Below are 115,343 nucleotides of genomic sequence, written 5' to 3'. Positions count from 1 at the left end.
CCCCAGAAGCGCTCGAGCTGGCGCGGGTCGGCAAAGGCCCGATCGGGAAATGAGTTCGCGCCGACGTCACCGAACCCATGATACGGCCTTCGCACAATCTGCGCGATGAGTAGGTAAGGTAGCTAGCCGCATGGCGCGTGTTTCCTCGTTCGGGTAGATCTTGCGCGCCCTTCTCGAAGGAGAACGCATGCGCAGCCTCTTGGTCTCGATTCTCATCTCGGCTTCGTTGCTGTTCGCGTCCGACGCGGAGGCGCGCGACTGGTTCGTGCGCGCGAACTCGTTCGGCGGCGACGGCTCGCGCGAGAAGCCGTTCGGCGATCCGTGGATGGCGCTCGAGCGCGTGGAGGCCGGCGACAAGGTCCACGTCACGGCGGGCAGGTATTACGGCAAGCTCGAGAAGGGGAACTGGGAGATCGCGTTCCCGAACGTCGAGCTGCTTGGCGGCTACGACGCGAATTTCAAGGAACGCAATCCGTGGAGCAACCTCAGCGAGCTCACGTGGCGCCGCGGATCGGAGAACCGGCCCGACGTCTCGCTCGCGCGCATCAGCACGAGCACGAAGCGCGACACCGCCGGCGCAACGATTGACGGGTTCTTCATCGACATGAAGGACTACTACGAGTACGGCCCCGAGGGGAGCTTCGATCCCCGTGCGCTCTCGCGCAACGGCGCGGTCGATCTCGCGAAGGGCGGCGTGCTGCGCAACTGCCTCATCGTGAACTCGATCAGCGCGGTGCGCGCGGCGCCGGGCTCGACGGTCGAGAACAACGTCATCGTCAACACGATCTACGCCGCGATCACGTCGAAGGGCGGCGGCGACCACGACAAGCCGACGGAGATTCGCAACAACACGATCGCGTTCGTGTGGGCGACGAAGGCGATCTCCGAAGGCGGCACCGAGGGCGCGGGAATCGACGTCACGAACAAGGCGACCGTCGAGAACAACCTCGTGGTGTTCTCCGACAACCACGGCGTGCAGGCGACGGTGCCGAAGAAGGTCACGTTCAACGTCAACACGTTCTGGCGAAACCTCTACTCGAACGTCACGTTCTACTACGAGGGGAAGAAGACCTCGCTCGACGACTCCGACATCGAGGAGGCGGAGGACGCCGGATTCATCGCGGCGTCGGGCAACGTCGCGGCCGACCCGAAGCTCTCGTTCGACCTCATGTGGTTCGAGCGCTGGCTCAACCGTCCCGGGCTCGGGAAGAAGTTCGACGCGAAGGCGTGGGACGAGACGCGGGCGTCGGCGGGCGTCTCCGCTGGCGACAAGGTCGAGGTCTTCGCGCACGTGTATCCGGCGCCGGCGGTGCCGATCCTCATCGAGCCGAAGAACCCGGCGCTCAAGGCGGGCGCGCGCACGAAGAAGCTCCCGGTGACCTTCTCGGCGGTGGCGGCGGCGACGCCGGCGAAGAAGTACGCCAGGACCGACCTCGCGAGCTTCGCGGCGAATCCGCTCGCACTCGACGGCAAGGCGATCGAGCTCGTCGCTGGCGTCGACGGCGTCGGAAACGTCAGCGGATTTCCGGAGTGGCCGGCCGATGCCTACAAGGCGATCTACCTGAAGGACGCGAAGGGAGACAACCGCACGACCGCCGCGTTCAAGAAGGGCACGAGCGTCGAGCGAATCATCGACGCGATTCCGTACTACGGCTCGGGCCCGCCGCGCGATCTCTTCGTGATCCGCGGCACGGCGCGCGGCCGAGCGCAGTATCCGAAGACGGCGCTGGTCGTGGAGTCGATCGAGCCGTACGAGCAGGAGGCCACGGCGGCGGCTCGCCCGAAGGGCCGCGACTGGTTCGTGCTCGCGGGCGCGAGCGGCGGCGACGGCTCGCGCGAGAAGCCGTTCCGCGATCCGTTCCAGGCGATCGAGAAGGCGGAGAAGGGAGACCGCATCCTCGTCGCGGAAGGCGAATACGGCGGCAAGCTGAAGAGCGGGAAGTGGATCATCGACGGCAAGCAGTATGTCTCGCTCCTCGGCGGCTGGGACCGCGAGTTCAAGACGCGCGATCCGTGGAGCACGCCGAGCCTCCTGCAGTGGCCTCCGGACTCGAAGACGAATCCGCAGGGATACCTCCTCGAAGCGAACGGCGATCACACGGGCCTGATCATCGACGGCTTCGTGTTCGACCGGAAGACGCTCAACCGCTACGACAAGGACGGCTTCCTCGAGGTGAACACCTCTCCCGACGTCGAGCACGTCTGGGTGGCGTCGCCGGAGAGCGCGATCCGCAACTGCACGTTCGTCAACGGCGCGGGCGCCGCGGCGCGCATCAGTAACGCGGTCGCGTTCGAGAACAACATCGTCGTGAACGTCTTCAACGAGGCGGTGAAGGTCACGGGCGGCTTCGGCACGCGCAACGCCCAGATCCGCAACAACACGATCCTCTTCGTCTGGAACAAGCGGCGTCCGCACGACGGCTCGAGCTCGACCGGCAGCGGCATCGTCCTCGGTGGCCAGGTGCCCGCCGTCGTCGACGGAAACGTCATCCAGTACGTCGACAACTTCGCGGTGAAAGCCGACGCGAAGCTGGACGAGGTGACGCTCACGAACAACACGTTCTTCCGCAACTGGGCGGCGTTCCGCTCGACGCAGGGCATGCCTCCTCCGACGGTCGACGAGCGCTCGATGTATCTCCTCGGCGAGCTCGGCCTGCGCAAGGTCGAAGGGAACGTCGTTGTCGATGCGAACTTCGACATCGACGCGGCGTTCTACGCGGCGTGGCACGCGCGCTCGTCGCCGCTCACGAGCCGCTTCTCGGCCGACGAGTGGCTCGAGATCGCGCGCCCCGCGGCCGGCGAGGTGAAGGCCGGCGAGGGAATGATGATGGACTGGAAGAAGGCCGTGAAGCTCGTGCCGCGCAACGAGAAGGTGAAGGGCGGCGCGCGTCCGAAGAAGCTCGAGAGCGGGAGCTGACCATGAAGAAGGCATTTGCCGTCGCAGCGCTCGTCGCGTTCTCCACTCCCGCGCTCGCCGGGCCGGAAGAGGACAACATTCGCTACATCGAGGACTATCTCAACCGGATCAAGGACAAGCTCGACGGCATCGTCGGCGACTCGAGCTCGAGCGACATCGACTCCGCGCTCGAGCATCTCGGCTACGTGAAGGACTACACCGAGAAGCTGAAGTCGCTGGCCCCACAGAACGACCCCGGGAAGTCGATGGTCTATTACTACCCGGACTCCATCTCGAAGTTTCGCGAGTCCGCGAAGTACCTGAAGCAGATGAAAGACGCGCAGGTGAAGGCCGACGAGTCGCGCCTCTCCGAGCGCTGCATCGAAGCCGACCGCAACTTGAAGTATTTCCTGCAGGGCTTCGTCGAGAAGAAGGACCCGAACGGTCTCTACAAGATCCCCGACGAGGCCGAGAAGATCGGCCGCACCTACGGCGACGAGCTCCGCAAGATGCAGGAGGTCCACAACGAGATGGACCGCTGGCGGGGCTACGCCCGCAACTTCTCCGACTCGCACGGCAAGTGGTCCGACGTGAAGGGCGAGCTCCACGACGGTGTGAACGATATCTGGGATCGCTGGACCCTCCGCATGGAGGAGACGAAGTACAAGTGTCTGGAGCTCGCGAAGGGGAAGGACTACGAGCCGGTGAAGGAGGCGATGTCGAAGCTGGGCGGATTCGGCCAGGCGCGCATCGCCATCCGCAAGAAGATCGAGGAGAAGCTGCAGGCCGCGGCCTACAAGCTGAAGGACCTCGACTCGCGCAGCGGCGACGGCGCCTCGGAGATCCAGGACGCGCAGCGCAGCATGGACGAGGCGCTCGGCTTCCTCTCCGACCTGAAGGACATCCAGGGAGAGGACCGCGACTCGCGCGAGATCGCCGATCGCTGGCCGTCGCAGGCGCGCTCGGCGAAGGAGTCGATCGACTCCTACAAGAAGCTGAAGGCCGGGCAGGACTTCCTCGACGCGCACGAGAAGGAGTGCTCGAAGGAGCTCGAGGACCTGAAGCGCTTCCTCGCCGAGAAGACCGGCGCGGACGACAAGAAGAACCCGCAGAAGGCGGTCGCCGACATCCACGCGAAATCCGCCGAGCTGCAGAAGAAGTGGCAGGCGAAGAAGGACGACGCGGACAAGTTCGGACGCGACATGGCGAGCTGGAAGGAGAAGGCGGCGAGTTTCTCCTTCCGCGACGGCGAATGGTCACGCCTCTACGACGCGCTGCAGGGGTCGGCGGGGAAGTCGCTGACGCACTACAACGTGAAGCGCGCGAAGCTCTACGACAGCGAGCCGTGCTCACAGCTCCAGCTCGGATACAACGCGCGGGAGATCGACCAGGCGCTGAAATCGCTCGGCGAGCATCGCGGCTCGATCGGTCGCCGGTACAACGATCTGAAGGCGAACTTCAAGAAGTTCAAGCAGGACGCATCGCTCTTCCGCACGACGATGGAAGATCGCTCGAAGCAGATCCGGGACGCGATCTGCAACGACGAGGAATGGGAAAGCAAAGTCATCCAGATCACCGACGGACGCGTCAGGGAGTACCAGTCGCAGTGGGACGCGCTTCACTCGCAGCGAGACAGGCTCCTGAATGAAGTCGACTCACTGATGAACGACAGCAGGAACCAGACGCTTCCTGCCTTCAAGCGACAGCTCGTCGAGTACTTGAATCCGCTGCAGCCCGCGAAGGACCGAGAGCTTCGCGGGATGAACGACCCGGTCATCAAGGCATACGTCGACAACGGCAATCGCGAGCACGCCAACCGGCAATCGAGTTGCACGATCAAGAGACAGCGACTGAAGGATCGGACGGAACCCGACTGCATCAGGGGCTGCACGATCATCGAGATCAAGCCGAACAACGCCCGGGAAGTCGCGGCCGGTGGCACGCAGGTCGAGGGCTATCGAAGAGGTCTCGTCAACATGTTCAACAACGATCCGAAGACGATTCTGGACCCGAGTAGCAAGTGGCATCCGATCGCGCCCTGTGTCCGGACGCTCGGCGATGGCTCGAAACGTCTCGAGCTCGAGGTGTACATCGAGGTCTACAACTTCTGCCCGGGTGACAGGACGATGTTCTGGAGCGTGAAGGACCCGCTCTCGAGCTGGGAGCCGCCGGACGCGCTCGAGTGATACGCCTCAGGCGTGGCGGGGGCCTCGCGCAGAAGGCTCTGCGCGCACGAGCGCCTCTCGCCACGCCGACAGCTTCTCTTCCACCTCGGCACGGTCCTCGGCATCGGGTCGGAGCTGCAGATAGGTCGAGAGATCCGCGATGGCCTCCGCTCGCCGCCCCAGGTCGGAGAGGACGACGGAGCGGTTCTGGTAGAGCTCGGGTGTATCGGATGCCAGCGAGACGGCGCGGTCCAGATCGACCACGGAGGACTGCAAGCGGCCCGCCTCGTAGTGCAAGACGGCCCTGTTGGCCAGGACGAGCGCGTCGTCGGGAGTCAGCTGGAGCACGGCATTGTAATCCGCGCAGGCTCGCTCCGCTTGACCCAGCAGCTCATGGGCTTGGGCTCGTCCCACCAGCGCCAGCACGTTCTCGGGCTCGAGCTCGAGTGCGGAAGAATACGCCCGGATGGCGTCCTCCGCCCGCTCCATGGCGCGGTAACATTGGCCGAGGTTCACCCCAATCTCCGCATAGGGCGGACTCAGCGCGAGGGCCTTTTGGAAGTCCGCTTCCGCTTCCAGAAGGCGGCCGGCCTTGAAGGCCGCGACCCCGCGCAAGCCGTAATATTCCGATTGGCTCGGGTCGATGGCGATCGCCGCCGAGTAGTGTGCGAGCGCCTCGTCATGAGCGCCCATGACGAGGAACAACTCCGCGAGGCGGAGCATGAGCGCCGCACGCTGCAGAGGCCGTCCGTGTGGCCCGAGGTGCTCGTCAAAGAGGGCCAACGAGGCCTGGCAGAGCCGCAGCGCCTCGTCTGGCTTTCCCTCCAGCAGCCGCACCAGTGCGAGCGCATTGTTGGTCAGGATGGTCAGTGTCCGGGCCTCGTCCGTGGAGGGCTCGAGCCGCGACACCGCCTCGGCGGCCCTTTGCACGTACTGCTCCGCCAGTCGTACGTCGCGCCTGGGCAGGTAGCGCAGGTGGGAGACCGCCAGGGTGTTGAAGGCCCGGGCGCGCAGCGCGGAATCGTCGCTCTTCGCGATGATTTCTTCCTCCAAGAGGCGCGCCGCCCACTCCCCCCTCCCGGTTGCGGAGAGACAGGTACAGAGTTTGCCCAGAATGTCCCAGCGCGCCTTCGGGTCGCCGCCGCACAGGGCCTCCAGCGCGCGAACGAGCGGCTCGCCATACCGGAGCCCATCCTCGAAATAGCCCTGGCGCACGCAGAGTCGCAGCCCCTCGGCCCGCCACCGCAGCGCGTTCTCAGGCTCTGCGCTCTGCTCCCAGAGATGGATGAGGCGCGGAAGGCTCGCCTTCACGGCCTCCGGTTCGCGCTGGACCCTGTGCTCCAGCTCGCGTGCAGCGTGGGCATGGGCTCGCTGGACCTCGGGAGACATCGGGGCCCGGTCCTGGGGCGCAAGGCGAAGGCGCACCCCTGAGACCGGACCCGCACGGGACAGCTCCGTGTAGGTCGCGTCGCCCTCTCCGGGGTCGACAGCGACCAGGAGTGTCAGGTCGAGCTGCGCACGCTGGCGACGCACCAGCTCGCGAAAGAATCGACGCGACAGGTCTCCCGCGCGCCCGAAATGCTCGCAGACGAGGAGCCACGGACCTTGTGCGGTGTCGGCGGCATGGAAATCGGCCAGCAACTCGATGGCCCCGTGCAGGAGCCGGTCCGCCCGCCCCCGCGCATGGAGCTGAAACCTCTCCTCGTCCGAGGCGAGCTCGACGAGTGACCGGTGGCGAGGTCGAATCGTCTCCCGGAGCTGGGGCAGAATCGCCGCGAGCTCGGTGTCGTGCGAGACGAGGAGGGAAGGTGCCACGGCCTGGATGCGAGGGAGCAGCGCGTCGAGCAACTCGGCGACTCCTGCCCAGACCCCACCCTGCGAAAAGTCGCAGTCGAGCACCTGGCTGAAAAGGGCCTGACCGCCTCGGGCCCTCTCGAGCCACCCGGCAAGTGCCTTGCGGCGCTCCGACCCGGGCTCCGCTTCCAGGACGAGCACTCGCTCCCCTGATGACAGGGGATAGGACGGCAAGTCGTTCTGCCAGTTGATGAGCACGGAGTGTCTCCACGCGGCCCGGGGCAGAACCAGGCGCTCACTCGCATGGACCGAGGAGCGCTGGCGATTCAACCCCTGCCGAGAATGCGCCCCGGTGGGAACGCGAAGCGCGCGGCTATCTCAAGTCCTCATGAGGTTTGTCCCACCGGGGAAGCTCAGCTCCCGCGGGAATGCGGGTCAGGGCATGACCCACAAGAGGGTGCTGGTCTTCACAGTCTCGGTATCGCGAATCGTGAGCTTCTTCATGGATTGGACTCCTGCCTTTCATGAGGTGGAGCAAATCTCCCCCTCAAATGGAATGAGCCGACCAGGTGGAGAATGATGCAGAGAATCCGCGAGCTGTTGGTCAGACCCGGCATCGCGCGGGACGTAGGGGCGGAACGGAGCGGAGCCGGGCCGTGAAGACCGGCGCCCTGGCCGTGCACGCATGACGGTTTCCAGTTCGGTGGCCGTGGCGAAGCGCTCAGCGGGGTTACGCCGCAGCAACGCACAGGCCGTACTCCATTGGCATGGGCACGCACTTGAGCACCACGCAAGGGCCTCACCCTCAACATGGCTTCCATCCCGCATATACGCTGGGGCGATATCTGTCGCTCGCCGAGCGACCGGAGCCCCCGGCGCCACGAGGGGCCGGGAGCTCCGCGGAGACTCAGAAACCGAGCCAACTAGAGACAGGGGTCCCGCCCGGCGCTGGACGTGCCGTCACTGACCGGAGCGTTGCAACCGGTGACTTGAACGGTGCAGGTCGCCGAGCCCTGCTCACCCAGATTGTCGGTCACCGTCAGGGTACCGGTGTGATTGCCGACGCCGAGGCGCCGGGTATGCGGGCCCGGGCCGCTCGCCGTCGCGCCAGCGCTGAACCGCCACGCGTAGCTCATGAGGGTGCGCCCCGGCCTGGCAAAGCTACCGTTGTTGTTGAAACTCGCGAACACGAGATCCGCCCCCGAGGTGGTGGGGCTGACGGTGCAGCGGGCGACCGGGCGCATATCCTGGGTGGCCCGCGCCATGTGGATCGTGGTGTTGCGGCCATCGCTGCCCGTGGGCACGACGATGCGCTTCCCCGCCAGATCGCCGTGGAACTCATTCCCGTTGGATCCCCAGGTGTCCTCGTCGTCACTGTAGATCCAGCCGGTCTGTACGGCCTTGCTGAAGTCCGAGGCCGCGAGCACGCCATACTGGAAGCCCAGCGCAGGGAACTCGGTCATGGTGTTGGTGCCGGACTTGAAAAGGCAGAAGTGCAGGATGCTCAGAGCGTCATTGAGGTCCGTGTCGTTCGCCCCCAGGTCAGCCTCGTCCCCCGACGAGGACTCATCCCAGTTGGCGTTGTCTCTGACCTGATTGTGGAACCAGCGCGAGAAGCTGACCGAGTCGTTGGGGCACGTGTTGCCCAACCGCAGCACGGCGTAGTGGTTGGTCACCACATCGGTGGCAGCCAGGGGCTTGAACTGCAGACCGTCCACCCGGCAGAAGCGGAAGGTGGTGTTGCGGTCGCTGATGGTGGCACCAATCCACCCCGCCCGGTTGTTTTCGTTGTCATGATCCTCGTTGTCCATATGGAGGGAGAGGAGCGGGGACCCCGGAGGACAGGTGTCGGTGTCTGGGATGACGCCCACCCAGTAGGTCCTCGTCGTCGGGCCCGTCGACGGCGCTTTCCCGCGGATATGACTCGTGATGGTGACGGGGCCGCTGCTGTTGGTGTACCGGAACCCGATGTCCTCGGCCCACGCATCCGGCACGCTGGGGACCACGCCCTTGACCGTGAAGATCGCCTGCTGGTTCGCATTGATCCATGCGGAGCTCGGAGTAATCGACGTCACCGACGTCAGGCGATTGGCCGGCTTCAGGGCGAACGCATCCACCTGTGCGCCGAGCCCGAACATGACGACCGTATATTGCACCGAGTATTCGGTGCCTGGCACGGGCGAGCCGAGGAATGTGTCCCCCGGTCCGACGCTGATGGAGGGTTCTTGCGCCTGGGCGCTCATTGCCACGAGCAGCCCGAATAGCGCGAGGAGGCGAGAGGACCGACGCATGGGCTCAAGCTGGAGCTGCGATGGAAACATCAGTGTCTGCACGATGGTGCCTCCGGAAGGTGGGGGAGCGTCAGTGCCGGCCGCAAGAAGCACGCACTGGAAGTCAACACACCATCTCACTTCGAGTGCGAGGTCAAACATCTCCGGCACTTCGACGTGTCCACCCCCGGCCCCGGCCCCCGCGCCGGAATGACGCGGGGGCAGGGGAGTGGGTCAGTCGCGAGCGAGCGGGTTGGGCAGCGTCCCGTTCGGATACAGCGCGTGGCGGAGGGCCCGGTCGGTGTAGCGGGTAACGACAATCCGGTCCCGGTTGAGCGCGTAGCGCGGAATCTCGGGGGTGAGCAGGTCGTACTCGGCGAAGCGCTGGCTCAGCTCGGGGTAGCGCTGGTGGAAGGCGAGGATGGTCCGCCGGACCTGCTTCCAGAAGGCCTGCTCGGGCATGCCAAGCTGCTCGGAGACCAGCGGCGCCAGGTAGCGGAAGTGCCCGACGAAGACCTGGTCCACCACGTGCTGCTTGATGACCGACGGGTGCTTGCGCGGCAGCACGTGGTCATGTCCGTCCGGCTCCGGGCCCCGCTCGGGCACGTCGGTGAACGACACGCACACGTCGTCGACGAAGTCCTTCAGGTACAGCCGGCGCGGGACATCGTTCGCATCAAAGCCCAGCAGGGTGTTCTGCCCGTGCGGGTTGAAGGTGATGCCGTAGCGATACAGCACGTGCATGATGGGCACGAGCAGCGTGTCGAACAGGTGCTGCAGCCACTCCTGCGCGCCCAGGCCCGACGCGCGGACCAGCTCGGCGACGAACGCCGCGCCCTTGCCATCCACATGCAGCAGCGAGGCGAAGGTGCGCACCCGCTCACCGGAGTCCTGGCGCGCGGCGACCGGCTCGCGCCAGATGCAGCCCAGGGTCTCCAGGTGCTGGTACGGCACGTCCGCCACCTTCGAGAGGTACGGGTGCCGCACCGTCACCGAAGCGACCTCGCCGAGGAACACCGTGCGGCACTCCTTCGCCAGGAAGGGGTCGCTGTCCAGGAGGCACTGGAGCCACTGCGTGACGACGGGCGCACCGAGGGTGCAGTGGGGTGGAATCCCGCGCCAGACCAGCGTGTTGAGAATCTTCAGCGGCAGCTTCACGTCGAAGCGGCCGGGGCTCGTCACGTTGGCCATCGTCCGGATGGACTGGCCCGGCAGGTACAGGTCGGTGCTCTCCCCCAGCGGTACGATTCGCCGCTGGGCCACGTCCGCGGCGTGCAGCACCTGCACCGCATGGTCCCACTGCCAGGGGTGCACGGGCATCCACACGAAGGCGTCCGGAGCGAGCCCGGCGGAGGTGAGCACGCGGGTGAACCGGCTCCGCGTCGCCTCGTCCAGCTCGCGGGCGAGAATCTCACGCTCGGACAGCTCCGACGTGCCGCGGAACTCCGCCAGCCCGCGGTGCACGGCCACCCACAGCAGCCGCACCGGCTGGCGGGCCTCCGGGGCATAGCGGCGCACGTCGGACGCGGAGAAGTTGACCCGGCCCTTGTTCGCCACCAGCCAGTTGTGCCCCGTCATGTGGCAGTCCAGCTCCGTGTGGCCCAGGGCGCGCAGCTCCGCGACGGTATTGCCTCCATGCGCGATGCGCGCGGCATCCACCGCCAGCGTGGACGACAGCTCGAGGAAGTACGTGGCCAGCGTCGACGGGTCCGTGCCCAGCGTGGAGGCGGCGTCGGTCAGGAACTGCAGCGCGTCCCAGGCCGGCTCGGCGATGCTGTTGCCGAGCATGCTGGTGGCGCTGCGGGTGATGGACCCGGGCTCCACCCGCATCCAGCCGAAGGCGCCCGGCCGCGCGGAGAACACATAGGAGGTGCCGCTGCCGAGGTCGACCCGGTAGCGGCCGTCGCCGTTCGGGATGGCCTTGAGCATCTCCTCGAAGCACCACTCCCCGAGCGCCTTGGCCAGCAGTCGCCGGTTGGCTTCCCGCCACGATGCGGGGTCCACTTCCGGCAGGGCCGGCACCGGGTGGTCGCTTCCCTCGGAGGAGGCGCTGTTGAGGTCCACGGGGGTGGGGAGGATGCTGACGGGGGTGCTCAGGTCCAGGGCTTCAGTTCTGGCTTTCACGGTGACTCCTTCAAGGAAAGGGGATGCTCACGGACGGCCGGGCGCGGGGCCTGGACCGCCGGATTTGGCAGGACGCGGAGGGCGAGCACGGCTCCCAGCAGGCACACCGCCGAGGCCGTGAGGCAGACCGCCAGGTAGGCGTGGGCGAAGGCCGCCTGGGCAAGCGGCATCAGCGTGGGCTCGACGAGGCCGAACTGGCCGGTCTCCAGGGCCGCGCGCATGCTCCGGACCGCTTCGCCTTGCAGCGGACCGGCCTCCAGGGCGGCGCCGAGCCGCGAGGAGAACACGGCGCCCAGGACGGCCACTCCCGTGGCGGTGCCCAGGGGGTAGCAGGCGTTGGTCAGCCCCGAGGCCATCCCCGCGCGGGCGGCGGGGACGACGCCGACCGCCACGCCCATCAGCGGCGGGAAGATGGTGGCGCCTCCGGTGCCCAGCAGCACCAGCCCCGCGAAACTCAGGGCCCACTGTCCCTGGACCGCGGCCCCGCCGAGGGTCAGCAGCCCCAGGCCCTGGAGGGCGAAGCCGCTGGCCACGAGCCCGGCGGCGGAGAAGCGGGTCTGCAGCCGGGCCATGCACATGCCGGCGATCAGCAGGCTTCCCGTCAGCGGCAGCAGCCGCAGGCCCACCTGGAGCGGCGAGCCCCCGGACGCCCCTTGCAGCCACAAGGTGGTGAAGACGAGCACGCCCAGGCTCGACATGCGGGCGAGGAACCCGAGCACCGCTGCTCCGGAGAGCGCGGGGATGCGCAACAGCTCCAGGTCCAGCATGCTGCCGGGCCGCCGCTGGCTCATGACGAGCGCCCAGAGGAGCACGACACCGGCGCATGCGGGGACGAGCACGTGGGGGGACCACCAGCCGGTATCCGGTCCCACCATGAGGGGGTAGTGCAGCGTCAGCAGCACGCCGACGCCGAGGAGCGCGCCCAGCGGGTCCAACCGGCGGCTCGTGTCCGGTGGCGTGAGGGCGGGCATCCGGGTCAGCGCGCCGAGGACGACCAGGACGCCGATGGGCACGTTGATGAGGAAGATCCACCGCCAGCCGACCCATTCGACGAGCACCCCTCCCACCACCGGCCCGAGTGCGCCGGCGGCGGAGGCGATGGCCGCATAGGTGGCGATGGCGCTCCGGCGCTCGGCGCCCTCGTAGACGGCGGCGATGAGGGCAAGCGCGGGAGCGAACACCATGGAGCCGCCGAGCCCCTGCGCCACCCGGGCCGCGACCAGCGCTTCGGCGCTGGGTGCCAGGCCGCACAGCGCCGAGGCCAGGGTGAAGAGGGCGATGCCCGCGACGAAGACGCTCCGGCGGCCAATCCGGTCCGACAGCGCGCCCGCCGTGAGCAGCAGGGCGCCGAACGCGAGCGAGTACGCGGAGACCGTCCATTGCACCTGGTGCAGCCCGGCTCCCAGGTCCTTCGCGATGGCGGCCAGCGCGACATTCACCACCGTCACGTCCAGCGTCATCACCACCCCGCCCGCGCTCACCAGCGCGAACGTCCAGCGGGCCGCGCGTCGGGCGTCGGCGCTCGGCGGTGGAGGTACCGGTGCATCGCTCGCGCCTGGCGCGCGAGTGTTGTCCTGTGGCTGCGCGCTCACGTGGCCTCCGGCGCGCGAGCGATGAGGGCCCGCGTCGCGCCCTCGGGCACCAGCGGCGTGGAGGTCCGCGGCGTCTCCTGGGTGCGGGGACGCGCGGCGGCGGCCGGGAGCCCGAAGCGGGAGAACGCGGTGCGCTGGGGCAGCGTGTACACCTGGCGCCCGGTGATGGCGTTGAGGATGGTGGCGTTGCGGTAGGCGGACACGCCCAGGTCGGGCGCGGCGACGCCATGGCTGTGCAGGTCGGCGTGGGAGACGAAGAGGCGTCCACTCACCTGCGGCGCCAGCTCCACCGAGTGGTCGAACCGGACCTGGTAGCGGCCCTGCGCGTCCCGGCGCAGCAGGCCCTCCATGGGCTTCAGGAAGACCGGCGGTCGGTGCCGGTAACCCGTGGCCGCGACCACGAGATCCGTCGTGTGCTCGAAGCTCTCTCCAGTGTCGAGGTGCCGGCAGCGCAGCACCACCTGGCCCGCGCCGCTCACGGAGGCGTCCTCCACGGCGACGCCGCAGCGCAGCTCCACGTCGGCCAGCCCGGGCTCCAGCTCCCGCCGGTACAGCAGGTCGTGGACCTGCTCCAGGGTCTCCGTCGAGATGCCCTTGTAGTGCCGCCACTGCTCGGCGACGAGCCGATCCTTGGTCGGCTGGGGCAGCGCGTGGAAGTACCGGACGTACGCCGGCGTGGTCATCTCGAGGGTCAGCTTGGTGTAGTCCAGCGGCGCGAACGAAGTCGTCCGCGTGAGCCAGCTCACCGCGCCACCGCCCGCCAGGTTGCGCTGGAGCAGGTGCAGGGCGACCTCGGCGCCCGACTGACCGGAGCCGACCACCGTCACGCGCTTCGCGGCCTCCACGTCGGCCTGCCGGTGCAGGTAGTCCCCGGTGTGGATTCGCTTTCCGGGGGGCAGCGAGGCCAGGGCCGCGGGCAGCGACGGCTCGGTGCCGATGCCGAGCACGATGTCTCGGGCGGTCATGAACAGCCGGCGGCCGTCGCCGCGCAGCACCCGCAGCGTGAAGCGCTGCCGTCCCTCGTCCCAGCCAACCTCCTCGACCTGGTGCGAGAAGCGCACCGAGGGGAGCTTCGAGGCGGCCCAGCGCAGGTAGTCCTCGTACTCGCGGCGCGTCGGATGGAAGCGCTCGCGGATGTAGAACGGGTAGAGCCGGTCCTTGTCGTGCAGGTAGGCCAGGAACGACAGCGGGTGCGTGGGGGAGACGAGGGTGACGAGGTCGGCGAGGAAGCTGAGCTGGAGCAGGGCCTCGTCGAACATCAGGCCCGTGTGCCAGCGCAGCTCCGGCCGGGACTCGAGCACGACCAGGTCCAGCCCCTCCACCGTGGACGCGAGCGCCGCCAGGCCGAGGTTGAACGGCCCGCAGCCGACCGCCACCACGTCATGTTCGGTGTGCAGGGGGGGCGCATCAGGGGAAACAGCATTCACGGCAGGTCCTCCTCGGAGCGTGGGTAGACGAGCAGCGTCGCGCTCTTGTCAGAAAGGGTGATGGGGCCGACGGTGCGGAAGCCGGCGGCGGTGAAGGCGCGCAGCGACGGGGCGTTGCGCGCATCGGGCTCGGCGACCACGCGGGTGCAGCGCGGGTCCGCCGCGAGCAGCCCCTCGGCCACCTCACGCAGCAGCGCTCGGCCCAGGCCTCGGCCGGTGCGGCCGAGCTCGCCGATGGCCACGTGGACGCCCAGGTCATAAGGCCGCTCCGGGTAGTGCCCGGCCAGCCGGTCGCGCACCACCCGGTACACCTCGAGGTACGCCACCGGGGCGCCCTCGAAGTCGAGCATGACCGGCAGCGAGTGGTCTCCGGCGGCCTGCCGCTCCAGCTCGGCCCGCCAGCGCTCCATGGGCCAGGCCTGCTTCCAGAACTCGGCCACGTGCGGGGCCTGCATCCAGCGATGCACCTGTTCCAGGTCCTCGGTGACGCTCGCGGGCCGGGCAGACCAGGGCGCGCGGACCCGTGGCACCGGGGGCGCGGGCACGCCGCTGCCCGCGACGTCCTGACGGGGCAGGGCGGTCATCGCGCCACCTCACGCAGGGGGTTGGGCGCGTCGAGGTACACGGACTGCGCGTCCAGCGGCGCGAGCACCTCGTCGATGCCGTGCAGCCGGGTGAGCAGGTTGCTCTTGCAGGGCAGGGTGTCGGCCTCCAGCCACCTGCGGGCCAGCCGGTCTCCCTGGGGACCCGCGGCGGCCAGCGCCGGAAGCGCCGCGCGCAGCCGCCCGGCCATGATGGCGAGCAGCCGGCGCTCATCTCCCAGTCCGTCCACGCCGAGGCACCCCACCACCGCGAGCGCCTGGTTTCGCAGCAGGTAGTAGGAGAGCCGCTCGTCGACGATGGCGTCGTCGACCACGGCCAGCGTCGAGGTGTCCGCGCCAAGCAGCCGGAGCAGCCGGGGCAGGTGGGATGCCGCCAGGTAGTAGCCCTGGTTGTCCCGGAAGGCCGCGCCGGTGACGCGGCCCCGGGCGTCGAGCCGGACCAGCGTGTTCTGCTGGTGCGCCTCGAGACCGATGCCGGTGGCCGCGTACAGGTGCAGCATCGGCACCAGCACGCGGTCCGTGTAGTCGGCCACCCACTGCTCGGCGGCACCCGCGCCGAGCCCGGCCACCAGCGCGCCCAGCTGGCTGCGTCCCAGCCCCGGGCGCGGCGCCACCAGTCCGGCCAGGCAGTGCAGGTCGGCGATGCCGGAGGGCACCTCCCGCACCGCCACGTCCAGGCCCGTCACTTCCGGGCCCCCGGCCCGGGCGGGCTCGTCCACCGCCATCCACGCGGGGTCTCTCACGATGGAGAAGCCGGGGTGGGCGGCGTAGGTCTCCCGCGCGTAGCCCGCGTCCAGCAGCCGATTGATTTCCAGCCCGCGCTTCAGCTCGGTGCGCGTGGACTCGCGGCGGGAGTTGGTCAGCCGCAGCCCCAGCGACAGCTTCAGCATCACCGACACGTCAGGCCGGTAGACGGTGCGCACGCTCGAGGTCGCCCACCAGCGCGGCCCGCACGCACCCAGCGGCGTCAGCAGGCCCGCCTCGATCAGCGCGGCGATTCTCGGCCGCGTCAGGACGTCTCGGGCCTGCCACGGGTGCGCCGGTATCAGCACGCGGTCCCCCTCCCGGGGCCGCCCCGCCAGGTCCGCCAGCAGCGCCACCGTGTCCCGACCGGAGAGCGAGGGGGCGCCCTGGACGGCGTCGTGTGACACCACGGACGGGTCCGCCGAGAACCAGTGCAGCTGGAACGCGCCCCGGAGCTCCGGGGAGAACTCCACGGTGTCGGCGGAGGAGAGCCCATCCCGGCTCTTGGGCGCCGGGTGGTGCAGGTGTCCGAGCACCAGCGCCTGCTCCGCCGCGAGGAAGCTGTCCACCGGCGGCGGTGGCAGCGGGTGCTCGCGGCGGTGGGCCACGAAGTCCGCCACCCGGCGCACGGACTCCGCCGTGCGCTCGACCAGGTCGGCCAGTGCGCCCGAGGGGACGCCGCCGGGGCGGGCGCCTCCGCGCATCGCGGCCTCGTGGGCCACCAGCGCCACGGCGAGGACGGCGTCGGCGGAGGTGGCGGTACTTCCTCCCGGGCCCTCCAGGAGCACCGGGCCGAAGCGGTGCCAGCCGCTCGGCGAGCAATGGGCCACCTCGGTGCGCAGCGCCAGTCCGGTGCTCGGCAGCGCGACGCGCAGCGGCCCCGGGTGGACCGGCGTCCGGGTCTCCACGAGCCAGCAGCGCAGCAGCGCCTCCAGGTGGGCATGCTCCGCCGTGCGGCGCGCGTCCGCGTCGTGCAGCGGGTCCGCGGCGGGGGTTTCGTACCGGGGAAGAAGGGCGGCGCTCATGCGGCCCCCTTCTGGAAGCGGGGCGTGCAGGCGTGACCCGCCTCGAGCACGGCCTCCACGAGGGCGTCGAGGTCCTCGGGGGTGGTAGTGGGGTTGAGCAGGGTGAACTTGAGGCACACCCGCTCCGGCGAGTCGGGCCCGTCCAGGCGGACCGCGGTGCGGCCAATCAGCGCGACCCCGGTCTCCATCAGCCGGCGGCGCAGCGCGCCGTTGATTTCATCCTCGCGCACCGGGTCCTCGTCGCAGCGGTAGCGGAACACGACCGTTGTCAGCTCGGCGGGTGACACCAGCTCCAGCTCGGGCTGGGCCGCGATGCGCTGCTCGGCGTGCCGCGCCAGGTCGTGGCAGGTGTCGACCATGTCGCCCAGCCCCCGGCGTCCGTAGGCCAGCAGCGTGGCGGCGACCTTCACCGCGTCGGGCCGCCGGGTCGTCTGAAGGCTGCGGCCGAGCAGGCCGTCATAGCCCGCGGCCGAGTCGTCGCCCGGGTTGAGGTAGGCGACCTCGCGCTCCAGCGAGGCGAAGGTGCTCGACTTGGACACCAGCAGCGCGCTGGTTGCCGCCGGCTGCCAGCCCAGCTTGTGCAGGTCCACCGTGATTGAATCCGCCAACGACAGCCCGGCCAGCCGGCCCGCGAGCCGCTCGGAGAACAGCGCCCCGAAGCCATACGCCGCATCGACGTGCAGCCAGATGCCGTGCTCGGCGGCAATCGCCGCGATTTGCGGCAGCGGGTCGATGGTGCCGAAGTCCGTCGTCCCCGCGGTGGCGACGATGGCCAGCGGCGTGTGCTCCGGCCCCAGCTCTTGCAGCATCTCAGCCAGCGCCTCGGGCCGCATCCGGCGGCGCGAGTCGGTGGGCACGCCCCGCACGGCGCCTTCACCCAGTCCGAGCGCCGCGCAGGCCCGGTGCACCGAGAAGTGCGCCAGCTCCGAGCACAACACGATTGGCGCCTGGAGCGCGGCCACTCCCTGCCGGCGGACGTCGATACCGCGCCGCAGCGCGGCCGCGTCCCGCGCCAGCAGCAGGCCCAGCAGGTTGGACATCGAGCCACCCGGAGTGAGCACCCCATCCGCCCACCGCCCGAGCCCGGCCAGCTCCACGAGCCCGCCGATGAGCCAGCGCTCCACGGCGATGGCCGAGGGCCCCGAGTCATACGTGTCCAGCGAGGCATTGCTGGCGCTGGCCAGCGCATCCGCGGCGACCGCGACCGCCAGCGGCGGTGGCTGGAGGTGCGCCACCGCATGCGGGTGCGACAGGTGGAGTCCGTGCTCCACCAACACCCGGCCAACGCGGGCCAGCGCGGCCTCCACGCCCATGCCTTCCTCGGGGATTCCGTCCACGCCCAGCGCCGCCGTGGCCGAGGCCAGGACCTCCGCCGGGGTGCCGGCCCGCAGCGGGCCGCTGGGCCACCGGGCGGTGGCCAGCGCGTTGCCCACCGCACCCGTCAGCGCGGCGGACACCGCCGCCAGTCCCTCTCGAGAGCCCGCCAGCACCGATGACGGGCGGCGGGGCCAACCCGGTGCCGCGTCCGCGCCCCGCTTCCGCTCTTCAGTCTTTGCCTGCATGGTAATTTTCTCCAATTTTGATTTCAATGATGATAATCAAAGTCAACTTCGGGACACACGTCGGCCTTGCGGGTGCGCGAGGAAGCCGCGACCGCTCCTGCCACTGAGGGGATGGGACAGGGGAACCGCGAGCGTCAGGCCCGCGGTGCCCCCTGGGTGTTGCTAGCGGACCCGCGCCACGTCGAGCACGAAGCCGGGGAAGGACACGCCGGCCTTCGGCGTGCCGGAGCTGAGCTCCGTCAGGGTGGACACGGAGTAGTCCAGCGAGCTCTGGCTGATGAAGAAGCTCTCGCCCGTGCTCGCGGCGAAGCCGCTATAGGCGCCGGGCTCTGCCTGCACTCGCGCGGGGCTGGTGAGGCTCTCGAGGGGCAGGCTCCACCAGCTCCAGCCCTTGCTGTACCACTCGCTGTAGGTCGTGCCCGGCGCGGACGGGGTGATGGTGGTGTCGGCGACCTGGACCCAGGCCTTGCCGTCCTCGGTCACCGCGATGACGGTGCCGACCTTGTTGGCTCCGAGCGCCGGGGCGACGGTGCCGAGGTAGTTGGCGTCGAAGGTCCGCTGGCCCGGGGTGATGCGCAGGATGCAGTCCTGCTGGCCGCCGTTCTGGCTGCTGTAGGCCGTATGGCCCAGGCCGTTGATGACGCCGCTGAAGAAGTAAAGCGTGTCGCCCAGCTTCGCCGTCTTGAAGATGTCGCGGCAGCGCTCGTCGGAGACCTGCGTCAGCTCGTCTGTCGTCGTGTCCAGGCGCACCAGCACGGTGCCGGGCAGGACGCGGTCATACGTGGTGGTGGTCCAGCCCACCGTGAAGAAGGCCTCGCCCGTGCGGCTGGCCCACTGGCTCAAGCTGGTGACGTAGCCCTGCTTGACGAGCTCCCGGGGGAGGGGGAGGGTCTTCACGATGACCATCTCGGTCGGGTTCCAGACGATGATCTGCGCCTGGGCGTCGTCCTTGTAGTAGGCCTTCGTCGGGCTGATGAAGAGCACGGCCTGGGCGCCCATCGCCCGCACGCCCTGAGCAGCCAGTGAGATGCTGCTGCCGGCCACCAGCCGCCCATCCTTCAGCTCGTAGCGGGTGATGGTGGGCGCCTCTCCTCCGCCAATGGCGAAGAAGCCGATGCCCTGCGCCGCGTAGAGCCGCGGCCGGCCCGGCAGCTCGAGCGAGTTCGTGTAGTCGAGCCGGGTGGCCTGGTCGAGCGAGTCGACCAGGGTGAAGTAGTTCATCCGGGTGTCGCCCGTCTGGACCGCCGAGTGGATGAGGTACTGCGGTTCGGTGCCGGGTTCGGTCGGAGTGGGAACTTCGTCCTCGCCGCATGCCGCGACGAGGAACGCGGCGCATGCCAGTGCCCCCCCGGAGATGCTGCCCATGCCGAAACGCCTCGCGTTCTTCTTCATCCAAGCCTCATATGAGATGATAATGAGTTTCATATTCAAGATTAGAGAACCCCGGATGTCAAGGACAGTCACGCAATCTCGACGCAACGCGGCTGAGCCGGGTTCTGGGGTTACACCGTCCCCTGAAGACGCCACACTCAGCGTCGCGGTGACGTACGGTAGAATCTTCCGCCAACCCCATACGGAGCTGCCCATGTCCTCGGAACCTGTAGCCGCGTCGACCCGCAACTCCCGGATCATCCGGGCGCAACCCGAAGCCCTCTACCAGGCCTTCCTCGACCCGAACGCCATCGCAGCCTGGCTCCCGCCCGCGGAGATGACAGGCGTCATCCATGAGTTCGATGCCAGGGTAGGGGGCGGGTATGTGATGTCTCTCTATTATCCGCCGGATGAGCAGACCTTCCGCGGGAAGACCGGGGAGCATGAGGACCGGGTCCGCGTGCGCTTCCTGGAGCTGGCCCCGCCCCGGAGGATTGTCGAGGCGGTTACCTTTGACAGTCCGGATTCAAGCTTCCATGGCGAGATGCGGCTGACGGTGACCTTCGAGGACGCCCCCGGCGGTACGGAGGTCACTCTGCACTTCGAGCAACTGCCCCCCGGTATCAAGCCCGAGGACAACGAGGAGGGCGCGCGACTGTCGCTGGAGCAGCTCGCCAGCATGTTCGAGTGAGCGCGCCGCGGTCGAGGCCTCGAACTCGCGGGGCATGAGGCGTCAGTGAATTCCTGTGCCCTCACGCCGGATGGCCGCTTCGCGATCTCCGCGTCTGAAGACCGCACCCTGAAGCTCTGGGACCTGCAGTCCCAAAGTTGCCTGCAAACCATTTTTGGATGCAGCAGCTTCAACACCATCGCCATGGCTCAGGACATCATCTGCGCGGGCGACATGCTTGGAAACGTCTGGGTGCTGGAGGCAGGACCGCCATTGCTTGCCGAGGATGCCGTGGTTGTTGCGACAAAGCCCGCGGCGGAGCCGCTCGTTGAACCCGTGAGGCGGGGCCAGCCGTCCTGACGTGCCCCTCGCGTGCCGTCCCTCCGCACGCAAGGGGCCTGCTGCCAGGCCTCACCTGGCGGCCCGTGTCACTGCCGGTTGCTGATGCGCTGCTGGAAGAGCCAGTCCCAGAGCGCTGGCGTCGCGTAGGCCGTCCGCCACAGCGCGGCGTCGTGGCCCACGCCGGGATAGACGGTGGGATTCAGCATCGCGCTCGTGGTGCCGCCGCACTGCGTCTCCAGCTTCGTCTTCAGTCCCGTCGACTTGTCCGGCTGGCCCTGGGAGTCGCTGCCGCCGTGGAAGGGCCAGATGGGGAGCGTGCGCAGGTTGCAGATGTTGGCGACGTTCGCGGGGGTGGCGGTGACGGCGATGGGGACGAAGGCGGCGGCCTTCGGCATGTTCGCCGGGAGCCCGTCGACTTCGTAGAGCGAGTTGGCGCCTCCGCTGAAGCCGGTGAAGTAGACGCGGTCCGTGTCCACCAGGTAGTCCCTCTTCAAGTCCTCCAGCAGTGCCATGAGGGTGGGGTTGTTGAACGACGCCTGCCCGCTTTCGTTGACACGGAAGAAGTTGGGCGACACCGCGATGGCGCCGAAGCCCGCGCGGAAGGTGGCGGAGTTCAGGTTCCAGGCGAGCCCTTCCGCATTGCTGGCCGGGGCTGAGTGGTCATCGTTCAGCGTCCTGCCGCCGTAGCCGTGCAGGGAGATGACGAGCGGCCATCGCGCGACGCGGTCCGCGTTGTAGCCGGCGGGCAGGAACAGCGCGTAGGCGTAGCGCGCGCTTTGCACGGCAATCTGTTCACCGGCCGGGCACGTGAGGGCGCCGGTGGGCTCGGCGGCGGGCTGCCCCTGCACCTTCAGCTCGCGCACCATGCAGCTCCGGCCACCATCGAGGCAGAGCACGCGGACCTTGGTGGCAACCACGGGCGAGGAGAAGGTCAGGGTCTTCAGGGTGGTCGTCGTGGGGTTGTTCCGCACGGAGGCGCCGGGAATGGTCTTCCAGCAGCCGCCATCCCACGCCTGGATATCGAAGTTCGCCATGGCGGCGGCGGAGTCGGTGGAGAAGGACAGGTGCACCTCCGCGCTGTGGAGCTGGTAGGCCCCCTGGAGGTCCACGTCGAGGTACGTGCCCGGACGAAACGCGTGGTTGGACTCCCAGCGAGTGGAGAGGTTGTCGTCGGTGGCTCGCGCGGCGAGCAGGGTGCCGCTGGCATTCATGGCGGTGGTCGGCTTGAGGCGCGTCACGTTGCTCAGCGTGTTGGCGTTGGAGACCGTCACCGTCACGTCGTCGGAGTGGGTGGCGCCGTCGTCGTCGGTGACTGTGAGGCGGAAGACGAGCGTCCCGACGGCGAGGCCGCTGACGGAGAGCGATGGCGTGTTTGCCCCACTCAGAGAGGCGGCAGGGCCGCTCACCTGGGTCCAGGCATAGGAGGTGATGTTTCCGTCCGAGTCGGTGCCCGAGCCTGTCAGCGCGAGGCCCGAGGAGGGCAGCACCAAGCTCTGGTCCACCCCCGCATTGGCCGTGGGCGCCTGATTCGCGCCAGGGGCAACGGGCGCGCCGAAGACCCAGAACTCCTTCACCCGGCAGTTCTCCTCGATGGGCTCATTGCACAGGAGCCGCACCTTCTGGCCACGCACCACCTGGCTGAAGGTGGTGGAGACGGCGACGCTGGTGTTGCCCGTCCTCGCGGCTCCTGGGATGGAGAGCCAGCCCGTACCGTCGTGGTAGAGCAGGTCGTAGCTCCCGACGGGGCGGATGTCCTGGTAGCCCGTGTACAGCTCCACCCGGTGCAGGTCGAACGTGCCCTGCAGGTCGATGTCCAGATGGCGGGGGCCGCTGAGGTAGGGGCCGGGACACCACCGCGAGTCGTCCGCGGTGATGTTCCCATCCACTGCCTTCTCCGGCGGGAAGTATGGGTCCTGCTGGGTGTGGGACGCCGTCGCGGGCTTGAGCAAGGTGACGTTGATGAGCCCGTCGTTCATCGCGGAGGCCTTCGAGGACTCCTCCGAGGGCGCGCCGGAGGCACCTCCACAGCTCGCGAGCACCAGGGCACCGGCCCAACTCCCCACTGCGATGACTTTCCTTATCAAGATGAGTTCTCCAGGACAGGTTAAGAAATCAAGTTTAAGCAGATTCCGCATCCTCGGTGCATGGGAAATCAAGATGTTTTAGTTTCTGAGATACCATAGCGAAACTGGTGCCTCGATGCGGGCGAGCGCGTCCGCCGGGCTCGCGCGCTACCGCAATGAGCCCACAGTCTGAGGAGGACAGTCCACACCGCGAGCCCTGTCGCTCCGGGCGCGAAAGGCCCGTTCCCGCTGTGGCGGAGCGCGCCCTGCTGTTGGTCCAGAGATTGCTCTGCTTCACCGCGCAACTTTCGTTGAATCACCGGGGCCGCCCCGAGGAGATTGCTCGCGCCGAGCTGTTCCTCGCGGCTCTCGCTGTTGCGTACGTCATGGGAACGGAGCCTGAGGTCGATGGAGGCCTGCGCCAGCCATTGCATCGGGCGACGACAATCCCTCTCGCTTCTATGAGGAGTGTTCGACATGAATCCTGGTTTGAAGTGCGACGTGACTGTGTGGAGGGTGGCGCTGGTGTGTCTCGCCTGGGTGGGCTGTGGCGGCGGAACGCTCGACAACGGCACCGAGCCCGAGCCGGACAGCGCTACACTCGTCGAAGAGGGCTGGGAGAAGGTCGCGGACCAGTATCAGTATTTCACGCTGGCTCAGCCGTCGACCGTCAGGTTCGGTGTCGGCGACAGCTGGGTCACCCGAGAGTTGCCTGCGGGCCGCGTGTATTGCTTCTTCAGTTCGGATCCGGCGCCCGGCCAGTTCAAGACGTGCCAGCGCCGCACGCAGCCAGCCCCAACGAACGAGCCGGCGCTCAGCCCTGCGTGTGCCTCGTTCTATGCCGCGGACTTCGCTCTGACCAGCACCCGCCAGGCCAACCCCATCCCCGCGCTGGCGAAGCCCGCCAAGGGAGTGGCGGTCTCGGAGCCCACCTACAAGACGTGTGTCGTACGCGCCACCGACCACGCCGCCGACGGCCTGGCGGACTTTGCCCGAAACGACTATTCGCGCCGTCAGGCCTTCAACTCGAACAGCACGAAACAGCTGGTGTACGCCATTGATGGGCATTGGCATGTGTATGACGCCAACACCCGCGCGCACCTGAAGCAGCTGTCGGGCCCGGGCGGGGACGCGGAGCCGCAATGGCACCCGACGAATCCCGACCTGCTGTACTACCTGCCCACCAATGGCGTCGGAATGACGCTCCACGAGCTGAACGTGTCGACTGGAGCCTCTCGCGTCGTGGGTGACTTTGGCGCACGGCTGAAGGCCAGGTGGCCGACCGCGGCGGCGGCCTGGACGAAGTCGGAGGGCTCACCCTCGGCGAACGGACGCTACTGGTGCTTCATGGTCGACACGGCAAGCTGGAGCAGCGTTGGCGTGTTCACCTGGGACCGCGACACCAACACCATCCTGGGCATGTATGACACCCAGGGTGAGCGTCCGGACCATGTGAGCATGTCCCCCAGCGGCAATTCCTGTGTGGTGTCCGGCGACGGTCCGCGGGGCACGGTGGCATTCTCCCGGGACTTCAGCACCCAGACGCAGTTGCTCGCGAAGTCCGAGCACTCGGACCTCGCGCTGGACGCCAACGGCGACGACATCTACGTGGCCGTCGACTACCAGTCCAACGCGGGTGACGTGTTCATGGTGAACCTGCGCACGGGCGTGCGCACGGCGTTGTTCTCGACGTACGTGAGCGGCACCGCGACGGCGCTGCACGTCTCGGGCAAGGCGTTCGCCAAGCCGGGCTGGGTGGTGGTCAGCACCTATGCCGACTACGGCGGCGCCCAGCAGTGGCTGCATCGCAAGGTGATGGCCGTGCAGCTCAAGGCCAACCCCACCATCTACACGCTGGCGCACCACCGCACCGCGTCGAATGGCTATTGGACGGAGCCGGTCGCCAGCGTCAACCGCGACTTCACGCGGGTGGCCTTCAACTCCAACTGGGGCAGTGGCAGCGACACGGACATCGATACGTACGTGGTCGAGATTCCGGCGGCCGCGCTGAAGTGATGCCGCGGCACGTTGCCCGGGCATGAGGGCCCCCAGGGCCCTCAGGTCCCCGCCGTCAGCCGGGACGGAAGCGTTGCCACTTCTCCAGGAAACTTCTGGCGCGCCGCGCCGAGAATGAATTCATCCGGCTGCGGTGCGTCGTGGAGTGACGCACCTCGTCTGGGTGTATTTTTATTTGAACGACAGCATTTCCAACGGTGTGTCGTATTGAACCCGGCTCGGGGCTTCTAAGACCCGGGGGCCGGTGTCCGATAACAAGACATCACTGTGTGGTTCCGCAACGCTCGGGTTTCCACGAGGAATCCGTAGCGCTGGCGCCGACTTAGGCCCGCGGATGTCACATCCATTTACAAGTGCTGGACCTTGACCTGGAGTACGGACACTCCAGGCAAAGCGTCTCTTTCGGCTTTTTTCACTCTGTGGGATTTATTGGCCCACCAATTGCTCAAGGGTCGGGACGCGTTGTGCCGCGGCTGGTGTAGGCCAGGCGGACGGCGCGTCCCCCCGCAGTCAGGTGTACGAGGAAATCCCCAATGTTCAAGTTCCAGAAGATGTTCAAGGGAGCGGCTGTCCTCGCGGTGAGCTGTGGCGTGCTGTCCGGCTGCGGCGGCGCCGAGCAGATGAGTGAGAACGAGGAGATCGTCGCCAACCTGGTCGAGGCCGGCTTCCCGGCGGACGACATCATGGTCGTCGACGGCGCCGTGTACACGGGCCGCGACGCCCACGTGACGCTCGAGGCGTCCCGCGAGATGCTCCAGTCCGAGGCGGGCCCGGAGCAGTACCGCACGACGAACACCGTCGGCACGGCCGTGACGCGCATCTGCATCAACCCCACGTCCACGTTCAACAGCTACACCCGGCTCAGCCAGGGCCTGGATGCGGCCATCGCCAACTACAATCAGCGTGGGCTCCGCATCACCTTCCAGCGCGGCGGCTCGGGCTGCACCGCGACCATCACCGCGCAGACCATGTCCGGCACTGGCGGCTCCGCTGGCTTCCCGTCGGGCGGCCGTCCGTACGGCACCATCAACATCGGCACCGGCCTGAACACCTACAGCGTTGACGTGAACGAGCACGTCATCACCCACGAGCTCGGCCACGCGGTCGGCTTCCGTCACTCCGACTACTACAACCGCGCCATCAGCTGCGGCAGCGGCGGCAGCGAGGGCACCGCGGGCGTGGGTGCCGTCCTCATCCCCGGGACGCCGAGCACGGCCACGGTGGGCGGCTCCATCATGAACTCCTGCTTCCGGTCGACGGAGACGGGCGAGTGGACCAGCTCTGACATCACCGCGCTGAACTACCTCTACTAAGAGATGGCGCGACGGCCCCCCGGTTCGAGCATGAAGCTGTGGGGGCCAATCCTCGCGGGCACCGTATTCCTGGGCGTTGTGGCCTGTGGAGAAGATGCGGTGCCCGCGGATCCTCCGGTCTGCGAGGATCCGAAGAAGCCGGAGGTGAGCAGCCTCTGGCAGTGCGGTCCGACTCTCGACTTCACGCCCATCAACAGCTACCGGGGCGAGTTCGCTGACGTCCAGGACTGGGAAGACGCTGTCGTCCTGATCGACGGGCGCTGCACCGGAACGCTGATTGCCGCGAGCGCGGGACCTGTGGTGATGACCGCGGGGCACTGTGTCGGACTCGGGGACCGGTCGCTGCTGGTCTTCAACTTCGAGGACGAGCCCGACGGCGACCCGCTGGTGACCGAGGGCACCGTCATCGAGCAATCGCTCGCTCCCGACTATGCGCTCATCGCGCTCGACGTGCTTCCCGCCGTCACGCCGCTCCTGCTGTCGACCCAGGCCACCGAGCGGTTGGCGATCATCCAGCATCCCCGGGGCAGGCCCAAGGTCATCGCCGAAGGCAGGTTCCTGGACTCATGTAATCAGCTTGTCTACTACGCGGACCTGGACACCCTGGTAGGGAGCTCCGGCGCTGGCGTGCTCAACCGTCACGGATACCTGATGGGCATCCACACCGACGGTGATTGCGACGAAAGCGGCCGTGGAGCCAACAGGGGCTGGACTGCGGAAGTGATTGTCGAAGCCTCTCCGTACCTGCAGAGCGCCGACATCGCCGACCGCTGAGGAAGGGCCGGAGGCGGACGGATTCGAGCCCGCCGCCTCCAGCACATTTCCTACTCGTACCGCAGCGACTCGATGGGCGCGAGGCTCGCCGCACGCCGGGCGGGCCAGATGCCGAAGAACACGCCCACCGTCGCGGAGAAGGCGATGGCCACGATGATGGCCTCGGGTGCCACCACCACCGTCCACCCCGCCACCTTCTGCAGCAGCGCGGCTCCGCCCACTCCCAGCAGCAGCCCCAGCGTTCCGCCCGCGAGGCACAGCACCAGGGACTCCACGAGGAACTGGAGCATGATGTCCATGCCCGTGGCGCCCAGGGCCTTGCGCAGGCCAATCTCGCGCGTCCGCTCCGTCACCGACACCAGCATGATGTTCATGATGCCAATGCCTCCCACCAGCAGGGAGATGGCGGCGATGCCCGCCAGCAGCAGGGAGAAGGTCTGCGTCGTCTCCTGCATGGTGGTGAGCAGCGAGGCCTGATCGCGGATGTTGAAGTCGGCCTGCTCCTCCGGCCGCAGCCGGTGCTCGCGCCGGAGCGTCAGGTCAATCTCCGCCATCGCCGCGTCCATGGACTTGTCATCCAGCGCCTGCACCGCGATGGAGCGGATGCGGTCACTGCCCATCACCCGGAACTGGGCGGTGGCCAGGGGGATGTAGAGGCTCTCGTCCGGGTTGGAGAAGCCCTGCGCTCCCTTCTCCGCCAACACGCCGATGACGTCGAAGGGGATGCCGCGGATGCGGATGCTCTCGCCCACCAGCGACGAGGAGTCCTTCAGGCCGAGCTGCGCGCCCGCCAGGGCCCCCAGCACCACCACCCGGCGACGGCCCCGGTCCTCGGCGTCCGTGAAGAGGCGGCCCTGCGCCACGCGGCCCTGGTTGATGTCGAAGTACGCCGGCCACGTGCCCACCACGGACAGGTTGGCGTTGGCGGCCCCGTACTCCACCTGGAAGCGCGACTCGATTTCCGGCGCCACGGCCCCGATGCTCTTCGGATTCGCCCGCAGCGCCTCGGCGTCGTCGATGGACATCGACGCCTGGCCACGGCCCAGGCCGCCCTGGAAGGACTGTCCGGGGCGCACCGTGAGCACGTTGGTGCCAAGCGTCTGCAGCCGCTGCGCCACGGAGCGCTGCGCGCCTTCGCCCAGCGCCACCATGGTGATGACCGCCGCGATTCCGATGACGATGCCCAGCATCGTCAGCAGGGAGCGCAGCTTGTTGGCGAGGACCGCGTCGAATGCAACCCGGATGATTTCTCCCATGACCTGGTCTCCTTCCTGCCGCGCCTACCGCGCCCCTCGGCCACCACCACCGCCAGCGCCGGGAATCATGCCTCCGGACATCTGGCGCATCCGCTCCGTGCTGCGCTGCTGCTGCGCCTTGAGCTGCGCGACGGAGATGAGCAGCACCTGCTCCCCGGGCTCCAGCCCGCTCACCACCTCGGAGCTCTCCCAGTCACTCATCCCGAGCACCACGCGCCGCGGCTCCGTCCCCTTGGCGCCCTGCACGAAGACGATGCCCTGCCGCGTGTCGCCCGTGGGCTGACGGCCCTCGCGCGCGCCCCGGCCGCCCCGGCCTCCGCCACTCTGGCCCGTGCCCGCAGCGGCCACGTTCGCTCCCGCGACGGTGCCGCTGACGCCCGCCACGCTGCCACCCGCGCCCTGGCCGGGGCCGACCGCGTTCGTCGTCGTGCCACCGGAGGAGCCCGAGCCACCCGCGCTCGGGTTGCCGCCAGCGTTCGGTCCCCGGGCGCTCGCGGTCGCATCCGCGCCGTCCGCACCGCCAGCTCCCGCGCCGCCCTGGCCCGCGCCGCCGCCCGCCGGCCGCATCACCGCGCGCACGGCTTCCTCGGACAGGCCCACCGCGGCCGCCGCGGAGCGGGCGTCGCGCATGCTCGCCACCGCCGCGTTCGGCACGGTGACCGCATCGCGCCGACGGGAGATTTCAATGGACACCTCCGCGTTCATCCCCGGCCGCAGCAGCCCCTCCGGGTTGTCCAGCCGCACGAGCACCGGGAAGAGGGTGACGTTCTGCTCGACCAGGGCCTGCGGCTCCACCTTCACCACGTCGCCCAGGAAGGTGCGGCCCGGGTAGGCCTCCATCGTCACGCGCGCCTTCTGGCCGGGCTTGATCTGCCCCACGTCCGTCTCGTCCACCTTGGCGCGCACCTGCATCACCGACAGGTCCGCCATCTTGAACAGCGTCGTCCCGCCCGACACGTTGGTCGTGGCCGAGGCGATGATGAGGCCCGGCTGAATCTGCCGCTCCAGCAGCGTGCCGGCGATGGGCGCGCGGATGGTGACGTCCCGGCTGCGCTCGCGGGCGAGCTGCAGGTTCGTCTCCGCCCGCACCTTCGTCGCCCGCGCCGTGGCGGAGGCATCCACCGCGGACTCGAACTCCTGCTGGGTGACGTAGCCGGACTTGCGCAGCTCCTCCAGGCGCAGCCGCTGGGCCTCCGTGGTGTTCAGGCGCACCCGCGCGGACTCCAGGTCCGCCTGGGCCTGCGCCAGCGCGTTCTGCACGTCACGCGGGTCGATCTCCGCCAGCAGCGCGTCCTTCTCCACCTTGTCCCCGGTGTCGAAGTGGACGCGCAGCACCTCGCCGGAGGCCTTGGACTTCACCTCCACGACGCGCAGCGGCTCCACCAGGCCGGAGGACTCAGCCACCACTTCCATGTCCCGGCGCTCCACCGTTGCGACGGAGGTGGACTGTGCCTGTGCCTCCGGCGCCTCGCTGCGTGTGACGACGTAGCCTCCCGCACCGAGCAGGAGCGCCGCGGCGCCCGTAATGACCCACTTCTTCGTCTTGCTCACGACGTCCTCCAAGGTCCAATTCGCCGCGCGAGGCGGCGCTGCTCAGTCCCGCTTCCGCTCGTCCCGCTCGATGACGCCGTCCTTCAGGAACAGCACCCGCTGCGCATGCGCCGCGATGTCCGACTCATGCGTGACGAGCATCAACGTCTGGCCCTGGGCATGCAGCTCGCCGAACAGGGCCATGATTTCTTCTCCGGTGCGGCTGTCGAGCGCGCCCGTGGGCTCGTCCGCCAGCAGCAGCGCCGGCTGCGTTACCAGCGCGCGGGCAATGGCCACGCGCTGGCGCTGACCGCCGGACAGCTCGTTCGGCCGGTGGTCCTTGCGCTCGCCCAGGCCCACCTTCTCCAGCATCGCCGCCGCGCGCTCGCGCCGTTCCTTCTTGGCGATGCGCGCGTAGATGAGTGGCAGCGCCACGTTGTCCAGCGCCGACGCGCGGGGCAGCAGGTTGAAGCTCTGGAAGACGAAGCCCAGCTCCCGGTTGCGGATGCGGGCCAGCGCGTCCTCGGACATGCCCGCCACCGGCTGCCCGTTGAGCCAGTACTGCCCGCCGCTCGGCACGTCCAGGCAGCCGATGAGGTTCATGAAGGTGGACTTGCCGGAGCCGGACGGGCCCATGACGGCCACGTACTCGTTGCGGCGGATGGTGAGGTCCACGCCGCGCAGCGCGCGCACCACCTCCGCCCCCATCTTGTAGTCCTTGCGCAGCCCCTCGACGCGGATGACCACGTCCGAGATGTCCCGCCCGGGAGCCTGCGCCGGCTGGGGCTGCGTCGTGCTCGTGGAGGGATTCACAGCGGCCTCCCGGCCAGCGCTTCCAGCTCGGCGCGGGCAATCTGGTAGTCGAACCGGGCGGCCACGAGGTCGGTCTCCGCCTGGACCAGGCTCTCCTGCGACGTGAGCAGCTCCAGGATGGTGGTGGCCCCCAGGCGGTAGCGCTCCTGCTGGACCTTCAGGTCCTCCTTCGCCACCTCCACGGACTCCTTCGCGAAGTTGATGCGCTCCGACGAGAGCCGGATCTGGCTCAGCGACTGCCCGACACCCGAGCGCACCGCGCGCCGCGTGTCCGCCAGCTGCGTCTGGGACACCGACGCCTGCGTCCTCGCGCGCACCACGCGCTCCTCGCGGAGGAAGCCGTCGAAGATGGGGTAGGAGAGTCCCAGCCGCACGGACCAGCTCGTCCGGCCGCCCGCGAAGCCCAGGTCCTGGTTGAACCAGTCATAGCCCGCGGACAGTCGCACCGTGGGCAGGTACTCCGACTTCGCCGAGCCCACGCCAGCCTCCGAGGCGCGCAGGTTCGCCGCCGCCGCGAGCACCGAGGGCGCCCGCGCCTCAATCTCGTTCACCAGGGCCTCCTCCGTCAGCGGCACCGGCTTCGGCTCCAGGTTGTCGAGCGGCTTCGCCTCCACCGGGCCGTCCTCGCCGATGAGCCGCCCCAGCCCCAGCGACGCCGACCTGCACTGCGTCTCCGCGGTGAGCAGGGCCTCGCGCGCCGTGGTCAAATCCAGCTTCGAGCGCAGCACGTCCGAGCGCGTCGCCGAGCCCACCGCCAGCCGGCGCTCCGCCGCCTCCGCGTTCTGCTTCGCCCGCTCGATGCGGGACTTCGCCACCTCTTCCAGTCCCTCCGCGCGCAGCACCTCGTAGAAGGAGCGCTGCACGTCGAGCACCGCGCTGGACTGCTGCGCGGTGAGCTGGGCCTCCGCGGAGTTCGACTGCGCTTGCGCCTGGCGACGGTTGGCGCCGCGCTGGCCACCCGTGAAGACGTCCCAGCCGGCCGACAGGCCCGCGCTGTACGTGTCATTGGAGCCCGACACCACCGCGCCCGTCTCCGGGTCCAGCCGGTTGCTGCTCGCCAGCGAGCTGCTCGCGTTCGCCGACAGGCTGGGCAGGTAGGCGCCGAAGGCGCTGCGCTCCGCCGCCTCGGAGGTCGTCACCGTGCCGGCGGCCTGGGCCACCTGGGGGCTCGTCTTCAGGGCCCGCGCGATGGCCTCCTCCAAGGTGACGCTCACCACCGGGCGCCGGGCCTCGGGCTGGGCCGGGGCCGCTGGCTGGGCCTGGGCCGCCTGTGGGGGCTGCTGGGCCGGGGGTTGCGCCGGCTCCTGCGCCAGACCCACGCCGGGCACCGTCACGAGCCCGAGGAAGCCCAGGGCCAGGGCCGTCACCCGATGGGGTCGCTTCTTGAACCACGCTGTCTGGGGCGTCTTCATCACAAGAGTTCACTGCACATCGCTTGCCAGCATCCAACCGCTTGAAAACAGGGGGAAAAGGGCTGACACCGCTGCGGGACTCGCACCCCGACTGCGGATTCCGCATGCCCCCGCCGGCGGGCCCCGCATGACTTCGGCCACAAGGGTACCTGGAGTCCCCGGCAACACGGTGGCGCGAGGGGAAGACCGCGCGGGCCTCGTGATTGCAGTGGAACCGCCGGTGGGGTGGCCGCGCTGTCCTGGCGCGCCCGCCCGTCCCCCCAGCCAGCGGCCTCCGGGTCGCGCTCCTTCCCCTGGAGAGATGCCGATGACGTTGGAGACAGCCGAGCGAGGTGGCGCCCACGAGACGTGGTGCCCGGCTGGAAGAGAGTGCGGATTCCGCACTCCGCATGCAGAGTTGGCAGTGTGGAAGGCAATCCCATGGAGCTGGAGTCACCGCGCGGGAGGTCGGCGATGAGCGCCACGCCGTGGTGGCGTCCGCGCGGTCCCCGGATGCCGTGGGTGGCGGCGGTGCTGATGTGCGTGGTGCTGCTGTCCGCCTCGTTGTTCATCCGCCGCTCGGCCCTGGCGTCCTCGTCCCTGGTGACGCGCGGCATGGCCAACGTGCTGATGCTCGCCGGGTTCGAGGCCTTCCGGGACATGCCCGGCCCCCCGAGTCAGCAGGCACTCGATGCCTTCCTGGCCGCCCACCGGGAGGGAGGGCTCCGCTTCGTGGCGGTCGCCGAGGACTCGCGGGTGCTGGCCTCGGCGGGAGAGGGCTCCGTCGGAGACCTCCTCCTCCAGGACGGGCCGCCGCTGCTGACGGAGGGCAGTCGCTCCCGGCTCATCCATCGGCTGCGCCGGCCGCGTCCTGTGACAGCGGCCGGGGAGCCCGCGCCACCCGCGCCGCCCCCCGAGACGCAGGAGCCGCGCCGCGTGCTGCGCATGGTCTATGAGTTCGAGCCGCTCACCGCGCAGGAGCTGGAGTCGCGCTCGCAGCGGCTGCTGGCCGTGGCGCTGATTTCGTGCGGGGGCATCCTCGCGCTCGCCTTCGCCTTCTCGCGCTCGCTGGCCCAGCGAGAGCTGATGGCGGAGGAGCTGGAGCGCGGGCGCAGACTGGCGGCCCTGGGCACCATGTCCGCGGTGCTGGCGCACGAGCTGCGCAACCCGCTGGCCTCGCTCAAGGGACACGCGCAGCTGCTCGCCGAGCGGGTGGAGCGGGACGAGGTGCTGCGCCCCAAGGCGGACCGAGTGGTGGGCGAGGCCGTCCGGCTGGAGCAGCTCTTGAACGACCTGCTGGGCTTCGTGCGCAGCGGCGAATTGCGGCGCGCGGACGCGGACCCCAACGACGTGCTCCGCGCGGCGGTGGAGGCCACCGGCGAGGCGAGCGTGGAGGCCCGCTACCTGCCCTCGCGCACGCAGTGGCCGCTCGACGCGGGCCGCTTGCAGCAGGCGCTGGAGAACGTGCTGCGCAACGCCGTGCAGGCGAGCCCCGAGGGCCAGCGGGTGGAGGCGCGCGTGGAGCAGGAGGGCCAGGCGCTGGTCTTCACCGTGAAGGACCACGGGCCGGGAATCCCGGCGGGCGAGGAGGAGCGCATCTTCGAGCCCTTCGTCACGGGGCGCGTGCGCGGTGTCGGCCTGGGCCTGGCCATCACCCGCCGCATCGTCGAGCTGCACGGCGGCACGGTGAGCGCCCGCAGTCACGCAAGCGGGGGCGCGGAGTTCCGCCTCACCGTTCCATCCAGGGGGAGCTGAGCCATGGCGCGAATCCTGGTGGCGGATGACGAAGAGGGCGTGCGCTCGTTCCTCGCCGAGGCGCTGGAGTACGAGGGCCACACGGTGGCGACGGCCGCCGACGGGGAAGAGGCGGCGCGGCTGCTGGCGAAGCAGGGCGTGGACCTGCTGCTGACCGACTTGAAGATGCCGCGCATGGACGGGCTGTCGCTCCTGCGCAAGGTGCGCGAGGAGCAGCCGGACGTGGAGGTCATCGTCCTCACCGCTGTCGGCTCCGTGGAGAGCGCGGTGGCGGCGATGAAGGCGGGCGCCTTCGAGTACCTCACGAAGCCGGTCAGCAGCCCGGCCGAGCTGCGGCTGACGGTGGCGCGGGCGCTGGAGCGGCGCTCGCTGCTCAACTGGAAGGCGGAGGCCCGGCACACCGCGGGCGAGGTGGTGCTGAGCTGGGGCGCGCCGGCCATGGGCCCGGTGGTGGAGGCCCTGCGCAAGGTGGCCCCCACGCAGGCCACGGTGCTGCTGATGGGCGAGAGCGGCACCGGCAAGGAGGTGGCCGCGCGTGCCCTGCACCAGCAGAGCGAGCGCGCGGAAGGGCCCTTCGTGGCCGTCAACTGCGCGGCCCTCACGGAGACGCTGCTGGAGAGCGAGCTGTTCGGCCACGAGAAGGGGGCCTTCACCGGCGCGGTGGCGCAGCGGCGCGGGCGCATCGAGCTGGCCCAGGGCGGCACCTTCTTCCTCGACGAGGTGGGCGAGCTGAAGGCGGAGCTGCAGGCCAAGCTGCTGCGCGTGCTCCAGGAGCGCCGCTTCGAGCGCGTGGGTGGCACGCGGACGCTGGATGCCGACGTGCGCTGGGTGGCGGCCACCAACCGCGACCTCAAGGCGATGATGGCGCGCGGCGAGTTCCGCGAGGACCTCTACCACCGGCTGGCGGTGTTCCCCATCCGCCTGCCGTCCCTGCGCGAGCGGCGCGAGGACCTCAAGCCCCTGGCGGAGCTGCTGCTGCGGCGCATCGGCGAGGAGCTGGGGCGCCCGGGGCTGCGGCTGTCGCCCGAGGCCTCCGAGCGGCTCGCGGCCTTCCCGTGGCCGGGCAACGTGCGCGAGCTGCGAAACGCGCTGGAGCGGGCGGCCATCCTCGCGGACGGCCCGGTGGTGGAGCCGCGCCACCTGTGGCTGGAGGAGCCCGGCGAGGCACCTGGAGCGGCCCCGGTAAGGGCACCCGTGGATGGAGTGAGGGTGCCGGACACGACGCTCGAGGAGCTGGAGCGGATGGCCATTGAACAGGCCATCGCCAACGAGGGGGGCAACCGCAAGCGCGCCGCCCAGCGACTGGGCATCGGCCTGCGGACGCTCTACGACAAGCTGCGGCGCTACGGCATGCAGTGAGGACTACGGAGGGCCGTAGCCCTGCACGCGCGAGTTCAGCTCCACCGCGGTGGCGTAGATCTGCGCCCAGGCCTTGTACTTGAAGCGGTCGCCGAAGCCCTTCTGGTCATTGGCGTAGTTGAAGAGGTCCTCGCGGAAGAGGGCGTCGGCGGCCTTGCGCGCCTCGGGGGCGAGCGGGGTGCCCTTCTTCGCGTAGTAGCGGAGCAGGTCGTAGCCGTAGTCGTGCGTCTTGGCCGCGGGGTCGAACTCCTTGTCCGGGCCAATCTTGCCGGGGGCCGACGCGGCGCCGAACGGGTCCTGCATCCGCTGGCCGTGCTTCGTCTGGATGACGTTGGGCTTGTAGCCCATGACCTTCTCGAAGTCGGCCGGCGGCGGGCGGGCGCCGGTGAGGTACTCCCGCATCAGCTTGCCGTGGTCACCCGCCGGAGCGGCTCCCACCTTCGCCGTGCGCTGGAGCGCGGTGGCAGGGCTGGAGAACGTATCCTTCTGGTGGGGACGGACCTGGGCGGCCGTGTTGGGCTGCTCGGCGGCGGGGGACTCCGAGGTGGAGCTCAGAGGGCGACGAGGGGAGACCTGGGGCGGGCGGACGATCATGGGAACCTTGGGGGGAAAGTTTCCTCTCAGGTATTTGTCGGAGATTGTAGGCGTGAAGTTGCGTGGCTGTGACTGACGCACCGCGTGGTGCGAGGAGAGCCCAGTGGGAACAGACGTTTATCGCGATGGGATGGCGCGGTTGGCCGCGGGAGACGTGGGAGAGGGGCGCCGGCTTCTGGAGGAAGCGCTCCTGATTTCCCCTGGCGACGTGGAGGTGATGCACGGGCTGGCCCGCGCGTTGGACCTCGCGGGGGAGCGAGGCCGGGCGGTGGAGCTGCTGGAGCATGCCAATGCCCGCGCCCCGGCCGAGCCGGAGCCGGCGTGCGACCTGGCGATGCTCCTGCTGGAGCGGGGCGAGGACGCGCGGGCCGCGCAGGTGCTGGAGCCCGTGCTGGCGGCCCGGCCGGACCACCCGCGTTCGAATCTGCACCTGGCCATGGCCCTGGCGAAGACGGACCCGGAGCGCGCGCGCGGCCATGCGGCGAAGGCGCTCCGGGGCGGCGACGCCGAGGTCCAGGAACAGGCGGCCGCGCTGGACCGCGCGCTGGCCTCCGTCGCGCCGCGCTGAGCGGGGCAGGGCGCCTGCTCCAAACACGACGGGCGGCCTCCCGTGGGGGAAGCCGCCCGCCTTGCTTCATCGACTCCGAGGCCCGACTACGGCCGCGTGTAGTTGATGGTCAGGTTGTACGTCGCCGTGTTCGCGCCGCCGCCGCGCACCATGACGTGCGCGGCCGTCTGGCCCGCGGGAACCGTCAGGGTGCACGTCTCCGAGGCGCCGGACGTGTTCGGCCGGCAGTCGTAGGCGTTGGTGGTGGGCTGCGAGCCGAAGCGGACGTACAGGTTCGGGTTGCGCGTGCCCGTCATCACCACGCTGAAGGTGGTGCCCGGCACGACGTTGTACGGGCCGAAGCGGTCGTTCTCATTCCGCGTCACCGTGCCCGTGGCCGTCTCCGTCGTCGGAGTGCCACCACCGCCACCGCCGCCGTACGTGCCCTTGAGCGACAGGCCCGAGTACGCGCTGTAGGCGTTCACCATGACGTACCAGGTGCCGGCCGCCGGGTTGTTGAAGGTGCACGCCTCCGTGCTGGTCCCCGTGTACGGACGGCAGTCGTAGGTGCTGGCGCTGGGCGCGCTGCCGAAGCGCACGTACAGGTCCGCGTCACCCGAGCTGCCGGTGGTCTCGAACTTCAGGCTGGTCTGCCCCGCGGGCACCTCGAGCGTGTAGTACTTCTTGTTGCCCGAGCTGCCGGACAGGCCCGTCACCGCCACGCCGTTGGACAGCGGCGTCGTCACCGGAGGCGGAGGAGGCACGCCCACGGCGAGCCACGCGTCCGTCACCGCCTGCACCGTGGCCGCGTCGTAGCCCAGCGCCTGCGCGGCCTGGATGGTGTAAGTCTTGGCCTGCTCGAAGGTGGTGCTCGCCGTGAAGAGGTCCGTGTTGGCCTTGTAGAAGATGCGGCCGGCCTTCTCCGGGCCGATGGCCGTCACGTTGATGCTCGTCTTCCCGCGCGGGTGGGTGCCGCCCTTGGAGAGCAGCGAGAACACCAGGTTGCTGATGCCCGAGCTGTAGTGCACGTCCACGCCCGACGAGTAGTCGCCGTAGAAGTCCAGCGAGACGTCGTCGTTGGCCGGGTCGTCCATGTAGCGGAGGGCGTCGCCAGCGATTCCCGGCGTCCAGATGTCCTCGCCCACCTTGAAGACGTCCGCGTCCGTGGCCCAGCCGCGCGTCCAGCTCTCGCACACGCCGGCGAAGATGTCGGACATGGACTCGTTGAGGCCGCCGGACTCACCCGAGTAGATGAGGTCCGACTCGGTGTCCGTCACCGCGTGGGTCAGCTCGTGGACCGTGACGTCCAGGTCCTTGCCCAGCTCGATGGAGTCCACGCCGTTGCCGTCGCCGTACACCATCTGCGTGCCGTCCCAGTAGGCGTTCACGTAGTTGGTGCTGTAGTGCACGGTGCTGATGAGCGCCGCGCCGGCGTTGTCGTACGAGTCGCGGCCGAAGAGCGTGTTGTAGCAGTTGTACGTCACGCCCAGCTGGTCGTAGTTCATGTCGATGTGGGCATCACCCGTGGCGGCCTGGCCCTCGCTGCGGCGCAGGGTGCCCGGCGTGGACGTGCCGTTGTTCGCGCTGTGCACGCGGCGGTTGAGGGCCGAGTGGAGCTGCGGGTGGAGGGCCACGACGCCGCCGCGCTGAGCATCCACGTAGACGAGGTCGTCGGCGGCCATCGTCTCCCGCTCACCGAGGACGCGCACCTGCCAGGCCAGCCGCGGCTCGTCGGAGCCGTCGGGGTACACGAAGACCAGGGTGGCGGGGCCGCTGGCGGTGGCCTTGGCCGCGCCGGAGCCCAGCTCGGCCGCCTTCAGCGCTGCCTCGGGGGCCACCTTCGCCTCGGTGGAGACCGCCTTGAGGCCGCGGGCGGTGCCGTTGGCCGCGTAGATGAAGCCCTGCTTGTCCGCGTGGATGACGAGCTCCGAGCCCACCACGGGGATGCCCCGCAGGAGCTGGCGGAAGCGCAGGTGCTTGTGGCCCTCGGCGTCCACGGAGGCGCGCCGGAAGACCAGCTCGTCGTTGCGCAGGCGGAAGGCCGCGGCGATGTCACCCAGCGACGCGCGCGCCGCCTCGCCCCGGTCCTCGCGGGCCAGCTGCGAGGACACGGTGGACAGTCGGCCCAGGTCGCCACGGATGAAGTAGGGCACCTCGCCATCGCGGCCCAGCACCTCGGCCCCGGGGAAGCGGGTCAGCGCGGCCTGGATGTCGGCGTCCTTCGCCTCACCCGAGACCTGCGCCTGCTCCGACTCCGGCTGTACCGAGCCGCAGGCAACAAGACCGGCGCCAACCCACGCCGCGCAGAACGTCCTCAGGAATCGATTGCTCAAAAGGCACGACCTTTCCGAAGAAGAAAGGCTTTCATGACACATGAGGAATTCCGTTTTCAAGCGGAAGCTATGAGTTCATTGTATTTTTAGCTGTTCGTTGAATTTCTTGTTTTTCATGTTTCAGCACTTCGAGACCCAGGAGGAGGGGAGGGGCCTCCCCTCCTCGTGGCGTCACCAGGGCATGGCCTCAATGGCCTCCACCATCTTCGCGACGTCGTAGGCGTAGAAGCCCGCCGAGTTGAGGTTGTTGATCTCCCCGACGTACAGGCCGTCGTCGTGCATGAAGACGTCGAGCGCGTAGGCCCGGTCCGGAGACCAGCGGTCGGCCATGGCCTGGGTGAAGGCGTACACCTCCGGCTCCACCTCGGCCGAGGCCACGACGCGGTCTCCGAGCTTGTAGCGCGTGCCGGTGATGACACGGCCGTCCACGACGACCATGCGGTACTCGCGCTGGAGGTGCTTCGGCGCGCTGACCGCCACCCAGGTGTCGGCACTGACGGAGGTGTCCCCACCGAGCCCCAGGACGCTGTCACGCCAGGCGACGAAGTCCTCCCAGGTGGTGACCATTCCCGAGAAGGACTTGTCGTCCAGGCAGGGGCGGATGAAGAAGGGCCCGTCCACCGGCGCGACGTCGGCGAAGCGGCTGACGCGGGCCCCCGCGTTCAGCAGGTGCTCGCCCAGGTGCTCGCGCCAGGCGCGGAAGTCGAAGTTGTCGTTGATGAAGGCGCCCGGCACCCAGCCTCGTCGCTTCGCATACCGGGTCAGCGTGAGGGAGCCCATCACGATGACGGGACCGGACACGTCGACCGCCGGCTCCACGCCCCCGTCGAACGGAATGACCTTCACCAGGGTGTGTGGGATGCCACCGCGCTCCAGCACCTGCATCAGGGTGTGGAAGCCGCGCTCGTTGAACAGATTGTCCTGGACGACCCAGTGCATGTGCCGCGCCTCGGTGGGAGATGTGAGCCCCGGACGCACGTGCGCGCGGGTGGCTGACGTTGGCCAGACGTGCGCAACCCGGGCGACACTGCCAGTACGTATGGATGCCATGAAGCTTCATTCGACTGAACCCCGTTCCTGGCGCAGGTGGCTCCGTGCCACCCGCCTCCTCTGTCTGGGTGCGCTCGTGGCCGCATGCGGGGATGCGGAGGTGCAAGGCCCCTGCGAGCCCGGCTGTCCCGTTCCGCCGCCGGGGCTCGACCAGACCTTCGACCAGGGCTCGCTGTCGCACCGGGTGGTGTCCCGTGGCGCCGGATGGGCCGGGCTCAAGGCCAGGCTGTCCGGAAGCCGGACCTTTGTCCTGGAGACCACCCGACACACGGACCTCCGGTCCACGCGACGGCTCGCCGTGTACTCGCCCGCGTCCAGCGAGGTCTGGGCGGTGACGGAGGCGCCCGGGGAGCACTTCAGCGACTTCGCGGTCCACCCCTCGGGCGAGGTGACGCTGGGGGTGGTGCGCACCGACGCGGAGCGCGGGGGGTATGACCTGGTCCGGTTCTCGTATCAGGGCGAGGTCCTGGCGCGGCATCCGCTTCCGGAGCCCACGAAGTTGCCGGTGGGAGACCTGGGCACGGACCTGCCTCCCCGGCCGTTCCGCATGACGTCCCGGCCGGCGCATGCGCTCACCGACGGCTGGCTCCGTACGGAAGCCCGTGGAGAGAGCCTCGTCGTGGCCTTCCTCACCTTCGTGGACGAGCCCCCACCGACGCCCGAGCTGCCGCCGTCGGACCTGGTGTCCGGAGCGATGGCGCTGGCCTGGCTGGGGACAGGCTACGTCGAGCAGTGGACGCGCCTCGTGGATGGCAGGCACCGGGTGGACCCTTCGGCCTGGGCCTACGACGAGTTCCGCTGGCGGGAGGCGCCGTTCCGGCCGCTGCTCGCGGTGGACGGCGACGGCTCGGTGGTGGTGGGCCGCACGTGGAACACGCAACGGTGCCTCGCGTCGAGCGAGACCTTCCAGACGCCGACGCGGCTGGAGTGCCTCCTGGGCGAGGACGTCACGTCGCCCATGGACACCGAGTACCAGCCCTTTGCCTTCACCGCCTTCTCGCCCACCGGTGAGCGCGAGGGGACGCACTCGTTCGTGCCCGCCGCCGTGGCCGAGTTCGTCGTGTTCGACCTGGCGACGCGGGGAGGGGCGGTTGCGCTCGCCGGCACCGCCGTGCGCCGCAACGCCAGCGACGGCATCGACTACTACCCGCCGTTCCCCGGGGCCGATGCGAACATGGCGCCGTATGACGGCTACGTGGCGGTGCTCGAGCGGCGCTCCGGAGCGCTGCGCTTCGAGAGTTACGTGGGAGGCGAGCGCGCGGACCACTTCTCGTCCGTGCGCTGGACGGACCAGGGTCTGCTTGCCGCGGGAGCGACGGGATGGGATCGCTGGAGCGGGGGCATGAGCATCAGCCGTGGCGCTGGCCCGCTGCTGGCCCTCGTCTCCTTCGACGGCGGGCGCGTGAGGACGCGGAGCCTGCCGCTCGACGGAGGGGACCGCCACTTCCACCTGCTGGGTGTCGACGCGGAGGCGGGTAGGGTGGTGGCGGTGGGACTGGCGGAGGCCCCCATGACGCACGCGGGCGATGGGGGCCAGCGGGCGAACATGACCTTCGGGGGCCTCACCCTGGACCTGCGCTGAAGGTCAGCAGTCAGCAGGGCAGAAGGTGCTGGACTCCCAGGCGTTGCACACCGTGTCGCCGCACGAGGCGTTGACGAACGTCTCGAAGACGGCCTGGCGGTGGGGGATGAAGACGTTGGTGAGCGCCGGGGAGATGCGGTGGCGCGCGCCGTCGGGGCCTGGCTCCGTCGACTCGGACACGTGCGTGAAGCGCTGCGAGGAGGGCCAGATGAGGCCACCGCCCAGGTTGGCGCCGTTGCTGAGCTGGTGGCAGCCGGCGCACGACTGGACCTGCGCGCGGGCCACGATCTGGTCAGGCGTGAGCGTGCTGCCAATGGCCATCAGCTTCGCCTGGATGTTGGTGCGGAAGGCGCTGGGCGCCACGCCGAACTGGGTGACGTAGCGGTTCTCCGTCGCGTGCTGCGCGTCACTCTGGCCGCTGTTGTGGACGTCCGAGGTGAACATCGTGAAGAGGTTGAGGTCGTTGACGGCCAGCCTCGACACCTGGCCGGGGAAGGACGTGTTCTGGAAGGTGGGGGCCTCGGAGTGCACGGAGGCCGGGTTGAAGAGCGTGCCGCCCGGGTTGGTCTTCACCGTCACGGGGAGGAAGCGCAGCGTGCAGGGGACGAGGGCGCGGCACTCCTTGCGCACCTCGAACTCGCGCAGCAGCCAGCTGGTCTGCATGAACTGGTTGGAGCGGACCTGCCCGGTGGAGCCCGTGGTCCGGTTGCCGTAGTTGTCGATGTGCACCACCGGCATGAAGCCCGGGAGCCCGATGAAGTAGAACGTCCGCAGCTTCGAGGCGCGCGAAATCGGGTCGGGGTCCGTCGAGAGGCCGGCCCAGAAGTCCGCGACGGGACGGCAGCCCTCCAGCCCCTTCGAGGGCGTGGGGTTGGGCAGCACGGCCTCGAAGATGACGAGGTTGCGGTCGCTCGCGTTGGTGATGCCCGAGCGCCTCGCATAGGCGATGCGGTACTCGCCGCAGTCAGCGCCCCGGGTGGACGCCAGGTCGAAGCGGTTGAACAGGCCGATGGGGATGTACGCGTTGGGATTGGTGGTGGGATTGATGAAGGGGTCCACCAGCGCCTGGTCTCCCTCCTTGCGAGGGCAGGTGTAGGGGAAGCCGTTCATGTTGGCGATGCCCAGGGTGTCGCAGTGCGCGCCGCTTCCCAGCCCCGGGGAGGGCCGCGCCGTGTCCCACCACCGCTGGAAGAGGTCCAGCTCCGTCGTGGCGACTCCGCTGCTGGCGACGAGCTGACTCATGAAGAGTGAGAAGGAGAAGCCGCTGAGGACGGCCTGGTCCGTCACCACCAGTGAGCGGCGCGGGTCCACGGTGATGAGCTGGGCCGTGGGGCCGGCGGGCACCATCTCGGGCAGGACGCCAATGCCACGGCGCTCGGGGTGGAGGTCCTCGGCCGTCTCCGTCAGGTCGGCGAGAGAGGGGGCCGTCTCGGGCTCCAGCCCGTCCGTGCCGCAGCCGCTCGCCAGGGTCAGGGCCGTGGCGCCCAGCAGGGCCATCCATTTCCGCTCGTGCAGGGTGTTCACGTGGTGTCTCCAGTGCGGCCCCGGGTTCGGGGGGAGTCGCTGGGAGACGAACGGAGGGCGCGCGAAATCTTCCCCACGGAGGGTTTGAGTAGGGGAATGCCAGGGGGCCGGGCGCTGGGAAGGGCCCGAAGCGCCTGACGATTCTCGCGCTGGAGTGAGGCGCCCTCAGTCGATGAAGCACCCGGTCAGCCGCGGGTCCGTGCGCAGGAGGTCTTCAACCTCCGGCGCGCAGTCCCTCGACGAGAGCACCGTGTAGAAGTCGTCCTTCAACGACGGGGCGAGGCGGACGGCTTCCAGCCACTCGCGGCGGGAGAACGGGTCCGCGGTGATGCCCCGCCAGAAGCCGGTGGCGTCCAGCACGGAGGCCACGCGCTCCGTGCCCTGGCCTTGCAGGCGGCTGACGACATACGTGGCCACCCCGACCTGCAAGCCGTGGAGGCGGGGGCGCGCGGACACCGAGTCCAGCGCGTGGGACAACAGGTGCTCGCTGCCGCTCGCCGGGCGTGACGAGCCGCTCACCTCCATCGCAATCCCATTCAGCATCAGCGACGTCGCCAGGAGGCGGATGCCCTCCACGTCCTTCACCGGCCTCGCCATGAACTGGAACACGGTGGCGTCCGAGAGCAGCGCCGCGAAGTCATTCACCGGCGTCCCTCGCGCATGGAACGCCCGCTTCCAGTCGGCGATGGCCGTCACCTTCGCGACGAGGTCGCCAATGCCAGACCACCAGAGCGGGTCCGGCGCGTGGAGGCAGACCTCCGTGTCGACGACCACGCCCGACGGCATCACCGCCCGCAGCGAGCGGCGATGCCCCGCTTGAGTGAGGCTCGACTGGGGGCTGCAGAAGCCGTCATTCGACAGGGATGTGGGGACGGCGAGGTAGGGGAGGCCCGCGAGGAAGGCCACGTACTTGGCCACGTCCAGCGCCCGCCCGCCGCCGAACCCGACAATGGCCTGACAGCCCGAGGGCAGGGCGGTGAACAGCGCGGACGCGCGCTCGAAGCTCGCCTCGTCCACTTCCACCCGCCCCACGAGGGTGATGCCCTCGCGCGCGAGGCTGGACTCCAGGCGCTGGCCCAGCACGGGCTGCAAGCCAGCGCTCACCAGCAAGCCGACGCGGCGGTGCCCGGCCCGTGCCAGGTAGACGCCGAGGCGGTCGAGCGCACCCGGCTTGATGCGCACGAGCTCGGGGAGGAAGAGGGGACGCGTGCTTGGAGCCATAGGGGTGCCACGAGAATGGCACGGCAACCGGTCGACAAGAAAAAGCACCGGCCTCCCTCGCGGGAGCACCGGTGCCAGAACTCTCGATCTGGAGACGACGGGCTCAGACCTCGTAGCCGGTCTGCTCGAAGACGATGACCTTCTTGGACACGGGGAAGAGGATGACGAAGAGGCGGAACCAGCCGGAGGCGCCAGGGGCCACCAGGTAGGAGTGGTAGCGCGTCGCCACCTGCACGTTCTCCGTGCCATTCCCATAGGCCGCGAGGATCTGCGGGTGCAGGGGCGCGAACTCCGAGTACAGATAGGCCTGGGCCTGGGAGTAGCTGAGCGCGATGGCGTCATCCGCGCCGTACGCGCTGTACTCCTGCAGCGCCATCACCGCACTGTCCGCCTGGGTGAGCGTCGGCTGGCTCGTGTACGGCCAGGCGAAGTCGAAGCGGCGCAGCGAGCCCTCGGTCCAGTCACGCACGTCGTTGCCGGCCTCGAGCGTCGCCTCGAGCTGCGCGGTGAGGGACTGCTCGGACAGGGCCAGCGAGACGCCAGACGTGTCCGAGGTGGACGGGGGCGTGGGGCACGCGCCGCTCAGGCACGCGGAGTGCAACCGGAACTGCTTGCCCGAGCCGCTGCCCGAGCTCACCACGACGAGGTACTCACCGGCCGTCAGGGACACCGAGTCAATCCTGCTCAGGTCGCCATAGCCGTAGTTGTCGTCCTGGGCGCGCGGGGATGCGCCATAGCTGCCGCTCGTGTTCCGGGGCCCGTACACCAGCAGGCCGGTGTCCAGGTTCATGGAGCTGCCCCCGTGGGTGACCTCGAAGCGGGCGACGAGTGAGCCCGGCACCGTCACCTTGAACGAGTAGTACTGGGGGTTCTGGGTGAAGTACGTCTGCACGGAGCTGCCCAGGCTCACCGGGCCCAGATACGTGGTGTTCTCATAGATGTTTCCGCTCGTCGGCGTGGGCGGCACATACAGCACGGCCTGCGTGCTCTGCTCCACCGCCTGCGCTGGCTTGTCGCCGCCAGCCACGTTTCCACAGGCGGCCAGCACGGCCACCGGTAGCACGGTCCACATCTTCATCAGCGCGTGACGCATCGTTGCCTCGCTCTCGGAGTGGGAGTGAGCGCCCGTGTGTCACGACCAATTCTTGAATTCAAGCAATATGCGGAAAAGCCCGCATGGTTCTTGACCGACCCGTGGCGGGTCGATAGTGCTCATGAGACCTGAATCACCATTCAATTCAGGCCACGTCGCACAACCATACCTCAGGGGAACGCATGCACTCGTTTGGACGTCTTGGAGGTCTGCTCGTCGGGCTCGGACTGTTCGTTGGCTGTGGAGGTCAGGAGCCGCAGGTCCCCGCGCCCGAGGGCGCGGAGTCGCTGGAGACGGCGGAGTCCACGGTGTACGAGGCTCCGGACAGCCTCTCCGGGCTGCTGGGGAGCTACACGCGCTACTGGCCGCCGGCGGCCGCGGAGGAGATCACCTCCATGACGCTGACGGGCGTGGAGTACGTGGACCACGTGGAGGGGAGCTACGTCCGCACGGTGAGCCGCGCGTGTCCCATCTACGGGTGCAACACGGAGACCGGTACCTTCTGGGCGCTGCCCAACAACCCGGCGGTGGGCGCGGTCATCGTCTTCAAGGACCTGGCGGGCGCGGAGCGGGACTTCTACGCCATCAGCCAGATCCAGCGCAGCGCCTTCACCGGGAAGATCACCGGCATCGTCCTGATAAAGGGCGGCAGCGTGTCGCCGGTGCCGTTCACCATGACGCGCGTGGGCTTCTAGTTCCTTCACCCTGGCCGCGGCGTCCCTGAGCGAGGGACGCCGCGGCCAGGGCCGTGGTCGGCGCGGCTGACTGTCCGTCAGGGCGTGACGGAGACGAGCGTGCCCGCCAGGGAGTTGTTGTCCTCGAGGAGCTCAGAGACGGCGCCGTACGTGTCCGCCGAGGTGCCCACGTACCAGGAGCCGGTGGTGGGCGCGTTGGCGTTCACCGAGCGGGAGCGGGTGACGCACTGGCCCGCGTTGAGCGACACCCCCGTCACCGTGCCCAGGTAGGAGTCCTCGGGCGGCAGCGGCGCCACCGGCGGGCGGATGACGTTGTCCGAGGAGAAGAAGAGGTCCACGTCCGTGACGGCCGCGGCCTGCCCCCGGTTGCACACCGTGAAGCTGACGGTGAACGCCGCCCCCAGTCGCACGCTGGAGGCCGAGGTCACCGAGGTGATGACCAGGTCCGGCTTGTTGCCCACGCCGATGCGGTTGACCGCCAGGGTGTTGTTGTCCTCGATGAGCTCCGCGCGGCTGCCGGTGGGGTCCACCACCGCGCCCAGGAACCAGGCTCCGTCCGGAACCGACGGCGCCGTCACGGTCAGCGCCCTGCTCGCGCACAGGCCCACGTTGAGCGAGATGCCCGTCACCGTGCCCAGGTAGAAGTCCTCGGGCGGCTGGGGGGCCACCGGCAGGCGGAGGGTGTTGTCCGAGGACAGGTACAGGTCCACGTTCACGATGCCGCTCTGCTGCCCCCGGTTGCACACGGTGACGTTGGTGCTGAACGTGCTGCCCTGCCTGCCGCTGTACGGCCCGGTGACGGCCGTGACGACGAAGTCCGGCAGGTTGCCCACTCCAATGCGGTTGCCCGTGAGGAGGTTGTTGTCCTCGATGAGCTCCAGGGAGTTGTTGCGGGGGTCCGCCACCGCCCCCAGGTGGTATGCACCGTCCATCACCCCGGGCGACATGGCGCTCACGCTCCTGCTGACGCACTGGCCGGCGTTGAGCGTCACTCCCGGCACCGTACCCAGGAAGAAGTCCTCGGGCGGCAACGGAGCCGCTGGCGGCCGGATGACGCTGTCCGCGGACAGGTACAGGTCCACGTCCACGGTGCCGCTCTGCTGGCCACGGTTGCAGAAGACGACGCTCGCGCTGAAGGAGGTGTTGGGCCTGACGCTGTAGGGGCCGGTGACGGAGGTGATGACGAAGTCGGGCTGGTTGCCCACGCCAATGCGATAGCCGGGCGAGGAGTTGTTGTCCTCGAGGAGCTCCTGGCGGTTGTTGAGCGGGTCCGCCACGGCGCCCAGGTGGTAGGCGCCCTGGAAGGCCGGGGGAGGCAGCCAGGCATTGCCCTGGACGGGCACGGTGGCGCAGTGGCCCGGGTAGAGCGGGCCCGAGGGGGCGCCGCCCACGAAGGAGTCCTCCATGGGGCCTGGCGCGGTGTTGGTGCGGATGGTGGCGTCGGCGGACAGGTAGAGCTCCACCAGGGTGTCACCCGGGCGGGTGCCGTGGTTGCAGACCGTCACCTGCGCGGTGAGGGGCTGGCCGTCCGGGACGCTGGTGGGGCCGGTGACGGAGGTGATGACGAAGTCAGGCGCGTCGCCCACGCCGATGCGATAGCCGGACGAGGAGTTGTTGTCCTCGAGGAGCTCCTGGCGGTTGTTGGACGGGTCCACCACGGCGCCGAGGTGGTAGGCGCCCTCGGTGACCGGGGGAGGCAGCCAGGCATTGCCCTGGACGGGCACGGTGGCGCACTGGCCCGGGTAGAGCGGGCCTGAGGGAGCGCCGCCCACGAAGGAGTCCTCCATGGGCCCCGGCCCGGTGTTGGGCTGGATGAAGCCATCCTCGGACAGGTAGAGCTCCACGTGGGAGTCACCCGAGGTGGTGCCGTGGTTGCAGACCGTCACCTGCGCGGTGAGAGGCTGACCTTCCTCGGCGCTGGTGGGGCCGGTGACGGAGGTGATGACGAAGTCGGGCCGGTTGCCCACGCCGATGCGGTAGCCGGACGAGGAGTTGTTGTCCTCGATGAGTTCGTCCCGCACGTGCTGCGGGTCCACCACGGCGCCGAGGTGGTAGGGGCCCTCGGTGCCTGGGGGAGGCAGCCAGGCATTGCCCTGGACGGGCATGGTGGCGCACTGGCCTGGGTAGAGCGGGTCCGAGTGGGCGCTGCCCACGAACATGTCCTCCTGCGGCCCCGGCCCGCCGGAGGGCTGGATGAATTCATCGGCGGACAGGTAGAGCTCCACCATGGCGTCACCGGAGAGGGTGCCCTGGTTGCAGACCGTCACCCGCGCCGCGAGGCTCTGGCCGGACTGCACGCTGGTGGGGCCCTCCACGGCGGTGATGAGGAAGTCCGGCCCGTAGCCCACGCCCATCGGCCCGCTGAGCCGCGAGTTGTTGCTCTCGTCGGACTCGAACTCGAAGTCGTAGGGGTCGGCGAGCGCCCCCAGGTACCACGCGCCATCCGACGGCGCGGGGCTCACCGGGACGGTGCGCGTGTCGCACACTCCGGGAGGCAGGTAGCCCAGGTACTCGCTCCCGCCCCAGAAGTCCGTGGCGATGGACAGGTTGCTGTCATCCGACAGCACCAGCGCCACCTCCGTTCCGCCTCCCGTGTCGCCCCGGTTGCACACCGTCACCGTCGCGTTGAAGAAGCTGCCCGGCGTCGTGCTGGTGGGGCCGCTCAGCGCCGTCACCACGAAGTCGGGTCCTCCCAACCCCTGCTTCGCTTCCTTCAGTGAGTCCGCGGAGGGGTCTCCCGAGTTACACCCCACCGCCACGGAGGCCAGCGCGAGCGCGCCGGCTACCGTTCGTCCGATGTTTCGTCTCATGCGTGTCTGCTCCCTGGGCTGGCTCTACTGCGGCCATACAAGTCTGCTGGATTGCCCGCAAAAGCGGTATGAGCAGATTATTCTCCGGGATGACCCGCACCCACCCAGAACGACTGGACGGTCCTGGTCTACGACGGTGCCGGCACCATCGGTGACGCCTGAACGTGCGCTCGGTGAGAGCCGGGCGCACGTCCACGTCATCAGGGCCCTGGACGTCCTAGTTCACGTCCCCGAACACGATGCCGTAACCCACGGAGTTGGGCGCCCCGCCATCCACCACGCCGGTACCCGGCGTCATGCATGTGAAGGTGCTGGTGACGTCGTCGTAGGCATACGTATAGGCCGTGGGGCAGGCCTGCTTGAGGAAGGCGAGCCAGGGCTGGACGCTCTGGGCCCACACCGCGTTGTTGTTGACGCACTGCCCGGCGTCCGCCTGGGCCGGGTTGTTGCCAGCCTCCAGCGTGGTGGGCCAGAAGCTCCCCGCCTTGTTGCCCGGGAAGGTCGCGCAGCCACAGCAGGCCTGGGTGTTTCCGGCGGTCGCGTTGTAGCAGGAGCTGGAGAACTGCCCGGCGCACCCGAAGAGGTTGGTCAGCGTGTCCGTCACCGTGCCCGCGGTCATCATCTGCGAGCAGTTGAGGGGGCCATAGCTGTAGCCGGGCAGCATCGAGCACAGGTCCTCGTAGGACCACCAGCCGATGGACTTGCCACACGCCTGGACGAGCGGAGTCATGTCGCCGATGCCCGGCAGGAACGTCGTGCCGCACGTCGGAGTCCCCGCGTCAGCCGAGCAGTCACTGTCCGCCTGGCAGGCGCTGCAATAGCCGGTGGCGGGGTTGTTGGGGTTGCTGCACACCGCGTTGCCCGCGCAGTAGGGCTGGGTGGTGCTGCACTTCGTCAGCGTCGGCTGGCACAGGTTGTTGACGCAGCTCGTGCCCGACGCGCAGTCGCTGCTGCTCGTGCATACCGGCAGCGTGACGGCGCGCAGCAGCACGGAGTAGTCGGCGGGGAGCCCGGTGCTCGTGTCCGGCGTGAACTTCCAGGAGCAGGCCTCCAGCATGCCCGCGTCCGCGTTGCCCTGGGCGCTCGTGCCGCCGGCATTTCCACAGGAGTAGGGCGAGGGCGGGGAGGCAGGCGCGAAGCCGCCGTCGCCGAGCGGCCCCATCTGGATGCTGACGTTCGCCCCGTTGATGATGGTGACGTCATAGAAGTCGAGGGCGTTGGGCTGAAGGGTGAACTCGGCGGAGGAGAACGGGTTGGTGCCGCCCTTGCCGAGAGGGCAGGGCTGGCCGGGGGCGTTGCCGCAGTCCGCGCTCTGGCACTTCGTGCCGTCGGCCTGGCAGCCCAGGCGCCCGAAGATGCCGCCGCTCCACCCCACGACGGACCGGCACAGGCACGTGCCGCCCTCCGGGCAGGCCGTCGGCGGGTTGGAGATGGCGCCACCGCTGGCCTGGAGACACCGGTTGCTCTGGCACTGCGAATCCTGGGTACAGGCGGAGTACTCGGGCTGGAGGCTGGAGTAGGCGGTGGGCAGGGTTGAAGGCATGCACAGCGTGGCCGTCTCGCCGGTCGTCAGCTCGAGCGCGTCCAGGGGGACGCCGCCGTCCGTGGCCGGGTACTGGCACAGCCCCAGGGCCACGTCGCAGCTCTGGCCCGACGGGCAGGTGGGGTTCGCCGAGCTGCACCCCTGGTTCTCGCCGGGGATGACCTGCTGGAAGTAGCAGGTGCCTCCGTTGGCGAGGCTACACTCCTGCACCGTGCTGGAGCAGGTCGTCCCGGAGGGACACGCGCTCTGTCCTCCGCTGGCGCACATGCACAGGCCCGTCGCGGTGTCACAGCTTCCGGCGCTACACCCCGTGCAGGGGGCCACCTGCTTCGCGCCCGTGCACAGCGGCGTGGGGAGGTCGACGGTGACAGTCGTCGCGGTGCCGTTGCACTGCGTGCCGGGCGCCACCATGCACTGCCCCGTGCGGGTGTCGCACATGTTGCCCGAGTTGCAGTCCGCGCTGCTCGTACAGCCCGGATTGTTGCACTGCTGGTTGGGACCACAGTCGCTGTCGTCCGTGCAGTTGAAGGGCGGCGGCGCCGCCCCCGCCGTCTGGCCGATCCACACCGTCTGGGTCGCCTGGTTCGTCAGGGTGAAGGTGCGGAACCCCTGCGGGCAGCTCACCGGGGGGGACAGCGAGGCGGACGTGGCCGCGAGCTCGGGGCGAGCGCTGGTGCCCAGACTCTTGCAGCCATTTCCCATCGCGAGCACCACCACCACCGCGGACAGGCCCAGCGACAGTATTGGGGCAATCAACCGACGTGACGTCATGAGCGAGCCTCCGATTCGAGAGACGGAGGAGCACCCCACGTTGTGATTGTCACGCACGGCCAGGAGCAAGAGGGCCCGGAGCGAAGCCCCCACCGGGACACACTGAGGGCACATGCGGCCCAGGCAGCGCGAGCCGAACTCACGGCCCGCTCACAGCAGGATGTCGGTGCCGAGCGAAATCGTCGGCCCCGTCTGCCCCGCCGTGTAGAAGCCGAAGCTGGACCCGGTGGGGCTGCGGTCGACGTAGATGAAGTGCAGGTTCAACCGCCAGCTCCGCGCGGCCATGGGGAACACGCTGACGCCGCCAGACAGCTCCCAGGGACGGCGGCCGAAGTCGTCGAAGACGAAGGAGCCCGTGGAGTACACGCCCACGTACTTCGGGACGACCATGTACATCCCCTGGACGAAGAAGCCGTGGTCGAAGATGGAGTCCTGCGGCACCGGGCCGGTGGCCAGGAAGTCCGAGAGCCTGCGGAAGAAATACTCCCCCTGGAACGTGAAGCCCCGGAACTTCGCCCCCACGTCGAGCGCCAGCACCTGGTAGTCGAGCTTGCGCACCGTCACCCCGTCCGCGAGCGCGTCCTGCTCGAAGGCCAGCAGCCCGTCGGAGAGACGAATCTGGGTTTCATTGGGCGCCAGGCCGAGCTCGCTCGCCCGGTCTTCCCGCGCGTGCGCCACCGAGAAGCCGAAGCGGGTGGCCACCCGCTGATGCTCCTCGAAGTCCGCCAGGCCGCCCCGCAGGCCGAACTCGCCCGTGGTGGGCAGCCACGCGACGGACGCGCTGTAGGCCATGTCGCGCGCGTCATTGGCCGCGGTGATGCCGAGCTGGCTCAGGTTCGTGTTCACCGAGAGCGTGTAGGTCAGCCGGTGGAGGGGCTCGCCCTTCAACCAGACACCGGAGGAGAAACCGCCCCGGAAGAACTCCTCCGACATCTGCCGGTCGCTCGAGGCCCAGAACGGATGCGAGCCCTGCATCGAGCGGGCGGTGAGCGTGGGCCCGATGCCGGCGCCCAGCGTGAGGGCCTTGTTGAACCGGAACTGCAGGTTGCCGAAGGCCAGCGTCTGCTGCGTGGTGGGCAGCGACCAGACGGTGAGCGTGTACGTCAGTCGCGGGGTGAGCGCGAAGCCCGAGAACCAGATCATCGAGCGGTGCCAGTTGATGTCGTGGCGCGTCTTGGCGGTGCGCTCGCGCCCGAGATGGTCGATGAACGTCTGCTCCGCCGGGAGCTGATTCACATAGCGCACCAGGCCGTAGAGGCTCACATTCAGGCTGCCCCAGTCCGTCTCGAGCACCTGGAAGCCCCGGGCGGGCCGGAACTCACCGGCAATGGCATTCTCGGCGGGCTCCAGGTCCTGCTCGTCCGGCTTGGCCTGGGCGGGGGCATCCACCGGGGCTTCATCCTGGGCTCCGGCCCGGAGTGGAACGAGCGCTACTGCAATGACAACCAGCGCCAGCAGCGGGCCATGGAGGTATCGACGGAGGTCTGGGGGCATGGAGCTCTAGGGAGGCGCGGGGCGGTTGCGTTGGGAGCGCTCCCACGCGCGGACCTTCACGTGGGCCGCGTCGAACAGGCGCGCGAAGTTGCCCTTGAGCAGCTTCTCGCGGACCTCTGGAGACAGCAGCTCCAGCATCGGAACGTACTGCTCGTAGACGCGCAGGTAGTCGGCCTGGTTGGAGGGGGCGACCTCGTCGGTGCCGAAGAGGAAGCGGTCGGGATACCGGCTGAGGGTGTCCGCCACCCGCCGCGTGGTCTCCGGCGTGGCCATGGCGTACTTCGCGACCTCGGTCCAGGAGATGTCCATGTACACGTGGCTGTATTGCGGGTCCGCGAGCAGCTCCTCCGCCATGGCCATGTGATGGAGCACCGGACGCACCACCCGGCCCACGCCGATATGCGCCCAGATGATGGTGGTCCTGGGATGGCGCCGGAACAGGGCCTTGAGCTGCTCCAGGTGGACCGGGACCTTTTCCCGCTCGGCGAAGGGAACGTCGATGTCGTTGTGCAGAATCACCACGAGGCCCGCCTCGCCGGCGAAGTCCAGGATGCGGTCCAGCGCCGGGTCCGTCAGGCTGGCGACCTCGCCCGCGATTTTCGCCGACACGAATTCCTTGTGGATGGTGAACTCGCCAATGCCGCTGAACACCCCGGGGTAGAGCGTGAGCACCCGCTTGATGTGGTCCGCCGCGTACATGTCGGTGGGGTTGAAGCCGGTAATCATCGGCTCGAAGCGCGCGCGCTGCTCCCGGGGCAGGGACAGATAGGCCTGCGCGATGAACGCATCCGTGAAGGAGTAGTAGTAGAGCGGCGCGTCCGTCTGCAGGTAGTAGGTGGGCGCGAAGTCCCCCGAGACGCGATGGGACCACTGCTGCTGCAAGGGAATGCCGAACAGCGTGGCCCGGCCCACCTTGTTTCCCATCACCCGCAGCAGGTCGCGGATGTCGATGCCCTCCTGGATGTAATTGGTCAGGTGGACGTGCGAATCGTGGAAGAGGAAGGTCCTCGGCGGGGGAGTCTGTCCAAAGGCCGCCGCCGCCACGAGCAGGCCGAGCGCGAGCCCTGCGCCCCATGGGTTCTGCGAAGCAGGCAGTCGCGGCAAGGGCAGGCCTCCGGGCAGGCCTCCGCAACCTAGGGAGGCTCCTCCCCCCCCGAGAATCCGTCGCGGGGGTGGGGGTAATGTCCTGTGGGCGAACAGGAGCACGGCCCCTCTCTCACGTCGCGATCGGCCAGGCGGGCGCAGGAGGCTCCCTCCTCCCCGGGTACGCTGTCCTCCCGAGGACGTCGCCCCAGGTTCTTCGCTGAGAGCTGTCGGCAACCGGAGGGAACACCCATGCTCCCAGGCAATCGCTCGAGCTGGAGGGCGCTCGTCGCCGCTCTGGCCACCATCGTCGCGGCGACTGGCGCTTCGGCGCAGACGCCGCCGCCATCATCCGCGCAAGCCGCCCCGCGTCCTCCCACCCCCCCCGCGGCCGGACTCCCCTCCGACGCGGAGTTCCAGGCGGCGATGCAGAAGGCCTATGCGGCGAACAAGGGCGTCACCGAAGGCAAGAACGCCGACTACATCCCGGCGCTCGCCAAGGTCGACCCGTCGTTGTTCGGCATTGCCATCCTCACCGCGGACGGCAGGGTCTTCTCTGTCGGAGCTGACAGCCATGCCTTCTCCATCCAATCCATCTCCAAGCCCTTCGTGGCCGCGCGGCTGATGTCCGAGATGGGCATCGAGAACATGGAGAAGAAGATTGGAGCGAATGCCACCGGCCTCCCCTTCAACTCGATTGAGGCCATCGAGCGGAACAAGACGTCGGAGGATCCGCCCACCGGCAATCCCCTGGTGAACGCGGGCGCCATTGCCACGGTGGGAAACCTGAAGGCCGCCAACAGCACCGAGCGCTGGAACAGCGTGCAGGGGACGCTCAGCGCGTTCGCCGGCCGCAACCTCCCGGTGGATGACGAAATCTACAAGTCCGAGGCGGCCACCAACACCCGCAACCGCTCCATCGCGGACCTGCTCAAGGCGTATGAGGTGATTCCGGGCAACCCGGCGGAAGCGCTCGATGTCTACACGCGGCAGTGCTCGGTGGCGGTGAACGTGAAGGACCTGGCCGCCATGGGCGCCACCCTCGCGGCGGGAGGCCTCAACCCCCTCACCGGCAAGCAGGTGGTGAGCGCCGACGTCGCCGCGCGCACGCTCGCGCTGATGATGACCGCCGGCCTCTACGAGGACTCCGGGACGTGGGCCTTCGACGTGGGCGTGCCCGCCAAGAGCGGCGTGGGCGGCGGCATCGTCGCGGTGGTGCCCGGGAAGTACGCCGTGGCCGCGTTCTCCCCACCGCTGGACAAGGCCGGCAACAGCGTGCGCGCGCAGCGGGCCATCGAGTCCATCGTGAAGGACCTCGGCGGCAACGTCTTCCGCGTCGCCCAGCGGCCCACGCGCAAGCCCGCCCCGCGGTAGGCGGGTGGCCCCGCGCTCACTGCTCCTTCTTGATCTTGAAGACGTGGTTGAACGAGTACTTCATCGAGAACTGGATGCGGTAGTCATCATAGACATACCCGCCTCCTGAATTGCGCCGCTGCCCCCACTGGAACTCCGGGCCGAACAGGAAGCCCTCCGTGGGGTGCACCAGCACGTTGGCCAGGGCGTAGTGCCCGATGTTGAAGGCCTGCTCGCCCTGGCCGTTCGAGTTGCTCACATTCACGAACGAGTGCCCGAGCGTGCTGGTCAGCCACGGGGTCCAGCTCAAATCGAGGAAGGCGACCGTGCCCAGCACGTCCAGCCCCACGCCCTCGACGGGCCGCGCCGGGTCCTCCGGGTTCAGCTGGATGGCGATGTCCGATGCGGCGTCATTCAGGTAGTTCTGGATGGCATTGCCGTAGACGAACTGCAGCTTGAGCACCGCCGCCTTCCACGGGAGCTTCACGCTCGAGCTCACGTTGACGCCCCAGCCCACCGCGTCTCCGGCCAGGTCGAGCGCGTCGGTGCCCAGGTCATCCCATTTGAGGTAGCGCAGAATCCCCGCCACCTGGAGGTGGCCGAGCGCTCCGGTGTACCGGTAGTGGGCCACGAGGTCGGGCGCGGGAAAGCGTGAGGTGACGTCCTCCAATTCGTTCCGGTCGGCGAACCGGTCCAGGTCCGCCGCTCCGCCCGGGCTTTCGATGGAGACGTGCACCTGAGAGGGCGTGCCCTGGAGCGGACGCCAGCGAATCTGCGCGTTCCGGTAGAGCACCATCCCGCTGGGTCCCCAGTACTCGATGGAGTTCGGGAACACGTCGGGGTCCATGAACCCGCTCCACGTCTGCCCGGCGCCGAACTGCCCGAGCTCGCCGAAGGCGTGCCGTAGCCGGAAGGCCGTCCGCCCCGCATCGTCGCCGACGCCGAACAACTCCGCTTCGAGGTGGACCTTCAGCTCGCCCGGGGGCGTGAGCATGAAGCTCTTGACGCCGAGCCGGCTCTGCCGGACGCCGAAGAACACCCGTCCTTCGCCGCCGAACTCGCCGTCGAACGCGGGCAGCTTCGTGGGGCGCACCACGTCGAACCAGTCCGGGTCGATGGTTCCGAAGTTGTAGCCGGTGTCGACCATCGCGAAGCCGTAGATCTCCACCCGGGGCCCCGAGGGCTTCTCCTCGTCCTGCGCATCCGCGGGGAGTGCGCCGAGACACGCCAGCACACCGGCCCCCATCGCTGCCGACCGCATGATTCGCATCCGGCCTCCTGGAAGGGACCGGAGGGTGGGTGAAGGCACCGGCCCCGTCCATGCGACTCGCGTGCGTCGCGGCATCGGCCACCACACAGTGGGCGGTGGGACGGGAGCGGCAGTGCCCGGGAGTGCACACCTCCTTCGTCAGCTGCTGGTAGACGGTCCGGCTCCAGGCGCCGCAGGTCGTCAGAGGGCCTGGACGTCCCACGCGACGTCGAGGCGCTCGTGCCTCCGGACGGTGACGCTCTTCAGGAAGCCCGGCTTCTGCCCCGGTACGAGCCGGAGCCCCGGCAGACTCCGGAGCAGGGCCTCCAATGCCAGACGTGCCTCGAGCCGAGCCAGCGGCGCGCCGATGCAGAAATGGAGGCCCTGCCCGAAGGCGAGGTGCTTCTTGACGTCAGGCCGCCGGATGTCGAAGCGCTCCGGCTGGTGGAAGCGGGCCTCGTCGCGGTTGGCCGACGCGTAGACGATTCGGATGTGGGCTCCCTTGGGGATGGAGACTCCCCCGAGCTCCACCGTCTCCAGCGCCGTACGGAACATGGCATGCACGGGGGAGATCATCCGCACCGCCTCCTCGACCGCACCCGCGATGAGGGCCGGGTCGTCCCGGAGTGCCTGCAGATGCTCCGGATTCTCGAGCAGGAGCTCCACCGCGCCCACGATGAGGCCCGCGGTCGTTTCGTGTCCCGCGAAGTGCACCTGCATCAGCAGGCTTACCAGCTCCGCCATGCTCATGGGCGGCGTCATCCCCTGTGCCCCGGTGACGATGTCGCTCATCAGGTCCTCCCGGGGAGACGTCTTCCGCTCCTCGAGCGCCGCGGCGAGATAGCGCTGGAACTCGACCACGCCTCGCGCGCACGCGACCTGGTGCTCCACGGGTCCATGGGCCGCGAGGACCGTGGTCAGCTCGTCGGACCAGCGCCGGAACCTGTGAATGTCCGAGCGGGGGATTCCGAGAATCTCCGCGATGATGCTGGACGACAGCGGATGCGCGAACCGGAGGAACAGGTCCCCCTGCCCCTCATGCCGGAAGGAGTGGATGAGCTCGTCCACGAGGGTGCGGATGAAGGGCTCCTTCTCCGCGAGGCGCCGCCCGGTGAAGGCCTTGCTGACGAGGCTCCGGAAGCGCGTATGCGCTGGAGGGTCATTGTCGACGAGGCTGGGCGCCAGGGGATAGCCGTCCATCAGCGCGGAGACCACCTCCGGCGGAGTCGTCGCGGCGCCCACCGTGATGGACTCGGCGGACGAGAAGCGTGCGGTATCGGCGACCACTGCGCTGATGTCCGCATGGCGAGTCACCACCCACGACCCCAGCGCCGGGCTGAAGAACACCGGCTCCTCCCGCCGTGCACGCGCCAGGAACGGGTGGGGATTCTCGAGGTGCGGAGAGTGGAGCGGGTGGTACTCGGCACCAAGTGCTGAAGGGGCATGGGTCTTGGACATACGTGCGCTGACCTCAACGGTTCGTGGGGTGGGCAGCAGCTTCACAGTGGACGCTGGGATTCGTGCGTCAGCGCTTGCGCGCCTCGATGAGGCTCACGCCGCTCGGGGCGGGAGTGATGCGCTCCAGCGCCCAGCCGGTGCTGGCGAGCAGCTCCTCGTACTCGCGGGCCGTGCGCTCGCGTCCATCCGCGAGCACGAACATGTTGAGGTCGAGGAGGGCCGTGCGCGAAGGCTCCCCGCCGTCCGGCATCACCATCTCCACCACGAGCAGCCGGGCTCCCGGCAGTGCGGCGCCATGAATCTGCCGGAGGATGGCGGTTGACGAGGCGTCGTCCCAGTCATGAAGGATGTGCTTGAGGAGGTAGGCCTCCGCGGCTGGGATGACTGGCTCGAAGAAGCTCCCCGCCACCAGGTCCATCCTCTGGCCCAGCCCCTCCGCCTCCACACGGGCCCGGGCTCCGTCGATGACGTGCGGGAGATCGAAGAGGATGCCTCGGCAGGAGGGGTGGGCCTGGAGCACGGCGGCGAGCAACACGCCCTGGCTCCCCCCCACATCGACCACGCGGGCATAGGCTGAGAAGTCGTGGAGGCGTGCCACGTCCGCGGCGGCGAAGCTGGAGAAGCTGCCCATCGCACGGTCGAAGTGCGAGGACTCCTCAGGGTTCTTTACGTAGTGCTCCCAGAGGTTGACCCCCAGCGCCTTGTGGGCCGTGGCGCGGCCCGTCTGCACGGCCGTGAAGAGGTCTCCCCAGGGCCGCCAATGGCCGGGGGCGGTCAGCATGATGGCCATGTCATGCATCGACCCGGGCACCTCCGAACGGAGGCAGGCCCCCAGAGGGGTGAGTGTGAACGTACGGGGAGGCACCTCCGTGAAGAGGCCCGCGACCACCCCCCCGCGCATCAGACGGTACAGCCCATCCGGGTGGGCGCCCACTTGTGGCGCCAGCGCGTCGCTCGCGAGAGGACCGCTTGCGAGCAAGTCCGCGAGACGAAGTCGCGCGACCACACCGATGATCTGGGAGATCCAGTAGCTGGAGATGTGCCCCAGGAGCTGCTGCGGGAGATTCGGCGGAAGTGTCGGGTCCATGGAGGACGGCAGCATAGCGAATAGCGTGATGCCCGCCGAAAAAGCAGGGCACGCGAGATGGGCAGACGGGTGCTGCAATGGACCCGCCTACGAGCGTGACCCAGAGCCCCTTCGGACCCCGTCATCACGTGACGTCCCCGCCCACCAACCGACGGATGCCCTGGAGCTTGTCGGGATTGCGCGTGACGTAGATGGCGACGATGCGGTCCTCCTCGAAAGCGAACGCGGTGGTCTGCAACACACCATCCGGTTCCACGGTCACGATGGCCGGCAGTCCGTCGATGGGCCCCTCGTAGACGAGCCGCGAGGCGTTCAGCCCGAAGCGCTCCCGCAGCCCATTGAAGAAGCGCAGGACCTTGTCCGCGCCGTAGATGGGGTTGGGGGCTGCCTTCACCTTGCCGCCGCCGTCGGTGTACGTGACGACGTCCTGGGCGAGCAGCGCCTGGAGCGCATGCATGTCGCCGCTCCGGGACGCGGTGAAGAATGCCGAGGCCAGCTCGCGGCCCTTGCCTTCCGACACCGGGAAGCGGGGCCGGGCCTCGCGCACGTGGCTCCGTGCCCGGCTGGCGAGCTGACGGCAGGCCGCGGGGTCGCGGTCGATGGCCCGCGCCACCTCGTCGAAGTCCATGCCGAACACGTCATGCAGCAGGAACGCGGCCCGCTCCAACGGGGACAGGCGCTCCAGGGCCATCATCAGGGTCAGCGTCAAGTCGTCACCCTCCACGGCTTCGACGATGGGCTCTGGGAGCCAGGTCCCCACGTACTGCTCGCGCTGGACGCGGGCGGACTTCAGGACGTCGAGGCACAGGCGCGACACCGTGCGGACGAGCACGGCCTCGGCATCCCGCACGACGGAGCGGTCCGTCTGGTGCCAGCGCAGATACGCCTCCTGCACCACGTCCTCCGCCTCCGCGACACTGCCCAGCATCCGGTATGCGATGCGGAGCAGGCGCGGACGGAGCGGGTCGAAGGCGTCCTCGGGAGTCACCTCAGGCGGCTTCACTGCGCGGGGACACCGGATGGATGGACTGGAAGCCGATGGAGATCCGGTTCCAGATGTTGATCATCCCGATGAGCAGGGTCAGTTTCACGCTCTCCTCCTCGCTGAAGTGCGCCCGCATCGCAGCATAGTCCGCATCCGGCGCGTGAGTCTGGGAGACGAGCGTCAGGGCCTCGGTCCAGCCCAGGGCCGCCCGCTCGCGGTCGGTGAAGAGGGGCGACTCCCGCCAGGCGGACAGCAGGTAGATGCGCTCCTCGGTTTCTCCGTGCTTGCGGGCGTCGAGGGCGTGCATGTGGATGCAGAAGGCGCAGCCGTTGAGCTGCGAGGCGCGGATCTTCACCAGCTCCGTCAGGCTCGCCTCGAGCCCGCTGCCCTGGACCTTTCCTGCGAAGTCGAGCATTTCCTGCATCACGGCCGGCGCGGCGGCAAAGGGATTCATCCTGGCCTTCATGGGTGTGGCTCCGTTTTTCGGGGCAGGAACATCCTGTCCGCCCCCAGGACGACTCACCCACGCAGCCTGTGACATGGGCATTTCGGAAGGGATTCTCCCTCTTCGAACGCCACGTGGCCTCTGGGTCAGACGTCCAGCCGCCAGAGCTGGTTCTCCGCCCCTTCGCTCCTCATGGGATAGGTGATGAGCCGCCCCGTGCCGTCCGCCTTGGCGCCCTCGATGTCGAGTACGAAGCCATTCAGCTGGCTCTGGATGTAGTAGGTGCCGCGGACTCGGCCGGGCACGAGCTGCCACACCTGATTGGGCTGGCCGTGGGCCTCCCACATGACGACGGCGGTTCTCGGGGCCTTGTTGGCTCCCTCCACGTCGAGTACGAGCCCGTTGAGCCGGCTGCGGATGAGGTAGCCGCCCCGCGTGGGCACCAGCTCCCACTTCTGGTTGTCATTGTCCTCGCGGTTGGACTTGGCCGGGTAGGCGACGAGCCCCGCGCCGGGCGAGCGGTTGTTGCCCGCGATATCGATGACGAGCCCCGCCAGCCTGCTGCGGATGAAGGTGCTGCGCTGGGCGCGCGACTCCCCCCGGCCAGGGTTCCAATCCCGTCCGCCGGGGTCTCGGTTCCAATGCGAAGGCGGCGGAGGGGGCGGCGCGGGGCGCGCCTCGCCCTGGCACCAGCCCGCGGGGCTGCACGTGCGTGCGCCATCGCACTGCGAGCTGTCGTGGCAGCGGTTGGGTCCGGGGCGGTTGCGCGACTCGTCCCATCGGTACTCCGGTCCCGGCCCCGCCGCCGCCGTCAACGGCAGGAGCAGAAGCGCGAGCACCGCCCATCCCTTGCCCTTCGCGGACGACCGGTTTTCACGCGCACGACCATCCTCGGAGCCACTCCGAATCGCCAGCATGGGACTTTCCTTGTTGAGGGTTCCAGGAGAGGGGCGGTGCTCGCCGCCCCCTCTCCTCATGCCCTTCATGACGGGGGCACAGGGATTTCATTCACCTCCCTGTCCATGCGCGCTCGGGTACGACATCTCCGTCAAGGTGCTGATACCCGTACAGGGGGCGGGGCCAGAAACGCGGTCCGAGCCCCGTCGCCCCCTCGCGTCGAGCATAGGAAGGCCGGTCACCACCGCCGGGTCGTTGAGGACAGCCAGCTCAGGGCTCTGGGAAGCCGTCGCGCACCCACGCGTTGGCGACGTCTCTGTTAAACTTGAAGTTCGCGGGCACGCGATGCTTCGCGACGGTAGCGCCCGCGTCGTCGATGGCCGAGAGCAGCGCGTGGGGCTCATACTCATCGGCCACGAGCTCGAGCCGAACCTCGTACCAGCGGCCCTCCCAGGCGATGGAGAGCTTCTTGGTCATGGCCTGGTCGCGCTGTGAGGCGGAGCGGTCGAGGACCTCCGACGCCGTTTTCACGAAGGTCGCGAACGCCGGCCCGTCGAAGGGCTTGGGGTTCTTCTTGTCGCGGCCCATCACCCACGGACTGATGAGGACGGGCTCGGCGAGCCCCTGCTTGCGGATTTCCACGGCCCAGCCGTCGTCCTCCTCGTTCTTGATGACCCTGGCCGTCCAGCCGTTCTTCCGCCAGAACGTGGGCTCCATCACTTCGGGCTCGGCAGGCGTTCGCTCGTCGCTCATGGCGTTCCTCATACCCTCTGATGGCCATTTTTTTGTCAGAGAAGTAGCTGTCCCCTGCGCCACAGAAGTCCCCCCCGCGCTCGACATCCTCGCGGCCGAGCGCTCCTCGCAACGCTGCTCGCTGGATTGGAGGCGGCGGGAATCGAACCCGCACGGGCGGGCTTGGTCCCTACTCGGGCCACGTGGTGACGTCCAAGTGCGCCGACGCCATGCCCCTGCACCGGCTCGCCCAGCAGATTGCGAGGAGCGGGTGCCCATGGGCTGTGCCGCGATGGGACGCGTGGCGCGCTGGCACTGGAGCGCCTGTCGCGAATGGAGGATGGCCACCTGGCGTACCGGATGAAGCACCCGCTGCGCCCTGATGCGGCGCGGCAAGCCCGGCCGCGCCGACGCGAACCGAAGCAACTCTCGTTCTCGGCCGTCGAGAATTGGGAAACACCATGCGAACCCATCCCCACCGCCCCCGCCTCCACGTCGGCTCCACCGGCAACCGCGTCCAGAAGGTCGAAGAGCGCCTGGAGTCGCTCGGCTACCTCAAGAAGGGTACCGCCGACGACCGCTTCGACGCCCGCACCGCCAATGCGGTGGTCGACTACAAGCAAGACCACGGCTGGAAGGGGAAGCCGCAGGGGGTTGTCGGTGAGCGGATGGCTCACTCGCTGAGGCACACCGACGCCGACAGCACCGGAGGCGCCACCACCGCCCAGGCCAGCGCGACTGGCGGCAGCGACGGCAAGAACAAGACCCCGTCGACGCTCAAGGGCGCGACCTACAACGTCGAGCGCGACCGCAGCCCCGCGGAGGTGAAAGACAAGCTGGGCACCTTCGCCAGGCGCAACAAGCTCGACTTCATCCAGCTCCAGGAGATCAACGGCTATCACAAGGCCCTGGAGAGCATCCCCGGCTACCACCTGGTGACCTTCCCCAAGGCCAAGGACCACGGCGAGTCGGGCATCCTCGTCAAGGACAGCCTGCTCGCCAAGCAGGCCACGTACATCCAGGGCGAGGGCGGCTGGACCACCGTGCGCGGCGGCCACGCCCCGCCGCGGGCGGCCACCGCGGTCCAGCTCGCGGGCTGGCTGAAGGTGGTCTCGGCCCACCAGCCGCCCTCGGTCGACTGGAAGAACGGGCAACCCGTCGGGCCGGAGAACCGGGTGAAGACCTACAAGTCGCTCTCCGAGAAGCTGCTCGCCTTCGCGAAGCGGCAGCTCGAGAAACACCCCGACCAGGCCCTGCTCATCGGCGGCGACTGGAACGAGGAGGCGTCGACCAAGGGGAAGTGGTCGCCCGGCTGGATCGCCCAGCAGGCGGGCATGACCACCCACGGCGGCGCGAAGACCCACGGCAACGCCAGCATCGACTGGGAGATGTCCACCGGGTGCCGGGTCTCGAATATCAAGGCCGGCCCGACCCTCGGCTCGGATCACAACATCGTCACCTTCACCGTGAGCCGCCCGAAGGGCAAGGGCTGAAGCGCGGCCTGGGCTGATTCGAGCGCTCGAAACGACCGCGCCCCTTGCTCCCGGACGGGACGAGCCGGAGGCTCGCGGAGCTCGTGTATGGGGGTGAGCACCACCATGGCACCCACCCGCTCGGGGTTCGGACACGCGCGGGCGGCTCGTGCTCATCCAGTAAAACTAATATTCCGTAAAAACAAAAGGTGCTGCCATGGACAATTCAGCAACAGGCAATGGCCGGATTCGCCAAGCGCATGTGGAGCAGACGAAGGGCGAAGGGCTGAGCAGAAGAGCCCTCATTGGCGGAAGTGGCGCGCTTGCCGCGCTCGCATTCGGCGGCACTTTGGCTGCTCCGCGGACCGCTTTCGCAGCGGGCGGCTACATCTACCCGACCTCGTCGCGAGCGGTCTCCGATTCCTTCGCAGACCACGTGGCCCGGGGATCCGTGAATCCGGGAACCGACTACGTGTGCCCGACCGGAACGCGCGTCGTCGCGGTGAAAGCGGGCACGGTCGTGGGTGTCACGAATACCATCGGCGGTTCCGGGGGCCGCATGGTGTTCATTGACCATCCCGATGGGTCAAAGACGGACTACCTGCACCTTTCTTCAATCCAAGTCTCCCTGGGTGCTCAGGTCGCACAGGGACAACAGATTGCGCTCTCGGGTGGATCCGGGAACGGTTCGGAAAACGGCTACGGAGCTCATCTGCACCTCGCTCTTCACATCGGTGCCGGTGCGCAGCACGGAACTCGAGGCGGCTCCGTGGACTTCGAGGCTTACGTCGGAGAGGGAGGCGCGAGCGCGCCGGGAACGCTCCGGCAGGTTTACTCCACCAACGCGGGTGCAAGTTGGCAGAGCGGCGACACGGGGTTGCTGTTCAATCCCTCTCAGCTTTCCGCCGTCAACATGGGTGGGTCCTGGCCGCAGCTCATGATGACGCAGGAAGGCGTGCTCTATCAGGTCTATGGAATAAGCAGTGGATGGACCTTCGGCAATACCGGTATCGCGAGCAACCCAACCTCGATGAGCGCGGTGAACATGGGCGGCTCCTGGCCGGCCGTGATGAGTATCGAGAACAGCACCCTCTTCCAAACCGTGGGAACGTCTTCGGGGTGGCAGAAGCTCTCCACCGGCCTGACGTTGATCGGCCAGATCTCCGCCGTCAACATGGGCGGTAGCTGGCCGACGATCATGTTGGCCCAGGGCGGCGTGCTCTATCACGTCTACGGAACGACGTCCGGATGGAAGGTCGCGTCCACGGGAATTGCAATCAATGGGCAAATCTCGGCCGTCAACATGGGCGGCGGCGTGCCTCAGGTGATGGCGATCGAGAACGGGTATCTCTACCAGATCTGGGGCGACGCGGCGGGCTGGCACAAGCAGTCGACCGGCTTGAATCTGATCGGCCAGATCTCGGCGGTTGCAACGGGGACCACCTGGCCCACCGTCATGCTCGATCAAGGAGGAGCGCTCTATCGCGTGTGGGGGGATACGTCCGGCTGGCACGTCCAGCCAACGGGAATCTCCGGAACGGGCCGTTTCTCGGCGGTTTATATGGGCGGTGGTGTACCGCAGGTGTTGAAGATCGGCTGACCGGCGGAGCGTTCCCCGTCGAGAAGCGGTCCACTGAACAAACGGCATGAGCACCGGACGCGCGAGCCACACGCTCGACGTGCCTCAGTCCCACTTCACGGCGTGGTGAAGAGGGAGCTCGCGGCCTGTGCAGAACTCTGGGGCAGCCCTGCGAGTGACTGGAACGGGCGGTGCTTCGGGTCGTGGCCGGTGACGTCCAGGGCCGTCACCAGCACGAAGTAGATGGAGCCGGGCAGGAGCGTGCCGGGAGGCAGCCGCACCTGCGTGGTCGAGCCGGGCACGCGGAGGGTGGTCTGGTAGCGCGCGAGGTAGTAGCCCCCGTTATTCTCGAGGCGGTAGAGGGCCACGTTGTAGCCGGTGGGCGTGCCCACGTCGGGTGGCAGCCACGCGATGACGGGACTGGCGGCGCCTACCTGCCGCTGCACGTTCGCATCCAGGCCGTCGATGGTCAGCCCGCGGGGTGGAGTGATTCGCGGGACGATGGGCGCCGCGACGAGGTCGTCCAGCCGGTCATGGATCCTCAGGGCCCGGAAGCTCATGGCGAAAGTCTGGCCGGAGCCATCCGGCACCACGTTCCGGTAGCTCATCGAATAATCCGCGGTTGCTATCCGGGCCCAGGACGAAGGGAACGGATCGCCGTAGGCCAGGCGCCGCGTGAAGGTGTACGCGGCACCCGCGGGAAGCTGGAGGTTGAGCAGGCCGCTCGAGTAGCTCACCCAGCCGTCCTCGGGTCGGTGCGGGGCCGCATCGACGAAGAGCAGGGGCCTCCCGGAAACCGCGGAAGGGTGCAGCTGCCTGGCGGGGGCGAGGAACTCGGAGAGGCGCCACTCGACGGACAGCTCCCGGGTCGGCACCGGCTGCATCACTCCGCCGAGCGGCAGCGGTGTGACGCCATCCGGGGTGAAGTCGAAGGGCGTCAGCTCCAGGCTGCGCACCACGGTGAGGTGGGTCAGCGCGCCACCGTCCGGCAGCGTGCCCGCGTCCACGGCGCCGAGCTGATTCACATACATCGAATCCCCCTTCGCCGCCTCGAAGATGGGGAAGGTGTTGGCCAGGTTCCAGGCCCAGGCCTGGGTGGTGGACATGCTCGTCTGTCCGTCCACGGGGTCTTCGTCGAAGAAGACCTCACCCATCACCGCGACCTGCCGGGAGAGGAACTCCAGTCTGGAGGGCTGGACCGCCTGGCTTCCGTACGTGACCCAGGGGGCGAGGTTCGTCAGGTCGAGCTGGAGGGGCGACATGGTGACGCTGGTGTGGACCACGTCCGACCGGCCGATCTCTTCCGAGCCGAGCTCCACGTGCCGTGAGTCCGTGAGGATGTAGTTCGAGCCCGTGCGCAGGTAGTACGTGCCCTGGGGCACTCCCGCGTACTGGTAGCCGCCATCGGTGAACGTACCGTCGATGCGGGTGAACGTCCCGGCGTCGGGGATGAGCAGGTAGGGCGGGTTGGCCGACATGCCCGAGGGCCTCTCGGCGATGCCCACCAGCGTGTAGTACCGCGAGTGGCTCGTCACCCGCACCGTGTCGCCGCCAGGCGCGCCCCCATCACCGGGCTCGCACCCCGCGCTGAGCGGCTCGCCCATCCAGGTACCGCCTCCACTCTGGGGCCCCTGCATTCCCACCGGTGACGAGGCGTCGGGCTCACCTCCCGCGCAGCCCAACCACGTGACACAGACCACGGCCCACAGCGGACGAAAACGATGCGGCTTCATGGGACCTCCTCCAGGTGAGCTGCGACGCGGCAAGGCGGGCTGCGGCGGCTCCCTGGAGGAGAACTGCCCGGGTCACCCGATGGGCGGCCCGGGCAGGAGCTCATCACCAGTCGTAGCCGTGGTAGCTCTTCAGCGCGATGACCTTGCCGCTGTTCGGGTAGTACAGGACACCGTACTCGGCGTACCTGTGGCAGTTGTGGCAGGGGATCTCCTCCCAGGCGAACCACGCCTGGATGGGGCCACCGCCCGCGAACGCGTCGATGTGGGCCAGCAGCGGGTCGCTGCTCGAGTAGAAGAAGTAGTTGTTGTCCACCAAGCCGGCGCGGTCGGTGACCTCGCCCCAATCAGACGGCGGCACGGACTGCGTCGTCCAGTGGAGGTCGTCCACCACCGCCTGGACGGTCACCGGCGTGGCCGGGCACTCCGGGGTGCTGTACGCGTCGATGCCGACCAGCCCGTACCACGTCGTGGCCGAGGAGTCGGAGTTGAGCGCCTGGCGCGCGAGCCCCTGGGGCGGGAAGTCAATCGCGGTGAGCGACAGCGGCTGGCCCGGGAGCACCTCGCAGGCGCTCGCGTACATGCAGCGCTGCACCTGGCGGTAGGTGCCGCACGCGCCGAAGTCCAGCGTGCCCGCGGGCTGCGCGTGGATGCAGTTGTAGACGGACAGCTGGCAGGCGGGGGACGGCCACGTGTTGTACGGGTCGTCGTTGGTGCTGATGGCCAGCCCGGTGACGCGCACCACCAGGCGCGCCGTCTCGTCCACCACGGTGCCGTTGTTCAGCGCGGCGGTGAAGGTGAGGGGAATCGTGTGCGGGTCCACGGCCTGGTGCACCGCCGGGTAGCGCCAGTCCAGCTGGAAGGTGTCCGCGTCCACGCGGGAGACCGTCGGCACGCCGTCCGGCGCGGTGACAGTGAGCGACGTGGCCGCCGAGTCCACCCGGCCGCGATACATCAGGTTGTCGGTGCCGGCGGCATTGCGCACGTAGACCGGGTCGACGTTCTCGAAGACGTTGATGGAGGTCGGCCCGCGGAAGTCGAAGAAGCGGGGCGCGAGGATGATCTGCGCGTAGTACCGCGTCGGCGAGCCCGTGAAGGTGTCGATGGAGACCAGCAGCGGCAGCCCGGAGAGCATCGTGTTCAGCTCATGGCCCTCCTCGAGGACCACCTCGAAGCGCCGCTCGCTGATGACGTTCGCCGTGCCGAAGGCGTCATCCGGCACGAAGCTGAAGACATCCTGGATGTAGCGGTTGGTGGTGCCACGAATCACGAGCACGCGACGGTTGTTGCGCGTCTCGAAGGTGCCCAGCGTCTCGAAGCTGAGCTCGTGCGTGCCCGTGGGCTCGTACGCGTAGATGCGGGTGGCCGTCGCCGCGGCGGTGGAGACTCCCGTCTCCTCCACGGGGACTCCCAGCGACTCTTCGGGGGACGTGTTGCCACAGGCGGTGGCGCCGAGGGACAGGGCGCAGGCAAGCGCGAAACTACGGAACTTCATGTGGTTCCTCCAGGTGAAGAATTCCGGGGATACCACATGCTCCCGACGCAAGCCTGACGCGGCATGTCTCAGACGTGTGACGACACACGTGCATCTCCTCCTGAGGTCGCGCGGAGGATAGGGCGCGCTCGCGAAGGGGGCCGTACCACCAAAGTGGTATGCCCCCGGCTTCCCGGGCCTCCCTCCATGCCCTGCTCATGGGGCTGCTGCTCACCGCTCCGGACGCAGCAGCGCCCTCGAACGCACGGGAAGGCGGCCGCCCTCCTGGCTGCTCAGTGGACGTGGGGCCCGGCCCTGCGATGTACGGAGTGCCTACCCTTCGGGGCATGAGACGCTCAGAGACGGAGACGGCCAGCATCCTGCTGGTGGATGACATCCCGGCCAACCTGGTGGCGCTGGAGGCCATCCTGGCGCCGCTGGGCCAGCGCCTGGTGCTGGCTCGCTCGGGGCGGGAGGCGCTGGCGGCGCTGCTGCAGCAGGACTTCGCCTGCATCCTGCTCGACGTGCAGATGCCGGGGATGGACGGCTTCGAGACGGCCCGGCTCATCAAGGGGCGGGAGCGCACGCGCCACGTGCCCATCCTCTTCATCACCGCCTTCTCTGGCGAGGAGTCGCTGGTGCAGCGGGGCTACGCGCAAGGAGCGGTCGACTACATCGTGAAGCCCTTCAACCCGGACATGCTGCGCACCAAGGTGGCGGTGTTCGTGGACCTCTACCTCCAGTCGCAGCACCTGAGCCGGCACGCGGAGCTGTTGCGCGACCGGGAGCGCGAGGTGATGGGGCGCGAGGCCGAGGAGCGGCTCAGGGCCGCGGCGCTGGACGAGCTGCAGCTGGCCCCCGAGCCGCTGGTGCTCACCGATGCGCTCATGGCCGCCGCCCCGGTGCCGATGGCCATCCTCTCCCCGGAGCTGCGCGTGCTGCGCATCAACGACGCCTGGGCCCACCTGTGGGAGACCAGCGCCGCCATCCTCGCCGGACGCCGGGTGAGCGAGGTGGCGCCCGTCCTGGCCCTGGACCTCGAGGTCCCCGTCTCCCAGGTCCTCTCCTCGGGGCGGCCCCTGACCGACCTCCACCTGGTGCCCGCGCAGCGCGACGGCGCCCGCCGCAACGACCGCCTGCTGGCGAGCTACTTCCCGCTCTCGGCGCGCGAGGGCGCCCCGTCCGCGGTCGGCGTGCTCTTGCGCTCGGAGTCTGGCGAGCTCGCGCAGCCCTCCCGCCCCGAGGCCCATCACTCGCGCAGCGTGCACTGAGGCGCCAGGGAGCCGTTACGCCAGGGCCGGGCGCCGCACCACCTCGGCCAGCCCGCCCAGAAGCCTCAGTGCCGCCTCACGAGAGGGGAGCCCCGCCCGGACCACCAGCTCCTCAGAGTGACGGCTCGCCTCCACGTCGCGCTCCAGCTGGCGCAAGGCCTCCACCTTGGCCTCGTGAAGTCGTGCGCTCCCCGCGACACCCAGCCGACGCGAGGCCCAGGAATCAATCGCCCAGGACAGCTCCGCGTGGCCCAGCTCTTCCTGCGCGATGGCTGTCATGGCCTCACGCACCTCCGCATCCGCCGCGGTGCGGGCCTGCCAGCCCGCCATCAGCGCTCCCAGCGACTCGCGAACGCACCCCTCCTCGGCGTTCTCCAGCGCCATCGCCTCCAGCGAGCGCGGGCGGAAGGGCTCCACGACCACCTCGGGAATGGACGCGCCATGGCGCAGCGCCAGGGCCTCCATCGCCCGAGCGTGGCGCACCTCCTCCTGGGCCGAACGGAGGGCCCTGCGTACCAGCAGGGCCGGGGCGCCGTGCTCCTCCAACTCCCGCGCCAGCCGCTCGAAGGCGGGAACGGAGGCCGCCTCCAGGTGGGCCTTCAGGGCAAAGAGGGCGCCCAGCTCCGAGTCCGGCTTCATCCCCCTGCCGGGCCTCACCAGACCCTCGGGGCGGCGCCCATCGCACCAGGACGAGCAGTCCGCCACGATGCCTCCATCCGGACCGGGCTGCCGGTGATGGCACTCGATGCCGTTGTAGCAGCCCGGGAGCCCCTGCTCGCAGATCTCGTCACAGGAGGCCCCCGGCCGTGGGAACACACCGCCATCCGGCAGCGTCCTCGAATAGACACTGATGAAGAATAGCGGCTCTCCACACGCGAGCAGGGGCAGCGCGGGGGCAACGAGCAGCAGGCGGGTGAAGGCGGCTCGGAGTTTCTTGCGGGACACGGAGGCCTCGTGAGGGTTTGAGGGTTCAGGCCACCCTCAGCACTGTCCATGCCAATCCCCCAGCCTCCTGTGATCGCACGCTTACGGTGTCACGTCCCCGGGGACCAGGGCATCCGCGCCAGGGGCGCTTGGGCCAATTTCTAGCGCAGCGCCGCGAGGGCCGCGCCGACCTTCGCCACCGTCACCGACACGGGCGTCGTCACCTCCGGAGCGAAGATGGCCACGCGGAGCTCCTCGAAGGCCCACCGCAGCTCTTGCGCCGCCTCCTGGTCACGCACGGTGGCGCGCCTGGCGAGGAAGGTCTCCCACAGGGGGGTGAAGGGCGCGGCCTTCCCTGCGTCCTTGCTGGGGTTCACCACCGCACGCGACAGCCGTGCCTGGGCCGCGCGGAGGTAGCGCGGGTAGTGCAGCAGGCGCGCGAAGGGAATCCACTCGATGAGGTTCGCGGGGAACAGGTGCCCGAGCTGCGAGCGGATGTCCCGCACGGCCGCCGCGCCGCTCGGCCCCTTCGATGCTGTCTTGAGTGCAGCGAGCGTCGCGGCGAGCTCCGCGGAGGTGACAACGACGGCGTTCGCCCAGTCCCGGGCCGCACTCTCGATGCGCGGTGAGCCCTCACGGACCAGCGCCTCGAAGGCCGCCTTCGTGCGGGGTAGCGGCGCACCCGGTGCGAGCTTGAACGCCTCGTCGACGCCGCGGGCGAGGACGAGCGCCCGGAAGGCGTCGGCCTGGCCCCGCGCAGGAGGCGCGCCGTCCAGGGACGGGAAGGGCAGCGGCATGCGCGCGGCGCTGACGGCCACGTGTCCGCGCGCGGCGAGCATCAGGAGCCGGCGGACCCCCGTGCGCGTGGCCGCGTCGGCGGCGGCGGAGGTCTCGAGCAGCACCAGGTCCACGGCAGCGCCCCGGTCGACGAGCGCGGGGTAGCTGCGGACGTCGAGCCCGCCGACCCGCCGGGTGACCACGGGGGGCAGCTCGCCGAAGGTCCAGGCCGTCAGCCCCTTGCGCTCCCAGTCCGAAGTCGGTGCCGCGCTGCGCAGCGCCGCCCGTGCACGCCCCCCGTGCTGCTCGAGCAGCGCGTCGGCGTCGCGGCTCCGCGCGAGCTCCTTTCCCTTCTCGTCGAGCACCCGGAGCGTGAGGCGCAGGTACGGCGCCACGGCATCCGCCCGGAAGGACTCCTCGGGTACGTCCACGCCGCACAGCCGGGACACCGCACGCGCGAGCGCTGGAATCATCGGCCCGCGGAAGGGCACCAGTTCCTTCTCGAGACGGTCGACCAGCTCCGGCACCGGCCCCAGTTGCTTGCGTTGGGCACGGGGGAGCTGCTCGAGCAGGGCGGTGAGCTTCTCCCGCTGCCACCCGGGGATGGTCCAGTCGAGCTCACCGGGGACGAGTTGGGCGAGCAGCAGCAGCGGCACGCTCAGGGTGATGCCGTCGTCCTCGGCCGCGGGGTCGAAGGTGTACGTCACCGGCACGGACGCGCCGTGCAGGGGGATGGCGTCCGGGTAGTGCGCCGGGGACAGGCCCGGGTCGTGCGAGAGGGCATCCTCCATCGAGAGGACGAGCACGTCGGGGTCGGCCGCCTCGGCCTTGCGGCGCCAGGCCTCGAAGCTCGCTCCGTCCGTCACGTCCGCCGGGAGGCGCTGGTCGAAGAACGTCAGCAGCGCCTCGCTGTCGAGCAGCTCGCTGCGCCGGGCCTTGTCCCGCAGGCGCGCCACGCGCTCGAGCACCTGCTGGTTCTCCTCCTGGAACGCCCCCCGGGTGCGGTACTCGCCGCGCACCAGGGCATGCTCGAGGAACATCAGCCGTGCCCGGGCGGGGTCCATGCTGGCCAGGGCCACGGGGCGCTCCTTGAAGACCTGAAGCCCGAAGAGGGTCGCGTTCTCCTTCACTACGGCGCGCGCGGACTTCTCCGACCAGTGCGGTTCGGAGTAGCTGCGCTTGAGCAGGTGGGGGGCCGCCGCCGCGAGCCACTCCGGGTCGAGCTTCGCCACGGTGCGCGCGAACAGCTGGGACGTCTCCACGAGCTCGAACGCCATCGCCCAGGCAGGGGGCTTTTTCGCGAGCGCCGACGAGGGGTGAACCATGAAGCGCGTCTGCTTCGCGCCCGTGTAGTGGCGCTGCTCCGGATTCCACTGGCCGATGCGGGACAGGAGCCCGGTGAGGAGCGCCTGGTGCAGGACGTCCCCACGCACCGGGGCGCCCCGGCCCTTGCGCGGCAGGCGCAGCTCGCGGACGGTCTCCTCGAGCTGGCGCTGGACGTCCCGCCACTCGCGCACCCGCAGGAAGGACAGGAAGTTGTCCCGGCACACGCGCCGCAGATGGGACGTCCCCCGGCCCTCGGCCTCGCGCACGAACGCCCACAGCTTGAGGAGCCCCGTGAAGTCCGAGTGCTCGTCACGGAAGCGCCGGTGCAGCTCGTCCGCCTTCTGCGCGAGCTCCCGTGGCCGCTCGCGCGGGTCCTGCAGGTTGAGCGCCGCGGCGACGATGAGCACCTCGTCCAGGCACCCGTACTCGGCGCCGGCGAGAATCATCCGCGCGATGCGCGGGTCCACCGGGAAGCGCGCGAGCTGGTACCCGAGCGGCGTCAAGGTGCGATCCTTGCCCTCGATGGCCCCGAGCTCCTCGAGCACCCGCCAGCCCTCGGCGATGGCCCTCGGCTGGGGCGGGTCGAGGAAGGGGAAGTCCTCGACGTCACCGAGGTCGAGGGACTTCATCCGCAGGATGACCCCCGCGAGCCCGGTGCGCTTGATTTCCGGGTCGGTGAAGGCGGGCCGCGTGGTGAAGCTCGCCTCGTCGTAGAGGCGCACGCAGATGCCCTCGCGCACGCGTCCGCAGCGCCCTTTGCGCTGGTCGGCGCTCGCCTGGGAGACCGGCTCGATGTGCAGGCGCGTGGTGCCCGAGCGTGGGTCGTAGCGCGACAGGCGCGCCACCCCCGTGTCCACGACGTATACGATGCCCGGGATGGTGAGCGACGTCTCCGCGACGTTGGTGGCGAGGATGACCCGGCGCTCGGGGATGGTGGCGAAGACGCGCGACTGCTCGGCGGCCGACAGGCGCGCATACAGGGGCTGCACCACCGTGCCGCGGAGCGAGCGCGCGTTCAGGGCATTCTCGGCCTCTCGGATTTCCCGCTCCCCGGGGAGGAACACGAGGACGTCCCCGTCCGGGTCGAGCGAGAGCACGTCCGCCACCGCATCGGCGACGGAGTCGGCGAGCTCGTCGTCCTCGGGGGGCGGCTCGTAGAGCACGTCCACCGGAAAGGTACGGCCCTCCACCTGGATGACCGGAGCCCCCCCGAAGAACTGCGAGAAGCGCTCGGTCTCGATGGTGGCCGAGCTCACCACCACCTTGAGGTCGGGGCGCCTGGGGAGGAGGCGCTTGAGCCACCCCAGCAGGAAGTCGATGGTGAGGCTGCGCTCGTGGGCCTCGTCGAGGACGACGGTGTCGTAGCGCTTCAGGAGCGGGTCGCTGTGAATCTGCGCGAGGAGGACTCCGTCGGTCATGAACTTCACGGCCGTCTGCCGGGACGAGCGGTCCTCGAAGCGAATCTGGTAGCCGATGTCCGTGCCCAGCTCCGTGCCGACCTCGCGCGCCACGCGCGCCGCCACGCTCGTCGCGGCGATACGCCGGGGCTGGGTGACGGCAATCTGGCGCGGGCGGCCGCGCCCCATGGCGAGCAGGACTTTCGGCAGCTGCGTCGTCTTCCCCGAGCCGGTGGCCCCCGCGACAATGACCACCTGATGGGCGGTGATGGCCGCGGTGATGTCCTCCACCCGGCTCGAGATGGGGAGCTCGGGGGGGAAGTGCAGGGTGGGCAAGCCGCCGGGGGCGGGGACGGGTGAATCGCCGGACATGGCAGCATGGAGTAGCACTGAAGCGCTCGCTCCGCCCCTGACGAATCGTGTGGGCACCTGCGCGCCCTGCCAGGGGGCCAGCGCAGCAGGCGCTGTGGGAGTGACGCACGGCGGAGGGATGCACTTTTTGGCGGAGCCCAATCCGACCGGTCGCCTGCGCAGGGCAGGGGGGGCTGGAGCGGCAACGGGCGGGCCTCCTCGCGGCCCTCCTGCTGCGTCCAATACGCCCTGCGGTACATGCACCTGAGGAAGGGGAGAAACACCGCGCCATCCAGATGCTGGAGGAGGGGCGGGATGCGTCTCCGGCTTGGAGACATTCTGGAGAAGTGTCCCCGACGGGATTCGAACCCGTGGGCAGGGCGATAGGAAACCTCAAGCAGGACGCGCTGTTACCCGCTATCGCCTTGAGCTCACATCGGTTCGTCATGCCGCCCCATCCCGTCTCGCCCCGTCGTGTCCCGTTCTCAGCCCCGCTGGAGGGGCACACTGGGGGCATCTGCAGACAGTCAGCGCTTCTCCAGCACAGCACTCCATCGTCGGCGTGTCCCAGGGTTTGCGAGTCACGCCATTCCGTACAGCAAGAGCGCGCCGTCACTCACCTCCCGAGCTCGGTCGCGAGCAGGTCGAACACCATTCGGATTCGCTTGCTGGTGTTCAGCTCGCGGTGGGTCGTCAGCCAGATGGGAAGGAACAACGGGGCGAGGCTGGGGAGGGCCCGCCGGACCAGCGGCTCGGCGTCTCCCACGCGCTCGGGAGCGACGCCCACGCCGATGCCCTGCTTGACCATCTCCCAGTGCACGAGGTGGTTCCCCGTCAGCACCGGGAAGTTCCGTCGCGTCAGGCTCAAGCCCAGCCCGTTCAGCCCGTTGAGCATGGCGTCGGTCCCGCCAAGCCCGATGAAGTCGGCGCGGCTCAGTGCCTTCGGCGTACGTGGGTTGCCGATGCGCGCAAGGTAGCGGGTCGCCGCATACAGCCGTATCGGGTCGTCCCTGATCTTGGTGGCGATGAGGTCGGGCTGGGTGGGGCGGAAGTTCCGGATCGCGATATCCGCCTCCCGCCGACGCAGATCGACCGCGGTGTTGGTTGCGATGAGCTCGATGTCGAGGCCCGGCGCCTCTCGCCGAAGCTTCTCTACGAGGGTCGGCAGCAGGAAGGCCGAGTAGATCTCGTTGGCCGAGATGCGAACCAGCCCGGTGAAGCTCTGCGATTGTCCGCCGGCCGCAAGCGAGACACGCCCCGCGGCGTCGCCCATGGCTCGAACGTGGTCGAGCAGCTCGCGCCCGCTCGGCGTCAGCGTGAGGCTCCGCCCCACGCGCTCGAACAGCACCACGCCCAGCTCGTCCTCGAGCGCGCTCACCTGACGCCCGAGTGTCGGCTGCGCCATGCCGAGCGCACGCGCTGCCGCCGTGAGCGAGCCCTCTTCCGCGGTGACAAGAAAGGCCCGCGCCCGATTCCAATCGAAATTGACCGCCCGCCAGTCCATGCATTTTCGCATATCAGGAGAAGGAATTCAGTCAATTCCGTCGGGGGTCGCGGAGGGCTATTTGTTCGCACGTGACGAGGCGTCGCCGTCGTCACGCGCGTAGCCCATCGTTCCGACACCGACAGGAGAAGAGCCTCCATGACCTCCACCACCCGGGCCGAGCGGCTCGTGCCCGCTGCGCTGGTCGCGCTCTCGCTCGTGCCCATCCTTGCCGGCGCCGCCCGTCTGGCCGAGCTGGCGGGCGGCGCCGAGCCCACGCCGAGCAACGCGCGGTTCTTCGCATCGCCGCTACCGGTGGTGCTGCACGTCCTCAGCGCCAGCGTGTATTGCACCCTGGGGGCCTTCCAATTCGCCCCGGGCTTTCGCCGCCGGCGGCCCGGCTGGCACCGCGTCGCCGGGCGGATTCTGGTCGCGTGCGGCCTCATGGCCGGGCTCTCGGGCTTGTGGATGACGCTGTTCTATCCCCGCGCCCAAGGCGACGGTGAGCTCCTCGACGGCCTGCGGCTCCTGTTCGGCTCGGCGATGGTCCTGTCCATCGTCCTGGGGCTGGCCGCGATCCTGCGGCGGGACGTCGGCGGCCACCGGGCCTGGACGATTCGAGGCTACGCTATCGGTCTGGGCGCGGGCACGCAGGTGCTGGTCTCCGCGCCCTGGTTCCTCATCGTCGGCACGCCGGGCGAGCTCGCCAGAGCGCTGCTATTGGGCGCCGGCTGGTTCATCAACCTCGCCGTGGCCGAGCGGGTCATTCGTCGACAAACCGCCGCTCCCAGGCCGGGCTGATGCGCTCGGCGTGGCGAAGGAGGTCTTCGAGGGCAATCAGGAGGATTCAGCTGTGCCAGGTCCCGAGGAACAGCCCCAGGTTCGACTCGGCCAACCCCGTCCAGGCGGCCACCGGCATGAGGCAGAAGCGTGCCCCGCACGCGTCCGCGGCCTGCAAGTCCGCACGGAGATCCTCGAGCCCCTCGCGCACCGCCGCCGCATCCCGAAGCGGCGGCCTGGCCTGGGGGAGCGCGGCGAGGAGGGCGTCGAGCGTCGCCAGCCCCTGGCTTGGCTCGTGACACGCGATGCCCTCCCCCATCCCTTCGATGTGGACGAAGTGGCTCAGCGGAGCCACGCCAGGCTCACGTGTGAGCACCTCGAGTTCCTCTACAGCGATCATCAACGCCAGCCGGTGGAGGTGCTGCACATGCGGCTCCAGTGTGCTCGGTCGGATCACCCGCCGGTCGAAGACGGCATGGAGCGCTCTGGGCTTCCGCCGCGGGACCATCACGGCGTAGAGCACCACCCCGGCGCTGCAGAACGTGAGGCAGAAGGACCCCAGTCGGAGCGGACCGTTGAAGGTGTAGAGCAACCAGTGCCCTCCGATGGCCGCAGCCACCGCACCCACCAGGCGCACGTACGCCGACCGCTTCTCGGTGGCGAGCTGCTCCCGGTAGGACGTTGCGAGCTTCATGTTTCCCACCCGGTGGCTGTCTGGACGAGGCGCTCCATACTACCGGCCTGGCGCACAGCTTGGGGCCCCCGTCAGCGGCCCTCCTCGGCCCCTCTGCACCCTCCCTCCCCCTCAACAGGGCCCCCGTCTTTCCTTGGCGTAAGAATCAGGGCTGACCTGGGCGGCCGGGAGCCACCTCCACATCGAGGTGCTCGCGGAGGAACGCAAGCACGCACTCGGCCGACGTCCGGGCCGCGTACTTCCTGAAGGGGTCGTACCCAGAGATGCCGAAGCCCATGATGCCCTTCATCGCCAGTGCATCGAGCGCGGCGGCCTCCAGCTCCAGGCCCAGCGCCTTGCGCATGGAACCGGTGACCTCTCCCCAGTCGGCCATGTCATCGACGAATGGACTGCCGCTGTCCATGGGCTTGAGGTGGACGCGGAATGGGAGTTGCCCTTCTGTGGGAAACAGACCTGGGGTGCGCCCCTTGTGGCGCGAAAGAGACCTCGCGGACTTGCGTCCTTTGGGAGTGAGCTCCCCGCTATGGAATGCCTGGCTGTGTGAGACGAGCTCCTCGAAGACCGTCTCCCAATCGGGGCAATACCGCGCGCACTCTGGAAGCGTCCATGGCTCTGAAACACCTTCGTGGAGCCTCATCAACAACCAGTCCCTCTGCTCTGGGAACGGCACTGGACGGTTCTTCCACCAGTCCTGGTCTTTCAGATGCCCGAGGAAGTCGAAGTGCTCGAGCGCTTCCTTCCAGTCGTGGCGCAGGTTGTACGTCATGAGGTCCTGCTGGGCGACTTTGGGGTAATGCTTGCCCATGTCGCGGAAGAACAGCCTGTCGGGTACGAGGACGTCGCCCAGGTTCGTATTCCCAGGCTTCGCAGGGTAGACGCCGCACATCGCGACGCACCTCGGGTGGTACTCCTCGACCAGGGGGAATAACGCGGTGATTGTTCCCACGGTGCCCAGGGCAGTCGTCAGTCCCACCGCGACCCGTAGCGGGCGGCTGCCCTTCTTGCCGTGGAACGCGCGGAATGCCACCTGGAGGCCGTTCGGGCGCCGCTCCTCCTCCCACTGGCTCCCCTCGACGGCTCCGGCATCGACCTGGCGCACCGCCTCGTACTCCAGCGATAGCGCCGCGAGGATGACCACATCGACGCTGCCCCAACGTCCCCCATGCTTGGACATACCCGGCACTGTATAAGCCCCCTCACGCCCCGACAATTCGGGTGAGAACCCGGGCGGCACCCGCCACCATTGCCGGAAAACGACTCAGGACGGCCATCCCCGCCTTAGAGACCCCGACGTTCGTGCGCTTCGACCTCAGCGATCCCGTCATCAGCTACCAGTACACCGACCCCCCCAACTCCGAGGGCTTTTCGTTGCTCATGGGGGGCAGTTCAGCACGCCGACGACGCTCGCGGACTTCAGGGTCCTGATGCGGGCCACGCTGCTCGAGAGCTACGTCGATCACGACTCGGTGACCGGCGTGATTGCTCCCTGGTGCTGCCAGCACGTCGGTCTCGAGGAAGGGCGCCAGTTCAGGCTCAGCCTCACGCCTGACAGCGACGAGACCTCGTTGGGCCCCCCACCGGTGCCCGGGACCAACATCACCGTGCACGACGCGCTCTGGTACTGGCTCAACGTCGGCGTCGGCGGTCGGCTCGACATTCGCCGGCTGGACCGGGACCTCGGCGCGGCGCTCTCGGGCTGCTGACCGGGAGCACCCCGCCGGGCGCTCCGCCAGCTTGCGCTGGTAGGAGTGCGGTGCGCGCTTCAAGGCGTTGCAGCTCGAGAGAAGCTGATTCCCGTGCGGTAGCGCCGCCGGTCCAGCTCGTGCCGGGCGGGAAGTGGCAGACGCTGATGGCCAGGCCCGTTGCGTCCGCCAGCCGCTGCGACTCGGCCTTCCATCCGGTCAGCGCCCTCAGTGTGTCCTTTCCTCGGCGGGCTGTGCACCGGCGTCGCTTTGCCACCGGGCGTGATGTTCGCGGATGATCGCAATTGCTTCGTCCGCGCCGTTCACACAGCGCGGGATCTCCAGGTCAGGGGCGTTGATGAGCTCGTCGCCGGGCCGTAGCATGTGCGTGCGTGCCCAGTCGACGAGCCCGCCCCACATCGCACCCACGAAGACGAGTGGCGTGTCACGCAGATGTCTGACCTGAAGCAGTTGCCAGACCATCAACGATTCGAGCGCCGTGCCAATTCCCCCTGGAACGACCACGTAGGCGTCGGACATCAGGACGAAGTGGTGCAGGCGGGTGAAGAACGTCTGATGCACATAGGCTTGTTCGACAAAGGCGTTTGACTCCTGCTCGAATGGCAGGTCCACGCGGATTCCGGTGGACTGCGTCCGGCTGGAACCCTGAGCCTGTCTGGCGCCTTGGTTCGCGGCCTCCATCAACCCTGGACCGCCGCCCGTGACGATGTCGCAACCCAACGTGGTCAGACCTGCCGCCATTCTCCGGACTTCGTCGTAGGCCCAGTGGCCAGGCTTCGTCCGAGCTGAACCGAAGATGGTGACGCGGTAGCGCGTTCGGCGTGACGGCCGAAGCCGGGTCAGGTTGTTCACGGCGGTCCAGAGCCCGAAGACGGTGTCGGTGACAACACGCAGTGTCGTCTCTTCGTCCGCAAGGCTCACAGTAGCTTGGGAGCTGCTCGAGTACGGCGATTCGCTCATGGGAATTCTCCCTCGGTCGAAGGGGTGCGCCATCAAAGCCCCTCGTGCACGCTGTGCGGTCGTCCATCCAGGTGTCGAGGAGCGGCCAGTTCTCCTTCAGTGCAACCGCTCCAGGCGCGCCGCAGTCCAGCGCGCGGAGGAAGTTCGACGCGCAAGGCTGTCCGGCTTCGGCCAGCGGGCGCGTCCGTCGCTCGGTCAGCGCAGGCGCGAGCCGGGTGGCGCCGCCGGGTCGAGCTCGTACACCTTGTAGGCGGCACGTAGGACGAACCGGGCTACGTTTCGCACCGGGACGCCGCCCGCGGTGAGCCCCCACTCAGTGCCGTTGTGCGCGTGGCCGTGAAACGCCACGTCGCACGGACCCTGGTCGATCGCGTCGGCCAGGAAGAACGAGCCCAGAAAGGGATGGATCTCGGGGCGCTCGCCGAGGAGCGTGTCCTTGACGGGCGAGAAGTGCGTGAGCGCGACGTGGAGGTTGGCGTCCGCGGTGGCGAGGGCACGGGCCAGCTGCTCGCCACTCTCCCGGGAGCGCCGCACGAACAGCTTCATCTCGGGCTCGCCGAACTCGGTGCCGCACGCGCCGGCGAACCCGCAGCCGAACCCCTTGACCCCGGCCACCGCGACCCGCACGCCATCGACATCGCAGACCACCGCCTTGCCCTCGAGGACGCGCACCCCTGCGTCCTCGAGCGTGGCGCTAATCGCCTGCTCGGCGCCCATGTGGTAGTCGTGGTTGCCCAGCACCGCGAACATCGGCAACTCGAGGCGCGCGAGCTCGCGAGCCACGACCTGGGCCTCCTCGACAGAGCCGTGCTGCGTGAGATCGCCGGCCACCACCAGAATGTCGGCCCGGCCCCGCAAGTGCTCGACGGCGGCCCGGATCAGCGGCGCCGAGTCCATTCCGGCGTGGATATCCCCGACGGCGGCGATTTTCATGGGACGTAGGCCGTGACGGACAGATTGTTCACGACCTGCATCTCCGGGGGAAGTGCCTCGCGCACCACCTGCTCCGCCGCCGCGCGTAACGAGTCCGACTCGACGCGACCGGCGATGAACACGCGATTGCCCGTGATCCTGAGCTGCACGTCGAGGAGGTTGGTTCGTGGGTCCGTGGCGAGGAGCTGCCGCAGGCGGCCGACCCTATGTTGTGGGAGCATCTCGCTGGCATCCATGTATACGCTCCATTCATACAAGCGTTACGCGACGCGGCGTCGCGCTCCGCATGTGCATGTGAGGGATGACCCGGCGGGTCCTTGGACCTCGAAGGTGGCGGGGTTCAGAGGAAAAACAACCCGTCCATCCGTGCATGTTCTGGTTCAATGTTGGGGGAAGCGCGCGCGGTGTAGGGCAAGCCGGGGGCGAGGGGAGGAGTCGGGCGTCAGCGTCCCCACCCTCTACTCCTGGGAGAAGGAAGCGGTGGAGGCGGCCGGGCGGGCTGAGGTTCGGACGCTCGCGGCGCCCACGCAAAGTCATACACCCGTCCAGGTGCTCTCGGGCGTGGACGCGATTGGCGCGGGCAACGTCCACTCGCTGGTTCACCGTGGCGGGCGTGCCTGCCGGCCTCCTTCTGCATGGAGGATTACCAGTGCGTCTGCAAGACGGGGCAGGGGTACTGCGGCCCGAGCGGGACCTGCGTGTATTGATACACGTGTCTTCACCCGCTCCACCCACAGGCGCAGTGCCGACCTCGCGCGCCACGCGCGCCGCCACGCTCGTCGCGGCGATACGCCGGGGCTGGGTGACGGCAATCTGGCGCGGGCGGCCGCGCCCCATGTCTTCTCCCGAAGCGCGCTGAGCTCTTGCGCTCGCGATGGCCTGCGGCCAGGTGCCGGGCGGCCCTGGAACGCGCCATGCAGGTTCCATGAAGCGATTTTCTACGATGGAAGGAGATGATTCATCCCGCGAGCAATCCCGGGAGTTCTTTCTCTTCCACCAAGATGGAGGCTTCTCAAAATGATGTTGCGCAGATCAGCCATCAAGCTTCTGGGGGTTCTTACGCTCTTCTCGGGTGTGGGCTTCGCAGGGGAGGCGGACGCAGTGGAGACCCTCCGGATCGGAACGCTGGCTCCGAAGTCGAGCCCCTGGGGCCAGGTCTTCACGGTGTGGGAGAAGGCCGTGAAGGAAAAGAGCGGAGGCAGGATTGAACTCCAGTTCTTCTACAACGGTCAGCAGGGGGACGAGGGGGCGATGGTCGGCAAGATGAAGGCTGGCCAGCTCGACGGTGCGGCGGTGACGGCGGTCGGCCTCGGCAGCTCCAGTGGGCGTCGAAGCTCGACCACATCGTCGACAGCACGAGCGCCCTGGCCATCGGCGGGATCGTCATCTCGTCGAAGCGCCTCGACGCTCTCCCGGCGGATCTTCGAGCGGTCCTCATTGATACGGGGAAGGTCTCCGCGGCTGCGCTCATGGCGAGAATTCGCAACGAGGACGCCGCCGCCTACGAACGCATGAAGACGCGCATGACCGTGATCACCCTCACGGCTGAGGAGAAGGCGAGGTGGGACAGCGCGTTCAAGCAGGTGCGTCAGCGTCTCGCGCAGGGCACGTTCTCGCCGGACCTGGTCACGAAGCTCGAAGGTTTGGCGAAGTAGGCACTCGCCTGTCGCATCGCACGCTGGCGACAGCGTGGGTCATCGACGCCGGAGGGGCACATGACGGACGGGAGGTAAAAGAAAAGCCCAGCAACTCCTTCGGGAGTGCTGGGCCTCGCAGGTCGTCCCCGACGGGATTCGAGCCCGTGGGAAGTGCTGCCTACGCCCGCAGTGACACCACCGTCACGCCGTCGCCGCCCTCGTGGCTCTCGCCCGGGCGGAACATGCGGATGTAGGGCGAGGCGGAGAGATAGTCACGGATGGCCTGCTTCAGCGCGCCCGTGCCGTGGCCGTGGATGATGAGCGCGGCCTCCTCGCCGCTGCGCAGGCCTCCGTCCAGGAAGGCCTCCAGTTCCTTCAGGGCGTCGTCCGCGCGCATGCCGCGCACGTCGCAGCGGAAGTTCGTCGCCTCCACCTCCGCGGGCGCCGCCGAGGCCGCGCGCTTCAGCGCCGCATCCTGCTTCTGCCGCTCGGGGAACTTCTGCTGCTGCGGCTTGCGCGTGCGCGAGCCCGACAGCTCCGAGGTGGGCACCCGCATCTTCAGCGCGCCACCCGCGGACACCACCGCGTGCGAATCGGTCAGCTCCAGGATCTCCACGTCCCGGGCCAGCCCGGAGTGGTGGACCCAGGCGCCCACCTTCAGGTTCGCGGGCCCTGGCGCCTCCACCTGGAACAGCTCCGCCTTGGCGGCCAGCGCGCGCTTCTGCGCATCCTCCGCGCGCTGCTGGAGCTGCATGCGCGCTTCCGACAGCGCCTTCTCGTTCTGCCCGGCCCGTAGCTTCGCCAGCAGCTCGCGCACCTCGGCGGCGGCGTGCTCGCTCGCGGCGTGCACGTCCTCGTTGAACTGCATCATCCGCGCGCTGCGCTCACGCTCGAACTGCTGCTTCTGCTTCTCCAAATCTGCCCGCAGCGCCTCCGCTTCCTTCGCCGCCACGCGCGCCCGCTCCAGCTCCTCGTAGAGCTTGCGCCGCTCCTCCTCGGCCGCCGCCATCGCCTTCGACAGCGGACCGCCCGCGTTCAGCGACAGCTCCCGCGCGCGCTCGCACACCTTCTGGGGCAGGCCCACCCGGGCCGCCATCTCAATCGCCGAGGACTGACCCGACGCGCCCATCTGCAGGCGATACGTGGGCGTCATCCGCTTCGAGTCGAAGCCCACGCGCGCATTGAGGAAGCGCGGGTCCATGTGGGCCAGGGCCTTCAGCTCCTCCAGGTGCGTGGTGACGAGCACCACCACGCCCTTGGCCATCAGCTCCTCCAGCACGGCGATGGCGATGGCCGCACCCTCGCGCGGGTCGGTGTCCGCGGCGATTTCGTCGATCATCACCACCGAGCCCTCGCTGGCCGCGGCGATGATGTCCCGGAGCATCGTCACGTGCGCGCTGAACGAGGACAGGCCCTGGGACAGGTCCTGCGCGTCGCCCACAGTGGAGTGCACGGAGCGGTACAGCGGCATCCGCGAGCCCTCCGCCACCGGAATGGGCAGGCCGGCGCGGAGCATCAGCGCACACAGGCCCACGCCCGTCAGCGTCACCGTCTTGCCGCCCGCGTTGGGGCCGGACACCACCAGGGCCTGGGCCTCGCCCGTAAGCGTCACGTCGTTGGCCACCACCTCCGTGCCCCGGAGCACCAGGCGTGGGTGGCGCAGCATCCGCAGCTCCAGGTCCTTCACCCCGTCGAACGCGGGCGTGCTGGCGTCCAGGTCCGCGGAGAGGACGGCGACGGCCTCCACCTCGTCCAGCTCGGCCACCGCCGACAGGCCCTCCAGGATGCGGACCGACTCCTGGCCGAGCAGATCACTCAGCTCCTGGAGTACCCGCCGCTCCTCCTCCGTCACCACCGACTGGGCGATGGCGAGGTCGTTGCCCAGGCCCACCATGGCCTGCGGCTCCATGAAGAGCGTCTGGCCCGTCTGGCTGGCGTTGTGGACGATGCCGTCCACCTCGGAGCGGTAGTTGGACACCACCGGCACCACGTAACGGCCGTTGCGGAGGGTGTAGTAGTTCTCCCGCAGCTTGGGCAGGAAGCTCTCGTCGTGGAGCAGCTCGTCCAGCCGCGACTTGATGCGCCGGTGCAGGCCGCGCGCCCTGTCTCTCGCCTCGCGCAGCTCCGGACTGGCCCTGTCGGAAATCTCACCGTCGGGCTCGAAGCACTGGTCGATGCGCCGGGCCATGGACTCCAGCATGGGCAGTCGGCGGGCAATCTCCATCAGCCGGGGCACGCGCTCCTTCCGCTCGTCCAGCGCCTCGCGGGTGCGGACGAAGGCGAACAGGAGCTGCGCCGAGTCGATGAGCTGCCGGGGCTCCAGCAGGCCGCCCTTGGCCGCATGGCCGATGGCGGTGCGCAGGTCCACCACGCCGCCCAGCGGCAGGGAGAACTGCTCCTGCGCGAGGGAGCGGGCCTCGGTGACGAGCGCGAGCGCCTCGGCTACCTGCTCGGCGGTGTCGAGGAAGGGGCGGGCTAGCACCCGTTCCCTCCCAGGCTCGGTCCGACAGCGCTGGGTCAGCGCACGGAGCACTTCCGAGAAGCCGAGGTCTTCGAGCGTCCTTTGGGATATCTGCACGGTCATGGGTTTCATGCGCGGCCGCTCGGTCGTCAAGAGGATCTGTTGAGGAGCCCGGCTCGGCTCTATTATCGGCCGCACATGAAGTGGCTCCTCATGGCGACCTTGCTGACGGGCGCGTCTGACGCGGCGGAACCGTCCACCCTGACGGCAACGCCCGTCCAGGCCGCCGTGCCGACCCCGGCTTCCCTCTCGGACGCCCTGGCCCTGGAGACGGCCGGGGACGACGCGGGCGCGCTCGCCGCCATGGAGGCCCTGGTCCGGAGCCGGCCCACGTGGGAGCTGCCCCGACTGGAGGCCGCCCGCCTCCTGTTGAAGATGGGCGGCGCCCTGGAGCAGGCCGAGGCCCACCTGAACGCAGTCACCGGGGTGGCACCGAACAACCCCCGGGCCTGGTACTTGCGCGGCCTGCTGTGGGAGGAGCGGGGCGACCGGATGCAGGCCGTGCGGGCGTACGAGCGGGCCGTCCAGCACCGTTCCTCCTATGAGGACGCGCGCTTCCGCCTGGGGGGCCTGTGGGCCTCGCTGGGGGACTGGCTCAAGTCGGAGCTCCACTACCGCTACCTCGCCCGCGCGAGGCCCGAGTGGGTGCAGGTGCGCTTACAGCTGGCGGAGGTGCTCGAAAACCAGGAACGCCTGCTGGATGCCGAGAATGAGCTGCTGGCGGCGAGGGCCTTCCAGCCAGCCAGCCCCCTGGTGCTCCGGCGTCTGGCCGAGTTCTACGAGCGGACGGAGCGGCCCCAACTGGCGCAGAAGGTCCGCAAGGCGATGGAGCCACAGCAGAAGCGCCGCATGCGCGAGCTGAAGCCCTCTCGCCGCTGACAGCGGGCGGGCATCCGAGAACTCGTGGCGATTGCGCCCCGGGCGGTGGCACGTACACTGCGCCGGCTTTGAAGACCGCCAACCTCGCCATCGTCTTCACCGACATCAAGGGCTTCACCGAGCGGACCAGCCGGCAGACGCTGGAGGAGAACCAGCGCCTGCTGCAGGTCCACCATGCCCTGCTGGCGCCCCTCTTCAAGGCGTTCGGCGGACGCATCATCAAGTCCATCGGTGACGCCTTCCTCGTCACCTTCGAGTCGCCCACGCAAGCGGTGCTCAGCGGCATCGCCATCCAGGACCGGCTGTGGCACCACAACCGCTCCGTCGAGGAGGCCGACCAGCTCCACGTCCGCGTGGCCATCAACGTGGGCGAGGTGCGGCTGGAGTCCAACGACATCTTCGGTGAGCCGGTCAACATCGCCGCCCGGGTGGAGGGCATCGCCGAGGCGGGCGAGGTGTACTTCACCGAGGCCGTCTATCTGGCGATGAACAAGGCGGAGGTCCCCTCGAAGGAGGTGGGCGCCTTCGAGCTGAAGGGCATTCCCGGGAAGATTCGCGTCTTCCACGTGCCCCGCGCGCCGTACCGCGTGGAGGCGCCCTCGGCCGCCGCCATCGCCGAGCCACCGGACACCGCGTCCATGCCGCCCTTCGGCAACCTCGCGCTGTCTCGCGTCTCCGAGTCCCAGCTCGGGCCGCCGGTGGACCTGGCGATGCTGGGGCAGCGCGCGGCGACGGGCGCGGCGGTGCTCGGGCAGCGCGCCGTGGCGGGGGCCTCGGTGCTGGGGCAGCGCGCCGCGGCGGGCGCCTCGGTGCTGGGGCAGCATGCGGCGACGGGCGCCTCGGTGCTGGGCCAGCACGCGCGCACCGCCGGAGGGTCGCTGTTCTCGCGGCTGAAGGGGGGACTTCCCAAGGGCCTGGGCGAGCGTGCGCGGACCCTGGTGGCCGGGCGGAAGGCGCTGGTGGGGCTGGGCCTGCTGGCGGTGGTGGCGGGCGGAGCGGTGGTCGCCTTCGGCGGCGGCGCGGCGATGCGCGCCATCGACGCGGTGGAGGATGCTCCCTCGGACGAGCGGAACGCGCTCGTGAAGGACGCCCGCAGGCTCATCCAGGCGGAGAAGGACACGGGCCGTCGCTACTACCTGGAGGGGCGGCTGGAAGAGGCGATGGGCAACGTGTCGGGTTCGCTCGGCGAGTACAGCCGCGCGGCGAAGGCGGGCAACGGCGCCGCGAAGGACCGCATCATCGACCTGCTGGAGCACTCGCAGTGCGGCGTGCGCAGCTCGGCGGCCTACGCGGTGGCGGGCCTCAAGCTGGAGAGCGCCGTGGGAGAGCTGGAGGACCTGGCGGACGACGGTGGGCCGGATGACGGCAGCGGCGGCATCCTCGGCATGGGGAAGTGTGACTCGAAGAAGGCCGCGCAGAGCGCGCTGAAGAGCTTCAAGAAGGACTGAAGGCCCGGCCCGCGGGCCTGCCTCGAAGGAAGGGGATGTCGTGACGAAGGTGAAGACGGGACTGGATGTCTGGGTGGAGCAGGGCTTCTCCGCGTTGAAGGGGAAGCGCGTGGGCGCCATCGTCAATCCCACCAGCGTGGACTCGCGCTTCCGCCACCTGGCGGACCTGCTGGCCGGCAACGACGGCGTGAAGCTGGCGGCCCTCTTCGGCCCCGAGCACGGCATCCGTGGCGAGGCGCAGTACATGGTGGCCGTGGGCGAGGCGCGGGACAGGCGCACCGGCGTGCCCGTGCACAGCCTCTATGGCTCCACTTTCGAGTCGCTGTCGCCCCGCCAGGAGTGGCTGCAGGGGCTGGACGCGCTCGTCTTCGACATCCAGGACGTGGGCAGCCGCTACTACACCTACGTCTACACCATGGCCCTGGCGATGAAGGCCGCCGCGAAGGCGCGCGTGCCCTTCTACGTGTTGGACAGGCCCAACCCGCTCAACGGCGCGGCCATGGAAGGCAACCTGGTGGGGGAGGGCTTCCGCTCCTTCGTGGGCCTGTACGCGCTGCCCAACCGCCACGGCATGACGGCGGGCGAGCTGGCCCGGCTCTTCAACACGCAGGAGGGCTTCGGCTGCGAGCTGACGGTGGTGCCGTGCGAGGGCTGGCGCCGCGCGCGGTTCTGGGACGAAACCGGGCTGCCCTTCATCTCTCCGTCGCCCAACATGCCCACGCCGGACACCGCGCTGGTGTACCCGGGCATGTGCCTGGGCGAGGGCACCAACGTCTCCGAGGGCCGGGGCACCTGCCGCCCCTTCGAGCAGTTTGGCGCCCCATGGGTGGACACGGACTCGCTGCTGGCTCGGCTGGCGAAGGAGGACCTGCCGGGCGTGGCGTTCCGCGCGGTGGGCTTCACCCCCACGTTCGACAAGTACAAGGGTGAGTCCTGCAACGGCGCCTTCATCCACGTGACGGACCGGCAGGCGTTCCTGCCGCTGCGCACCGGCATCGCCATCTTCCAGGCCCTGCATGACCTGGGGCCTGGGAAGTTCGACTGGCGGGCGGACGCGTACGAGTTCGTCGAGGACGTCCCGGCCTTCGATTTGCTGTGCGGCACGGCCCAGGTTCGCCGTGGAATCGAGGCGGGGTGGCCCCTGGACCGGCTGATGGAGGGGTTCTCCGCCCAGGCGGAGACCTTCGCGAAGCAAAGGGCGGCCTACCTGCTGTACGCTTGACCGTGGGGGCTTCCACGTGATCGGCGTCTTCTCTGACAGCCACGGTGACCTCGAGGCCTTTGACGCGGCCTACGAGCTGCTGCGCTCGAAGGGCGCGCGCCGCTTCATCTTCGCGGGTGCGCGCTACACGGACCTGGACGAGTGGGTGCTGTGGCGGCGGCAGAAGGCCCGGGGCGGGCGCGAGTACTCGGACACCGACTTCCTGGCGGACGTGTCGAACTGGCTGGGCACCCAGGACTCGCTGCCGCGCACGCCGGCTCGCGGGGCGGCTCCAGCAGAGCTGGCCTCGGAGGATGACCGGCGGCTCGTCATGGAGCGCTTCGTCCGCGTGCCGGAGCGCGAGTCGCTCCAGTACCGGGATCCGTCCATCAACAACAAGGTGATGGATCTGGTCGGCGACACGCTGTGCTGCGTGGTGCACGACAAGAATGATTTGTCGCGCGATGACCTGATGAACGCGGCGGTGTTCATCCACGGGAAGGAGTCGGAGCCGAAGGTGGTGCAGATCGGCCCCCGCTACTTCATCACCCCGGGACGGCTGGTGGGCGCGGCCGAGCAGACGTGCGCGCTGCTGGAGAAGGTGGACCGTGATCTGGGCTTCTCCGCGTTCCGGCTGGACGGGCACGTGGTGGTGGAGCCCCGGCTGCTGGTGCTGGAGAAGAAGTCCTCGAAGCTGACGCTCAAGTGAAGCGAGGCCGGACGTGAAGGTGGCGCTCCTCGGAGGTTCGTTCAACCCGCCCCACGTGGGACACCTGATGGCCGCCACGTACGTACACGCCACGCAGGGCGTGGACGAGGTGTGGTTGATGCCGTCGTGGCAGCACCCCTTCGGCAAGCAGATGGAGGACTTCGAGCACCGGGTGGCCATGTGCGAGGCGCTGTGCACGGAGACCTCGGGCTGGCTGAAGACGACGCTCGTGGAGCGCGAGCCAGGGCTCACCGGGCGCACGGTGGACACGCTGTCCCTGTTGGTGGAGCGCTACCCGGACATCGAGTGGTCGTTCATCATCGGCAGTGACATCCTCAAGGACTTGCCCAATTGGAAGGACTTCGGGCGCATCCGCGAGATGGCGCGAGTGACGGTGCTCTACCGCGCGGGCTACCCGGCGCCAGAGACGGTGGGGCCGCCGCTGGCGGAGGTGTCCTCCACGCTGGTGAGGGATCTGCTCGCGCGGGGCGTGGAGCCGGCGGAGCTCGTGCCCGCGGGGGCGATTGCCTATGCGCGGGCTCGTGGGTTGTACGGGCTGGCGAAAAGGCGTTGAGTGAAGTTGCCCCGTTCCGCGGCTCTCCCTCACTTCGTGTGACGTGGGCTTGCCCCGATTTCGTGGCTCTCGCGCACTTGCAGGTGCCCTACCGGCAGTGGACGCGGGTGCTACCCGGAGGGGCTCGTGCCGGCCCCCTCCGTCCCCGTCTTCACGGCGCGGGGAAGTGGTCGAAGTAATGGTCCAGGGTGCGCGTGCCGTCCGGCAGGTCGATGCCCTGGGTGAGCCAGGGAGGTACGACGCCTCCCAGCACGGCGGGGACATTCATCGGCTGTCTCCGCCGGTCCTCGAAGCGGGGCCCGGTGCCCGCCGCCAGGGCATCCATTTGCATGCCGGGCAGCGTGGCCGTGCTGGTATGGCACGAGAGACAGAAGGCATTGGGCTTGCTGTCCGGACGCGGCTGGGTGGACTGGAGCGTGGGCAGCGACAGGAGTCCGGCGCGCAGGCACCGTTCGGAATGGCTCGGATCTGCGAGGGGATTCTTGTGGACGCGGTCGATGCAGAGGCCCTCCCCGTATTGTGGTGGGTAGTCGAGCGGCTCTGAATAGGAGTGCAGCGCCATCTGCTCGCAGAGGACATACCGGGAGCCGGGATACAGAGAGGCGCGCAAGCGCAGATCGCCGAGCTGAGGGTGCCACGTCTCCCATGGCGACCAGGACACGTCCACCATCGTCCCGAGCGCCTGGTTGCAGATGAATTCCTCGGTCCAGGGCCGCTGTGCGTCGCCCGGCGCCAGGGCGTAGATGCGCAATTCGTCCACCCAGCCCTTGAAGGGTCGGCGGAATTGGTCCGGGGCGATGGAGGGGCCCGGGTCGCTCACGTCCATCCACGTCCAGCCATTCATCGAGTTGTACATCGGGTCGAAGCCCACATCGCTCGGGGCGACGGTGAGCGTCGAGTGCCACGTGCCGTTGATGTAGACCGCCAGCTTCCGTTCCCCGGCCTCGGTGTAGAGCTTCATGCCGAAGTGGAAGTAGCGGCCCACCTCGACGAGCGAGCCCAGGTCGACGGTCTGGGTGACACGGGAAGGACCGTTGTGGACCTGCAGCTCGTGCCCGTCACTCCACGAGGTGCCATTGAACGTCGTCACCTGGACGAGCCCCACCCACGATTCGTCGGAGAAGTAGAAGATGGTGCGGGGTGGGCTCCGAACGACGGGCACCGGGAAGTGGAGATTCTGGTGACGTGAGTCGAGCCAGATGCCGAACAGCCAGTCGCGCTGCGAGCTCTGGACGCGATAGCCCATGTCCATGAAGTCATTGAGACCGTCCAGCCAGACGCCCTTGCCACTGACGCCGCCGAGCGCCACGGGCTCGATGCGCGCGCCACCGCGCAGTCGCACGTTGGCCGGGGGCCAGGGGCCGTTCATCCCGAACTCCGGGCTGCCCGTGGCGGCGTTCTGTGCGAGGGGGTTGCGCTTGAAGCGGAAGTCGGCGAGCTGACCTCCGCCCACGTTTGCCCAGGCGTTGTATGGGACGAAGCCATCCTGGAGGAAGGTCTCGGCCCGGTTCCCGGTATAGGGCGACTCGTCCATGCGCATGGCGGCGTTCATGTGGGCGATGACGAAGGCGCCCTGGTGGAGGTAGTCGTCGAAGGCGACCTCGGCGTTGCGCTGGGTGTTGGACTGGATGTTCCACACCACGTCGAAGGGCAACGTGGGGCGCAAGGCCTGGAAGTGATTGAGCTGGTTCTCGAACGAGAAGATCGCCGTGCTACCCCTGGGGGTCAGCGAGAGGTCGTCGCCAGCATACAGGCGCAAATCATAGGTGCGCTGCCAACGGTCCTGGTGATTTCCGGCCAGGTCGGTGAGGTTCAGGCCGTTGTCGAGGATGATGGCCTTTCCGCGTGTCCAGGCGCCGAGCACGCTGACGGCCTGTCCACCGCTCCGATCCGGGTTGAACGTCGCCCGGGCGTCGTCCGACGGAGAGCAGGTGGTGACGTCCGTCTCGCTGTTCGTGCTGCGCAGATCCTCACGGAACACCTGACGTGCGTAGTAGCCGTCCTGGTTGTTGCTCTTCGCGGCGAAGAAGAGGTTCTTCCCGTCGCGATCCAACCATGGATACGCCCACTGGTTGAGCACGCCATAGGGTATGGGATTGTCCAGCGTGTCCCGGAAGGGCAGCGGGCTGCCGTTGACCACCTGTGACTTCGCCAGCTCGTAGCGCATGTTCACGTCCGGGTCGATGGGCATCATGCTGATGGGCTTGAAGTGCCTCCAGCTCGAAGCGCGGCAGGTATCATTCCCGACGGAATAGAAGAGGCCTCGCATGTTCAGGAGGAGCAGCTTCCCGTCACCACTCGTCGCGGGCTCGAACATGGCCAGGTTCTTCTCCGAACTCTGCAGGCCATCCCAGGTGCTTCCGTTGCCGATGGTGGCGTCCTCGTCGTCCTCCACCAGGGGCATGGATTGGCGGCTCTGCCGGTCGAAGAACTGACACCATTTGGGGGCGGAGGGCGATGTATTGCGCCGGTAGATGGGAGTGGGATCCGGCCAGTGCGGTGCCTCGAAGTAACATTGGGACTTGGGGTGCGTGGTGAGCAGCAATTCCCAGTCGATGGTGTCCGGGGCCCAGGGAAAGGCATAGGCGGAGTTGGCGGCCATGGCGTTCCAGGGCACTTCCTGGAAGTCGAAGGGCTTGAACGGCGGCAGGTCCCAGGTGGGCAGCGACTTCACCTCGCCCTCGGGCGAGCGGGGATAGACCCAGATGGCCCATCCCTCGGGGGTGGACGTGTCCGCCTCTCCGGCGCCTAGCGTCTTCGGCTTGCGGACGAAGACCGTCAGGTCCACGGAGCGCAATTCCCAGCGATTGATGTCATGCGCATTCAAGCCGTAGACGAGGGAGACCTCGTAGCAGTCCCCAGGGAGGGGAGCGGAGTTCTCGACATATCGGGCGGTGCAGGCGACCGGGTTGCGTCCATGGGCGCCCGGCTCCAGGATGCTCACCGAGTCTTCACAGAGCGTGCTTTGCAGGGCGTCGGGGAAGTGGTCGTTGTTCTTCGCGGGGAGCGTTGAGTCGAGGGGGTTGTAGTAGACGAATGGATGGAGTTGCGCCCCGATGCTGCTCTGCGCGAAGCGGAAGCCTTTCCCGGAGAAGTCGTAGCGGAAGTCCTGGCCGAGCACTTCGGGGCGGAACGTGTACAGGACGGAGCCTTCCGCGCAGCCTTTGCACCCTCCGCGAATGAAGAGGCGCCCGTCATTGGTCCCGCGATTGAATGGCAGGACCTGGACGGCATTGGCCGCGTCGTTGTACTCGGGCCGCTTCGGGAGGTGGACGCCCCGGTCATACTCGAACGGGGGAAAGGGTTGCATCACCCCCGTGAGCGAGGAGGGGCGCAACTCCAGTGGGTTGGTGTAGAGCTCGCGGTAGGGGCGCCACGCGGAGGACAGCTCGCGAAAGATGCTCGGGCGTTGAGGGTTCTCCACGTTGTAGCAATTGTCGATGACGCCATAGTCCATCTCGGTGGTGGAGCATGGGTCGGTGCCCACGAACGCGACGTCAGTGAACAGGGTGGAAGGGTCCAGCCGGGCCTTCACCTGGCCTACGGAGGGCACGGGAGGCGGTGACTCGGGCCCAGGCACTTTCGAATCACAGGCGGAGGTCAACGCCAGTAGGAGGAGGCTGGCGGATGGCAATCCACGAACACGATGTCTGAGTCTCGGGGGCATTGACTTCGTGTCATAGATTGCTCGGACTTCGAGTCAAGCCAATTGATGGTGGCCCAGAGGCGGCATCGGAGGGGTGCAGTCAGGAGCAAGGACCTCGGTGAGAGTGGTGAAGCCCTCCGCGAAGAGGCGCGAGCTCCGCCGTAGGTCCATGACACCTTCCGCCAGGCGCACGCGGTTCCCGGCAGACAGCAATGAGTTGAAGCGCATCGGCTGAACCCTCTCACGCGAAATCTTGCCTGACGCTCACCGGACGCAGGAACAGGGCGTCATCGCCCACTGAAGTTGCCCCCCGTTTTCGCGGGCCAACCGCAGTAATCGAGAACGCTGGTTTTAGAGGCCGAAGCCGACCAAATGCAGGTCGTCCAGGCCGCGCTCGAAGCGGTAGGCGTACTGGTAGAAGATCGAAACTGGTATCGCCTGCCCGAAGGTGAGGCTCAGCGACGCCGAGGCTCCCACCGCGCCGAGGTTGTTCCGGTTGTCCACTCGCGCCAGTGAGCCGAAGCCCTCCACCTCGAAGTCGCTCACGAACAGCGACGGCAGCACCCAGAGCGTGGACGCCCAGCCGTAGTCGATGGGCACTCGGTAGCGGTACGTCGCGGTGCCGATGAGCGCATTGCTCGCGCGCGTCGTCAGGTCCTCGTAGCCGCGCAGGTACTCGCTGAAGGCGACTCCGGGTTGGAGCTCGAGCGGCAGTCGTGACGTCTCCGTCGAGTCGCGGCTGCTGTACCAGAGCTCTCCCGCGCTGATGCCTCCCACCTCCAGCAGGCCAGAGGGAGAGCCGGGCAGGTAGCGCGCCACCGCGGTGAACTGGAGGTTGTCCTTCCCCGTGAAGGGCAGGCCGCCCAGGAAGGCGTCCAGGCCCAGGCGCACGTCGCCCATGGTGGACTCGCGGAAGAAGGCGCCCGGGTACACGCCCGCCGCCACCGTCAGCCCCAGCCCGCGCTGCGTGCCTCCGTACGAGGTGGAGTCCCCCGCGAAGTACGAGGCCGACACCTCAGGTCCGATGAGCCGCGTGGTGAGGCCTGGGAAGCGCTCCGTCCTGTCGTACTCGCGCCGCAGCGCCAGCAGGCCCACCGACACCGGCGTGGTCCAGAACGTGCGCGTGGCGAACGCCACGGCTTGCAGGTCCGTGCGGGTGTTCTCGCGGATGCGCGAGGCGGACACCTGGATGTACCAGGGCGCGAGCTGCGCGTTGCCGTAGGCCAGGGACAGGCTTGGCTCGTCCTCCTCGGTGCTGAAGGCCAGCAGCAGCGAGTACCCGTGGAAGCCGAGCCGGTCCTGGCCCGACAGCGCCAACCCTCCGCTCACGAGGATCTCGTCCGTGTCGTCCTCGTCCGTCGCCGCCAGGATGTACGGCAGACGGAACTCGGGGATGAAGAAGCCCTCCAGCGTCGAGTAGCGCTCGTCGGAGAGGATGTTCAGGTCGGCCCCCGGGGCCGTTGGCGGCGCACCCACGGGCCCATCCAGGTCCGCGAGCGCCGGGGGCACGTCGGTGGTCTCCGGGGCAGGGGAGGGCGGTGCCGGTGCGGGGGTGCCCTCACTGCCCGCGAGTCCGTCTGACGGTGCAGGCTGGACGGGCGCGTCGGGAGACTGGGCAGGTGCGTCGGGCGTCGCAGGGGACTGCGCGGAGGCATCGGGCGCCGGCTGCTGGCCGGCCGTGCCTGGGAACTCAGCAAACTCCTGTGGGGACTCAGCGGGCGGCTGCACTGCCGCTTCAGGAACCGTAGGCTGCGAAGGTTCGCCCGGACGCTGAGCGACTGCCTCCGGTGATGGGACTTGCGATGCTCCGCCTGGGGCCTGCGCTGGACCATCAGGTGTCGAGGGAGGCGGCGAAGCCTCCTGCGCACCCGCGTGCCGCTCGCCCGACGTCGGAGGTACAGCCGGGGAGGGCTCCGTGGGAGTCCCGGTGTCAGGGGACGGTGCAGTGCCCTCTCCAGGCTGAGCCGCGGCGACACCCGCGCTCTCCGCACCCGCTATGGGCGAGATCGGCGCACGGTCGATGGTGAAACCCGTCCCGAACCGATTGAGGAACGCCACCTCGTTCGTCCCCACCGGGCTTACGTCCATCACCAGGTGCGGCGCATCCGTGATTCGGATGAACTCTCGCGTGGCCACCGTCATCACATGCGCCTGGAGCCGGCCCTCGTGCTCGCGCAGGAACACGATGCGCTCCGAGTCCAGCCAGCGCGGCGAGTAGTTGAAGCGCCCGTCCCGTGTCAGCCAGCGCAGGCTCCCATCCGCCTCGCGCAGCACCAGGTCCCAGCCCTGGCCCCCCGCCAGTGGGAACACCATCCGCTTCCCATCCGGCGCCACCGTCGGTGGCCCCACCGGCGCGTTCGCCTCGAACCGGGTGAGCGCCTCGCGGCGCCCCGTCTCCAGATCCATCCGCACCACGTTGGCCGTGTCGCCCTCGACGCTCACGAACACGTACGCCGTGCCATCCGGCGTGACGTCTCCCCCCATCCCCTCTACGTCCTCCCACGTGCGCACCACGTCACCCGTGCGCGCGTCCACCCGCCACAGCCGCGCCGAGTAGCCACCCTCCGCGTTCAGGTCCGCCATCACCAGGTACAGCCACGCACCGTCGCGGCTGAAGGACATGCCGCTCACCAGCGACGGACTCCCCAGCACCCAGCGCCGCCCGGGCAGCAGCTCCACCAGCGGGCGCTCGAAGCGCACGCGCCCGTCCGCCTCGCGCACCGAGAGCCGCGAGTACTCCTCACGCCCCACGCCCAGCAGCGCCGTGGCCCCGCTCTCCGCATGAGACGTCATCCGCGAGAAGAAGCCCGCGTCCGCCAGCCAGACCCGCTGCGAGGCCGGCCGCTCGCGCACCACCAGCCCCCGGCGCAGCACCTGCGTGTACTCCTCGAACAGCGACCCGATGTCCCGCCCGTACACGCTCTTGAAGCGCAGCGTCACTCCGAGCGGAGGAACAAGGGAGTCGCCCTGCTCATCCACCAGCCGCCACAGCTTCTTCTCGCCGTACTTCGCGGCCAGGTACTCCACGAAGTGCATGCCGGTGATGTAGTTGCCACCGAACGGATCCAACGCCCGCTGCTCCGGGGAGAGGTACCCCGCGTTCAGCTCGCCCCCGCGCGCCTGCACCACCGACGAGAACCAGCCGCGCCACACCGGGCTGTGCGGGCGTCCCGTGTCCTTGCCGAACTGGCCCTCGTAGTACGTGGCCAGCCCCTCCAGGAACCACGACTCGGTGAACGAGTTGGGCTGGAAGAGGCCGCCGGTGAGCAGGTTGAGGAAGCCCCAGAGCCCGTCCGTCTGCTGGAGCTGCACGTAGTGCACGGCCTCGTGGCAGGCCACGTCGCCGATGTCCACCTCGCCCAGGTTGAAGAGATGGAACAGCTCCAGCGTCACGTGCGCGGGCAGCACCATCTGCTGCGGCGTGCTCGCGTAGTCCGCCACCACGTACGCGTTGTTGAAGTCCGAGCTCGTCAGGTAGACGAGCACCCGCTCCCTCGGGGACTGGCTCCAGGCCTTCCCCCGCAGCCGCTGGACGCAGCCCTCCAGTCGCGACGCCATCCGCAGGGCGGAGCCCCGGAGCTGCGCCGGGTAGTAGAGGACCAGCGACTCCGTCGTCAGCTTGTGCATCTCGTCCCGGGCGAAGGACGCCTGAACGTTCTGAGGGAAACGGGGTGTGACGAAGGCACACCCCGCCGTTGTCAGCAGGAGAAAGGTGGCCAGGGCGTGCCAGCAAGGCAGCCGGCGGTTGGCGGGCATGCGGGGCATCCTAGCGGGCACAAATCATAGCCACGACCGCGTTTTTCACGGTATTGGGGGGCCCGTCGCCTCCCTTTCGATTCTGGGTTCCTCCATGTCCGATCCCGTTGCTCCCCAGGGGCATCCCGTTCCCCAGCACGTCCACCAGGCCCAGCTCCAGGTCGCCGCCGCGCTCGAGAAGTCCGAGGGCCAGGCCATCGACCTGCTCAAGGCGCCCTGGCAGGACGTGGAGAAGGCCGTCATCAAGCTGCTCGGCGGCCCCTTCCAGGTGAACAAGCCGGAGCACCAGACGCTCGCGCTCGGCCTGGCCGGCGCCTTCGCCCTGCGCCTCATCCAGGAGCACCAGGCCTTCTGGTTCCCCAACCGGGACTCGCCCGAGGGCGCCACGCTGGGCTTCCCGGACTCCATCATCATGCTGTCGCCCTTCGGCGCGGTGATGGACTCGCTGGGACAGGGCAAGCTGGCCCGCCTCGACGACCTGGCCTCGGACATCCGCCGCTCGCTGGGTCAGGCGCGACTGAGCGTCAACCCCGCCCAGGCCCTGGGCGGCCAGGCCCAGAAGCTGTCGCCGATTGACTACCAGCGCCTGTTCGACCCGGGGTTCCTCCAGTTCGTCGTCCTGGACCCCGCCAAGACGAAGACGGCCCTGGACACGAAGCCCGACGCGCTCAGCCGCGACGTGCGAAACGCGCTCGGCCGCACCCAGCCGCCCCTGCCGCAGGAGGCGCGCCAGCAGTTCGACGGCCAGATTGTCCAGTCCCTGGCGCGTCTGGACGCGACGAAGCCGCTGATGGACCAGGCCGAGCGCGCCCCGCGCCTCGCCGAGCTGATGGCCCACCTGTTCGGTACCGTGGGCGGCACGGGCTCGGCGCCCGAGGACTTCTGGCACGAGGTCGTCCTGCCGCTGCTGTTCATCGGCAACCCGCCCAGCTTCCCCCCGCTCGACGATGAGGAGCTGGAGGCGTTCCGCCAGGGCGTGGACCCGCTGCCTCTCTTCGTGGACGTGGTGCCGCACGCGCACAAGGCCCCGGACGAGGGGCTGCTGGGCGCCTTCGAGATGAGCGACATCGGCCTGGTGCACCCCGGCTTCGCCAAGATTGGCGCGCTGCGGCTCATCCGCATCAACTCCGCGAACATCAAGCCGCTGCTGGAGCAGTTCGACCCCGCGAAGACGGCGGACACCCTCAAGCGCTTCACCGAGTACGTGGCGAAGTCGTCCGGCAAGCCCGCCTCCGAGTCGCCCCAGGGCAAGGAGATGCTCCAGGCGGCGCTCACGCTGCTCGCCGACCTCAAGCGCTCGGTGACGCAGGTGCAGGGCGAGCTGTGCCTGCGCCGCCTCACCGAGGCGGAGGCCGCTTCCGAGCAGGCGCTGGCCGTGGTGCGCAAGGCCCTTCAGGGCTCGCTCATCATCACGGCCTGAGCAGCCGCTCCAGCGCGGCGCGTGACTCGGGGCTGAGCCGGTTTCCGGCCAGCCGCAGCGCGCGCCGCGACAGCAGTCGGTAGAGCGGGGCGACCTCCTCCGGGAGCGCCCCCAGGTGGGCCGCCACCACGCCCGCGTCTCCCCGGACGATGGGGCCGGTGAGTCCCCCGGAGAGTCCCCGGGCCTCCGCGCCCCGCAGCGCCGAGCGCATCAGCGGCAGCAGCGCCGCCAGCGCCGCGTCGGGGGCGATTCCCGCCGCGCCCAGCGCCGCCACCGCCGCGTCCGCCAGCGACACCAGCCCGCCCGCGCTCATCACCGCGCCCGCGTGGTACGCCGCGCGGTGCGACTCCGGCACGTCCAGCACCTGGAGCCCCACGTCCACCGCCATGCGACGCAGCACGTCGCGCAGCGCGCGAGAGCGCGTGCTCACCGCCACCGCGTGTCCTGCCAGCGAGTCCCTGGGCGAAGAGACGGCGCACAGTGGATGGAACGAGCCGCGAGCGCGGCCCTTCGCCGTGCCCAGCGAGTCCAGGGACAGCGCGCCCGCGGTGTGCACCAGCGCGGCCGTGCGGGGGAGGGTGGTGGACAGCTCCGAGGCCACCGAAGGCACCGCCGCGTCGGGGACACAGAGCAGCACCACCCGGGCACGCCGCAGGTCCGCCGCCGTGGCGACCTTCAGGCCCAGCGCCTTCGCGCGCTGGCGTCCGTCGTCACCGCGTGAGTGCAGCCGCACCGGCCAGCGCTTCGCCGCCAGCGCCAGCGCCAGCGCGCCGCCGAGCCGGCCCGCGCCGACGATGACCACGGGAGGCCGGGCGGTGCGGGGCTTGCGGCTCGTGCTCAATGGGAGTCGCGCTGGAACTGGAGCTGCCCGGAGCGCACCGCGACGCGCACCCTGTCTCCGGTGCCGAACTCGCCGGCGAGGATGCGCTCCGCCAGGGGGGCCTCCACCAGTCGCTGCACCATCTGCCGCATGGGCCGGGCGCCGAGCTGCGGGTCGAAGCCACCGGACTTGAGCAGGTGGCCCACCACGTCCTCGCCCGCGACGTACTGGATGCCCCGCTCGGAGGCGAGCCGCTTGCTGCTCTCCTCCAGCAGCAGCGTGGCGATGCGCGCCACCTCCAACTCTTCCAGCGGGCGGAAGGGGAGCCGCTCGTCGATGCGGTTCCACAGCTCCGGAGGCAGCGCCTTGCGCGCGGCGGAGGACGCCAGGTCCATGGCATCCGACGTCCCGCCCGCGTCCGCGCCGAAGCCCACCGGCCGGCCCGTGCGGGAGAACGCCTCCGCGCCAAGGTTGGTGGTCATCACGATGACGGTGTTCGAGAAGTCGATGTGACGGCCCTTGCCGTCCGTCAGCCGCCCCTCCTCCAGTACCTGGAGCAGCAGCATCTGCACCTCGCGGTGCGCCTTCTCGATTTCGTCCAGCACCACCACCGACGACGGGCGGCGGCGCACCGGCTCGGTGAGCTGGCCACCCTCGCCGAAGCCCACGTAGCCCGCCGGAGCGCCGATGAGTCGCGAGACGCCGTGCTGCTCGGACATCTCGCTCATGTCCAGGCGCACCAGCGCGTCCCGGTTGCCGAACAGCACCTCCGCCAGCGCCCGCGCCATCTCCGTCTTGCCCACGCCCGTGGGGCCCAGGAAGAGGAAGCTGCCCATGGGCCGCCGCGACGCGAAGCCCGCGTAGTTGCGGCGGATGACCCGGGCGATGCGCGTCACCGCCTCCGTGTGCCCGATGACGCGCTCGGACAGGTCCTGCTCCAGCCGCAGCAGGCGCGCCGAGTCGTTCATCAGCAGCCGCTCCTCGGGCACGCCCGCGAGCTTCGCCACCACCCGCGCCACGTCCGACGCCTCCACCACGTCCCGGCCCTCGCGGTGGCAGCGGCTGCCCGCCAGGTCCACCACGGAGATGGCCTTGTCCGGCATGAACCGGTCCGTCACGTAGCGGCTGGCGAGCGACGCGGCGGCCTCCAGCGCCTCCGGCAGGTAGCGCAGCGCGTGGTGCTCCTCGTAGCGGCCGATGATGCCCTGGAGGATTTCCACCGTCTCCGGCACCGACGGCTCGTTCACCACCACGGCCGTGAAGCGCCGCTCCAGCGCCGGGTCCGCGCTGATGAACTTGCGGTACTCGTCGTGCGTCGTCGCGCCGATGCAGGGGAACTCGCCCCGCGCCATCGCCGTCTTCAGCTCGTTGGCCGCGTCCTGCGGGCCCTCGCCCGTGGAGCCCGCGCCCACCAGCGTGTGGATTTCGTCGATGAAGACCACCACGCGGCCCTCCGCGCGGCGGACCTCCTCCTTCAGCGCGTTGAGCTTCTCGGAGAATGAGCCCCGAAGCTGGGTGCCGGCCACCAGCGTGGCCATGTCCAGCTCCACCAACACCTTCTCCGCCAGCGAGCCGCGCAGCTCCAGGAGCCGCTGCGCCACGCCCTCCACCACCGCCGTCTTGCCCACCCCGGGCTCGCCCAGCAGGCACGGGTTGTTGGTACGGCGCTTGCCCAGGATGTCGATGACCTCCTCGACCTCCCGCGCGCGGCCCACCACCGGATCCAACCGTCCCTCACGGGCCGCCTGGCTCAGGTTGCGCCCCATCGACGTGAGCAGGGGGAAGGCCTTGGCATCCAGCGTCACGGAAACGGCACGGGCCACGGTGGTCGGAGCCGGGGCCGCCGGGCGCACCACCGGTGCGGACGGAGGGGGCACGGGCAGCGAAGGCGGCAGGGCGCGCGCCACGGGCGGGGCGGGCGGCGGGAGGACGGGAGTGCTCGCCTGGGCCTCCGGCTCGTCCACGTCGATGAGGTCTCTGGGCGACAGGGCCGGCGTGGGGCGCGAGGGCCGCGACGGGAGCGGCGGCGTGGGGATGGCGCGCGGCAGGGCCACCGCCACCGTGGAGGAGGGCAGGGGGGAGGGCGGGGCGCCCACCGGGCGGCTCACCGGGGGCCGGGTGCCCAGCGCATGCGCGCGGCCCGTCTGGAGGAAACGCGGCATGCGGCCGCTGGTGAAGTAGGCCATGGCCGTGGTCCGCAGCGTGGCCAGGTCCTGGCCCGCCTGGAGCAGCAGCTCGTGCGCCGAGCAGCGCACCCGCGTCACGGCGATGAGCAGGTGCAGGCAGTCCGCCTCGGCGGAGCCCAGGCTGGTGGCAATCTCCCGCGCCTTCTCCCGGAGCTCTCGCACCACCCCGTCCGACTCGGCCGCCGCCCCCGTGAGCAGCTGGAGGAGGGCGTCCTCGTCCACCCCCCGCTCCTTGAGGAGGAGCTGCGCCCGGTTCTCCACCGTGAAGAGGGCCAGCAGCACGTGCGCCGAGGTGAGCCTCTGCGCCACGCTCTGTGCGATGTCGTTCGCCTCGTGGAGTACCTGCGCGAGATCCGTGCTATCGACCATTCGAGCTCCGGCAAGCGGGCAGGCGAGCGGAATACACCCTCCACGGGTCGCCGGCAAAATTTCCGCTACAGGTCGCTACAGGTCCCCTGAAACACTGGGGTAGAACGCCCGCACACATCGGAATTCGGTTGGCTGCCTGCCCGTTCTCCGCGTCAATTCATCTGGCCAGGCAATTGCCTGAGGGCGAGTGTCGTACTTCGCCCGAGCCACTCAACACTATGACCTCTCTCGTCCAACCGGTGCGCATCTTCGTCGACCCCTTCGAGGGAACCCGCACCGCCGTCGAGGCCCGCCGCTGGGTGTGGCCTCTCCTGATTCTCGCTCTCTGTGTGTCCGCCTCCGGGACGCTCTATTCCCTCCGCTGGGACGCCTCGCCCGACGTCATCCGCGAGCTGCAGGCCTCTGGCGAGCTGGCCGGCGTCTCCGAGGCCGACCTCACGGAGAAGATCCAGGTCGCCTCGCGCAAGGCGCTCGTGGGGGGCATCGCCAAGGGCGTCTTCCTCATGCCGATGCTGGCGCTGGTGCTGGCCTGCGTGCTGTGGGTGGTGGGCTGGCTGTTCGACCGGCCCGCGCCCTTCGAGCGGCTGATGTCCGCGGCGGCGCTCGCGCTGCTGCCCATCGCCCTGTACCACCTCATCTTCACCGTCTGCGCCGCGGCGCAGCACTCCCTCACGGCCTCGCGCGCGCTGCAGCTCGTGCCCTCCCACCTGGGCCTGCTGCTCGACGGGCTGAGCCCGAAGATGCAGCGGGTGGCGAGCGCGGTGGACTTCTTCAACCTGTGGAGCGTGGGCCTGCTGGGCCTGGGCTTCTCCGCCGCCACGGAGATGAGCCGCGGCCGCGCGCTGCTGCTCGCCCTGGCGCTGTACGCCATGTTCGCGGGCGTGTTGATGATTGGCCTTCCGGGGATGGGAGGTGGCCGGTGAACGCGCTCCTCGTCGCCGCGCTGCTGACCGCCACGCCGGAGTCCGGCACCCCCATCTCCCTCCAGGAGGCCCGCGTCCAGGGCCGCCAGAACACGAACGCGCTCCAGGCCCTGCTGGACGTGGACGTCGCCGAGGAGGACGTGCGCGTGTCGCGCTCGGTGCTGCTGCCCCAGCTGTCGTTCGGCGCCTCCGCGGGCAAGACGTGGTACGGCCGCCGCCGGAGCATCACCACCGCGCAGGACCCGAACAACCCCGGCGACTTCCTCATCTTCGAGGTGGAGACGCCCTCCACCAATACGGAGAACTACGACCTGGGGTTGACCCTCAATCAGATCCTCTACGACCGGGCGCGCTTCAAGCAGCTGGAGCAGAGCGGCGTGCTGCGGGACGCGTCGAAGAGCCAGGCGGTGGAGGAGGCCGACACCTCCGAGCTGGAGGCCATCCGCCGCTTCTTCGTGCTGTACCGCACGCAGGCCACCCTCCAGGTGCTGGAGGCCACCGTCAAGCGCAGCGAGGAGCAGCTCGAGCGCGCCCGCGCCCTCTTCACCGCGGGCCGCGTGGGCAAGAACGAGGAAATCACCGCGCTCGTCAACCTGGGCAATGACCGCATCACCTTCACGGAGACGCTGGCGCAGCTGGTGTCGGACCAGACGCAGCTGGCCATCTGGCTGGCGCGGCCCGGGAGCGAGCCGCTGATGGCGGTGGACCCGGGGGGGCTCACCCTGGAGCCCACGCCGGCCCCCTCCATGGACACCGCCCTCAACGAGGCCCGCGAGCGCCGGCCCCTGCTGGCGGCGCTCCAGGGCCAGGTGCGCTCCGCGGAGCTGCAGCGCTCCATTGCCCGCGCGGACTACATCCCCCGGCTGACGGCGCAGGGGAGCTACTCGCGCCAGGGGCCGACCGCCGAGACTGTCTTCACCGAGCCGCGCCTGCAGAACACCTTCACCGCGGGCGTCAACCTCACCTGGGACCTCTTCAATGGCCTGGCCACCGGCGCCCAGACGCGGCGCGCCGAGGCCGGCATCCGCCGGGCCCAGCTGGTGTTGCAGCAGGCGGGTCGGGAAATCGAGGCGGACGTGCGCCTCTCGCACCGTACGCTGGAGGCCCAGCTGGAGGCCGCTCGCCTGTCCGCCGAAAACCGTGAGGCCGCCATCCAGGGACTCCGGCTGGCGGAGGAGCGCTTCCGCGCCGGCGCGGGCTCCACCCTGGAGGTCCGCGACGCGCAGCTCAGCCTGACGCAGGCGGAGCTCAGCTTGCTGGAAAACAGGATTGATGTCGAAATCGCCCGTTTCACACTGATGCGGGCCATGGGCGCCCTGAGCCCAGGAGAGACGAAATGAAGTGGTGGAAGGGTGCCATTGCCGGTGTGCTGTTCCTGGGTGCGGCGGCCATCACCGCTGGCGGACTCAAGGAGCGGCCGCCGCCGTCCCTCGAGGTCCAGGTTGCCAAGGCTCGCAAGGGCACGATTACCCGCACCATCACCGGTGCGGGCAAGGTGCAGGCGGCCACCACCGTGAAGATCTCCTCCAGCCTCTCCGGAGACCTGGTGGAGCTGCTGGTGAAGGACGGCGAGCCGGTGAAGAAGGGGCAGGTGCTGGGCCGCATCGACAAGCGCCTGTACGAGGCCGCGATGAAGCAGGCGCAGGCGTCGCAGAACGCCTCGCGCGCGGACACGCAGGTGGCGGAGGTGGAGGCGGTGCGCTCGGCGCAGGAGCTGGCGCGCGTGGAGGAGCTGTTGAAGAAGGGGCTGGCCTCCGACGCCGAGGTGGAGCAGGCGCGCGCGGCGAAGAACACCGCGGACGCGCGGGTGGCGTCGGCCAAGCAGATGCTGGCGCGCAACGTGGCCTTCGTGGACCAGGCGCAGACGGACCTGGCCAGGACGACGCTCCAGTCGCCCATCGACGGCAACGTCATCGAGCTGTCGCGCGAGGTGGGTGAGCGCGTGCGTGGCTCGGACCTGGCCGAGGACGTGGTGATGACCATCGCCGCGCTCAGCGCCATGGAGGTGAAGTTCGAGGTGGGCGAGCACGAGGTGGTGCACCTCAAGGCGGGTCAGCCCGCCGAGGTGACGCTGGACGCGCTGGAGGGCCAGACGTTCAGCGGCTCGGTGGTGGAGATTGCCCAGAAGGCGCTCATCAAGAACCCGGGCACCGAGGCGGAGGTGACGAGCTTCCCCGTCACCGTGGCGCTCGACACGCGGCCTCCGGGCGTGCTGCCCGGCATGAGCGCCGAGGCGCGCATCTCCGCGGAGACGCGCAACGACGTGGTGCTGGTGCCCATCCAGGCGGTGACGGTGCGCTCCGCGCGCACGCTGCCGGGCTTCGAGGCCCCGGCCGAGGGCGGCACGCTGTCGGCCAAGCGCACCGAGTCCCTGGCCAAGGTGGTGTTCGTGGTGGACGCGGACAACAAGGCGCGGGTGCAGCCGGTGACGACGGGCATCGCCTCCGACACGGAGCTGGAGATCCTCACCGGCATCAAGGACGGGGACCGCGTGGTGGAGGGCCCGTACCGCACGCTGTCCAAGGAGCTGAACAACGGGGACGCGGTGCGCGAGCCCGAGCCGGGCGCGGGCCCCGGCGGCATGAAGGGTGGGCGGAAGTCGTGAGTGACGGCAGCGGCGCGGGGCAGCTCATCCAGGTGGAGAACCTCACCCGCGTCTTCCACGTGGGCGGCGAGGAGGTGCGCGCGCTGCGCGGCGTCTCCTTCGGCATCAGCCGCGGGGAGTGGGTGGCCATCATCGGCCAGTCGGGCTCCGGCAAGAGCACGATGATGAACGTGCTGGGCTGCCTCGACACGCCCACCAGCGGTCGCTACATGCTGAACGGCAAGGACGTGTCGCGCATGAGCGACGACGAGCTGGCCGTCATCCGCAACGTGGAGATCGGCTTCATCTTCCAGACGTTCCAGCTGCTGCCGCGCGAGACGGCGCTGGCCAACGTGGAGCTGCCGCTGGTGTACCGGGGCATGCCGGCGCGCGAGCGCCGCGAGCGGGCGAGGGCGGCGCTGGACAAGGTGCAGCTCACGCCCCGCATCCATCACAAGCCCAACGAGCTGTCCGGCGGCCAGCGGCAGCGCGTGGCCATTGCCCGCGCGCTGGTGTCCGAGCCATCCATGCTGCTGGCGGACGAGCCCACGGGCAACCTGGACTCCGCCACGGGCGAGGAAATCGTCCGGCTGTTCGAGCAGCTCCACCAGGCGGGCCACACGCTGGTGCTCGTCACGCACGAGCCCAAGCTGGCGGCGCGCTGCCCCCGGGCCATCCGCCTGAGCGACGGAGAGATTGTCGCGGACGGCACCGGCCGCGAGGTGGCGCTGGGCACGGCCACGACGGTATTGGCGGCGGGGGGCACATGAGTCTGCCGTTGGGCTTCCGGGTGGATGTGCTGGAGGGCGCTCGCATCGCCCTCTTCTCATTGAAGGCCAACCGCCTGCGCACGGTGCTGACCACGCTGGGCATCGGCATCGGCGTGGCCACGCTGTTGGCCATCGTCGGCATCATCCAGGGACTCAACACGTCCTTCCACCGGCAGCTCTCCACGTTCGGCGCCAACACGCTCTACGTGTCCAAGTGGCCGTGGATGATGAAGGGCGACTGGTGGATGTACCGGAACCGGAAGAACTTCACGCTGGACCAGGTGGACCGGCTGCGGACGCTGGCGCCCTTCCTGTCCGCCATCTCCCCGTCGGTGCAGCGCGCGGCGGACGTGGCGCACGGCGGCGAGCAGATGTCCACCGTGCGCATCCAGGGCGTGATGCAGGAGTACCTGACCATCTCCGGGTACGAAGTCACCGGCGGACGCTTCCTCACCGAGGCGGACGAAGAGGTGACGCGGCCGGTGGCGGTGATTGGCGCGGACGTGGCGGACGCGCTCTTCGCGGGCATCAGCCCGCTGGGGCGCTCCATCCGAATCGACAACCGCACCTTCCAGGTGGTGGGCACGCTCAGCCGCAAGGGGAAGATCGTCAACGAGAGCATGGACCTCGTGGTCTTCATCCCCTTCAAGACGTTCTATTCGAACTTCGGCAAGGGGCGCGGCTTCGAGATTGCCATGGCGGTGGCGGACGCGGCGGACGTGCGGCGGGCGGAGGACCAGCTCGTGGGCATCCTGCGGCGCATCCGGTCCACGCCGCCGGGCGCGCCGGACGACTTCTCCATCAACAAGTCGGAGGCCTTTGCCCAGACGTACGAGCAGCTCACCGGCGCGCTCTACGGGGTGGCGCTGGGGGTGGGGCTCATCACCCTGCTGGTGGGTGGCATCGGCATCATGAACATCATGCTGGTGTCCGTGCGCGAGCGGACGCGCGAGATTGGCGTGCGGCGCGCGCTGGGCGCCCGCAAGCGCACCATCGTCTTCCAGTTCCTCATGGAGGCGGCGAGCGTGTCCGCGGTGGGAGGCCTGCTGGGAACCACGGTGGGGCTGGGCACGGCGAAGGTTGTTTCCCTCATCACCCCACTGGCGGCGGACGTGCAGCCGGGCACGGTGATAGGCGGGGTGGCGTTCGCCGCGCTGGTGGGCCTGTTGTTCGGCATCTGGCCGGCGGCCCGCGCGGCCAACCTGGACCCCGTGGAAGCCCTCCGGTACGAGTAACGCGATGCGAGCCTTCCTCGACAACCTGCGGCTGGCCCTGGGCACCTTCCTGGGCAACCCGCTGCGCTCGCTGCTGACGCTGCTGGGCATCGTCATCGGCGTGGCGACGGTCATCACCATGATGGGGCTCATCGAGGGCCTCCGCATGAAGGTGAACAAGGACCTGGGCCGGATGGGGGCCCACACCTTCCAGGTGACGAAGTGGCCCGCGGGCGGGTTCGGCCGCATCAACTGGGCGAAGTACGCCAAGCGGCCGGACATCGGGATGGACGACGTGCACGCCATCATGGAGTCCTGTCCCTCGGTGGGCGTGGTGGCCCCCACGGACGATGACGGCGGGCAGAAGGTGGCCACGGCCACCGCGGAGACGCGGCCGTCGGTGCGCGTCTTCGGCACGCAGACGAACTACATGGTGACCAGCGGCCTGACGGTGCAGTCCGGGCGCTTCTTCAACGAGGTGGAGGCGCTGGACGGCCGGAGCGTGGTGGTGCTGGGCACGGACGTGGCGGACGTGCTCTTCCCCGGCATGGACCCGGTGGGCCACGAGGTGCGAATCAAAGGCCGCCCCTTCCGCGTGATTGGCGTGCTGCAGCGGCGGGGGAGCATGCTGGGCATGTTCAGCCTGGACAACCAGGTGATGATGCCGCTGCGCATCTTCCAGCAGCTCTACGGGAAGAACCGCTCGCTCGACGTCGACGTGCAGGCGCGTGAGCCGGCGCTGTTCCAGAAGGCGCAGGACGAGGTGGCCACCCTGCTGCGCCGCCGCCGGGGCGTGTCGTCGGACATGCCCAACGACTTCGAGATGCACACCAACGAGTCGGTGACGGCGTCCTTCAACCAGCTCTCCGTCGTCATCACGATTGCCGGCATCGGCGTGTGCCTGCTGTCGCTGGTGGTGGGCGGCATCGGCATCCTCAACATCATGCTGGTGTCGGTGATGGAGCGGACGAAGGAGATTGGCGTGCGCAAGGCGCTGGGCGCCAAGCGCAGGCGCATCCTCGGGCAGTTCGCCACGGAGGCGGTGCTGCTGGCGCTGATGGGCGGCGCGCTGGGCGTGGGCCTGGGCTTCGGCCTGGTGTTCCTCGCGGACTGGGTGCTGCGCTTCCCCATGTTCGTGCCGCCCTGGGCCGTGGCGCTGGCCCTGGCGATGAGCTGCGGGGTGGGGCTGCTGTTCGGCATCTACCCGGCCGCCCGTGCGGCGAAGCTGGACCCCGTGGAAGCGATGCGCGCGGACTGACGGTGCCAGGCGGGTTGCCTCGCTCGCGAGACTCCGCTACGGGGGAGTCCTACGCGACGAGGGACACACGCATGGCGCCACGCATTGGTTCGCTCTGGGACGCGGTGGGGAACACGCCGCTGCTGCGCATCGGCTCGCTGAGCCGGCAGACCGGGTGCGACATCCTCGGGAAGGCCGAGTTCATGAACCCCGGCGGCAGCATCAAGGACCGCGCCGCCAAGGGGATGATTCGCCGCGCCGAGGAGCAGGGGCTGCTGAAGCCGGGCGGCACCATTGTCGAGGGCACCGCCGGCAACACCGGCATCGGCCTGGGCCTGCTGGGCCGCGAGCGCGGCTACCGCGTGGTCGTCACCATGCCGGACAACCAGGCCCGCGAGAAGTACGAGTACCTGGAGGCGATGGGCGTGGAGGTCCGCAAGGTGCCCGCCGTGCCCTTCGCCAACCCGGGCCACTTCTTCCACCAGGCCCGCGTGCTGTCCGAGCAGCACGGCTGGTTCTGGGCCAACCAGTTCGAGAACCCGGCCAACGGCGACTTCCACTACGAGACGACGGGGCCGGAAATCTGGGAGCAGTGCGAGGGGCGCGTGGACGTGCTCGTCGCTTCGGTGGGCAGCGGCGGGACGATGTCCGGCGTGAGCCGCTTCCTGAAGGAGAAGAACCCGGCCCTGCGCGTGGTGCTGGTGGACCCGCCGGGCTCGGGCCTCTACTGCTTCGTGCGCGAGGGGAAGCTGGAGTGCTCCGGCTCCTCCATCACCGAGGGCATCGGCATCATGCGCCTCACCGAGAACTTCCGGCGCGCCCGCGTGGACGAGGCCGTGCGCCTGGATGACCAGGACATGCTGGAGATGCTCTACCACCTGTCCCGCGAGGACGCGCTCGTGGTGGGCACCTCGGCCGCCATCAACGTGCGGGCCGCGTGGGAGCTGGCCCGCCGCCACCAGGGAGAGGGGCTCCGCATCGTCACCTTCCTGTGCGACCACGGCAGCCGCTACGCCTCGAAGGTGTTCAACGCGGAGTTCCTGGCTTCCAAGCAGCTCGAGGTGAAGCCGCTGCCGGTGGGCTGAGCCTCCTCAGGCGTAGTACGTGGGGGCCAGGTCGAGGATGCGCTGCTCGGCCACGGGCGACAGCGAGCGCACGCGGGAGAGGAAGAGGGGGGCCTTCATCCCCATGCCGATGAAGGTCCACACGTACGAGCGCTCCTGGGCGTCGAAGATTTCCTTCCGCTCGGCCTCGGTGAACGTCCGTCCCAGAGACTTCTCCAGGGTCTGGATGTCCAGCTCGAGCTGGGCGATGAGGGTGCCCCGGACCGCGGCGAGCAGCTCGGTGTACTCGGTCATGGCCTGCTCCAGCGCGGCCGCGGCGTCCGGCGCTTGGGAGAGGACCTTCTGCGCCTCCAGGTAGTCGAGGCGCGCGTGCTGCGTCTCCTCCAGCCAGTGGTGCTTGAGGATGCTGCAGAACAGCGGGTCCAGCTGCTCGTCGCCATTGTCACGGATGGTCTCCACGTAGTGCTGCTGGGTCATCAGCTCCATGTGCAGGTTGAAGATGAGGATGGCGAGCTGGGACTTCGTCAGGATGGCCCGGGCCACCTGGACGTGATTGTCGAGGAGGGCGGGCGCCAGCTTGAACCCCTCCGCGAACAGGTTGTTGTAGCGGGCGAAGAGCTGCTGGTGCTTGATCTCCTCCTCCGTGAAGCGGATGAGGGCGCGCATCTGCGTCGGGTTCGAGTGGAGCTCAAGGCCGGCCCGCTGCGACATCAGGGCGACGACGTACTCCTCCAGGAACAAGAATAGATGCGCGTAGCTGTTGGTGCGGATGTGGTTGAGCTTCAACTGCTCGGCTTCCGTCAGACAGCGGATGCCCCCGGTGCCAGTCAAGGCGTCCGGGAGGATGCGCCGGCTGAAGTCAATCACCGCGTTCCGGGGCAGGACCTCGTCGATGCGCCACGCGACACGCTCCGAGTTCTGCACGCACGATTGATATTCCGAGTCTTGGTTGAGCATGCCCGCAGCGGAACAGGCTTCTTCCTCCACCGTCAAGCCACACACATAGACGGGTGGCGGCTGCAATCGCGTAGCGGCAACTTTTCACCGGAGCCGGGCACAGGACGCTGCCCGGCCGGTGACAGGCTTCAAGGCCGGTGTCAGTCTTCTCGCAGCACGGTAAGGCCTGAGTCAGTCAGGACATACAGCATGGCCGGAGCAACGGTGGGGTCGTACACGAGCTGGAGCACCTTCGCGCCCTTCACCGCGTCGACGCGGGTGAGCGTCTCGCCGTCCTCCTCGACGCGCCACAGGCCCTCGCCGTCGGTGCCCACGTAGACGATTCCGCCGTCGGTGGCCGCCATGGCCGACACGTTGTCGGAGGGCAGGGCGTTGACGCGGCTGTACGTCGCGCTGGAGCGGTCCTTCACGTCCATGCGCCACAGGCCGAAGTCGCGGCTGCCCACCCAGGTGACGCCCCGCTTCGTGCGGGCGACGGCGCGCCAGTGGTCGAAGGCCTCCAGGCTGTTGAGCTGCGCGTTGTGGCCCTTGTAGCGCCAGGGCACCGGGCCCTCCCAGGTGCGCTCCTTGTCGAAGTCCTCCAGCACGCCATTCGGTTCGAGGATGCCCACCAGCCAGTCGTTGGCCACCAGCACCTCACCGTCGGGGCCGATGCCGAGCCCCCAGTTGAAGCCCGCCTGGAGCGACTGGTCCACGCTGCCATCCTGCCGCTGCGTCTCGCGATACCAGGCCGCGTGGCGATGGCTGTTGTACGTGAGGCCCCGCACCAGTGACACGCCATGGTTGGTGCCAAGGTAGACATCGCCCCTGTCTCGCCCGCGCATCACCCGCTGGCAGGTGAGGACGGAGCGGTCCTCGTCGTAGTGGAAGTCATTGGTGTTGCGCGGGCCGAGCTGCCGGCTGCCGCCCGACACGCCCGCGCTGCGCCACAGGTGCTCCTCCAGCACCACCGTGCCGTCGGACTCCACCCGCACCGCGTCCAGGTCTCCCTTCTGGTACTCCGCGAAGCGCTCGGCGGTGTAGTGCGGCTCGCCGGGCGCGGGGATGTACGCGTGGGGCTTGTCGGGAATCTCCGGCTGCAATTCATACGTGTGGTAGCCCACGTACGCGCGGCCCGCCTCGCCTCCGCAGATGACGGTGGAGCCGAGCGCCTTCTTGTCCCGCCCGAAGCCATCCGCCGCCTGGCCCACGCCACGCGTCCAGGTGGGCTTCGTGTCTCCAGGCCGCAGCACGCCAATCTCCGCGCCCCGGAGCAGCCAGAGGTTGTGCCCCTCGTCGACGCCCACGCTTCGCACTCCGGAGCCCAGGCCAAACGCCGCCGTATAGTCCTTCACCGCGTCCGTGGGCCACGGGCCGGGGCCGCTCGGTGCATCCGCGTCGTCCGTGTCCGAGGACTCACCGCATGCGCCCAGCAGCACCGCCATGCCCACCACCACCGCCCATCGCCACCCGCCGCGCATCCACTCTCCTGGCTGTTCGCTGCTGCCGGATAGCCAGCAAGTCGCGTGCCCGGTGGGGATGGGAAAATCCCTTCCCACGGTGGCGAATCCGGCTCCGCGCCTACCTGGGTGTACCGCCCATTGCGCCGTGCGCCTCGTCGGCCTCGGGCACGAGCCACCGCACTCCCAGCAGACCGCAGTCGCGGACCAGCAGTTCCACCAGCGGGCCGTAGTTCTCCTCCACCCACTGGCGGAAGTAGACGTCGGGCACGGAGAGGATCAGCCTCCCGTCCTCCACGTCCACCGCCCGGGCCTTCTGGAGCCACAGGAGGGCGTAGCGCTTGCCCTGCTCGTGGAGCCGGGTGAGGCACCGCTGCCAGGCGCGACCGGCCGGGCTGGACACGTCCACGGAGGGGAGCTCGGTGGGCTCGGCGGCGTCCGGTTGCTCATGCGGGACGTAGCGCACCCAGACCTTGGGGGAGCAGAAGGCGACGGATGTTCCCACCGGCTGGCGTGAGCGGCCCCAGTCGGAGTGGAGGTAGCCGCGGCAGGCCGTCAGCAGGCGGCTTTCGTCGCCGCCCACCCGGGCCAGGGCGTGGCGGTACCAGTCCGCCCACGACGCGGGCATGTCCTCGCGGGGCACGCCCCGGAAGGTCCGGGCGCGCTCATGCTGGAAGGTCTCGAAGAAGGCCTCCGCCTGGGCCTGGGGGACGCGGGGTGGGGCGGCGTCCGGCTCGGGCGCCTCGGCGTGGCGTCGCTCCTCGGGCGACAGGGACACGGGGACGAGGTGGGTGCCGGGAAGGGCGAGCTGCACGGGGTCGCTGTCCTCGGACAGCACCTCGTCCGGAGGCGGCGGAACGGGGGCGAGATGTCCCGGGGACACCAGGACCTCCATCGCCACTGCTGCAGCAGAAGAACTCTTCTTCTCCGTCTCCTTCTCCCTCTTCCTTCTAGCGGGGGATGTCCCTGGCGCGTCCGCCGGACGTCCGCCGGACGCCGCCGCGGCCTTGTTGGCGCGCTCCCTTCGCTTTCGCTCGGCCTCTTTCTTCCTCTTTTCGAGGACCTGCACGTAGCGGTCGCACAGGGTGAGCCGGACGCTGTCGCCTTCGCGGACGAGGATGCCGGTGCGAAGCAGCGCGGCCCAGAAGGCACCGGGAGCGCCAGTCCAGCGGACGGCACCCTCGACCGCCTCGCACCAGATGGCCTCGTCCAGGGACGCGTCCTCCGGACGTCCGCCGGACGCGGCCGCGGACACGGAGAAGGGCTCGAAACGCCCGGAGGGGAGGGCCTGCACGGCCCAGATCTGCAGCTCCACGATGGCGCCCAGGAAGGCCCGACGCTCCATGCCCAGCGAGCGCGCGGCGCCCACCACGGCGAGGCTCATGGGAAAGCCGACGTCCACCTGAACCCAGTCCAACCCGCCCACGATTCACTGCCTCCCAAGGACCCGCGCTCGAAGCGTCAGGCCCCCTGCGTCCGTCCGGTGTTCGTCGGTGTCCACGTCCCTGATCCCGATGCGCGGGACACCCCGGCGCGCACCTGCCATGCCTGTCTGCCTACCCTGTCACACACTCCTGGATGGGGAGTGCGCCGCGCTCGTGAGCTGATCGCGACGCACCACTACGACAGAGACGCGTAGGTGATCCAGACCCGTGCGATCTGCTTTTTCGTGCGCGGATCAGCGGCCTTCGATCTGCTCCCGAATACCACCTGGAGGTGATCATGCGCTCGGGTGAGGTCTTCTCCGTCGATGTGTGGATCCGCCGGGTCTGGCGCGCCGTGCGCGGGCCTGCACGATTTCTGCACAATCATTCCTCATGAAGCGCACGAGCCGGTCATCCGGGTTGCACACCGGGGCTCCATCCTGCGCTCATGAACGCTCCGCCCCTTCCTCCCCGCCCTCCGCGCACGTCTGACGGGCCCGTTCGCCGGGCCCTGCGGTGGCTGGTCGCGCACCACGTCTTCGGCAGCCTCCTCATCGTCGTGTTCGCCACGGCCGTCATCGCCGGACAGGTGGCGGACCGGACGGACTTCGCCAACTCCGAGCTGGCCGCCGGGGTGGAGGACCGCTGGGGCGCGCCCGTCACCCAGCCCGCACCGTCGCTGCGCTACGTGCACAGCGGCACCATCTTCACCGAGCTGAAGCCGCTGGCCTTCGACCGGCAGCACGTCCAGGTGAAGGCGCAGATGAACTACCGCAAGCGCGGCCTGCGCTACTTCTCCGGCTTCGACTTCACGCTCGACGCCGACTACGCGGTGGTCAACCGCGAGGGCCGCGACATCGACGTGGCGTTCATCTTCCCCATCGAGATGGACAAGTCCCAGGTGCTCCTCTCCGAGCTCCAGTTCCTCGTGGACGGCAAGGAGTCCAGCCTGGACCTGGGCGAGTCCGGCAACCGGCTGGTGTGGACGGGCCGCATCGCCAAGGACGCCACGTCGCGCTTCTCCATCCGCTACCGCGCCCGGGGCCTGAACTCCTTCGTCTACAAGCTGGACCCGGCGCTGCCCGCCCGCGACGTGCGCGTCCACTTCGCCGTGGCGGGAGGGGAGAACTACGACTACCCGGCCGGGGTGCTGTCGGCGTCCTCCGTGCAGACCGAGAGCGACGCCGTGACGCTGGACTGGGCCTTCCAGTCGCTGGAGTCCGGCGTGAGCCTGGGCGTCATCCTCCCGTCGGAGAAGACGTTCGACGCGATGGTGTCCCTCATGGCGGGCCGCGCGTGGGTGCCGTTCGTCGCGCTGCTGGCCATGCTCGCCGCGCTGAGCCTGCGCCACCGCCGGCCCATGGCGCTCCATGAGACGTACCTCCTGGCAGCCGTCTACGGCTTCTTCTTCGTGCTGCTGTCGTACCTGGCCGCCTTCATGAACTTCTACGCCGCCTACGCCATCTCCGCCGTGGGCCTGGGCGCGGCGGTGGTGGCCTATGCGCGGTGGCTCTTCCCCAAGGAGCGCGCCGCCGTGCTCGCCGGCCTCTGGGGTGCGACGCTGGTGGTGCCCACCGGCGCCGTCATCCTCGAGGGCTACACCGGCCTCATCTACACGCTGGAGATCCTCGCGGCGCTGCTCGGCCTGATGGTCCTCTCCACCCGCGCCAGCGTGCGCGCCTTCCTCTCGGATTTGTCGCAGCCTGGTGAGCCGCCTCGCGCCGCCGCTGTGGCCGCTGTTCCCGCCACCCCCGTTACCCCGGAAGCGAGCTGATTCCGCCATGTGGACCTTTCCTCTCGTCGTCGGACTCCTGCTGACCACGGCCGATGCATCGGCCTCCACGGCGCCTTCCGCCTCGGTTCCCGCGGGCACCGCCACCGTGCCGCTGGAGCAGCTCATCCCCCTCTACGCCCAGCGCGAGTCTCCGCCGCCCGCGCCCCCGCCCACGGAGGCGCTGGTGAAGAGCCAGCTCAAGGGCCGCCTGTCGGCGGACACCCTCTTCGTGGACGGTCAGTTCGACGTGGAGGTGCTCGCGGACGGGCGCTGGACGCAGGTGCGCCTGCTCCAGCTCGAAGCGGACACGTACCCCAGCGCGCTGCCCACGCTCGAGGAGGGCACGGTGGGCGTCGTGGACGGCTACCTCTGCCTCCTCACGCGGAAGTCCGGCCGCTATGTCTTCGAGGTGAGCCTCGCCGTGCGCTCGGCGGGGGCGGGGCCGGAGCGCCGCGTGCAGCTCCGCTTCGGGCCGCGCGTGTCGCCGGTGCCGCTGGTGCTGGAGGCGGACACCTCCGTCTTCACGCTGCTGGAGCC

82 protein-coding genes and 4 pseudogenes (1 of these 86 only partly in view) are annotated in these 115,343 nt (G+C 69.1%); 35 read left to right on the top strand and 51 right to left on the bottom strand.

What is annotated here, in order from left to right:
* The first annotated feature begins 187 nt into the window (after positions 1-187).
* Positions 188-2,917 carry a right-handed parallel beta-helix repeat-containing protein gene (locus tag G4D85_RS20410; protein WP_164014424.1) on the top strand — a complete coding sequence of 910 codons (2,730 nt, stop codon included), beginning with the start codon at positions 188-190 and terminating at the stop codon, positions 2,915-2,917.
* Between the two features lie 2 nt (positions 2,918-2,919).
* Positions 2,920-5,082: a hypothetical protein gene (locus tag G4D85_RS20405; RefSeq protein WP_164014422.1), complete on the top strand. Its 2,163-nt coding sequence runs from the start codon at positions 2,920-2,922 to the stop codon at positions 5,080-5,082.
* A gap of 6 nt (positions 5,083-5,088) precedes the next feature.
* Here G4D85_RS20405 and G4D85_RS20400 read toward each other — a convergent pair whose 3' ends face one another.
* The 9 genes from G4D85_RS20400 to G4D85_RS20360 form a co-directional block, all read right to left on the bottom strand.
* Entirely contained in the window at positions 5,089-7,113 is a 2,025-nt protein-coding gene (locus tag G4D85_RS20400) for a tetratricopeptide repeat protein (protein ID WP_164014419.1), read from the bottom strand.
* A 665-nt stretch (positions 7,114-7,778) separates the two neighbouring features.
* Positions 7,779-9,188, bottom strand: coding sequence for a hypothetical protein (locus tag G4D85_RS20395; protein WP_164014417.1), 1,410 nt, complete (start codon positions 9,186-9,188; stop codon positions 7,779-7,781).
* A 171-nt stretch (positions 9,189-9,359) separates the two neighbouring features.
* Positions 9,360-11,249 (bottom strand): IucA/IucC family protein, encoded by a 1,890-nt coding sequence (locus tag G4D85_RS20390; protein WP_164014415.1) that lies wholly within the window; start codon positions 11,247-11,249, stop codon positions 9,360-9,362.
* The gene (locus G4D85_RS20385) at positions 11,246-12,841 is read right to left on the bottom strand and encodes an MFS transporter (protein WP_164014413.1); all 1,596 of its coding nucleotides are present in this window, start codon (positions 12,839-12,841) and stop codon (positions 11,246-11,248) included. Before G4D85_RS20385 ends, G4D85_RS20390 begins: the two co-directional genes overlap by 4 nt.
* The gene (locus tag G4D85_RS20380; protein ID WP_164014411.1) at positions 12,838-14,268 is read right to left on the bottom strand and encodes a lysine N(6)-hydroxylase/L-ornithine N(5)-oxygenase family protein; all 1,431 of its coding nucleotides are present in this window, start codon (positions 14,266-14,268) and stop codon (positions 12,838-12,840) included. Before G4D85_RS20380 ends, G4D85_RS20385 begins: the two co-directional genes overlap by 4 nt.
* Entirely contained in the window at positions 14,265-14,852 is a 588-nt protein-coding gene (locus G4D85_RS20375; RefSeq protein WP_164014409.1) for a GNAT family N-acetyltransferase, read from the bottom strand. Before G4D85_RS20375 ends, G4D85_RS20380 begins: the two co-directional genes overlap by 4 nt.
* Complete coding sequence (locus tag G4D85_RS20370; RefSeq protein WP_164014408.1) at positions 14,849-16,639, bottom strand: IucA/IucC family protein; 1,791 nt, start codon at positions 16,637-16,639, stop codon at positions 14,849-14,851. The genes G4D85_RS20375 and G4D85_RS20370 overlap by 4 nt, the downstream gene beginning before the upstream one ends.
* Positions 16,636-18,201 (bottom strand): pyridoxal phosphate-dependent decarboxylase family protein, encoded by a 1,566-nt coding sequence (locus G4D85_RS20365; RefSeq protein WP_164014406.1) that lies wholly within the window; start codon positions 18,199-18,201, stop codon positions 16,636-16,638. The genes G4D85_RS20370 and G4D85_RS20365 overlap by 4 nt, the downstream gene beginning before the upstream one ends.
* A gap of 162 nt (positions 18,202-18,363) precedes the next feature.
* On the bottom strand, positions 18,364-19,593 hold the full coding sequence (locus tag G4D85_RS20360) for an MxcI (protein WP_164014403.1): 1,230 nt from the start codon (positions 19,591-19,593) through the stop codon (positions 18,364-18,366).
* A 193-nt stretch (positions 19,594-19,786) separates the two neighbouring features.
* Between G4D85_RS20360 and G4D85_RS20355 the strand changes: the two genes are divergently transcribed.
* A complete protein-coding gene (locus G4D85_RS20355; protein WP_164014502.1) occupies positions 19,787-20,263 on the top strand; it encodes an SRPBCC domain-containing protein in 477 nt (158 codons plus the stop codon).
* 33 nt (positions 20,264-20,296) lie between these two features.
* Positions 20,297-20,602: pseudogene (locus G4D85_RS20350) on the top strand (hypothetical protein); the annotation flags it as partial.
* A 68-nt stretch (positions 20,603-20,670) separates the two neighbouring features.
* Here the strand turns inward: G4D85_RS20350 and G4D85_RS20345 are convergent.
* Positions 20,671-22,668 (bottom strand): PKD domain-containing protein, encoded by a 1,998-nt coding sequence (locus G4D85_RS20345; RefSeq protein ID WP_164014400.1) that lies wholly within the window; start codon positions 22,666-22,668, stop codon positions 20,671-20,673.
* A 456-nt stretch (positions 22,669-23,124) separates the two neighbouring features.
* Between G4D85_RS20345 and G4D85_RS20340 the strand changes: the two genes are divergently transcribed.
* The 3 genes from G4D85_RS20340 (at position 23,125) to G4D85_RS20330 (ending at position 26,750) form a co-directional block, all read left to right on the top strand.
* Positions 23,125-24,663: a hypothetical protein gene (locus G4D85_RS20340; protein ID WP_240359389.1), complete on the top strand. Its 1,539-nt coding sequence runs from the start codon at positions 23,125-23,127 to the stop codon at positions 24,661-24,663.
* A 551-nt stretch (positions 24,664-25,214) separates the two neighbouring features.
* Positions 25,215-25,976: a zinc-dependent metalloprotease gene (locus G4D85_RS20335; RefSeq protein ID WP_164014498.1), complete on the top strand. Its 762-nt coding sequence runs from the start codon at positions 25,215-25,217 to the stop codon at positions 25,974-25,976.
* 3 nt (positions 25,977-25,979) lie between these two features.
* Positions 25,980-26,750, top strand: coding sequence for a trypsin-like serine peptidase (locus G4D85_RS20330; protein ID WP_164014398.1), 771 nt, complete (start codon positions 25,980-25,982; stop codon positions 26,748-26,750).
* A gap of 50 nt (positions 26,751-26,800) precedes the next feature.
* On the opposite strand, the gene G4D85_RS20325 is transcribed toward G4D85_RS20330, so the two are convergent.
* From G4D85_RS20325 to G4D85_RS20310, 4 genes are all read right to left on the bottom strand, one after another.
* Positions 26,801-28,006, bottom strand: coding sequence for an ABC transporter permease (locus G4D85_RS20325; RefSeq protein WP_164014396.1), 1,206 nt, complete (start codon positions 28,004-28,006; stop codon positions 26,801-26,803).
* Between the two features lie 24 nt (positions 28,007-28,030).
* The gene (locus G4D85_RS20320) at positions 28,031-29,557 is read right to left on the bottom strand and encodes an efflux RND transporter periplasmic adaptor subunit (protein WP_164014394.1); all 1,527 of its coding nucleotides are present in this window, start codon (positions 29,555-29,557) and stop codon (positions 28,031-28,033) included.
* Between the two features lie 42 nt (positions 29,558-29,599).
* A complete protein-coding gene (locus tag G4D85_RS20315; protein WP_205525628.1) occupies positions 29,600-30,244 on the bottom strand; it encodes an ABC transporter ATP-binding protein in 645 nt (214 codons plus the stop codon).
* A gap of 101 nt (positions 30,245-30,345) precedes the next feature.
* Positions 30,346-31,761 (bottom strand): TolC family protein, encoded by a 1,416-nt coding sequence (locus G4D85_RS20310; RefSeq protein WP_240359387.1) that lies wholly within the window; start codon positions 31,759-31,761, stop codon positions 30,346-30,348.
* A gap of 453 nt (positions 31,762-32,214) precedes the next feature.
* Between G4D85_RS20310 and G4D85_RS20305 the strand changes: the two genes are divergently transcribed.
* Complete coding sequence (locus G4D85_RS20305) at positions 32,215-33,495, top strand: two-component system sensor histidine kinase NtrB (protein WP_205525622.1); 1,281 nt, start codon at positions 32,215-32,217, stop codon at positions 33,493-33,495.
* A 3-nt stretch (positions 33,496-33,498) separates the two neighbouring features.
* Positions 33,499-34,854 carry a sigma-54-dependent transcriptional regulator gene (locus tag G4D85_RS20300; RefSeq protein ID WP_164014391.1) on the top strand — a complete coding sequence of 452 codons (1,356 nt, stop codon included), beginning with the start codon at positions 33,499-33,501 and terminating at the stop codon, positions 34,852-34,854.
* A gap of 3 nt (positions 34,855-34,857) precedes the next feature.
* Here G4D85_RS20300 and G4D85_RS20295 read toward each other — a convergent pair whose 3' ends face one another.
* Complete coding sequence (locus G4D85_RS20295) at positions 34,858-35,448, bottom strand: hypothetical protein (protein WP_164014389.1); 591 nt, start codon at positions 35,446-35,448, stop codon at positions 34,858-34,860.
* 103 nt (positions 35,449-35,551) lie between these two features.
* Between G4D85_RS20295 and G4D85_RS20290 the strand changes: the two genes are divergently transcribed.
* Entirely contained in the window at positions 35,552-36,016 is a 465-nt protein-coding gene (locus tag G4D85_RS20290; RefSeq protein ID WP_205525621.1) for a tetratricopeptide repeat protein, read from the top strand.
* A gap of 86 nt (positions 36,017-36,102) precedes the next feature.
* Here G4D85_RS20290 and G4D85_RS20285 read toward each other — a convergent pair whose 3' ends face one another.
* Positions 36,103-38,328, bottom strand: coding sequence for a M4 family metallopeptidase (locus G4D85_RS20285; protein ID WP_240359386.1), 2,226 nt, complete (start codon positions 38,326-38,328; stop codon positions 36,103-36,105).
* Between the two features lie 171 nt (positions 38,329-38,499).
* Positions 38,500-39,267: an ATP-grasp domain-containing protein gene (locus G4D85_RS20280; RefSeq protein WP_164014386.1), complete on the bottom strand. Its 768-nt coding sequence runs from the start codon at positions 39,265-39,267 to the stop codon at positions 38,500-38,502.
* Positions 39,268-39,478: 211 nt separating this feature from the next.
* Here G4D85_RS20280 and G4D85_RS20275 point away from each other — a divergent pair, with 211 nt between their 5' ends.
* Positions 39,479-40,960, top strand: a complete 1,482-nt coding sequence (locus G4D85_RS20275; protein WP_164014383.1) for a hypothetical protein — start codon at positions 39,479-39,481, stop codon at positions 40,958-40,960.
* A 3-nt stretch (positions 40,961-40,963) separates the two neighbouring features.
* Here the strand turns inward: G4D85_RS20275 and G4D85_RS20270 are convergent, their stop codons facing one another.
* The 3 genes from G4D85_RS20270 to G4D85_RS20260 all read right to left on the bottom strand — a co-directional run bounded on the left by G4D85_RS20270 (position 40,964) and on the right by G4D85_RS20260 (position 44,798).
* Positions 40,964-42,484: a hypothetical protein gene (locus tag G4D85_RS20270; RefSeq protein ID WP_164014381.1), complete on the bottom strand. Its 1,521-nt coding sequence runs from the start codon at positions 42,482-42,484 to the stop codon at positions 40,964-40,966.
* A gap of 165 nt (positions 42,485-42,649) precedes the next feature.
* Positions 42,650-43,705 (bottom strand): iron-containing alcohol dehydrogenase family protein, encoded by a 1,056-nt coding sequence (locus tag G4D85_RS20265; RefSeq protein ID WP_164014379.1) that lies wholly within the window; start codon positions 43,703-43,705, stop codon positions 42,650-42,652.
* Between the two features lie 103 nt (positions 43,706-43,808).
* Positions 43,809-44,798: a hypothetical protein gene (locus G4D85_RS20260; RefSeq protein ID WP_205525620.1), complete on the bottom strand. Its 990-nt coding sequence runs from the start codon at positions 44,796-44,798 to the stop codon at positions 43,809-43,811.
* A 182-nt stretch (positions 44,799-44,980) separates the two neighbouring features.
* Here G4D85_RS20260 and G4D85_RS20255 point away from each other — a divergent pair, with 182 nt between their 5' ends.
* Complete coding sequence (locus tag G4D85_RS20255) at positions 44,981-45,493, top strand: hypothetical protein (protein ID WP_164014375.1); 513 nt, start codon at positions 44,981-44,983, stop codon at positions 45,491-45,493.
* Between the two features lie 77 nt (positions 45,494-45,570).
* Here the strand turns inward: G4D85_RS20255 and G4D85_RS20250 are convergent, their stop codons facing one another.
* From G4D85_RS20250 to G4D85_RS20235, 4 genes are all read right to left on the bottom strand, one after another.
* Positions 45,571-48,303, bottom strand: a complete 2,733-nt coding sequence (locus G4D85_RS20250; RefSeq protein ID WP_164014374.1) for a CARDB domain-containing protein — start codon at positions 48,301-48,303, stop codon at positions 45,571-45,573.
* Between the two features lie 217 nt (positions 48,304-48,520).
* Positions 48,521-50,617, bottom strand: a complete 2,097-nt coding sequence (locus G4D85_RS20245) for a thaumatin family protein (RefSeq protein WP_164014371.1) — start codon at positions 50,615-50,617, stop codon at positions 48,521-48,523.
* A gap of 150 nt (positions 50,618-50,767) precedes the next feature.
* On the bottom strand, positions 50,768-52,111 hold the full coding sequence (locus tag G4D85_RS20240; RefSeq protein ID WP_164014370.1) for a hypothetical protein: 1,344 nt from the start codon (positions 52,109-52,111) through the stop codon (positions 50,768-50,770).
* Between the two features lie 6 nt (positions 52,112-52,117).
* Entirely contained in the window at positions 52,118-53,215 is a 1,098-nt protein-coding gene (locus G4D85_RS20235) for an amidohydrolase family protein (protein ID WP_205525619.1), read from the bottom strand.
* Positions 53,216-53,446: 231 nt separating this feature from the next.
* Between G4D85_RS20235 and glsA the strand changes: the two genes are divergently transcribed.
* A complete protein-coding gene (gene glsA, locus G4D85_RS20230; RefSeq protein ID WP_164014368.1) occupies positions 53,447-54,568 on the top strand; it encodes a glutaminase A in 1,122 nt (373 codons plus the stop codon).
* A 16-nt stretch (positions 54,569-54,584) separates the two neighbouring features.
* Here glsA and G4D85_RS20225 read toward each other — a convergent pair whose 3' ends face one another.
* The 8 genes and pseudogenes from G4D85_RS20225 to G4D85_RS20195 form a co-directional block, all read right to left on the bottom strand.
* Positions 54,585-55,808 carry a DcaP family trimeric outer membrane transporter gene (locus tag G4D85_RS20225; protein WP_164014366.1) on the bottom strand — a complete coding sequence of 408 codons (1,224 nt, stop codon included), beginning with the start codon at positions 55,806-55,808 and terminating at the stop codon, positions 54,585-54,587.
* A gap of 189 nt (positions 55,809-55,997) precedes the next feature.
* A complete protein-coding gene (locus G4D85_RS20220; protein ID WP_164014364.1) occupies positions 55,998-57,254 on the bottom strand; it encodes a cytochrome P450 in 1,257 nt (418 codons plus the stop codon).
* Between the two features lie 67 nt (positions 57,255-57,321).
* Complete coding sequence (locus G4D85_RS20215) at positions 57,322-58,044, bottom strand: methyltransferase (RefSeq protein WP_338052900.1); 723 nt, start codon at positions 58,042-58,044, stop codon at positions 57,322-57,324.
* A 42-nt stretch (positions 58,045-58,086) separates the two neighbouring features.
* Positions 58,087-58,341: pseudogene (locus tag G4D85_RS50750) on the bottom strand (methyltransferase family protein); the annotation flags it as partial.
* Between the two features lie 124 nt (positions 58,342-58,465).
* Positions 58,466-59,329 carry a sigma-70 family RNA polymerase sigma factor gene (locus tag G4D85_RS20210; RefSeq protein WP_164014491.1) on the bottom strand — a complete coding sequence of 288 codons (864 nt, stop codon included), beginning with the start codon at positions 59,327-59,329 and terminating at the stop codon, positions 58,466-58,468.
* A 1-nt stretch (position 59,330) separates the two neighbouring features.
* A complete protein-coding gene (locus G4D85_RS20205; protein ID WP_164014360.1) occupies positions 59,331-59,792 on the bottom strand; it encodes a carboxymuconolactone decarboxylase family protein in 462 nt (153 codons plus the stop codon).
* A 125-nt stretch (positions 59,793-59,917) separates the two neighbouring features.
* Complete coding sequence (locus tag G4D85_RS20200) at positions 59,918-60,610, bottom strand: RICIN domain-containing protein (protein WP_205525618.1); 693 nt, start codon at positions 60,608-60,610, stop codon at positions 59,918-59,920.
* 328 nt (positions 60,611-60,938) lie between these two features.
* Positions 60,939-61,421, bottom strand: a complete 483-nt coding sequence (locus G4D85_RS20195; RefSeq protein WP_164014355.1) for a hypothetical protein — start codon at positions 61,419-61,421, stop codon at positions 60,939-60,941.
* A gap of 440 nt (positions 61,422-61,861) precedes the next feature.
* Here G4D85_RS20195 and G4D85_RS20185 point away from each other — a divergent pair, with 440 nt between their 5' ends.
* Positions 61,862-62,893 (top strand): peptidoglycan-binding protein, encoded by a 1,032-nt coding sequence (locus G4D85_RS20185; protein ID WP_164014354.1) that lies wholly within the window; start codon positions 61,862-61,864, stop codon positions 62,891-62,893.
* Between the two features lie 196 nt (positions 62,894-63,089).
* A complete protein-coding gene (locus G4D85_RS20180) occupies positions 63,090-64,472 on the top strand; it encodes a M23 family metallopeptidase (protein ID WP_164014352.1) in 1,383 nt (460 codons plus the stop codon).
* A gap of 95 nt (positions 64,473-64,567) precedes the next feature.
* Here the strand turns inward: G4D85_RS20180 and G4D85_RS20175 are convergent, their stop codons facing one another.
* On the bottom strand, positions 64,568-66,055 hold the full coding sequence (locus tag G4D85_RS20175) for a hypothetical protein (RefSeq protein ID WP_164014350.1): 1,488 nt from the start codon (positions 66,053-66,055) through the stop codon (positions 64,568-64,570).
* A gap of 232 nt (positions 66,056-66,287) precedes the next feature.
* The gene (locus G4D85_RS20170) at positions 66,288-67,676 is read right to left on the bottom strand and encodes a hypothetical protein (RefSeq protein ID WP_164014348.1); all 1,389 of its coding nucleotides are present in this window, start codon (positions 67,674-67,676) and stop codon (positions 66,288-66,290) included.
* 326 nt (positions 67,677-68,002) lie between these two features.
* On the opposite strand from G4D85_RS20170, the gene G4D85_RS50570 reads away from it, so the two are divergent.
* Complete coding sequence (locus G4D85_RS50570; protein ID WP_164014346.1) at positions 68,003-68,926, top strand: response regulator; 924 nt, start codon at positions 68,003-68,005, stop codon at positions 68,924-68,926.
* A 15-nt stretch (positions 68,927-68,941) separates the two neighbouring features.
* Here G4D85_RS50570 and G4D85_RS20160 read toward each other — a convergent pair whose 3' ends face one another.
* The 3 genes from G4D85_RS20160 to G4D85_RS20150 all read right to left on the bottom strand — a co-directional run bounded on the left by G4D85_RS20160 (position 68,942) and on the right by G4D85_RS20150 (position 75,205).
* Entirely contained in the window at positions 68,942-69,871 is a 930-nt protein-coding gene (locus tag G4D85_RS20160) for a hypothetical protein (protein ID WP_164014344.1), read from the bottom strand.
* A 140-nt stretch (positions 69,872-70,011) separates the two neighbouring features.
* The gene (hrpA, locus tag G4D85_RS20155; RefSeq protein ID WP_164014342.1) at positions 70,012-73,722 is read right to left on the bottom strand and encodes an ATP-dependent RNA helicase HrpA; all 3,711 of its coding nucleotides are present in this window, start codon (positions 73,720-73,722) and stop codon (positions 70,012-70,014) included.
* A 595-nt stretch (positions 73,723-74,317) separates the two neighbouring features.
* Positions 74,318-75,205 carry a LysR family transcriptional regulator gene (locus tag G4D85_RS20150; RefSeq protein ID WP_164014339.1) on the bottom strand — a complete coding sequence of 296 codons (888 nt, stop codon included), beginning with the start codon at positions 75,203-75,205 and terminating at the stop codon, positions 74,318-74,320.
* Positions 75,206-75,343: 138 nt separating this feature from the next.
* Between G4D85_RS20150 and G4D85_RS20145 the strand changes: the two genes are divergently transcribed.
* Positions 75,344-75,985, top strand: coding sequence for a DUF2306 domain-containing protein (locus G4D85_RS20145; protein WP_164014337.1), 642 nt, complete (start codon positions 75,344-75,346; stop codon positions 75,983-75,985).
* A gap of 46 nt (positions 75,986-76,031) precedes the next feature.
* Here the strand turns inward: G4D85_RS20145 and G4D85_RS20140 are convergent, their stop codons facing one another.
* The gene (locus G4D85_RS20140; RefSeq protein WP_164014336.1) at positions 76,032-76,658 is read right to left on the bottom strand and encodes a hypothetical protein; all 627 of its coding nucleotides are present in this window, start codon (positions 76,656-76,658) and stop codon (positions 76,032-76,034) included.
* A gap of 145 nt (positions 76,659-76,803) precedes the next feature.
* Positions 76,804-77,796 (bottom strand): hypothetical protein, encoded by a 993-nt coding sequence (locus G4D85_RS20135; protein WP_205525617.1) that lies wholly within the window; start codon positions 77,794-77,796, stop codon positions 76,804-76,806.
* Between the two features lie 286 nt (positions 77,797-78,082).
* Between G4D85_RS20135 and G4D85_RS20130 the strand changes: the two genes are divergently transcribed.
* Positions 78,083-78,361 carry a hypothetical protein gene (locus G4D85_RS20130; RefSeq protein WP_164013675.1) on the top strand — a complete coding sequence of 93 codons (279 nt, stop codon included), beginning with the start codon at positions 78,083-78,085 and terminating at the stop codon, positions 78,359-78,361.
* A gap of 115 nt (positions 78,362-78,476) precedes the next feature.
* On the opposite strand, the pseudogene G4D85_RS20125 reads toward G4D85_RS20130, so the two are convergent.
* The 4 genes and pseudogenes from G4D85_RS20125 to G4D85_RS20110 form a co-directional block, all read right to left on the bottom strand.
* Positions 78,477-78,557 (bottom strand): annotated as a pseudogene (locus G4D85_RS20125) (ISAzo13-like element transposase-related protein); the annotation flags it as partial.
* An 11-nt stretch (positions 78,558-78,568) separates the two neighbouring features.
* Positions 78,569-79,321 (bottom strand): LOG family protein, encoded by a 753-nt coding sequence (locus tag G4D85_RS20120; protein WP_164014332.1) that lies wholly within the window; start codon positions 79,319-79,321, stop codon positions 78,569-78,571.
* Between the two features lie 195 nt (positions 79,322-79,516).
* The gene (locus G4D85_RS20115) at positions 79,517-80,254 is read right to left on the bottom strand and encodes a metallophosphoesterase family protein (RefSeq protein ID WP_164014330.1); all 738 of its coding nucleotides are present in this window, start codon (positions 80,252-80,254) and stop codon (positions 79,517-79,519) included.
* Positions 80,251-80,475 carry a BON domain-containing protein gene (locus tag G4D85_RS20110; RefSeq protein ID WP_164014328.1) on the bottom strand — a complete coding sequence of 75 codons (225 nt, stop codon included), beginning with the start codon at positions 80,473-80,475 and terminating at the stop codon, positions 80,251-80,253. Before G4D85_RS20110 ends, G4D85_RS20115 begins: the two co-directional genes overlap by 4 nt.
* Positions 80,476-81,271: 796 nt before the next feature.
* On the opposite strand from G4D85_RS20110, the pseudogene dctP reads away from it, so the two are divergent.
* Both dctP and G4D85_RS48880 read left to right on the top strand, forming a co-directional pair.
* Positions 81,272-81,556, top strand: a pseudogene (gene dctP / locus G4D85_RS50745) (TRAP transporter substrate-binding protein DctP); the annotation flags it as partial.
* 41 nt (positions 81,557-81,597) lie between these two features.
* Positions 81,598-81,909: a hypothetical protein gene (locus tag G4D85_RS48880; RefSeq protein WP_164014489.1), complete on the top strand. Its 312-nt coding sequence runs from the start codon at positions 81,598-81,600 to the stop codon at positions 81,907-81,909.
* 160 nt (positions 81,910-82,069) lie between these two features.
* Here the strand turns inward: G4D85_RS48880 and G4D85_RS20095 are convergent, their stop codons facing one another.
* Positions 82,070-84,475, bottom strand: a complete 2,406-nt coding sequence (locus tag G4D85_RS20095) for an endonuclease MutS2 (RefSeq protein WP_164014486.1) — start codon at positions 84,473-84,475, stop codon at positions 82,070-82,072.
* 90 nt (positions 84,476-84,565) lie between these two features.
* Between G4D85_RS20095 and G4D85_RS20090 the strand changes: the two genes are divergently transcribed.
* The 5 genes from G4D85_RS20090 (at position 84,566) to G4D85_RS20070 (ending at position 89,223) form a co-directional block, all read left to right on the top strand.
* Complete coding sequence (locus G4D85_RS20090) at positions 84,566-85,291, top strand: tetratricopeptide repeat protein (RefSeq protein WP_420821714.1); 726 nt, start codon at positions 84,566-84,568, stop codon at positions 85,289-85,291.
* Between the two features lie 68 nt (positions 85,292-85,359).
* The gene (locus tag G4D85_RS20085; protein ID WP_164014322.1) at positions 85,360-86,739 is read left to right on the top strand and encodes an adenylate/guanylate cyclase domain-containing protein; all 1,380 of its coding nucleotides are present in this window, start codon (positions 85,360-85,362) and stop codon (positions 86,737-86,739) included.
* 40 nt (positions 86,740-86,779) lie between these two features.
* Positions 86,780-87,961, top strand: a complete 1,182-nt coding sequence (locus G4D85_RS20080) for an exo-beta-N-acetylmuramidase NamZ family protein (RefSeq protein ID WP_164014320.1) — start codon at positions 86,780-86,782, stop codon at positions 87,959-87,961.
* 16 nt (positions 87,962-87,977) lie between these two features.
* A complete protein-coding gene (locus tag G4D85_RS20075) occupies positions 87,978-88,649 on the top strand; it encodes a hypothetical protein (protein ID WP_164014318.1) in 672 nt (223 codons plus the stop codon).
* Between the two features lie 13 nt (positions 88,650-88,662).
* Positions 88,663-89,223, top strand: a complete 561-nt coding sequence (locus G4D85_RS20070) for a nicotinate-nicotinamide nucleotide adenylyltransferase (RefSeq protein ID WP_164014316.1) — start codon at positions 88,663-88,665, stop codon at positions 89,221-89,223.
* A gap of 151 nt (positions 89,224-89,374) precedes the next feature.
* On the opposite strand, the gene G4D85_RS20065 is transcribed toward G4D85_RS20070, so the two are convergent.
* Both G4D85_RS20065 and G4D85_RS20060 read right to left on the bottom strand, forming a co-directional pair.
* Positions 89,375-92,776, bottom strand: a complete 3,402-nt coding sequence (locus tag G4D85_RS20065; protein ID WP_164014314.1) for a hypothetical protein — start codon at positions 92,774-92,776, stop codon at positions 89,375-89,377.
* Between the two features lie 444 nt (positions 92,777-93,220).
* Positions 93,221-96,634, bottom strand: coding sequence for a hypothetical protein (locus tag G4D85_RS20060; protein WP_240359385.1), 3,414 nt, complete (start codon positions 96,632-96,634; stop codon positions 93,221-93,223).
* Between the two features lie 85 nt (positions 96,635-96,719).
* On the opposite strand from G4D85_RS20060, the gene G4D85_RS20055 reads away from it, so the two are divergent.
* The gene (locus tag G4D85_RS20055) at positions 96,720-98,045 is read left to right on the top strand and encodes a hypothetical protein (protein ID WP_164014310.1); all 1,326 of its coding nucleotides are present in this window, start codon (positions 96,720-96,722) and stop codon (positions 98,043-98,045) included.
* On the opposite strand, the gene G4D85_RS20050 is transcribed toward G4D85_RS20055, so the two are convergent.
* Positions 98,035-98,886: a DUF2520 domain-containing protein gene (locus tag G4D85_RS20050; RefSeq protein WP_164014308.1), complete on the bottom strand. Its 852-nt coding sequence runs from the start codon at positions 98,884-98,886 to the stop codon at positions 98,035-98,037. The two genes, G4D85_RS20055 and G4D85_RS20050, sit on opposite strands and share 11 nt — an antisense overlap.
* The gene (locus G4D85_RS20045; protein WP_164014306.1) at positions 98,883-101,420 is read right to left on the bottom strand and encodes an AAA family ATPase; all 2,538 of its coding nucleotides are present in this window, start codon (positions 101,418-101,420) and stop codon (positions 98,883-98,885) included. The genes G4D85_RS20050 and G4D85_RS20045 overlap by 4 nt, the downstream gene beginning before the upstream one ends.
* A 218-nt stretch (positions 101,421-101,638) precedes the next feature.
* Here G4D85_RS20045 and G4D85_RS20040 point away from each other — a divergent pair, with 218 nt between their 5' ends.
* From G4D85_RS20040 to G4D85_RS20010, 7 genes are all read left to right on the top strand, one after another.
* Entirely contained in the window at positions 101,639-102,343 is a 705-nt protein-coding gene (locus G4D85_RS20040; RefSeq protein WP_205525616.1) for a YIP1 family protein, read from the top strand.
* On the top strand, positions 102,340-103,683 hold the full coding sequence (locus G4D85_RS20035; RefSeq protein WP_164014302.1) for a TolC family protein: 1,344 nt from the start codon (positions 102,340-102,342) through the stop codon (positions 103,681-103,683). Before G4D85_RS20040 ends, G4D85_RS20035 begins: the two co-directional genes overlap by 4 nt.
* Positions 103,680-104,948 (top strand): efflux RND transporter periplasmic adaptor subunit, encoded by a 1,269-nt coding sequence (locus G4D85_RS20030; protein WP_164014300.1) that lies wholly within the window; start codon positions 103,680-103,682, stop codon positions 104,946-104,948. Before G4D85_RS20035 ends, G4D85_RS20030 begins: the two co-directional genes overlap by 4 nt.
* A complete protein-coding gene (locus tag G4D85_RS20025; RefSeq protein ID WP_164014298.1) occupies positions 104,945-105,697 on the top strand; it encodes an ABC transporter ATP-binding protein in 753 nt (250 codons plus the stop codon). The genes G4D85_RS20030 and G4D85_RS20025 overlap by 4 nt, the downstream gene beginning before the upstream one ends.
* Positions 105,694-106,932 (top strand): ABC transporter permease, encoded by a 1,239-nt coding sequence (locus G4D85_RS20020; RefSeq protein ID WP_164014296.1) that lies wholly within the window; start codon positions 105,694-105,696, stop codon positions 106,930-106,932. The genes G4D85_RS20025 and G4D85_RS20020 overlap by 4 nt, the downstream gene beginning before the upstream one ends.
* Positions 106,933-106,936: 4 nt before the next feature.
* Entirely contained in the window at positions 106,937-108,169 is a 1,233-nt protein-coding gene (locus G4D85_RS20015; RefSeq protein WP_164014294.1) for an ABC transporter permease, read from the top strand.
* A gap of 71 nt (positions 108,170-108,240) precedes the next feature.
* Positions 108,241-109,233, top strand: coding sequence for a cysteine synthase A (locus tag G4D85_RS20010; RefSeq protein WP_164014292.1), 993 nt, complete (start codon positions 108,241-108,243; stop codon positions 109,231-109,233).
* A gap of 6 nt (positions 109,234-109,239) precedes the next feature.
* Here the strand turns inward: G4D85_RS20010 and G4D85_RS20005 are convergent, their stop codons facing one another.
* The 3 genes from G4D85_RS20005 to G4D85_RS19995 form a co-directional block, all read right to left on the bottom strand.
* Positions 109,240-110,136: a diiron oxygenase gene (locus G4D85_RS20005; protein WP_240359384.1), complete on the bottom strand. Its 897-nt coding sequence runs from the start codon at positions 110,134-110,136 to the stop codon at positions 109,240-109,242.
* 173 nt (positions 110,137-110,309) lie between these two features.
* The gene (locus G4D85_RS20000; RefSeq protein WP_164014287.1) at positions 110,310-111,629 is read right to left on the bottom strand and encodes a ligand-binding sensor domain-containing protein; all 1,320 of its coding nucleotides are present in this window, start codon (positions 111,627-111,629) and stop codon (positions 110,310-110,312) included.
* 100 nt (positions 111,630-111,729) lie between these two features.
* Complete coding sequence (locus tag G4D85_RS19995; protein ID WP_164014285.1) at positions 111,730-112,992, bottom strand: DnaA N-terminal domain-containing protein; 1,263 nt, start codon at positions 112,990-112,992, stop codon at positions 111,730-111,732.
* Positions 112,993-113,480: 488 nt separating this feature from the next.
* Between G4D85_RS19995 and G4D85_RS19990 the strand changes: the two genes are divergently transcribed.
* Together G4D85_RS19990 and G4D85_RS19985 are read left to right on the top strand one after the other, a co-directional pair.
* A complete protein-coding gene (locus G4D85_RS19990) occupies positions 113,481-114,806 on the top strand; it encodes a hypothetical protein (RefSeq protein WP_164014283.1) in 1,326 nt (441 codons plus the stop codon).
* A 7-nt stretch (positions 114,807-114,813) separates the two neighbouring features.
* Positions 114,814-115,343, top strand: the 5' end (the start) of a protein-coding gene (locus G4D85_RS19985) for a hypothetical protein (RefSeq protein WP_164014281.1). The gene runs 664 nt beyond the window's last position; 530 of the gene's 1,194 nt are visible here — the first part of the coding sequence; its start codon is at positions 114,814-114,816; its stop codon lies off the right edge, out of view.

The sequence above is a fragment of the Pyxidicoccus trucidator genome, assembly GCF_010894435.1.
Classification (GTDB): domain Bacteria; phylum Myxococcota; class Myxococcia; order Myxococcales; family Myxococcaceae; genus Myxococcus; species Myxococcus trucidator.
The sequence above is the reverse complement of the archived record's forward strand: the minus strand, read 5'-3'. Positions and strand labels throughout refer to the sequence as shown.

What these genes read in the sequence shown, in the direction of transcription:
- hrpA (WP_164014342.1), bottom strand. Translation starts at nt 73,722, where the DNA reads ATGTCCGGCGATTCACCCGTCCCCGCCCCCGGCGGCTTGCCCACCCTG.
- G4D85_RS20295 (WP_164014389.1), bottom strand. Translation starts at nt 35,448, where the DNA reads ATGATCGTCCGCCCGCCCCAGGTCTCCCCTCGTCGCCCTCTGAGCTCC.
- G4D85_RS20090 (WP_420821714.1), top strand. Translation starts at nt 84,566, where the DNA reads ATGGCGACCTTGCTGACGGGCGCGTCTGACGCGGCGGAACCGTCCACC.
- G4D85_RS20195 (WP_164014355.1), bottom strand. Translation starts at nt 61,421, where the DNA reads ATGAGCGACGAGCGAACGCCTGCCGAGCCCGAAGTGATGGAGCCCACG.
- G4D85_RS20315 (WP_205525628.1), bottom strand. Translation starts at nt 30,244, where the DNA reads ATGGGGGCGGAGGTGGTGCGCGCGCTGCGCGGCGTGGACCTCACCATC.
- G4D85_RS20215 (WP_338052900.1), bottom strand. Translation starts at nt 58,044, where the DNA reads ATGGCCATCATGCTGACCGCCCCCGGCCATTGGCGGCCCTGGGGAGAC.
- G4D85_RS20265 (WP_164014379.1), bottom strand. Translation starts at nt 43,705, where the DNA reads ATGGCTCCAAGCACGCGTCCCCTCTTCCTCCCCGAGCTCGTGCGCATC.
- glsA (WP_164014368.1), top strand. Translation starts at nt 53,447, where the DNA reads ATGCTCCCAGGCAATCGCTCGAGCTGGAGGGCGCTCGTCGCCGCTCTG.
- G4D85_RS20150 (WP_164014339.1), bottom strand. Translation starts at nt 75,205, where the DNA reads ATGGACTGGCGGGCGGTCAATTTCGATTGGAATCGGGCGCGGGCCTTT.
- G4D85_RS20185 (WP_164014354.1), top strand. Translation starts at nt 61,862, where the DNA reads ATGCGAACCCATCCCCACCGCCCCCGCCTCCACGTCGGCTCCACCGGC.
- G4D85_RS20010 (WP_164014292.1), top strand. Translation starts at nt 108,241, where the DNA reads ATGGCGCCACGCATTGGTTCGCTCTGGGACGCGGTGGGGAACACGCCG.
- G4D85_RS19995 (WP_164014285.1), bottom strand. Translation starts at nt 112,992, where the DNA reads ATGAGCCTCGCCGTGGTGGGCGCCGCGCGCTCGCTGGGCATGGAGCGT.
- G4D85_RS20170 (WP_164014348.1), bottom strand. Translation starts at nt 67,676, where the DNA reads ATGAAGTTCCGTAGTTTCGCGCTTGCCTGCGCCCTGTCCCTCGGCGCC.
- G4D85_RS20180 (WP_164014352.1), top strand. Translation starts at nt 63,090, where the DNA reads ATGGACAATTCAGCAACAGGCAATGGCCGGATTCGCCAAGCGCATGTG.
- G4D85_RS20220 (WP_164014364.1), bottom strand. Translation starts at nt 57,254, where the DNA reads ATGTCCAAGACCCATGCCCCTTCAGCACTTGGTGCCGAGTACCACCCG.
- G4D85_RS20405 (WP_164014422.1), top strand. Translation starts at nt 2,920, where the DNA reads ATGAAGAAGGCATTTGCCGTCGCAGCGCTCGTCGCGTTCTCCACTCCC.
- G4D85_RS20130 (WP_164013675.1), top strand. Translation starts at nt 78,083, where the DNA reads ATGCGGGCCACGCTGCTCGAGAGCTACGTCGATCACGACTCGGTGACC.
- G4D85_RS20410 (WP_164014424.1), top strand. Translation starts at nt 188, where the DNA reads ATGCGCAGCCTCTTGGTCTCGATTCTCATCTCGGCTTCGTTGCTGTTC.
- G4D85_RS20360 (WP_164014403.1), bottom strand. Translation starts at nt 19,593, where the DNA reads ATGAAGAAGAACGCGAGGCGTTTCGGCATGGGCAGCATCTCCGGGGGG.
- G4D85_RS20145 (WP_164014337.1), top strand. Translation starts at nt 75,344, where the DNA reads ATGACCTCCACCACCCGGGCCGAGCGGCTCGTGCCCGCTGCGCTGGTC.
- G4D85_RS20140 (WP_164014336.1), bottom strand. Translation starts at nt 76,658, where the DNA reads ATGAAGCTCGCAACGTCCTACCGGGAGCAGCTCGCCACCGAGAAGCGG.
- G4D85_RS20365 (WP_164014406.1), bottom strand. Translation starts at nt 18,201, where the DNA reads ATGCAGGCAAAGACTGAAGAGCGGAAGCGGGGCGCGGACGCGGCACCG.
- G4D85_RS19990 (WP_164014283.1), top strand. Translation starts at nt 113,481, where the DNA reads ATGAACGCTCCGCCCCTTCCTCCCCGCCCTCCGCGCACGTCTGACGGG.
- G4D85_RS20055 (WP_164014310.1), top strand. Translation starts at nt 96,720, where the DNA reads ATGTCCGATCCCGTTGCTCCCCAGGGGCATCCCGTTCCCCAGCACGTC.
- G4D85_RS20245 (WP_164014371.1), bottom strand. Translation starts at nt 50,617, where the DNA reads ATGACGTCACGTCGGTTGATTGCCCCAATACTGTCGCTGGGCCTGTCC.
- G4D85_RS20000 (WP_164014287.1), bottom strand. Translation starts at nt 111,629, where the DNA reads ATGCGCGGCGGGTGGCGATGGGCGGTGGTGGTGGGCATGGCGGTGCTG.
- G4D85_RS20015 (WP_164014294.1), top strand. Translation starts at nt 106,937, where the DNA reads ATGCGAGCCTTCCTCGACAACCTGCGGCTGGCCCTGGGCACCTTCCTG.
- G4D85_RS20325 (WP_164014396.1), bottom strand. Translation starts at nt 28,006, where the DNA reads ATGGGAGAAATCATCCGGGTTGCATTCGACGCGGTCCTCGCCAACAAG.
- G4D85_RS20120 (WP_164014332.1), bottom strand. Translation starts at nt 79,321, where the DNA reads ATGAGCGAATCGCCGTACTCGAGCAGCTCCCAAGCTACTGTGAGCCTT.
- G4D85_RS20370 (WP_164014408.1), bottom strand. Translation starts at nt 16,639, where the DNA reads ATGAGCGCCGCCCTTCTTCCCCGGTACGAAACCCCCGCCGCGGACCCG.
- G4D85_RS20300 (WP_164014391.1), top strand. Translation starts at nt 33,499, where the DNA reads ATGGCGCGAATCCTGGTGGCGGATGACGAAGAGGGCGTGCGCTCGTTC.
- G4D85_RS20340 (WP_240359389.1), top strand. Translation starts at nt 23,125, where the DNA reads ATGAATCCTGGTTTGAAGTGCGACGTGACTGTGTGGAGGGTGGCGCTG.
- G4D85_RS20110 (WP_164014328.1), bottom strand. Translation starts at nt 80,475, where the DNA reads ATGCTCCCACAACATAGGGTCGGCCGCCTGCGGCAGCTCCTCGCCACG.
- G4D85_RS20305 (WP_205525622.1), top strand. Translation starts at nt 32,215, where the DNA reads ATGAGCGCCACGCCGTGGTGGCGTCCGCGCGGTCCCCGGATGCCGTGG.
- G4D85_RS20205 (WP_164014360.1), bottom strand. Translation starts at nt 59,792, where the DNA reads ATGAAGGCCAGGATGAATCCCTTTGCCGCCGCGCCGGCCGTGATGCAG.
- G4D85_RS20175 (WP_164014350.1), bottom strand. Translation starts at nt 66,055, where the DNA reads ATGGGCGAGCCGCTCAGCGCGGGGTGCGAGCCCGGTGATGGGGGCGCG.
- G4D85_RS20240 (WP_164014370.1), bottom strand. Translation starts at nt 52,111, where the DNA reads ATGCCCCCAGACCTCCGTCGATACCTCCATGGCCCGCTGCTGGCGCTG.
- G4D85_RS20020 (WP_164014296.1), top strand. Translation starts at nt 105,694, where the DNA reads ATGAGTCTGCCGTTGGGCTTCCGGGTGGATGTGCTGGAGGGCGCTCGC.
- G4D85_RS20045 (WP_164014306.1), bottom strand. Translation starts at nt 101,420, where the DNA reads ATGGTCGATAGCACGGATCTCGCGCAGGTACTCCACGAGGCGAACGAC.
- G4D85_RS20250 (WP_164014374.1), bottom strand. Translation starts at nt 48,303, where the DNA reads ATGAGACGAAACATCGGACGAACGGTAGCCGGCGCGCTCGCGCTGGCC.
- G4D85_RS50570 (WP_164014346.1), top strand. Translation starts at nt 68,003, where the DNA reads ATGAGACGCTCAGAGACGGAGACGGCCAGCATCCTGCTGGTGGATGAC.
- G4D85_RS20095 (WP_164014486.1), bottom strand. Translation starts at nt 84,475, where the DNA reads ATGACCGTGCAGATATCCCAAAGGACGCTCGAAGACCTCGGCTTCTCG.
- G4D85_RS20310 (WP_240359387.1), bottom strand. Translation starts at nt 31,761, where the DNA reads ATGAAGACGCCCCAGACAGCGTGGTTCAAGAAGCGACCCCATCGGGTG.
- G4D85_RS20225 (WP_164014366.1), bottom strand. Translation starts at nt 55,808, where the DNA reads ATGCGGTCGGCAGCGATGGGGGCCGGTGTGCTGGCGTGTCTCGGCGCA.
- G4D85_RS20335 (WP_164014498.1), top strand. Translation starts at nt 25,215, where the DNA reads ATGTTCAAGGGAGCGGCTGTCCTCGCGGTGAGCTGTGGCGTGCTGTCC.
- G4D85_RS20375 (WP_164014409.1), bottom strand. Translation starts at nt 14,852, where the DNA reads ATGACCGCCCTGCCCCGTCAGGACGTCGCGGGCAGCGGCGTGCCCGCG.
- G4D85_RS20355 (WP_164014502.1), top strand. Translation starts at nt 19,787, where the DNA reads ATGTCCTCGGAACCTGTAGCCGCGTCGACCCGCAACTCCCGGATCATC.
- G4D85_RS20280 (WP_164014386.1), bottom strand. Translation starts at nt 39,267, where the DNA reads ATGCACTGGGTCGTCCAGGACAATCTGTTCAACGAGCGCGGCTTCCAC.
- G4D85_RS20115 (WP_164014330.1), bottom strand. Translation starts at nt 80,254, where the DNA reads ATGAAAATCGCCGCCGTCGGGGATATCCACGCCGGAATGGACTCGGCG.
- G4D85_RS20030 (WP_164014300.1), top strand. Translation starts at nt 103,680, where the DNA reads ATGAAGTGGTGGAAGGGTGCCATTGCCGGTGTGCTGTTCCTGGGTGCG.
- G4D85_RS20330 (WP_164014398.1), top strand. Translation starts at nt 25,980, where the DNA reads ATGGCGCGACGGCCCCCCGGTTCGAGCATGAAGCTGTGGGGGCCAATC.
- G4D85_RS20060 (WP_240359385.1), bottom strand. Translation starts at nt 96,634, where the DNA reads ATGCCCCGCATGCCCGCCAACCGCCGGCTGCCTTGCTGGCACGCCCTG.
- G4D85_RS20260 (WP_205525620.1), bottom strand. Translation starts at nt 44,798, where the DNA reads ATGCGTCACGCGCTGATGAAGATGTGGACCGTGCTACCGGTGGCCGTG.
- G4D85_RS20255 (WP_164014375.1), top strand. Translation starts at nt 44,981, where the DNA reads ATGCACTCGTTTGGACGTCTTGGAGGTCTGCTCGTCGGGCTCGGACTG.
- G4D85_RS20040 (WP_205525616.1), top strand. Translation starts at nt 101,639, where the DNA reads ATGACCTCTCTCGTCCAACCGGTGCGCATCTTCGTCGACCCCTTCGAG.